This window comes from Allobosea sp. 05L423 (genome assembly GCF_056397745.1).
This window is the reverse complement of sequence record NZ_JBFTOA010000004.1, coordinates 228,356-343,264: the sequence shown is the minus strand read 5'-3', so window position 1 is coordinate 343,264 and position 114,909 is coordinate 228,356. Positions and strand designations below refer to the sequence as shown.

General features: G+C 64.6%; 101 protein-coding genes and 3 pseudogenes. 50 read left to right on the top strand and 54 right to left on the bottom strand.

The window, feature by feature from the left end; genetic code table 11:
• Positions 1–11: 11 nt before the first annotated feature.
• A complete protein-coding gene (locus tag AC1DNE_RS14125) occupies positions 12–206 on the top strand; it encodes a hypothetical protein (protein ID WP_476765715.1) in 195 nt (64 codons plus the stop codon).
• A gap of 260 nt (positions 207–466) precedes the next feature.
• Here AC1DNE_RS14125 and AC1DNE_RS14120 read toward each other — a convergent pair whose 3' ends face one another.
• Entirely contained in the window at positions 467–1,396 is a 930-nt protein-coding gene (locus tag AC1DNE_RS14120; RefSeq protein WP_441470068.1) for a Bug family tripartite tricarboxylate transporter substrate binding protein, read from the bottom strand.
• Between the two features lie 175 nt (positions 1,397–1,571).
• Here AC1DNE_RS14120 and AC1DNE_RS14115 point away from each other — a divergent pair, with 175 nt between their 5' ends.
• Complete coding sequence (locus AC1DNE_RS14115; RefSeq protein WP_441470069.1) at positions 1,572–2,540, top strand: D-2-hydroxyacid dehydrogenase; 969 nt, start codon at positions 1,572–1,574, stop codon at positions 2,538–2,540.
• Here the strand turns inward: AC1DNE_RS14115 and AC1DNE_RS14110 are convergent.
• The gene (locus AC1DNE_RS14110) at positions 2,528–3,040 is read right to left on the bottom strand and encodes a MarR family winged helix-turn-helix transcriptional regulator (RefSeq protein ID WP_441470070.1); all 513 of its coding nucleotides are present in this window, start codon (positions 3,038–3,040) and stop codon (positions 2,528–2,530) included. The two genes, AC1DNE_RS14115 and AC1DNE_RS14110, sit on opposite strands and share 13 nt — an antisense overlap.
• A gap of 179 nt (positions 3,041–3,219) precedes the next feature.
• On the opposite strand from AC1DNE_RS14110, the gene AC1DNE_RS14105 reads away from it, so the two are divergent.
• From AC1DNE_RS14105 to AC1DNE_RS14060, 10 genes are all read left to right on the top strand, one after another.
• The gene (locus AC1DNE_RS14105) at positions 3,220–3,720 is read left to right on the top strand and encodes a flavin reductase family protein (protein ID WP_476765713.1); all 501 of its coding nucleotides are present in this window, start codon (positions 3,220–3,222) and stop codon (positions 3,718–3,720) included.
• A gap of 10 nt (positions 3,721–3,730) precedes the next feature.
• Positions 3,731–5,086: an LLM class flavin-dependent oxidoreductase gene (locus AC1DNE_RS14100; protein WP_476765730.1), complete on the top strand. Its 1,356-nt coding sequence runs from the start codon at positions 3,731–3,733 to the stop codon at positions 5,084–5,086.
• 45 nt (positions 5,087–5,131) lie between these two features.
• Positions 5,132–6,331 carry a M24 family metallopeptidase gene (locus tag AC1DNE_RS14095; protein WP_476765712.1) on the top strand — a complete coding sequence of 400 codons (1,200 nt, stop codon included), beginning with the start codon at positions 5,132–5,134 and terminating at the stop codon, positions 6,329–6,331.
• Between the two features lie 29 nt (positions 6,332–6,360).
• Positions 6,361–7,395, top strand: coding sequence for an amidohydrolase family protein (locus tag AC1DNE_RS14090; protein ID WP_476765711.1), 1,035 nt, complete (start codon positions 6,361–6,363; stop codon positions 7,393–7,395).
• A gap of 68 nt (positions 7,396–7,463) precedes the next feature.
• Entirely contained in the window at positions 7,464–7,712 is a 249-nt protein-coding gene (locus tag AC1DNE_RS14085) for a hypothetical protein (protein WP_441470073.1), read from the top strand.
• Positions 7,713–7,800: 88 nt separating this feature from the next.
• The gene (gene trhA / locus AC1DNE_RS14080) at positions 7,801–8,463 is read left to right on the top strand and encodes a PAQR family membrane homeostasis protein TrhA (RefSeq protein ID WP_476765710.1); all 663 of its coding nucleotides are present in this window, start codon (positions 7,801–7,803) and stop codon (positions 8,461–8,463) included.
• 346 nt (positions 8,464–8,809) lie between these two features.
• Entirely contained in the window at positions 8,810–8,974 is a 165-nt protein-coding gene (locus AC1DNE_RS14075; RefSeq protein WP_441470075.1) for a hypothetical protein, read from the top strand.
• A 168-nt stretch (positions 8,975–9,142) separates the two neighbouring features.
• The gene (locus AC1DNE_RS14070; protein WP_441470076.1) at positions 9,143–9,655 is read left to right on the top strand and encodes a YciE/YciF ferroxidase family protein; all 513 of its coding nucleotides are present in this window, start codon (positions 9,143–9,145) and stop codon (positions 9,653–9,655) included.
• 118 nt (positions 9,656–9,773) lie between these two features.
• Positions 9,774–9,941, top strand: a complete 168-nt coding sequence (locus AC1DNE_RS14065; protein ID WP_441470077.1) for a hypothetical protein — start codon at positions 9,774–9,776, stop codon at positions 9,939–9,941.
• A 302-nt stretch (positions 9,942–10,243) separates the two neighbouring features.
• The gene (locus AC1DNE_RS14060; protein WP_476841104.1) at positions 10,244–11,278 is read left to right on the top strand and encodes a DUF1254 domain-containing protein; all 1,035 of its coding nucleotides are present in this window, start codon (positions 10,244–10,246) and stop codon (positions 11,276–11,278) included.
• 23 nt (positions 11,279–11,301) lie between these two features.
• Here the strand turns inward: AC1DNE_RS14060 and AC1DNE_RS14055 are convergent.
• The 4 genes and pseudogenes from AC1DNE_RS14055 to AC1DNE_RS14040 all read right to left on the bottom strand — a co-directional run.
• Positions 11,302–11,487 (bottom strand): annotated as a pseudogene (locus AC1DNE_RS14055) (IS481 family transposase); the annotation flags it as partial.
• A 71-nt stretch (positions 11,488–11,558) separates the two neighbouring features.
• The gene (locus AC1DNE_RS14050) at positions 11,559–11,819 is read right to left on the bottom strand and encodes a hypothetical protein (RefSeq protein ID WP_441470079.1); all 261 of its coding nucleotides are present in this window, start codon (positions 11,817–11,819) and stop codon (positions 11,559–11,561) included.
• A 68-nt stretch (positions 11,820–11,887) separates the two neighbouring features.
• The gene (locus tag AC1DNE_RS14045) at positions 11,888–12,109 is read right to left on the bottom strand and encodes a hypothetical protein (protein WP_441470080.1); all 222 of its coding nucleotides are present in this window, start codon (positions 12,107–12,109) and stop codon (positions 11,888–11,890) included.
• Between the two features lie 25 nt (positions 12,110–12,134).
• The gene (locus tag AC1DNE_RS14040; RefSeq protein WP_476841103.1) at positions 12,135–12,371 is read right to left on the bottom strand and encodes a hypothetical protein; all 237 of its coding nucleotides are present in this window, start codon (positions 12,369–12,371) and stop codon (positions 12,135–12,137) included.
• Between the two features lie 334 nt (positions 12,372–12,705).
• On the opposite strand from AC1DNE_RS14040, the gene AC1DNE_RS14035 reads away from it, so the two are divergent.
• Both AC1DNE_RS14035 and AC1DNE_RS14030 read left to right on the top strand, forming a co-directional pair.
• The gene (locus AC1DNE_RS14035; RefSeq protein ID WP_441470081.1) at positions 12,706–13,137 is read left to right on the top strand and encodes a hypothetical protein; all 432 of its coding nucleotides are present in this window, start codon (positions 12,706–12,708) and stop codon (positions 13,135–13,137) included.
• 80 nt (positions 13,138–13,217) lie between these two features.
• Complete coding sequence (locus AC1DNE_RS14030) at positions 13,218–13,448, top strand: hypothetical protein (RefSeq protein WP_441470082.1); 231 nt, start codon at positions 13,218–13,220, stop codon at positions 13,446–13,448.
• 40 nt (positions 13,449–13,488) lie between these two features.
• On the opposite strand, the gene AC1DNE_RS14025 is transcribed toward AC1DNE_RS14030, so the two are convergent.
• The 5 genes from AC1DNE_RS14025 to AC1DNE_RS14005 all read right to left on the bottom strand — a co-directional run bounded on the left by AC1DNE_RS14025 (position 13,489) and on the right by AC1DNE_RS14005 (position 24,530).
• Complete coding sequence (locus AC1DNE_RS14025; protein WP_476841102.1) at positions 13,489–22,038, bottom strand: GH36-type glycosyl hydrolase domain-containing protein; 8,550 nt, start codon at positions 22,036–22,038, stop codon at positions 13,489–13,491.
• 162 nt (positions 22,039–22,200) lie between these two features.
• Entirely contained in the window at positions 22,201–22,356 is a 156-nt protein-coding gene (locus AC1DNE_RS14020; protein ID WP_441470084.1) for a hypothetical protein, read from the bottom strand.
• Positions 22,357–22,690: 334 nt separating this feature from the next.
• Positions 22,691–23,044: a hypothetical protein gene (locus tag AC1DNE_RS14015; protein ID WP_476765707.1), complete on the bottom strand. Its 354-nt coding sequence runs from the start codon at positions 23,042–23,044 to the stop codon at positions 22,691–22,693.
• Between the two features lie 189 nt (positions 23,045–23,233).
• Entirely contained in the window at positions 23,234–23,533 is a 300-nt protein-coding gene (locus AC1DNE_RS14010; protein WP_476765706.1) for a hypothetical protein, read from the bottom strand.
• A gap of 130 nt (positions 23,534–23,663) precedes the next feature.
• A complete protein-coding gene (locus AC1DNE_RS14005) occupies positions 23,664–24,530 on the bottom strand; it encodes a hypothetical protein (RefSeq protein ID WP_441470087.1) in 867 nt (288 codons plus the stop codon).
• A gap of 277 nt (positions 24,531–24,807) precedes the next feature.
• Here AC1DNE_RS14005 and AC1DNE_RS14000 point away from each other — a divergent pair, with 277 nt between their 5' ends.
• A complete protein-coding gene (locus AC1DNE_RS14000) occupies positions 24,808–24,933 on the top strand; it encodes a hypothetical protein (protein ID WP_441470088.1) in 126 nt (41 codons plus the stop codon).
• A 204-nt stretch (positions 24,934–25,137) separates the two neighbouring features.
• Here AC1DNE_RS14000 and AC1DNE_RS13995 read toward each other — a convergent pair whose 3' ends face one another.
• The 3 genes from AC1DNE_RS13995 to AC1DNE_RS13985 form a co-directional block, all read right to left on the bottom strand.
• On the bottom strand, positions 25,138–26,997 hold the full coding sequence (locus AC1DNE_RS13995) for a CocE/NonD family hydrolase (protein WP_476765705.1): 1,860 nt from the start codon (positions 26,995–26,997) through the stop codon (positions 25,138–25,140).
• 4 nt (positions 26,998–27,001) lie between these two features.
• Complete coding sequence (locus AC1DNE_RS13990; protein WP_476841101.1) at positions 27,002–28,675, bottom strand: M28 family peptidase; 1,674 nt, start codon at positions 28,673–28,675, stop codon at positions 27,002–27,004.
• A gap of 126 nt (positions 28,676–28,801) precedes the next feature.
• Entirely contained in the window at positions 28,802–29,590 is a 789-nt protein-coding gene (locus tag AC1DNE_RS13985; protein ID WP_441470090.1) for an IclR family transcriptional regulator, read from the bottom strand.
• A 211-nt stretch (positions 29,591–29,801) separates the two neighbouring features.
• Here AC1DNE_RS13985 and AC1DNE_RS13980 point away from each other — a divergent pair, with 211 nt between their 5' ends.
• The 7 genes from AC1DNE_RS13980 to AC1DNE_RS13950 all read left to right on the top strand — a co-directional run bounded on the left by AC1DNE_RS13980 (position 29,802) and on the right by AC1DNE_RS13950 (position 38,244).
• Positions 29,802–30,626 (top strand): polysaccharide deacetylase family protein, encoded by an 825-nt coding sequence (locus AC1DNE_RS13980; protein ID WP_476765703.1) that lies wholly within the window; start codon positions 29,802–29,804, stop codon positions 30,624–30,626.
• Positions 30,623–31,420 carry a polysaccharide deacetylase family protein gene (locus AC1DNE_RS13975; protein WP_476841100.1) on the top strand — a complete coding sequence of 266 codons (798 nt, stop codon included), beginning with the start codon at positions 30,623–30,625 and terminating at the stop codon, positions 31,418–31,420. The genes AC1DNE_RS13980 and AC1DNE_RS13975 overlap by 4 nt, the downstream gene beginning before the upstream one ends.
• Before the next feature lie 112 nt (positions 31,421–31,532).
• Positions 31,533–32,972, top strand: coding sequence for an ABC transporter substrate-binding protein (locus tag AC1DNE_RS13970; protein ID WP_476841099.1), 1,440 nt, complete (start codon positions 31,533–31,535; stop codon positions 32,970–32,972).
• Positions 32,973–33,040: 68 nt separating this feature from the next.
• Positions 33,041–34,732 (top strand): M20/M25/M40 family metallo-hydrolase, encoded by a 1,692-nt coding sequence (locus tag AC1DNE_RS13965; RefSeq protein ID WP_476841098.1) that lies wholly within the window; start codon positions 33,041–33,043, stop codon positions 34,730–34,732.
• A gap of 61 nt (positions 34,733–34,793) precedes the next feature.
• Entirely contained in the window at positions 34,794–36,386 is a 1,593-nt protein-coding gene (locus AC1DNE_RS13960) for an ABC transporter substrate-binding protein (protein WP_476765700.1), read from the top strand.
• A 35-nt stretch (positions 36,387–36,421) separates the two neighbouring features.
• Entirely contained in the window at positions 36,422–37,363 is a 942-nt protein-coding gene (locus AC1DNE_RS13955) for an ABC transporter permease (protein WP_476765699.1), read from the top strand.
• A complete protein-coding gene (locus tag AC1DNE_RS13950; RefSeq protein ID WP_441470097.1) occupies positions 37,360–38,244 on the top strand; it encodes an ABC transporter permease in 885 nt (294 codons plus the stop codon). Before AC1DNE_RS13955 ends, AC1DNE_RS13950 begins: the two co-directional genes overlap by 4 nt.
• Before the next feature lie 146 nt (positions 38,245–38,390).
• Here AC1DNE_RS13950 and AC1DNE_RS13945 read toward each other — a convergent pair whose 3' ends face one another.
• The 4 genes from AC1DNE_RS13945 to AC1DNE_RS13930 all read right to left on the bottom strand — a co-directional run bounded on the left by AC1DNE_RS13945 (position 38,391) and on the right by AC1DNE_RS13930 (position 42,473).
• Positions 38,391–39,173 carry an amino acid ABC transporter ATP-binding protein gene (locus AC1DNE_RS13945; protein WP_441470098.1) on the bottom strand — a complete coding sequence of 261 codons (783 nt, stop codon included), beginning with the start codon at positions 39,171–39,173 and terminating at the stop codon, positions 38,391–38,393.
• Positions 39,158–39,826, bottom strand: coding sequence for an amino acid ABC transporter permease (locus tag AC1DNE_RS13940; RefSeq protein WP_476765698.1), 669 nt, complete (start codon positions 39,824–39,826; stop codon positions 39,158–39,160). The genes AC1DNE_RS13945 and AC1DNE_RS13940 overlap by 16 nt, the downstream gene beginning before the upstream one ends.
• 70 nt (positions 39,827–39,896) lie before the next feature.
• On the bottom strand, positions 39,897–40,709 hold the full coding sequence (locus AC1DNE_RS13935; RefSeq protein WP_476765697.1) for a transporter substrate-binding domain-containing protein: 813 nt from the start codon (positions 40,707–40,709) through the stop codon (positions 39,897–39,899).
• A 63-nt stretch (positions 40,710–40,772) separates the two neighbouring features.
• Positions 40,773–42,473, bottom strand: a complete 1,701-nt coding sequence (locus AC1DNE_RS13930; RefSeq protein ID WP_476765696.1) for a thiamine pyrophosphate-binding protein — start codon at positions 42,471–42,473, stop codon at positions 40,773–40,775.
• A 104-nt stretch (positions 42,474–42,577) separates the two neighbouring features.
• Here AC1DNE_RS13930 and AC1DNE_RS13925 point away from each other — a divergent pair, with 104 nt between their 5' ends.
• Positions 42,578–43,333: an IclR family transcriptional regulator gene (locus tag AC1DNE_RS13925; RefSeq protein ID WP_476765695.1), complete on the top strand. Its 756-nt coding sequence runs from the start codon at positions 42,578–42,580 to the stop codon at positions 43,331–43,333.
• A 259-nt stretch (positions 43,334–43,592) separates the two neighbouring features.
• Here AC1DNE_RS13925 and AC1DNE_RS13920 read toward each other — a convergent pair whose 3' ends face one another.
• A complete protein-coding gene (locus AC1DNE_RS13920) occupies positions 43,593–43,982 on the bottom strand; it encodes a hypothetical protein (protein ID WP_476765732.1) in 390 nt (129 codons plus the stop codon).
• Positions 43,983–44,024: 42 nt separating this feature from the next.
• A pseudogene (locus tag AC1DNE_RS13915) lies at positions 44,025–44,225 on the bottom strand (TetR family transcriptional regulator); the annotation flags it as partial.
• A gap of 63 nt (positions 44,226–44,288) precedes the next feature.
• Here AC1DNE_RS13915 and AC1DNE_RS13910 point away from each other — a divergent pair.
• Both AC1DNE_RS13910 and AC1DNE_RS13905 read left to right on the top strand, forming a co-directional pair.
• Positions 44,289–44,672 carry a hypothetical protein gene (locus AC1DNE_RS13910; RefSeq protein ID WP_476765694.1) on the top strand — a complete coding sequence of 128 codons (384 nt, stop codon included), beginning with the start codon at positions 44,289–44,291 and terminating at the stop codon, positions 44,670–44,672.
• Positions 44,673–44,682: 10 nt separating this feature from the next.
• Positions 44,683–45,456, top strand: a complete 774-nt coding sequence (locus AC1DNE_RS13905; protein WP_476765693.1) for an SDR family NAD(P)-dependent oxidoreductase — start codon at positions 44,683–44,685, stop codon at positions 45,454–45,456.
• 185 nt (positions 45,457–45,641) lie between these two features.
• On the opposite strand, the gene AC1DNE_RS13900 is transcribed toward AC1DNE_RS13905, so the two are convergent.
• The 18 genes and pseudogenes from AC1DNE_RS13900 to AC1DNE_RS13815 all read right to left on the bottom strand — a co-directional run bounded on the left by AC1DNE_RS13900 (position 45,642) and on the right by AC1DNE_RS13815 (position 68,192).
• On the bottom strand, positions 45,642–46,193 hold the full coding sequence (locus AC1DNE_RS13900; RefSeq protein WP_441470105.1) for a cysteine hydrolase family protein: 552 nt from the start codon (positions 46,191–46,193) through the stop codon (positions 45,642–45,644).
• Positions 46,194–46,259: 66 nt separating this feature from the next.
• A complete protein-coding gene (locus AC1DNE_RS13895) occupies positions 46,260–47,192 on the bottom strand; it encodes a pyridoxal-phosphate dependent enzyme (protein WP_441470106.1) in 933 nt (310 codons plus the stop codon).
• A 24-nt stretch (positions 47,193–47,216) separates the two neighbouring features.
• Positions 47,217–48,293 (bottom strand): LacI family DNA-binding transcriptional regulator, encoded by a 1,077-nt coding sequence (locus tag AC1DNE_RS13890; RefSeq protein WP_441470408.1) that lies wholly within the window; start codon positions 48,291–48,293, stop codon positions 47,217–47,219.
• A gap of 1 nt (position 48,294) precedes the next feature.
• Positions 48,295–49,503, bottom strand: coding sequence for an alanine racemase (gene alr, locus AC1DNE_RS13885; RefSeq protein ID WP_476765691.1), 1,209 nt, complete (start codon positions 49,501–49,503; stop codon positions 48,295–48,297).
• Positions 49,500–51,347, bottom strand: a complete 1,848-nt coding sequence (locus AC1DNE_RS13880; protein ID WP_476765690.1) for a hydantoinase B/oxoprolinase family protein — start codon at positions 51,345–51,347, stop codon at positions 49,500–49,502. The genes alr and AC1DNE_RS13880 overlap by 4 nt, the downstream gene beginning before the upstream one ends.
• Positions 51,348–51,351: 4 nt before the next feature.
• The gene (locus AC1DNE_RS13875) at positions 51,352–53,460 is read right to left on the bottom strand and encodes a hydantoinase/oxoprolinase family protein (protein ID WP_476765689.1); all 2,109 of its coding nucleotides are present in this window, start codon (positions 53,458–53,460) and stop codon (positions 51,352–51,354) included.
• Positions 53,457–54,449 carry an ABC transporter ATP-binding protein gene (locus tag AC1DNE_RS13870; RefSeq protein ID WP_476765688.1) on the bottom strand — a complete coding sequence of 331 codons (993 nt, stop codon included), beginning with the start codon at positions 54,447–54,449 and terminating at the stop codon, positions 53,457–53,459. The genes AC1DNE_RS13875 and AC1DNE_RS13870 overlap by 4 nt, the downstream gene beginning before the upstream one ends.
• Complete coding sequence (locus AC1DNE_RS13865; RefSeq protein ID WP_476841097.1) at positions 54,446–55,402, bottom strand: ABC transporter ATP-binding protein; 957 nt, start codon at positions 55,400–55,402, stop codon at positions 54,446–54,448. The genes AC1DNE_RS13870 and AC1DNE_RS13865 overlap by 4 nt, the downstream gene beginning before the upstream one ends.
• Positions 55,399–56,328 carry an ABC transporter permease gene (locus AC1DNE_RS13860; RefSeq protein ID WP_441470112.1) on the bottom strand — a complete coding sequence of 310 codons (930 nt, stop codon included), beginning with the start codon at positions 56,326–56,328 and terminating at the stop codon, positions 55,399–55,401. The genes AC1DNE_RS13865 and AC1DNE_RS13860 overlap by 4 nt, the downstream gene beginning before the upstream one ends.
• 28 nt (positions 56,329–56,356) lie before the next feature.
• Positions 56,357–57,292: an ABC transporter permease gene (locus AC1DNE_RS13855; RefSeq protein WP_476765686.1), complete on the bottom strand. Its 936-nt coding sequence runs from the start codon at positions 57,290–57,292 to the stop codon at positions 56,357–56,359.
• A gap of 11 nt (positions 57,293–57,303) precedes the next feature.
• Complete coding sequence (locus AC1DNE_RS13850; RefSeq protein ID WP_476841096.1) at positions 57,304–58,761, bottom strand: ABC transporter substrate-binding protein; 1,458 nt, start codon at positions 58,759–58,761, stop codon at positions 57,304–57,306.
• Positions 58,762–58,916: 155 nt separating this feature from the next.
• Positions 58,917–59,135, bottom strand: coding sequence for an integrase core domain-containing protein (locus tag AC1DNE_RS13845; RefSeq protein ID WP_476765728.1), 219 nt, complete (start codon positions 59,133–59,135; stop codon positions 58,917–58,919).
• Positions 59,136–59,185: 50 nt separating this feature from the next.
• Positions 59,186–59,311, bottom strand: a pseudogene (locus AC1DNE_RS13840) (IS3 family transposase); the annotation flags it as partial.
• A gap of 289 nt (positions 59,312–59,600) precedes the next feature.
• Positions 59,601–61,337 carry a hydantoinase B/oxoprolinase family protein gene (locus tag AC1DNE_RS13835; protein WP_476765684.1) on the bottom strand — a complete coding sequence of 579 codons (1,737 nt, stop codon included), beginning with the start codon at positions 61,335–61,337 and terminating at the stop codon, positions 59,601–59,603.
• 10 nt (positions 61,338–61,347) lie between these two features.
• Entirely contained in the window at positions 61,348–63,429 is a 2,082-nt protein-coding gene (locus AC1DNE_RS13830; RefSeq protein WP_476765683.1) for a hydantoinase/oxoprolinase family protein, read from the bottom strand.
• Positions 63,430–63,465: 36 nt separating this feature from the next.
• A complete protein-coding gene (locus AC1DNE_RS13825) occupies positions 63,466–65,130 on the bottom strand; it encodes an ATP-binding cassette domain-containing protein (protein ID WP_476841095.1) in 1,665 nt (554 codons plus the stop codon).
• A 17-nt stretch (positions 65,131–65,147) separates the two neighbouring features.
• Positions 65,148–67,022 (bottom strand): ABC transporter permease, encoded by a 1,875-nt coding sequence (locus AC1DNE_RS13820; protein ID WP_476765681.1) that lies wholly within the window; start codon positions 67,020–67,022, stop codon positions 65,148–65,150.
• 39 nt (positions 67,023–67,061) lie between these two features.
• Positions 67,062–68,192: an ABC transporter substrate-binding protein gene (locus tag AC1DNE_RS13815; protein WP_441470120.1), complete on the bottom strand. Its 1,131-nt coding sequence runs from the start codon at positions 68,190–68,192 to the stop codon at positions 67,062–67,064.
• Between the two features lie 319 nt (positions 68,193–68,511).
• Between AC1DNE_RS13815 and AC1DNE_RS13810 the strand changes: the two genes are divergently transcribed.
• The 4 genes from AC1DNE_RS13810 (at position 68,512) to AC1DNE_RS13795 (ending at position 72,298) form a co-directional block, all read left to right on the top strand.
• Complete coding sequence (locus AC1DNE_RS13810; RefSeq protein ID WP_441470121.1) at positions 68,512–68,988, top strand: hypothetical protein; 477 nt, start codon at positions 68,512–68,514, stop codon at positions 68,986–68,988.
• Entirely contained in the window at positions 68,985–69,686 is a 702-nt protein-coding gene (locus AC1DNE_RS13805; protein ID WP_441470122.1) for a DUF1028 domain-containing protein, read from the top strand. Before AC1DNE_RS13810 ends, AC1DNE_RS13805 begins: the two co-directional genes overlap by 4 nt.
• 20 nt (positions 69,687–69,706) lie before the next feature.
• Positions 69,707–70,435: a DUF1028 domain-containing protein gene (locus AC1DNE_RS13800; RefSeq protein WP_441470123.1), complete on the top strand. Its 729-nt coding sequence runs from the start codon at positions 69,707–69,709 to the stop codon at positions 70,433–70,435.
• Between the two features lie 129 nt (positions 70,436–70,564).
• Positions 70,565–72,298, top strand: coding sequence for a dihydroxyacetone kinase family protein (locus AC1DNE_RS13795; RefSeq protein ID WP_476765680.1), 1,734 nt, complete (start codon positions 70,565–70,567; stop codon positions 72,296–72,298).
• Positions 72,299–72,477: 179 nt separating this feature from the next.
• On the opposite strand, the gene AC1DNE_RS13790 is transcribed toward AC1DNE_RS13795, so the two are convergent.
• Positions 72,478–73,371, bottom strand: coding sequence for a LysR substrate-binding domain-containing protein (locus AC1DNE_RS13790; RefSeq protein WP_441470125.1), 894 nt, complete (start codon positions 73,369–73,371; stop codon positions 72,478–72,480).
• 105 nt (positions 73,372–73,476) lie between these two features.
• On the opposite strand from AC1DNE_RS13790, the gene AC1DNE_RS13785 reads away from it, so the two are divergent.
• From AC1DNE_RS13785 to AC1DNE_RS13750, 8 genes are all read left to right on the top strand, one after another.
• A complete protein-coding gene (locus AC1DNE_RS13785) occupies positions 73,477–74,622 on the top strand; it encodes a 2-aminoethylphosphonate--pyruvate transaminase (protein WP_441470126.1) in 1,146 nt (381 codons plus the stop codon).
• 16 nt (positions 74,623–74,638) lie between these two features.
• Positions 74,639–75,886 (top strand): phosphonoacetate hydrolase, encoded by a 1,248-nt coding sequence (phnA, locus tag AC1DNE_RS13780; RefSeq protein WP_441470410.1) that lies wholly within the window; start codon positions 74,639–74,641, stop codon positions 75,884–75,886.
• Position 75,887: 1 nt separating this feature from the next.
• Positions 75,888–77,339, top strand: coding sequence for a phosphonoacetaldehyde dehydrogenase (gene phnY / locus AC1DNE_RS13775; RefSeq protein WP_441470127.1), 1,452 nt, complete (start codon positions 75,888–75,890; stop codon positions 77,337–77,339).
• 109 nt (positions 77,340–77,448) lie between these two features.
• Entirely contained in the window at positions 77,449–78,468 is a 1,020-nt protein-coding gene (locus AC1DNE_RS13770; RefSeq protein WP_441470128.1) for a putative 2-aminoethylphosphonate ABC transporter substrate-binding protein, read from the top strand.
• Between the two features lie 121 nt (positions 78,469–78,589).
• Complete coding sequence (locus AC1DNE_RS13765; protein ID WP_441470129.1) at positions 78,590–79,681, top strand: putative 2-aminoethylphosphonate ABC transporter ATP-binding protein; 1,092 nt, start codon at positions 78,590–78,592, stop codon at positions 79,679–79,681.
• Positions 79,678–81,393, top strand: a complete 1,716-nt coding sequence (locus AC1DNE_RS13760) for a putative 2-aminoethylphosphonate ABC transporter permease subunit (RefSeq protein ID WP_441470130.1) — start codon at positions 79,678–79,680, stop codon at positions 81,391–81,393. The genes AC1DNE_RS13765 and AC1DNE_RS13760 overlap by 4 nt, the downstream gene beginning before the upstream one ends.
• Positions 81,394–81,415: 22 nt before the next feature.
• A complete protein-coding gene (locus tag AC1DNE_RS13755; RefSeq protein ID WP_441470131.1) occupies positions 81,416–83,080 on the top strand; it encodes a Na/Pi cotransporter family protein in 1,665 nt (554 codons plus the stop codon).
• A gap of 98 nt (positions 83,081–83,178) precedes the next feature.
• A complete protein-coding gene (locus tag AC1DNE_RS13750) occupies positions 83,179–83,916 on the top strand; it encodes a metallophosphoesterase family protein (protein ID WP_476765677.1) in 738 nt (245 codons plus the stop codon).
• Positions 83,917–83,926: 10 nt separating this feature from the next.
• On the opposite strand, the gene purU is transcribed toward AC1DNE_RS13750, so the two are convergent.
• The 5 genes from purU to pbfA all read right to left on the bottom strand — a co-directional run bounded on the left by purU (position 83,927) and on the right by pbfA (position 90,794).
• Positions 83,927–84,799, bottom strand: coding sequence for a formyltetrahydrofolate deformylase (purU, locus tag AC1DNE_RS13745; RefSeq protein ID WP_441470133.1), 873 nt, complete (start codon positions 84,797–84,799; stop codon positions 83,927–83,929).
• 26 nt (positions 84,800–84,825) lie between these two features.
• On the bottom strand, positions 84,826–87,261 hold the full coding sequence (locus AC1DNE_RS13740; RefSeq protein WP_476841094.1) for a GcvT family protein: 2,436 nt from the start codon (positions 87,259–87,261) through the stop codon (positions 84,826–84,828).
• A 72-nt stretch (positions 87,262–87,333) separates the two neighbouring features.
• A complete protein-coding gene (locus AC1DNE_RS13735; protein ID WP_476841093.1) occupies positions 87,334–88,104 on the bottom strand; it encodes a DeoR/GlpR family DNA-binding transcription regulator in 771 nt (256 codons plus the stop codon).
• Positions 88,105–88,382: 278 nt separating this feature from the next.
• The gene (locus AC1DNE_RS13730; RefSeq protein WP_476765674.1) at positions 88,383–89,393 is read right to left on the bottom strand and encodes a 2-hydroxyacid dehydrogenase; all 1,011 of its coding nucleotides are present in this window, start codon (positions 89,391–89,393) and stop codon (positions 88,383–88,385) included.
• A 39-nt stretch (positions 89,394–89,432) separates the two neighbouring features.
• Positions 89,433–90,794 (bottom strand): (R)-1-hydroxy-2-aminoethylphosphonate ammonia-lyase, encoded by a 1,362-nt coding sequence (gene pbfA / locus AC1DNE_RS13725; RefSeq protein ID WP_476765673.1) that lies wholly within the window; start codon positions 90,792–90,794, stop codon positions 89,433–89,435.
• 194 nt (positions 90,795–90,988) lie between these two features.
• Here pbfA and AC1DNE_RS13720 point away from each other — a divergent pair, with 194 nt between their 5' ends.
• Entirely contained in the window at positions 90,989–91,849 is an 861-nt protein-coding gene (locus AC1DNE_RS13720; protein WP_476841092.1) for a LysR substrate-binding domain-containing protein, read from the top strand.
• A gap of 199 nt (positions 91,850–92,048) precedes the next feature.
• On the opposite strand, the gene AC1DNE_RS13715 is transcribed toward AC1DNE_RS13720, so the two are convergent.
• Positions 92,049–92,759: a L,D-transpeptidase gene (locus tag AC1DNE_RS13715; protein ID WP_441470139.1), complete on the bottom strand. Its 711-nt coding sequence runs from the start codon at positions 92,757–92,759 to the stop codon at positions 92,049–92,051.
• 417 nt (positions 92,760–93,176) lie between these two features.
• Here AC1DNE_RS13715 and AC1DNE_RS13710 point away from each other — a divergent pair, with 417 nt between their 5' ends.
• Positions 93,177–93,722, top strand: coding sequence for an ureidoglycolate lyase (locus AC1DNE_RS13710; RefSeq protein WP_441470140.1), 546 nt, complete (start codon positions 93,177–93,179; stop codon positions 93,720–93,722).
• Between the two features lie 154 nt (positions 93,723–93,876).
• Here the strand turns inward: AC1DNE_RS13710 and AC1DNE_RS13705 are convergent, their stop codons facing one another.
• From AC1DNE_RS13705 to AC1DNE_RS13685, 5 genes are all read right to left on the bottom strand, one after another.
• A complete protein-coding gene (locus AC1DNE_RS13705; protein ID WP_476841091.1) occupies positions 93,877–94,893 on the bottom strand; it encodes a zinc-dependent alcohol dehydrogenase family protein in 1,017 nt (338 codons plus the stop codon).
• A 225-nt stretch (positions 94,894–95,118) separates the two neighbouring features.
• Complete coding sequence (locus tag AC1DNE_RS13700; RefSeq protein WP_476803760.1) at positions 95,119–95,304, bottom strand: hypothetical protein; 186 nt, start codon at positions 95,302–95,304, stop codon at positions 95,119–95,121.
• A complete protein-coding gene (locus AC1DNE_RS13695; RefSeq protein ID WP_476765669.1) occupies positions 95,301–96,281 on the bottom strand; it encodes an aldo/keto reductase in 981 nt (326 codons plus the stop codon). The genes AC1DNE_RS13700 and AC1DNE_RS13695 overlap by 4 nt, the downstream gene beginning before the upstream one ends.
• A complete protein-coding gene (locus AC1DNE_RS13690) occupies positions 96,278–97,132 on the bottom strand; it encodes an SDR family oxidoreductase (RefSeq protein ID WP_476765668.1) in 855 nt (284 codons plus the stop codon). Before AC1DNE_RS13690 ends, AC1DNE_RS13695 begins: the two co-directional genes overlap by 4 nt.
• The gene (locus AC1DNE_RS13685; protein WP_476765667.1) at positions 97,125–97,544 is read right to left on the bottom strand and encodes a cupin domain-containing protein; all 420 of its coding nucleotides are present in this window, start codon (positions 97,542–97,544) and stop codon (positions 97,125–97,127) included. Before AC1DNE_RS13685 ends, AC1DNE_RS13690 begins: the two co-directional genes overlap by 8 nt.
• A gap of 117 nt (positions 97,545–97,661) precedes the next feature.
• Here AC1DNE_RS13685 and AC1DNE_RS13680 point away from each other — a divergent pair, with 117 nt between their 5' ends.
• Complete coding sequence (locus AC1DNE_RS13680) at positions 97,662–98,555, top strand: LysR substrate-binding domain-containing protein (RefSeq protein WP_476765666.1); 894 nt, start codon at positions 97,662–97,664, stop codon at positions 98,553–98,555.
• A gap of 300 nt (positions 98,556–98,855) precedes the next feature.
• Here the strand turns inward: AC1DNE_RS13680 and AC1DNE_RS13675 are convergent, their stop codons facing one another.
• Entirely contained in the window at positions 98,856–99,785 is a 930-nt protein-coding gene (locus AC1DNE_RS13675) for a LysR substrate-binding domain-containing protein (RefSeq protein ID WP_441470141.1), read from the bottom strand.
• Between the two features lie 174 nt (positions 99,786–99,959).
• Between AC1DNE_RS13675 and AC1DNE_RS13670 the strand changes: the two genes are divergently transcribed.
• The 10 genes from AC1DNE_RS13670 (at position 99,960) to AC1DNE_RS13625 (ending at position 111,192) form a co-directional block, all read left to right on the top strand.
• The gene (locus AC1DNE_RS13670) at positions 99,960–100,793 is read left to right on the top strand and encodes a transporter substrate-binding domain-containing protein (protein ID WP_441470142.1); all 834 of its coding nucleotides are present in this window, start codon (positions 99,960–99,962) and stop codon (positions 100,791–100,793) included.
• Between the two features lie 63 nt (positions 100,794–100,856).
• Positions 100,857–101,519 carry an amino acid ABC transporter permease gene (locus AC1DNE_RS13665; protein ID WP_441470143.1) on the top strand — a complete coding sequence of 221 codons (663 nt, stop codon included), beginning with the start codon at positions 100,857–100,859 and terminating at the stop codon, positions 101,517–101,519.
• A complete protein-coding gene (locus tag AC1DNE_RS13660; protein ID WP_441470144.1) occupies positions 101,516–102,295 on the top strand; it encodes an amino acid ABC transporter ATP-binding protein in 780 nt (259 codons plus the stop codon). Before AC1DNE_RS13665 ends, AC1DNE_RS13660 begins: the two co-directional genes overlap by 4 nt.
• A 24-nt stretch (positions 102,296–102,319) precedes the next feature.
• On the top strand, positions 102,320–103,441 hold the full coding sequence (locus tag AC1DNE_RS13655; protein WP_441470145.1) for an enolase C-terminal domain-like protein: 1,122 nt from the start codon (positions 102,320–102,322) through the stop codon (positions 103,439–103,441).
• A 94-nt stretch (positions 103,442–103,535) separates the two neighbouring features.
• The gene (locus tag AC1DNE_RS13650) at positions 103,536–104,825 is read left to right on the top strand and encodes an NAD(P)/FAD-dependent oxidoreductase (protein WP_441470146.1); all 1,290 of its coding nucleotides are present in this window, start codon (positions 103,536–103,538) and stop codon (positions 104,823–104,825) included.
• 146 nt (positions 104,826–104,971) lie between these two features.
• The gene (locus tag AC1DNE_RS13645; RefSeq protein ID WP_441470147.1) at positions 104,972–106,726 is read left to right on the top strand and encodes a thiamine pyrophosphate-binding protein; all 1,755 of its coding nucleotides are present in this window, start codon (positions 104,972–104,974) and stop codon (positions 106,724–106,726) included.
• A 245-nt stretch (positions 106,727–106,971) separates the two neighbouring features.
• Positions 106,972–107,913, top strand: a complete 942-nt coding sequence (locus AC1DNE_RS13640) for an ABC transporter permease (protein WP_441470148.1) — start codon at positions 106,972–106,974, stop codon at positions 107,911–107,913.
• Positions 107,913–108,794, top strand: coding sequence for an ABC transporter permease (locus AC1DNE_RS13635; RefSeq protein ID WP_476841090.1), 882 nt, complete (start codon positions 107,913–107,915; stop codon positions 108,792–108,794). Before AC1DNE_RS13640 ends, AC1DNE_RS13635 begins: the two co-directional genes overlap by 1 nt.
• 2 nt (positions 108,795–108,796) lie before the next feature.
• A complete protein-coding gene (locus AC1DNE_RS13630) occupies positions 108,797–109,561 on the top strand; it encodes a glycerophosphodiester phosphodiesterase (protein WP_476765664.1) in 765 nt (254 codons plus the stop codon).
• Between the two features lie 71 nt (positions 109,562–109,632).
• Entirely contained in the window at positions 109,633–111,192 is a 1,560-nt protein-coding gene (locus AC1DNE_RS13625) for an ABC transporter substrate-binding protein (protein WP_476841089.1), read from the top strand.
• A gap of 201 nt (positions 111,193–111,393) precedes the next feature.
• On the opposite strand, the gene AC1DNE_RS13620 is transcribed toward AC1DNE_RS13625, so the two are convergent.
• The 3 genes from AC1DNE_RS13620 to AC1DNE_RS13610 are packed head-to-tail and all read right to left on the bottom strand — an operon-like array spanning position 111,394 to position 114,882.
• Positions 111,394–112,860, bottom strand: coding sequence for an alkaline phosphatase family protein (locus tag AC1DNE_RS13620; protein ID WP_476765662.1), 1,467 nt, complete (start codon positions 112,858–112,860; stop codon positions 111,394–111,396).
• 31 nt (positions 112,861–112,891) lie between these two features.
• Positions 112,892–113,875 carry an ABC transporter ATP-binding protein gene (locus tag AC1DNE_RS13615; RefSeq protein WP_476765661.1) on the bottom strand — a complete coding sequence of 328 codons (984 nt, stop codon included), beginning with the start codon at positions 113,873–113,875 and terminating at the stop codon, positions 112,892–112,894.
• On the bottom strand, positions 113,872–114,882 hold the full coding sequence (locus tag AC1DNE_RS13610) for an ABC transporter ATP-binding protein (RefSeq protein WP_441470154.1): 1,011 nt from the start codon (positions 114,880–114,882) through the stop codon (positions 113,872–113,874). The genes AC1DNE_RS13615 and AC1DNE_RS13610 overlap by 4 nt, the downstream gene beginning before the upstream one ends.
• Between the last annotated feature and the right edge of the window lie 27 nt (positions 114,883–114,909).

Below are 114,909 nucleotides of genomic sequence, written 5' to 3'. Positions count from 1 at the left end.
GGAATGACCAGATGCAGATCGATGTGGAGGCCGGCCTTGTTCGGTCGCGCGCTGCGCGGCGGAATTCGCGACCCTTCCGCAAATGCGATGATCTGCACATCGCGTCGAATGGCGATATTCATTTCACCGATCAGGGCCAGACCGGCTGCACTATCCCAAGGGCCGGGAGTCTGGATCGACGAGAGACGGCCGGCTCGAATGCCTGATCGCGAACCGCGTCAGCCCGAACCGGCTCGCCCTCGATCGTTGCGCCGCGCCGCAAACAAAACGCTGCCAATCACTTATCAGCCGGTTGTATAGGAGCCGCGGCGCCTCATCAGGTCCCATGCGGAGCGCTGTTCCGCCAGCCACATCGGATCCGGTGGCCGGGAAGAAAGAGGCGATTGCGATGAATGGACCGCCGCACCGGAGGCCCTGCTGACCTCCGATGCGGACCGTCATCGGCTTTCTCCAACAGAACGCACTTTCACTGTGCCTTGATGTTGGCCGCCTTGATCAACGATTGCCACTGCGCGAAGTCGGCGCGCATGATCCTGCTCATCTCATCCGCGCTCGTCGGCGCCGGATCGAGTCCGGCGGCGGTAAACCGCCCACGGATATCGGAAGCCTGCAGCGCTTTGGTGATTTCGCCGTTGAGTTTTGCGACCAGATCCGGCGGTGTGGCCGCCGCCGCCAGGAGGGCGATCCAGGAATTGACGGCGAACCCGGGCACGCCCGCTTCCGACACAGTCGGCAGATCAGGCATGGAGGGGGAGCGTTTCGGGTCTGTCATTGCGAGCGCGCGCACCATCCCAGATCGCACGAGCGGCAACACCGCGCCGGTGTCGACGATGCCGACCATCACCTCGCCCGACGCTATCGCAACCGACGCTGGCGAGCCGCCCTTGTAGGGGATCGCAAGCATATCGAGGCCGGCCTCGCGCTTGAGCAATTCTCCCGCGAGATGCGGCAGGCTTCCCGGTCCCGGAATACTGTAGGTGACATGGCCGGGCCGCTCCTTCGCGTATGCGATGAGATCCTTGACCGAATTGATCGGCAACTTCGCATTCACGGCCAGAACCAGCGGGCTGATCGCGGCCATGGAGATCGGCGTAAGATCCTTCAACGGATCGTAACGCAGTTGCTCGAAATGCGGATTGACGGTCAGCGCGCCGGTCGAAATCACGGCAAAGGTATAGCCGTCCGCCGGCATGCGGATCATCGCTTCAATGCCGATCGCGCCGTTGGCGCCCGGACGATTGTCGACAATCACCGGCTGGCCGAGATTTTCCTGCAACTTCTGGCCGATGGTGCGGGCGATCAGATCCGAGCTACCGCCAGGTGCATAAGGCACGATGATGTGCAACGGCTTGCTGGGGAACGACTGACCAAACGCCGTCGTGGTCGCCCCCGCCATGAGCCCGGCGCCAAGCCATCGAGAAACCGCCCGTCGCGTAAACATTCCATCCCTCCCGTTTATTGGCCAGACATGCTGGTCCGTTCATTGGCCCAGACGTGTCTGGACTTTTTGATTGTATACCAATCATTGTTGTACCATCAATATGGAAAGTTCGCATCGCAGCCGGGGAACCATGAAAATCATCGTTTGGACGTCACAGGCCACGTCCGATCTTGCGCAAGGTCTGCAAGCGCTCGGCGTCGATGTTGCGCGCGTGAATGACCAGGCCAGCTTCGCCGCCGGGCTGCCAGGCGCCGACGCGCTCGTCATGATGAGCCAGTTGCGCAACGCCGAGACGGCTCATGCGCTGCGCGATCTGGGCGCGGACGTTCGCTGGATTCAGCTTCTGCTCTCCGGCTACGATGCGGCGCGCGCGCATGGAATTCCGGCCGCAGCCCGGCTGACCACGGTCGGTGACGCCTATGCCAAGGCCGTTGCGGAGCATGCGATGGCGCTCATGCTTGGCCTCTCTCGCCGGCTCGATCTGTCGTTCGCTCGCCAAGCTGCTTGCGCCTGGGCGCCGGATTACGCCGACCGCATGCAGGCGCTCGAAGGCGCGGTCCTCACGGTCGTCGGGCTCGGAGCAATTGGACGGGAGGTCGCGCGCCGGGCGCGGGCCTTCGGCATGCACGTCATCGGCGTCAAACGCCAGGCGACGCCCGATCCGGTTGCCGACGAGGTCTGTGGCACCAGCGAACTCGACAGCGCCCTCGCCCGCGCCGACGTCATCCTGCTCGCTGCGCCCCTCACCTCCGAAACGCGGCACATGATCAGTGCAAGACAACTGGCGATCTGCAAGCCGACGGCGCTGCTGGTGAATGTCGGGCGCGGCGCGCTAGTCGACTCCGCGGCGCTGCGGCACGCCTTGCACAACAACACGCTCGGCGGTGCCGCGCTCGATGTCACCGACCCCGAGCCGCCAGCGGAAAACGACCCGCTCTGGGGCTGCCCGAATTTGATCCTGACGCCGCATATGGGCGGGCGCGGACACGCCCCGTCGCTCGCGCGGGCGGTTGAGCTGGTGATCGATAACGCCAGCCATTTCATCGCCGGGCGGCCGCTGCTGAACCAGATCGATGATCCGACGATCTATGGTCCGTGACCCCGCCCGCCCGCCGGCAGCTCCGGCGTTTCCGCTGCACGCACGGCGATGGACGCAGGCGGCTCGAAGCCGACAAGCCGGCGCATGATGTGGAAGAACTGGCGCCGCTCTTCATCCGACAACGGCGCGAGGATATCCGTCTGGGATCGGCGCACAGCGTCCTGAAGCGCCAGCACAAGCCGCTTTCCAGACGCCGACAGGCTCAGCACGCGCGCTCGCCCATCGACTAGCGAGTGATCGCGGCGCACGAGCTCGCGCCGCTCCAAACCGACGAGAATGCGCCCGACCGTGACGCGGTCGAGCGCGATCAGATCCGCCAGCGTCGCCTGGTCGATTTTCGGATGCAGGTAGAGCACCGTGAGAACCAAATGCTGCGGCGACGTCACCTTGTAGGCGGCCAACTTGGCTTCGATGTCGGCGACAGTAATCTGATGCGCGCGCCGGATGAGAAAGCCAGGCTTGTCCCTCAGGTCGGCGATATCCGCAATCTCATCAAGCATGGCCGGCGCTTTGCGAAATCGGTGAACACCGCATCAATAAACGTTTCAACTCCGGTCGACAACGACGCTCGGCGCTGGCCAGCCCGAACCGCCGAGAAATGGCTTGACAGTTAGGTAGCATGCTCACCATATTAGTGAGTATACTCATCAATTGCCTCATGCCGCGGAGACTTAGGACAATGGACGCCGCCGCCTTCAAATGCGCGATGCGCAATGTCGCTGGCACGGTCGCGGTCATCGCCGTCGGCAAGCAGAAGGGGCAACGGACAGGATTGACCGCGACATCGATCTGTTCGCTATCCGACGAACCTCCCGCCCTGCTCGTCTGCGTCAATCGAAACGCCAGCGCTCACTCGCGCATTCGCGCCGATCGTTGCTTCAGTGTGAACGTGCTGGCGGAAGATCAGCAGATGCTGGCGAACCGCTTCGCCGGCCGCGAACAGGTCTCGGGCGAAGCGCGTTTTGCGGTCGACCGATGGACCACGCTCGAAACGGGAGCGCCCGTTCTGCTCGATGCGATTGCGGTGTTTGATTGCGAACTTTCAAGCGAATATCAGACGCCGACTCACTCAATTTTCGTCGGACTTGTCCGCGACGCCCGCGAGCAGATCGCCGAGGCGCCGCTGGTTTATCTGCGCGGCGCCTATGCCGCGGTCCGGCCATCCCCGACACGCTTTTGAAATGAGCAGCATGATGCGATCTCGCGAAACGATGACGCTCGGCCTGTTTTTCAACCACACAGGCCATCACGTCGCCTCCTGGCGCCATCCGGACGCGCAAGCCGATGCGGGCGTCAACATTCGCCACTATCTCGACATGGCGAGAACAGCCGAGCAGTCGAAATTCGACTTCCTGTTCTTCGCAGATCAGGTCGCCGTTCGCGAGGCGCATCCGGACGCGCTCAGCCGCTCCGCGCAGTATACCGCGCATTTCGAGCCTCTGACGCTCTTGTCGGCGCTGTCGGTGGTGACCGACCGGATCGGACTCGTGGCGACAGCCTCGACGAGCTACAACGAGCCCTATCATCTGGCGCGCAAATTCGCGTCGCTCGACCATCTCAGCGGCGGCCGCGCCGGCTGGAACGTCGTAACGTCAACCGCGCATGCGGAGGCGCAAAATTTCGGGCGTGACCAGCATTATGACCACGCCGAGCGTTATGACCGGGCACATGAATTCCTCGATGTCGTCCGCGGTCTCTGGGATAGCTGGGACGATGACGCCTTCATACGCGACAAGCAAAGCGGCGCTTATTTCGATCCGACAAAGCTGCATGCGCTCGAACACAAGGGCAAGCACTTCAAGATTCGCGGGCCGCTGAATGTTCCGCGACCGATTCAGGGCCATCCGGTAATCGTCCAGGCCGGATCGTCCGAAAATGGCCGTGAATTCGCCGCCGCGACAGCCGAGATCGTCTTTACGGCCGAAATGGACCTCGCCAGCGCCCAGCAATATTATCGCGACGTGAAGGGGCGCATGGCGCGCTACGGCCGCCGCCCCGAACATCTGCATGTGCTCACGGGCATCAACCCGATCGTCGGCCGAACCGAGGCCGAAGCGAACGAAAAGCATGAGCACATGCAGTCGCTCATCCATCCGATCGTCGGGCGCGAAATCCTGTCGACCATGCTCGGCGGCGCGGATCTTTCGTCCTACTCGCTCGACGGTCCCCTGCCCGACCTGCCGCAGACGGACGCCAGCAAGAGCGGCCTCTATCAGAATATCGTCAAGCTTGCGCAGCGCGAAAAGCTGACGATCCGCCAGCTCTATCTCAGACTTGCAGGAGCGCGCGGAAAGCTGACGATCAAGGGATCGGTGGAGCAAGTCGTCGACAAAATGGAAGAGTGGTTCCGGCAAGGCGGCAGCGACGGATTCATCGTTCAGCCGTCCTATTTGCCCGGCAGCCTGGATGAATTCGCCACGCTGGCGATTCCGGAGTTGCAGCGACGCGGGATCTTCCACCGCGACTATGACGGCGAAACCTTGCGCGACGGGCTGGGCCTGCCGCGCCCCGAAGGCCGTTACAGGCTCACGCGTCCGACCCCTTGATCATCGTTTTCATCCACCTGCCGCCACCACCGGGATCGCGCGCCAATGTCAATGATTGAGAGATTTTCCGATCCAACTCCGCGCGCCGAAATGGAGCGCCGATGGAAGGCCGTTCGCGAACGCATGAGTGAGCGAGGGCTCGACGCCCTGATCGTGCAAGGCGCCAACAACCTCGCCGCTGGCGGCGGCTATTTTCGCTGGTTCACCGGCCTTGGCGCGTTGCCGAACCCGGCGCAGACATTGATCGTACCGGCCGACGGCCTCATGACTCTCGTGTCCCATGGAGCCGCCGGGCGCGTCGTCGATCTCGATGATCGCGATGAGACATTACCCGGCGTCGGCCGCCGACTGTTCACCGCCAATTTTCCCATGGTGCGGTATACCGGCCAGCAGGACGCGGAAGCAGTCGCGGCCGAGATTACGCGCGCCGGGTTTCAAGCGGTCGGGCTTGTCGGCGCAAACGCCATGTATCACGGCTTCGCGTCCGGGCTGCAGAGGCGCGCCGGCAATGTCCGGTGGTCCGACGCCAGCGATCTCGTCGATGATGCGCGCGCTATCAAGAGCGAAGTCGAGATCGATTTCATTCGTCGCGCGGCGGCGATGCAGGACGACATCTTCGCGCGCATCGGCGCCTTCATCCAGCCCGGCATGCGCGATTTCGAAGTGATGGCCTACGCCTATTATCTCGGTCAGACGATGGGCAGTCAGACCGGCTATTTTCTGGGCTCCTCGGCCGCTGCGGGCGAACCGACTCCAATGCTTATCCGCCCGTTCCATGGCCGCACGCTGCGCGAGGGCGATACGTTGCTGCTGCAGGCGGAGAATAGCGGGCCGGGCGGATATTTCGTCCATATCGCGCGGCATTTCACGCTCGGCAAGGCGCCGGCCGAATTGACCGACGGCTTTGCTGAGATGGTCGAGGCGCAGGATTTCACCGTATCGCTTCTATCGGCTGGCGCACGGTGCGACGAAATCCTCGCGGTCTACAACGACTATATGGGCCGCCGCGGCTTTCCGCCGGAGCGTCGCGTCCATTGCCATGGCCAGGGTTGCGACGCCGTAGAACGGCCGCTGGCGCATGCCGAGGAAACGATGACGATCGCGCCCGACATGAATATCGGCATCCATCCGAGCCTGTCGACAGAGCGCCTGTTCGTGACCGTCTGCGATAATTTCCTGACCCGATCCGATGGCATCGCCGAGCGGCTGCACAAGACGCCCCGCGCGATCGTCGAATTGAACTGAGGCTCCGGCCGGCCATCGAGGATCTAAGCATGTCGTCCAGCATTGTCGCCGTTGAAGAGCATTTTTGGACACCGAAGCTTCGCGATCTGCGGCGCGGCCATGACGTGATGAGCAGTGCCACGCTCGACGCGGCGCTCAGCGATCTTGGCGCCGGGCGCATCGCCGCGATGGACGCCGCTGGCATCGGCATGCAGATTTTATCCGAAGTGGAGCCGGGGGCGCAGAACTTCGAGCCTGCCGACTCCGTCCGGCTTGCGCAGCTGTCGAACGATTTTCTGGCCGCAGCGGTGGAGCGCTATCCCGACCGCTTCCGCGGCCTTGCTATGCTGCCGACCCCGGACCCGCAGGAAGCGGCCAGGGAGCTCGAACGACGCGTTTCCGTTGATGGCTTCCGCGGCGCCATGATCCATGGGTTGACCCGAGGCGAATTCATCGACGCGCGGAAATACTGGGGCATCTTCGAGCGCGCCGAAGGATTGGGCGTTCCGATCTATATCCACCCGGCGACGCCCGCCGCGCCGGTGATAGACGCCTATTACAAGGATTATCCGGTCCTGATCCGCGGCGCGCTCGGATTCACGGTCGAGGCGGCGACGATAGCCACGCGGCTGGTGCTCAGCGGCGCGCTGGATGAATTCCCGAACCTGCAGATCGTGCTCGGCCATCTCGGCGAGGGGCTGCCCTTCATGATGGAACGCTGCGACGCGATCATCGCCCGGCATGTCACGATGAAGCGGCGGTTCCGCGACTATTTTCGCCGCCATTTCCATCTGTCGACGAGCGGCAACTTCTCCCACCCTGCCCTCGCCTGCGCTCTCGCGGAAATCGGCGCAGAGCGCGTGCTGTTCGCCGTCGATTACCCTTTCTGGTCGAACATCGACGCGCGCGCTTTCAGTGATTCTGCGACGATCAGCGAGCTGGACCGCGACAGGATTATGTCGACGAATGCACGGGCCCTGTTCGCGCTCCCAGCCGACGCAGGCGGCGTCGGCGTCGATGCCGCGCTCCTTCCTAAGCTGCACGCGTCGGAGGCCGCGCCCGACATCCCCCCGGATTTGCGTTGAATGCCGCGATAGCGACGGAACATTCCGCCTGCGGCTGGCTTGAGCTTGTTTGCGAGGAGACGGCTCCGATGTTCAAGATGTTCTACGAACTGTCCATGCTCGCCGCTGAAGCACAGCACGCGATATGGCTGCGTACGATCAAGCTGTCGGCCGGCGGATCTGCCGCCGATCGCGAGGCGGAGTTGATGGTCGCGGAGAAATTCGCCGCTGCTCACCAGGCTTTCGCAAGCCTCGCAACAGGAACATCTCCGGTCGGAATTGTGCGTGCATATCGATCCAAAGTGCGCTCGAATGTGAGGCGGCTGTCACGATCGTAGGCGCGACCGTCGGCGATTTTCTGCCTCGATTGCGTGAAAGCGAGTATGTCGATTACCGATCTCGCGAAAAAACATCGAGAAACCTGACGTGCGGCAACCAGCGCAAGGACGCTTCGATTTCAGCCGGGCCGAGCGTTGGGCCGATGGAGTGGTCCATGTCCTCGGGGTCGCCCTGGGTCTTGGTGCGGTCACTGCCTTGATAGGTAGAGTGCTGGCAACAGCTTCACTGCCTGCTCTCGTTCCTGTCGCGATATACAGCTTCGCATTGATCGCCGTTCTGACCGTTTCTGCGGTCTACAACATGTTGCCGGTGTCGCCGATGAAGTGGCTGATACGGCGCTTCGACCATTCGGCCATCTACGTTTTGATAGCCGGCACCTACACCCCGTTTCTGATGAAGCTCAGCGAAACCGTTGTGGCGCAAGCGCTTTTGGCCTTGGTCTGGATCGCGTCGATTGCGGGCGTCTTGCTTAAGATCGCCCTGCCGGGTCGGTTCGATCGCCTTTCGATCGCGCTCTATCTCTTCATTGGTTGGAGCGGCGTGGTCGTGTGGGAGCACATTGCGCAGTTGCCGGCGGAAACCCTGTGGCTGATGTTGGCGGGCGGCATTCTCTACACAGTAGGGGTACTCTTCCACGTCTGGCAGAGCCTTCCGTTTCAGAACGCTATCTGGCACGCATTCGTGCTCGTGGCGTCCGGCTGTTTCTACGGGGCCGTGTTTCTGACTTACGGCCCAGCTTCATCGGCCTGAGTTTCCGGCGATGATCGCCAAACGTAGTTTGCCGCGGATTTTTGCGCGGTGATGGACCTGCTGCGGGTGTTCCTGCGGTCACGGGTCGCGATGTACTCGCTGCCGTTGAATATCAGTTCCTGGGCGACCATCCAGTATGGGCCGTAGCATCAAAGCGCAGTGCCGCCGTTCGATCCGATTGAAGAACCATTCCCGGTTGGGCGGAACATATCGCCTCTTCCATCGTTTCCTAGAGATCGAGCGGGCCGTAACGTCCGCAATGCGCTGGTTGTTTCGCACCGAGCGACCGGCTCCTTCCTCGACCGAAACCGCTCCGGCTCGCGCCTAGGTCGCCCGTGTCATCGCCATGAGCAGCCGCAGCGGCAACATGGCTCCTGCCAACAAGACCTACGTCGCCCACGTGAGCACCGCCCAGACCGGCATCAGCCGGCCTGAGGCTGAAAAGCGTATCACCGGCTCGATCGCGGAAGCCAAGCAAACCGCGGCCAAGGGCGAGCAGACTGCCCGCTAAACGGCTGACAGGGCTCGCAAGGCCGCCGCCTCCTTTGCCTTGGCGACTTTCATCGCGATGCCCATCGGCGCACTGGCCTCGATCCACGGCGCGACCGGAGGTGTCCGCGCCCGCGACAAGTTCGACGCCTGATCCATGCCTGCAACCCCGACAACCGGAGAATTCCCAATGGCCATGAATGCACCAAAGGCCCTCGACGACATGTTCCATGACATGCTCAAGGACGTCTATTACGCCGAGAAGCAGATCCTGAAGGCGCTGCCCAAGATGGCGAAGGCGGCCAGGTCGCCCGATCTCAAGAAGGCCTTCGAGACGCATCGCGAGGAGACCGAGGGTCATGTCGAGCGCCTCGGGGACGTCTTCGAAGTGATCGGCAAGGCGCCTCGCGGCAAGACCTGCGACGCCATCCTCGGCATTCTGGAGGAAGGCAAGGCGGTCATGGAAGACTACGCCGACAGCCCGGCGCTCGATGCTGGCCTCGTCGCCTCGGCCCAGGCGGTCGAGCACTACGAGATGACGCGCTATGGCACCCTGAAGTCGTGGGCGAAGCAACTCGGCCACAACCAAGCGGTGACGCTGCTCGACGCCACACTCACCGAGGAAACCAAGACCGACAAGTTGCTGACACAGCTCGGCGGGCCGGCGAATTCGGCCGCTGTCACGAGCGCCAAGGCGGCGTAATCCGCCGGGTTCATGTGAAGCCCTCTCTCCTCGCTGGAGAGAGGGCTTCACGCCATTCGTATCCATGTTTCAGGGTTGTTCGATGGATCCCGCAGAACCGATCATGAGCGGCCGGGACTTGGCGCTGCGCATGAAAGCTGCTTTTCCGGACCGTGACTGGGTCGCCCTCATCGCGCAGCGCTCGGGCCAGACCCGCGACTTCGTCGAGTGGCATCTGCAGGAGGATATGATCCCGCCGGATCCGATCATTGCCGCGGCACGCTCTCTTCTTGCGCAGGTGCCATGAGGAATGCGCCACGGCGATTGCTCGGACGCATTAAGGCCCCCGGCCGAATAAAAAGGCGCGCGCCTGCATCTTGATGCCCGCATGGAACTCGATCGCGCTGTCCTGAGTGAGATGCGCGGTGAAGATCGCCCTTTCATTGGCGCAAAATGGCAAGACTGCGGCCTGCCCATGCGCGAAATGATCCGACGAGAATCTGTCGGCCGATCACGCAATGATCGGTTCGATGGCATTTGAGTTGTGCCGTGCCGAGCCTTGTGTGATGGCCCCGCATCGTTGGTCAGATTGAATGAAGAGGTACGTCCATGCTCCGCTCGGTTGGGATCGGTCTCGCATTTGCTTCGGTTGCACTGACCGGTGGAGCATTCGCCGAGGCGCCAGGCGGCAAAATCCCGGTCACCGTTGACAATTTCGTCCGCGCTGAGACCGATAATTACCTCGCGGCGAATGCAAAGACCATCGGTGGGCTGGGCAGGTTTCAGCACTCCCGGGAACCCGCGGCGATCGATGGGCAAACGGTCATCCGCATGAACCGAGATACGCTCTATTCGTTTGCCGTGTTTGATCTTGCCGCCGGACCGGTAACGCTCTCGCTGCCTGACACGGGCAAGCGCTATATGTCGATGATGGTCGTCGATCAGGATCACTACCTGCCAGTCGTCGCCTACGGCACGAAGCCGGTTACGCTGACGCAGAAATCGGTTGGCACTCGATATGCGTTCGTCGCAGTCCGGACGCTGGTTGACCCCAACAACCCGAAGGATCTGGACGAGGTCCACAGGCTTCAGGACGCCATCAAGGTCAGCCAGAAGGAGACAGGGAAGCTCGACCTTCCAAACTGGGACCGGGAGAGCCTCTCGGACATCCGCAATGCTCTGCTTGCGCTATCAAAACATCAGCCGTCGTTTCGTGGCTCCTTTGGAGCCCGGGGCCAAGTCGATCCGATCCAGCACTTGCTTGGCACAGCCTCCGGATGGGGCGGCATTCCGGAAAAGCACGCCATCTACGAGAGCTTCACTCCTGCGAAAAACGACGGCAAAACGGTCTATGCCATCAATGTGCCAAAGACCGTGCCGGTGAAGGAGTTCTGGTCGGTCAGCGTCTACAACTCAAAGGGCTTCTTCGAGAAGAACGCCAATAATGCCTATTCGGTCAACGACATCACCGCGAAGAAGAATGCGGACGGCTCGGTGACCGTCCAGCTCGGCGGCTGTGACGGCAAAATCCCAAACTGCCTGCCGATCGTCGAGGGTTGGAACTACACCGTACGGCTTTATCGTCCGGAGGAATCCCTCATCAGCGGCAAGTGGAAGTTCCCGGAGGCCAAGTCCTTGAACTGAGCCTCATCGGCAAATGCGGGGGCGCGGGGTGCGTCATCGATGCAGGCATGGGCGAACTCCCAGCCAGCTCCGATGCTGCGGCCGCCGCCGCCATCGCCGGTGACACGATGACCCGGCTCACGGAAACGATTGAGCTTCCTGATGTCGATATGGGTCAGTTCGCCTGGGAGGGCGCGCTCGTAGCTACGCACCGGCCGGGCCGGGCCGAGGGCGCGCTGAAGCTTCGCAACTTCAGCTTCCTCGCTCGGGACCGGAGGGACAAGCAATTGAGAGCTCACATCTAGAGCTGCTTATCCTTCTCCAGAGCGGCTGCCAGCTCTACGGGATCGACCAGGATAATCTGAGAGGAGCCATGTGAAAGTTCGATGGCCGGGATCTGCAGCATCGTGGCGGTACGGCGGAAGGCCTGGAACGACGGACCCAGGATCTCCTCCTCGTCGGTGACGACCCGGTAGGTCCCGGGCGGCTGAGGGTTCGATAGAACGCTCAGCCTGAAGGAATGGCTGAACGTGACCTCAGATTCTGTGCTTCGGTCAGCCATGATCCGAACCCGCAATTCTCTGCCACGGTATCATGGCAGCACGTTCAATTGTCCGTTGGATGCTACGGCTATCTCAGATTGCCGAAAGGATTCCTCTGCGTGAGGTTGGCCCGGATCTGATGCTCTTCGATGGCGCGCTCGAGGCCATCGTCTCCGCGAACCCGGTATTGCCTCTGTCCTCGTTCGTTCACCGGCAGCACCCGTATGATCTCGAAGTTTCCGACCGCCGGCCTTTCCGGGAAACCGAAGGACAGGCTGATGACGTCACCTTGGTGGTAGTCGCTCGGCATGACTCGGCTCCTCAATCTTGCAGCGTTAGTCGAGCAGCCTTCCAACGAAGGTCGCCCCATCGCTGCTGTGGTCGGTGATCGCGAGGTTCACGACCTGTCCGTCGTCGCAAATCAGCCTGGCCTCATGGAAGAGAAACGGGCGATGAGGCTGGCGAAGATCAAGGTCGAAATGCCCGCGGCACCTGCCGCTTGCGTTCCCGGACGTTTCGAATCCGTACCGCACCGACTGGCGCGTGCCATCGCGCCAGACGATCTGGCCCAATCCTTCAAGCCAAATGGCTTGCCGCTGATTTTGCACGATATTTGCCCCGAATTCCGGCGTCAGATTGACACCGCGGCTCGCTCTCGGTTCGGGCTTAAAAGGAGGCGACAATTCAGTAGGCGCTTGTTCAATAGAATACGCAAGCGCGATTCTGCGTCACCTTTGCAGAAGCGGCAAAGGGACGCTGATAGGCTAAGGACTAACGAAGTTGTGACCCGGTGAGATTCGCTTCCCTCCGGCAAAAGCGCAATATTCGCTAGCCGACAGCTTCCAAAACATGTGGTGCCGGCGGAGGCGGGCCAGGGTGCCTAGCCCCGGCGGAGAGGTGGACATCATGTCCTCTGCGCTGCTGGCTCCCGAGAATTTGGGGATGATCGAGCGATTGCTCGTCGAGCTAGGGTATCCGCCTCGGCGCGGGGCCGGCCAGGAAGCGTCCCGAGCCCGCCTGCTCCGTGATGCCGTCAAGGGCAGCGTGTCGCTCGAAACTGATCTGCGACGACTTTTGGCCGAGCGCGTCAAGCCAGCGAGGCGGTGGCGGCGCACGTACTCGCCCGGCAAGATCGGCTTTCCGTATGGCAGACAGGAGCGCATGCTTCCTTCGCCAGAGGAGGAGTTTAACGTTGCTGGGCTGAGTTTCCCAATCGGCAGCACCGACCACAGCGACACCGTGGGTGGTAGCGAAAAATGCGGCTGGAAAAACCGCGACCGCGTCGCCATGAATAACGGGTACGCTTTGGCTGCTGCCGTCCGAACGCAGGCAGGGTGATGGAAGAGCGGGAACAGACGATCCGAGAGCTCCTTTCCGAGGCACTGGACCTTTGTGTCCGTGCGCGGAAGATGGACGCAATGGACAGACGGGCTGCCGCGCTGGCAGCCTCCAGCGATCCAGCGGGGTGGCAGGCGAGCGGCAGTTTCGGCCGCTATGTCGAGCGGCACAATGTCCGGTACCCGCTGAGACCGATATCGACCCGCAGCGGGACCGTCTCGCGCTGGTTTCAGGATCAGTACGACAAGGACCTCGTGGATTGGGAGGCTCGCACTCGCAGGGCTTTGATGAAGAAGCCCCGCGACGACTGACTTGAAGGCAGAGCTTTCAGGGGCAAACTGGCAGTCAGTATCAGGTGAACATCAGCAGATCGTGGCTTCTGCCGTCGATAGGGACACGGACGGGTCGATCGGCGTCTGCGCCACGCACTCCGTCGAGAACCCAATAAGGCTCGTTCTCCTTGCCCGCGCCGAGTGCGCGAAGCTCGATCCGGCAGATCGCCTCACCGAGCCTCACCGTCGCCTGGAACCCCGGCCAAGCTGAAGGGATGCAGGGGTCGACAAGGAGGACATCGCCCTCCCGGCGAATGCCCAGGATACCTTCCACGCCGGCTCGATGCATCCAGCCGGCCGAGCCCGTATACCAGGTCCAGCCGCCACGCCCGGTATGGGGCGCGACTGAATAGACGTCGGCCGCCACGACATAGGGTTCGACCTTGTAGCGCTCGGCCTCTTCCGGCGTGCGGGCATGGTTGATCGGATTCAGAAGGGCGAAGAGATCATGCGCATTCTCTCCTGCACGCAGCTTGGCGAAGGCGAGGATCGCCCACATGGCGGCATGGCTGTATTGCCCGCCATTCTCGCGCAGGCCCGGCGGATAGCCCTTGATGTAGCCCGGATCGAGCGGCGTCTTGTCGAACGGCGGTGCAAACAGCAGGGCAAGGCCATCGTCTGTGCGGATCAGGTGACGCGCGAATGAAGCCATCGCCGTCGCCGCCCGCCCGGAATCGGCGAGGCCTGAGAGCACCGCCCAAGACTGGGCGATGGCGTCGATTCTGCACTCGCCACTGTCCTTCGAGCCGAGCCAGGTGCCGTCGTCGAAGGTCGCCCGGCGATACCATTCGCCGTCCCAGGCCGAGCGCTCCAGCGCCTGCCGCACCGCCGCCGCATGGGCGCGCCAGCGCCCGGCGCGGCCGTGAGCTCGCTCTTCCGCCAACGGTGCGAAGAGTTCGATGGTGCGGATGAGCAACCAGCCGAGCCAGACGCTTTCCCCTCTTCCGCCCGCGCCGACATGATTCATGCCGTCATTCCAGTCGCCGGTTCCCATCAGCGGCAGGCCACGTGCGCCGATGAGCGAAAGAGCGTGATCGAGGCCGCGGGCGCAGTGCTCGAACAGCGAGGTCGTTTCATCGCTCTGCATCGGGTGGAAGAGCTGATCGGTTTCCTCCGGCCGCAATTGCGGCCCATCGAGATACGGAACGACCTCATCGAGAATCGAGATATCGCCCGAGCTCGTGACATAGGTAGCGGTCGCGAAGGCGAGCCAAACATGGTCGTCGGATATGCGGGTACGTATCCCCTGGCCCGTTTGCGGGAGCCACCAGTGCTGGACGTCGCCCTCGACGAATTGCCGCCCGGCCGCCCGCAAAATATGGCCGCGCGTCTCCCCCGGCAGGGCGAGCGTCAGCGCCATGCCGTCCTGCAGCTGGTCGCGGAAGCCATAGGCGCCGCTCGCCTGGTAGAAGGCCGAGCGGGCGCGGATGCGGCAGGCGAGCGTCTGATAGAGCAGCCAGCCGTTCAGCATGATGTCCATGGCCCGGTCCGGCGTCTTCACCTGGACGACGCCGAGCACCGCTTGCCAGTGATCGGTCACCGCGGCGAGGACGGCGTCGAGATCGGCTTCCCGATACCGCGCGACCAGCACCCGCGTCTCTTCCATGGAGGCGCATTGCCCGAGCAACGATACGACTTCGACGGTCTCGCCGATGCCGAGTTCCACGGTCGCCTGCAAGGCTGCGCATGGATCCAGGCCCGCGCCTGTCCTTCCAGAGAGGGGGAATTTGCCGGTCAGGCCGAGCGGCGATGCGGGGCCGTCTTCCCGCCCGAGAAACTCGGTACGGTCCGCCGTCCAGGCAGTCTGCCGTCCGCAGAGATCGGCGAAGGCAATTTGCGAGGCGAAGGCGATGCTCCATGGGTTGCGCGCCAGCATCGCCCCATTCCGCATGTCGATCTCGGTGGTGATGAACGGTGCCGATGCGCCGCGCGAGGTGCCGAGCACCCACTCCGCATAAGCCGTGACGGAAAGCCGGCGCGGTCTGCCGGACAGGTTGGTGAGCTTCAGGCGGGAAATCCTGACGGGATCGTCCAGCGGCACGAAGTGCAGCAGATCGAGCGCAATGCCGTTGGCTTCATGCTCGAAGCGGCTATAGCCGAACCCGTGCCGTGCCACGTAGATTCCGTCGTCGCGGATCGGCTGAGCGGTGGGACTCCACAGATCACCCGTCTCCTCGTCCCTGACATAGATCGCCTCGCCGGGCGGATCGGCGACCGGGTCGTTCGACCACGGGGTGATCTGGTTCTCGCGGCTGTTCGCCGCCCAGCTATAGCCGCTGCCCTCGGCGGATATCTGGAAGCCGAAGCCAGTATTGGCGATGACGTTGATCCAGGGCGCCGGTGTCGTCTGCCCCGCACCGAGGATGGTCACATATTCCCGGCCGTCCTTGTCGAAGCCCCCGAGGCCGTTGAAGAATTCGAGGGCGGGCGCGCTCCGCGACGGCGCCGGGCGGGGCATCGCAGCCGGCCGATGGACACGGCGTGTGTCAGCCGGTGGGGCCAAGGGCTGCTGCAACTGCGCCAGGTGATTGGCGATGGGGCCGCGCCGCGCCACCAGGACCACGCGCGCGACCGACTGCAGAAGCAGGCGCGACTCCACGCTCATCAGGTCAGCGCGCAGCACATGGACCGAGCCGCGCGCCGGCGTCTCGCCAAAGGGCGGCCGCGACTGGTTGGCCCGGACCGCCGCCTCGATGGCGGTCTGGAGATCCTGGACATAGGAGGAAACGCGCTCGTTGATGATGACGAGGTCCACCGCGAGGCGCTTCATGCGCCAATATTCGTGGGCGCGGAGCAACTGGCGCACCTGCGCGATGTCCTCGACATCGTCGATCCGCAGCAGAACGATGGGCAGGTCGCCGGAGATGGCGTGCTGCCATAGACCCGATTGCGAGCCGGCGCCCCGAAGGATCACTTCCGACGGCGACCTGAAGCGGCGATCAGCATAGAGCAGCGGTGCCGCAAGGCGCTGGAAATCGGCGGCCTCTCCCGCATCAATGTCGAGATGGCGGAGCTGAACCTGTGCCTGTGTCCAGGCCAGGGTCTTCGCACGATCGAACGCACTGCGATCATGGTGGGTGTCGATCAGGTCGAGAAGCTCTTCCCGCGAAGAGGCGACGACGGTCCAGAAGGCAACGCGCGCAACCTTTCCGGGTTCGATGCGCACGCTCTGGCGCAGCGAAAAGATAGGGTCCAGTACTGTCCCGACGGTGTTCGACAAAGGCTGCCCGCTCGACAGGGCTTTCGCCGTGTCGATGCTGCGGCCACGGCCGATGAAGCGGGCGCGGTCGGTCTCGTATTGCGGGCCGGCGGTGACATCGCCTTCCACGACGGCAAAATGCGCCGCCCATATCTGCGGCTCGTCCGGCGTCCGAAGCCGACGGGTGGCGATCAGGGCTCCGAAATTGGCCAGATACTCGGTCTGCACGAACATCTTTGCGAAGGCTGGATGCGCATCGTCGGCGGCCGGCGTGGTCAGGACGAGCTCGGCATAGGATGTCAGCTCGATCTCGCGTGTCCGTCTGCCGCTGTTGGCGAGGGAAATGTGACGGACTTCGCCGTTGTGCTCGCCGGAAACGATGACATCCACCGTCGTCGACAGATCCAGATCGTGGTGCGTGAACCGGGCGTGGTCCTCGCTGAACATGACCTCCCCTTCACCGGCACCGCCCGCCATCGGCCGGGCGGTGCCGGACCAGACGGCGCCGCTGCGAAGGTCTCGGGCGAAGATGAAGGAGCCCCAATCGTCGCGCGTCGCATCTTCCCGCCAGCGCGTCACGGCAATGTCGCGCCAGCGGCTGTAGCCGCCCCCGGTTGCGGTCAGCATGACGGCATAGGTTCCATTGGACAGCAGATGCGTGATCGGTGCACCGGCGGCCGAGGCCGTCAGGCGCCGCACCGTCTCGCCGCCGCCGGGTGCCTCCGCAGCGGAGGCGCGGACCCCCTCGGCGCGCGGAGACGACAGCACGACGTCGCGGGGAGCGCGTTCCTGCAGCAAGAGCTCGCTCGCCCGGATCATCGGTTCACGATGAAACCTGTCGCGCATGCGCCCGTCATGGAGGGTATTGGCGATGGCCACGATGGTCATGGCCTGATGATGGGCCATGAAGCTGCCCACGATCGCGACAGTCTTTCCCTCGGGAAGCCGCGAGCGGGTGAAGTCGAGCGCTTCACGGAAGCCGTAGCGACCCTGGGCGCCCAACCGGGCAAGGTGGGCATAGTTCTTTCGCGCGCCCTGCGGATCCACCATGCTGGCGAGGCCGGTCGCATAGGGAGCGATCACGGTATTCTCGGCGAGGCCGCGCTTCAGGCCGAGGCCGGGTACGCCGAAATTCGAGTACTGGTAGGTGAACTCGATATCCCGAACATTGTACGCGGATTCGGACATGCCCCACGGGACGCCCAGCGATCGGCCGTAGGATTGCTGCCGCGCGACCACGAGACGGCTGGTCTGTTCGAGCACACTTCCGGCCGGCGCGCGCATCACCAGCGAGGGCATCAGGTATTCGAACATCGATCCTGACCAAGAGATCAGCGCCGACCCGTTCCCGAGCGGTGTCGAGAGCCGGCCGAGCCGGAACCAGTGCCGTGTCGGCGCATCGCCCTTGGCGATCGCGATCAGGCTGGCGAGCCGCGCCTCGGACGCCAGGAGGTCGTAGCAGCTCGGATCGAGGCCGTTATCGTCCAGGGCATAGCCGATGGAGAGCAGCTTCCGTTCGGGATCGAGCAGGAAGGCAAAATCCATTTCCATCGCCATGGCGCGTGCGGTGTCGGCGAGCGCCGTCAGGCGAGTCCTCATCGCTGCGGACGCCTCGGCGAGTTGGCGGCGATCGCGGTCATGTTCGCGCAAGCCCTTTCCGAGCGCATCGACCCAATAGGCGATGTCGGCGAGGCCGTCGCCGCCCTCCTCCAGGACAGGGGCCGGCGTCATTGCGGAGGCCTTCTGCGCGAGGCGGATCAGCGCGGGGGTGAGCGCATCTATCGTCTGGACGCCGCTGAGCTGGGCGTCGATCTCTTGCAGGACGGCGGCCAATGCCCGTGCCTGTTCGCTGTTCGGGATGTCCGGGGCCAGCAACGCCTCGCGCGCCAGAGCGAGATGGTCGGCCGCGCCCTGTCGCGCTGTCGCGGCGATAGAGGCATCCGCCCATTCTTCGCATGTGTTGGCCAGCGCAATGAGATGGCCCGCGAGATTGCCGCTGTCGACGGACGAGACATAGCTGGGAGGCAGCGTGGCGAGGTCCGTCGTCCCGTACCAGTTGAAAAAGTGCCCTCGAAAGCGCGGCAACTGCTTCAAGGTTTCGAATGTCGCCTCCAGCCGTTCGATGGTCTGGATCGTGCCCGCCCAGCCGAAGTCTCGCGCAACTGCGGCCGAAAGCAGATAAAGACCGATGTTGGTCGGCGAGGTCCGGTGCGCGAGGGCCGGCTTGGGATCCTCCTGGAAATTGTCCGGCGGCAACATGTTGTCGGCCGGCGTGACGAAGGTCTCGAAATAGCGCCAGGTGCGCCGCGCGATGAGGCGCAGATCGCGCGCCTCCGAATCCGGAATGGCGAGGCGCTGTGGCACACTGGGCGAGCGGCTTGCCCATTGCGCCACGACGGGCGCGCCGAGCCAGAGCAGCGCGAATGGAAGGACGAGCGGCCATGACGACGGCGCGAAGGCGAGCGCGCTCCCCGTCGTCAGGAGGGCCAGCGTCGTGCCGCCCGCCATCTGGCGATAGAAGCCCGGAACATCCAGCCTCGGGCTCGCAGTTGACCTGGCGGCCGTCGTCCATTCCAGCAGGTGACGGCGCGTGACGAGCAGCCGCACCAGGGTTCGGGCGATGGCATCGCCCATTCGCCAGGCCTGATCGGGAAGGAAGACAAGCGACAGGAACGTCTGGGCCGCAGCAAGCCGCAGCTCCGATGCCAGCCTGACGAGGTGACTGCGCAGGCGGATGTTGCGCCGACCAGGAAGCACCGAAAAAACGATCGGCAGGAAGGCGGGAACCACAATCGTCGCCACCGTCAGGAACGTGCCCATGATCGCTGCGGGCATGGGAAACAGCCAACTCAGGCCGAGCGCGAGCAAGGTTATCGGCGACAGGACCGAGCGCCGGAGATTGTCGAGCATCTTCCAGCGGCCGACGGCCGTGAGTGCTCCCGCTCCCGCGGTCAATCCCAGGATCCAGGGGAGAAGCTGCCAATCGCCGCGTGCCCAGCGGTGATGGCGCTTCATGGCGACATCGTAGCGCGAGGGAAACTCTTCGACGACCTCGACATCCGAGGCGAGTCCGGCGCGCGCGAACGCACCTTCGAACAGATCGTGGCTGAGCAGCGCGTTTTCCGGAATCCGGCCGGCAAGGGAGGCCTCGAACGCGTCGATCTCGTAGATGCCCTTGCCCGTGTAGGACCCCTCGCCGAAGAGGTCCTGATAAACGTCGGATACCGCCGCTGCGTAGGGGTCCATGCCGCCGGGGCCGGAGATGACCCGCTGATAATAGGAGCCTTCATTGCCGGTCGGCAGCGAGGGCGTGACCCGCGGCTGGAGAATGGCGTAACCGCTGACGACCCGATGTTCGGCAAGGCTGAATCTCGGACGGTTCAACGGATGCGCCATCTTGCCGATCAGCCGGAGCGCGGCGTCCCGGGGCAGGCGCGTATCGGCGTCGAGCGTGATGACGTAGCGCACATCGGCCGGAACATGCGGCAGGTGACCGGCCACGGACATGAAGGAGGTATCGTTCGCTCCGCGCAGAAGGCGGTTGAGTTCGTGCAGCTTGCCGCGTTTTCGCTCCCATCCCATCCATCGTTTCTCGCCTGGATTGAAGCGGCGGCGGCGGTGCAGCAGGAGGAAGCGGTCGCCTCCGGGACCGGGGCCGTAACGCCGGTTCAGTTCCTCGATGGCCTTCACGGCCACTTCGAGCAGCGGCGCGTCTTCGGCGAGGACCTCCCGGTCGGCGTCGACGCCGTCCGACAGCAAGGCAAAAGTGAGATCGCCGCCTGCGCCGGAAAGATGATGGACCTCCAGCCGCTCGATCTGTTCCAGGAGATCGGCTTCGCCGGTGAGCAGGGTCGGCACGGCGACGAGGGTGCGCAGGGAGGTGGGCACGCCGCCCGCGAGTTCGAGGCCGGGCAGCGCGGCGGCGCCGAACATGAAAGCCACCGCCCGGTTGACGAGGGCGGTCGCGACTTCGCTCGCCGGTATGAAGCCGACCAGCGCAAAGGCGGTGAGCCCGCCGGCGGAAAGACCCGCTGCGGAAAGCGCCCAGAGTGCGAGCGCGGTCAGGCCGAGTGTGACTGCGAGGATCGTGCCGACATAGCCGCCGAGGCCGAGGCGGATGCTGAGACGGATGAGGCGGAGCCGTGGTGGCGGACGAAATCGAATCGTCCGCTCGAACGCGGTTCGCCCGCCGGCTATCAGATGATAGCCGGGATCGCGGGCTGCTGCGGTTTCACCGTCCTCCGGCGCCGTGGCTTCCGCCGTCGCTGCGGCCTTCAGCGCACGCCCGGCGATGTCGAGCTCGGACAGCCGGGAACCGCGAGCGAGCTGCTCGATCGCGCTCCGATAGAGGTTGCGGGTTGGAAAATCCATGGCGCCGAAGGCGCTGCCTGCCCGTAGCCGGTCGTCGACGAGACTCACGCTCTCGAAGAGCTCGGCCCAGTCGATGTCGGAGATCAGCCGCATGCTGGTGATGATATTGCGCACGCTGACATTCGAGGCACCCAGCCGCCGCTGGGTTTGCTCGACCGCGCCATCGATCGACGCGCCCTGGGCTCGCAGCCGTTCCTCCAGCCACCCTAGGGCAGGTGTCGTCCAGGGGTCCTGGTCCCTGAGCCGCTTGGCGAGCTGCGCGGCGAAGACTTCACTAAGTGGCCCGGGAGAGCGACGAACAATGTCCGCCTCGAGCGCCGAGCGAGCTTCCCCCGAAGCCAGAAGCCGGTCGGCCAAAAGATCGGCCTCCCGACGGGAGCGGCGCCCATCCGTGATCTGATCGGCAAGTCGACGAAGATTCTCGATGAGCACGATGCGCAGCGTGATCGCGACAGCCCATAACTCGCCAATGGTCAGCGGCTGGACCTGCTGATAGGCGACGATGAAGCGGCGCAGCATCTCCGGATCGAAATGACTGTCCGTGTGCGCGACATAAGCCCAGGCCAGGCCCAATACGCGCGGATAGCCGGCGAAGGGGCCCTCGGCGAGCTTCGGCAATTGCCTGTAGTAGCCGGGTGGCAGGTCACCCTGGATTTCGCGGATCTGCTCCTCCACGAGATGGTAATTGTCCAGCAGCCATTCAGCGGCGGGGACGACCGCGTGCCCGCTCTCTACGACGACTGCCGTCGCCCGGTAGGCGGCGAGCAGCACGGCCGCATTGCTCTTCAGGCGTCCGTGCAAGGAGGGAACGGATGGAGGCCGAGTCGTGACCGGCTGAGCCGCGGCCAAGCTGCCGGCGTGCTCCTCCAGCCGTTCGACCCCGAACAGTTCCTCCCGGATTGGCGCCGTGTCGCTCCAGATGGAACCTAGCCAAGCGGCGGTTCCCCGCTGCAGCAGTTCTGTGCGGCGGCGACGCAGGGTGTCAGCAATTGCGTTCATGGCCGCCTTTCAGTCCACACTGGCACGATGTGGACGACGCCCAGGGACGAGCTTCGCCGATAGGCGAGACAGAAGATGTCCGACATCTCCTCCGCGTCGACCACCGCGCGACAGGTCCCGGCAGGCTGCTCGCGGCGAAGAGCGCTCGGCTTCAACATGACCCTATTTTTTCTGGCTCGGGCGCTCATGCTTGCTCGTGTTCGTCGGGGGGGCGATTGGCATCGACGTCCCGCGGACCGGGGTCGGCACCGCCGCGATTTCCTTTTTCTTCTTCGGTTTCTTGGCTTCTCGATTGCCGCGTAGCTGTCCTTTGGCCATGGCCACCTCCTGAGGGTTGCGGCGGTGAGCGTCTCTGGCGACAGCCGCGTGAAAGCGCCCTTCCCTCCTGCCGCCGGTGGGCGGGCGGAAGACGTCCTCGCCGCTCGGGTCTCATCCGTTGCGAGGCTGAAGCCCCGCGCGCGGGGGCAGCCGTGCTGACCCAGGCACTGGCCTTGGCGTTGGCCTGAAACCGGAGGCACCTGCGGGTCTCGCCGGCATGAACGGGCGGGCTCGAACGAACCGCTCTTCGTGTCGGCGAGCCCGGGCGCCAATGTCAGGCTTTTGCGTCTTCGCCGGCTCGCGCAGGAATCTCTCCGCGCAGCCCGTCAACATCTCAGCTCTTCTGCATGCTGAGCGTTTCGGCGCATGCCTTTGCCACGGCCGAGTCCGGCGAGGTGCTGCCCACCATCGTGGCCCAGCCGCCTTTCGCGATGTAATCGCCCTGTTGCCAGGAGCTGATCTTCTTCAATTCGCCGAGAGCAGCATCAGGATTCGGCTGCTGCTGAAATCTGTTCACGCAGATCGGAGACAGGGCGGCCACGACGGCATTTTCGGCCCTCAGCGCGGCCAGGCGTTCGCTTGATGCGGCCGTGGACCAACCTCCCCAGGTGAATCCGATTACTGCGAGAGCAATCGCGCCACCGACCGCGCCCCAGATTGCAGGCTTGGTTTCTGCAGGGATTTTCATGGGATTATCTTTCGTTCCACGGAAGAGAAAGCTCCCGTAGAGTACGGTATCATATTTCATTCTCAGAGATTCAAAATAATTTTGATATTATCGAAGTGTTCGTCTGATTTTTTCGGCGCTTTATCGACATCACTGCTTCGCAGGAAGAGCAGCGCGGCGCGATTTCGACGGCAGGGAAATTGCCTTCGTCTAGGCGGCATCTTGGTTTCGGGTAGCGAAATGTTCCGCGTAGCGACGTTGATTTTCGGTCGTGTTGGCCAATCCACGAATGTCGAGCCAAGCGATCAGGCCAGCCGGACGGATCGTCACGATTTGCAGGGCCCGCCCCGTGGCGAGCCACGCGCTGACAACGGCAACGGCGCTTCGATGCCAGGTGTCGTAATCGGGCGGCGCATCGCCCCCGTCGCTGGTCATTGCCCAGAGTTGATCGAAATCCTCCGGTTCGTACCACGGGATGGCGACGGTATAAGCCTCGACTGTCGGTTTCACGATAGAGCCGATCGTCCGCGCGCGGCGCGGGAAACGAGATGAAGGCGGCCAGCGAAGCCTCTGAGGATCAAATGCAAGCGGAGTTGCCGCCGACCAAATTCTCGATAGAGATGACGGCCGGCTCAAAGACTCAGGGCTGGGTTTCGACCATCGCATGGTCATGACCCGCGCCGGAATTCAGAGATCGATGGTCCGGGCCGGAACTGGCTCGATGACGCTTCTCCCCGGCTACCGCACCACCTTCATTCTCCCAGCTCTCCAGAGAGAATGGGATGGGCGGTTTCAATCCCTCTCCGATCGGGAAGCCCTGGCGAAGCGCTTCTTCTGCGATTGCGGTGGCAAGGTCGATCCCCGCCGCCCTCCAATTGGGAAAGATACGTCGAATAGCGTCCGCCGCAGTCGCCGCCGATACCGCGCCAGCCTCGACCTGGCAGACCGTTAGAAACGCCGCAATCGCCGACTGAAGATCAAGGTGGGACAGGAATTCCGGCTTGGCGTCTACGTACGCTCCTCGGCCGGAATGCTTCCGCTCTTCATCCGTCGTCCAGGTTGATGGAATCCAGTGCGTCGCCGCGAATGGTTCGTCGTTGTCGCACCGCGCCCAAAATCCATTTGGCCGAAGCAAAGGACCGTCCGAGAGCCATCGGATCAAAGCCGCTTCGCCGCTGAAATTCCGTCCGATGATCAGGACATCGGTATGACCTGCTGTTGAAATTGGCAGAACTTCCGGCGCCGCATTCAGCTCCTCATCCGGCGAAGGGAGCATGTGCTCTTGTCGAAGAAAGGGGGTGTCCCCCCTGCCCGCTCCTCCGGTATGTTTCTCCAAGTGTCGGCCGAAGTTGGTGTCGATGCGGGCACCGCTGCCATAGGCACGAGCGAAGAGCTCGGCACGGGCTTTCTCGATATCGATGCCGCGCTGCGCCCAGGATTCATAGACCTCATCGAGCAGGTGCTCGATCAATTTTGTGTCGCCTGCTGTCAGAAAGGTTGAGGACATCGAGTCCTCCCCGGTCAGGGCCAGAGCGTGAACGCCCTCAGCCGACAGCGCCCTGATAAGAGACTGCCGATAAGGGCATCATAGGCCGCCCTTAAAAGAAAACAAAATAGTAAAATCAAAAGACCATCGATATCTCTAAATAAAATGATGAAAATGGACTTTTCAATGCCCAGGTGTTATTGTCCAAAAACGCCTCATATGACCGTTCTTATTATTTGAAGGTCATTTTGATGACTCGGCAGGCTTTCTGCCCTGGGCCCAGGATTTGGAGCCCGATATGACAGCGATCTCAATACGTTGGTATTTCTATCGCGTCTGGATAGCTGCGCGATATCTCGGCTGGATGGCCCATCTGGGCTTGATCGCGGCCTTCGCTCTCGCCTTCGCTATCGTGCTGCTTTGACGAGGTTTCGAGCGGCGCAAGAATGACGCCCCGGAAGTCGACGATGAGGGGCTCCCTTGGCATCTCGCCGCTCGATGTCGGGCTGGGGCACGAGCCGCTGCAAAGCGGAAAAGCTGTCAAATTCGGGCCTGCCGAGCGGAATTGGATCGACAACCCGCAGTTCATGCCGGCCCAAGGAGAGAAGCGAAATGAGCGAGACGCCTTTCACTCATCTCGCATCGCATGGACCCGCAATCTCGACGGCGTTGCATGGCCGAAATGGACCGTGTTGCGCGCGATGTTCCTGGCGCGCCCCTTGCCCTCAGGCGCGCCTGTATTCGGATTCACGTCGAACTTCGGAAAGTTCGAAGACGAAACGTCGAGGCGGATGCGGTGCCCGGCCTTGAACAGGTTGGCCGTCGCAAAAAGCTCAATAACGATCTCGAAACGTTCATCGCTCCGGATTGCTTCGGGGTTCTCCCACGAATGCCGATAACGGCATCGAAAGATCCCATCGCTGAGATTCATCGCGAAGCCCGTCGGATAATCGACGCTCGGCGGATGGACATCGATGAGCTTGGCCGTGAAGTCGGTGTCGGGCGCATCGGACGAGACCCAGAGATGCAGCTTGACCGGTCCGATGATCGTTAGATCTGCGGCCAACGGTTCCGTCTCGAACATCAGCACGTCCGGGCGCGACGACAACGGCAGGCCCGGTGTGCGGCAGCCGAAGAAGCGCGTGTCTTCGCGCTGGTCGAAAGCTCCACCTTCGAAGACGGGCTGGCCGCTCGTCAACGCGCCGCCGATCGTCGGCACCGGGTCGCGCGGATCGAAATCATAGGAGAGCGCTTCATCCGTCGCCGCGGCAGCGTTGGCGGACAGCGTTCCGTTCGCGTGGAGGTGTAACGCCGCCTCGCAGACCTGCGGAGGTGGCCATGCGGTGGTTTCGATCCAACGCCCGCCATGATCGATAAAGCCGGCCTCCGTCTTCCTCCCTGTCCCGCCCCCCATCACGAAGAGCCGCACCGAGGCGCTTTCCGTGGCGTCGGTTCCCTTCAGCCACCGATCGAAGCAATCGATCCGGAACCGCAGCCAGTTTTCGCCGATGTTTCCGTCGAAAGGCGCGGCAGGGCCGAAATCCACGTCGCCGAAAATCCTTTGTGTCCTGTTGCCGTGTGTCCACGGGCCCATCACCAGTTCCGGTCGGTGGTTGCCGCGGCTCAGCCCGGCGAGGTTCTCGAACGTCGTTGGAACATAGACGTCGTACCAACTCGACATCAGCAGGATCGGAATATCCGGAATTTGATCGTAGTAGCCGGCAGCGTAGATGCCGAGCGCCTTCCAATAATCACCAAAGGCGCCGTTCTGCCACTGCTCCAGCAGATAGCTTTCGTACTCTGGCTCCCACCGAATAGGGGAATTGCCGCGGCTCCAAGGCATGCGGCCGAACCAATCGATGATATTCTCGGCGGCAAGCGCAGCAGCCAGATTGGGGTCATCGGCGCAGGCGCGACCTTCCCTCGCCCGACTATAGGCCCAGGTTGCCTGCTTTAACTCGAACGCTCCCCCCTGCCGGATCCCGCAGCGATAGGCATTCGAGAAGCCGCCGGAGTCGAGGATCATCCCGGCAAGCGCCGGAGGAGCGAGGCAGGCAGCAGCCAATTGCGTGTGGGCGGCGTAGGATAGCCCCATCGTGCCGACCTTGCCTGAGCACCACGCCTGCTCTGCGATCCACTGGATGGTGTCGTAGCCATCGGCAGCTTCCGACAAGTACTTCGTGAATTCTCCCTCCGATCCGTAGCGACCACGGCAATCCTGGAAAATCACAGCGTATCCCGCGCGGCAGAACGCAGCCGCGACTTCCATCCGGGACATCGGGCGATCGTTGCCGAGCGTCAACTCCGACCGAGAAGCCAGGTGCTTTCCATAAGGCGTCCGCTCCAGAATTGCATGAAACGGCCCATCCTGCTGGGCGGGCAGATAGATATCCGTGGCCAGACGGACGCCATCCCGCATCGTGACCATCACGTCACGAAGCATCTTCGGGACGTCCGCCGAAGCGCTTGGCTGTGCAGTCGCGCGCATAGCGTCAGGCTCCAGGCTGTCCGGCGGCCTCGCGAACGACCGCAGTGGCCGTCGAAGCCTCGAGGCTTGCCGACCGCAACAAACTTGATGCTTCGCGCAGGCTGTGGCTCAGGCGGTTGCGGGCCCGGACAGCATCCACGGCCGTGAAGCGGTAGTCCTCATCCAAAGAATCCGAAGTCAATCGCCTGATCGGGTCCAGAACCGGCCAGGGGGAGAGCGACAGAGCGGGATCGTGAACAAAGCGATCCCCCTTGGTGTAATCCAGGGGTACCAAAATGCGGCTCAACCGCATCAGAACGTGATTGTGCGTGGCCGGATCGAGTCGCCCGCTGTTCAGGTCGGCGATGGCGCCGGCAAGCGACCCGGCTTCCTCGGTAACCTCTTCGATATCCAATCGCCCATTCAATTGCCGGCCGAGCTTGGCGAGTTCCTCGACAAGCGCACCAACTTGACCGGCATAGTCGACCGGCAGCCGCTCCTCAGTGAGCAAGCCCTGAACCACCCTCAACACGACCTTGGTATCTCGGACGAGAAAGTCGGGATCGATCTTGTCGAGAAGGTCGTGCTCGGTATGCCACCACCAGCCGAGGTCGTTGCGCATCTTGAGCGGGCTCGGCTCCTGCAGGCTGAGGCTGCCGAAGACGGAGGGAATCCCGATTCCTGGAAAGGAGTCGTCGGCGGAGCGCGCCTTGCGCCGCCCGACCAGTTCCTGACCGGCCTCTGCCGCGATCGCATCCGCCGCGATCCGGAAAAGGCCGCCGGCTGAACCGGTTCTGGTCAGATCGTTCGCGCCGATCCCACCGGGGCTGTCGAGATTGACATGCGCGGCACAGCGGGCGTCGAGCTCGGCCCAATGGTTGTCGGCATACCAGGCCGAGCCCGAATAGCGGCCCTGTGAATGGCCGGACCAGAAGCAGATGCGAAGCCCGCGCTTCCATTCCTCATGCTTCTGCGCGCAGAGCCGCACGACCTCCAGCATCGCGATGTTGGCCGAGCCATTGTCCATGACGCCGTGGAACCAGGTGTCCACATGGCAGGAGAGCAGGATGAAGGGACCTTGTGGATCGTCGGCGCACGGGAGATCGGCGACGAGAAGCGGGGTCTTGCGCCAGCCGGTATCGACGGCCGCGTGAAGCGTGACCTCCCCCATGCCTGCCTTCAGCGTATCCCGCAGAGCTTGGCCTGCCTCGTTGCTGACGGTGATGACGACGACCTTTGGCAATGCCGGGCGCGTCTCGGCCGAAGGGCTACCCCAGATTGGCGAAACGCACATCTCATGCAGCAGATGGTGGGGACTGATCTGCACCACGCCTATCGCGCCGGCCTGCGAGGCGAGCAATGCGATACCGGGACTGGCGATCCCATCGACCAGGACGATCCGGCCGCGGACATCTCGCTCGGCAAAGGATTTGCGAGCCCCCTCGCCGAGATCGACCAGCAATCCTGTCAGGCCGCCTTCCGGAGAGGAGAGCGACATCGAATGCGTAATTGCCGGCACGGTTCGCCCGTCGACGACAAGCCGGGCAGGCCCGGGAATGCTGATGTAAGCGTCATGGGCGATGAGCTCTGCCTTCAGACCAATCTGATCGAGCTGCTCCTTGAGCCAAGCGAAGCTCGAGGCTTCGCCGGCGGTTCCCGCAACTTTGGGCCATCGGGCCAACGCCCTGAGCCCGGTCATCATGCGGTCCGCCGAGACTCTGTCGACAAGCGCCCCCTCCACGCCCCCCTTATTTTGCGTTGCTAAAGCCATGGTGATGGCATCCTCGTCCGTGGGTTCTGCATGGAAGGGGGCACCGCCGAGAACTCAGGCGGTGGATCGTGATGCGCTCAGCAGCACCGAGAGTTCCCGGGCTGCGCTGCGAACTGTTTCGATATGACTAGGGAGAAGGCTCTCGCTCACCCGCCCTGTTGGCGCACCGATGTGGATCGTTGCGATGATTTTTCCGTCCGGGCCCATTACTGGCGCGGAAATCGAGATCAGGTCGGGGCTCACTTCGCCATGGCTGACGTAGAAGCCTTGCTCGCGAACGTTCGCGAGAACCTGCCGAAGGCGTTCCGGGTCAACGCAGGTGCGGTCCGTGAATGCCTTGAGCGGCTCTCTGAGAACCGCTTCTCGAAACGTTTCATCCTGAAAGGCAAGAAGGACGACGCCAGAACCGGCGTGCATTGGCCGGCTTCCGCCGATGCCGGCCAGGACTTTCACTGCTCTTTCTGGCTCCCAGCCAGCCACACATAGGCTGTTTCGACCATCTCGCACGCGAAGTTGGACCGTCTCGCCGGTGCTGCTTCCGAGCTTCGCGATGATCGGTCCGGCTACCCTCGCTATGTCGATTTGCCGTTCGGCTGCATTTCCAATCGCCAGCGCAGCCAAACCCAGCCGGTAGGTGCGCTTTTCCGGCGTGGAGCTGACGAAACCACTGGCCTCGAGGCTGCATAGAAGCCGGTAGACTCTCGCCTTGCTCTGTCCCGAACGGCGCGTGATTTCCGAGAGTCCCAGGTCCGGTGTCTCCGCAATGAGCTGGAGGACGCCAAGCGCGGCATCAACCGCATCGACCCGGTATTTCTCGATCTCTTTTGGCGGGTCAGCACTCATCTTCGGCGCGCTCCTTCTGCTTAGCCCCTGGCTGACGGGGCCAACTCCTCGTGAGTTCGCCATTAGCACAGCTCGATTCGGTTCGCTAGGTGAACCATCGGTTCAATAATTTGACATCAGCGCGACGCCGACGCAAGGTTCCTCGAAATCGACCTTTGGCAGCGACCGGACGAAGCGGCGCGCCATCGAGATCGAAGGGAACGAAAAGCCGATGGCTTCAGATGCAAAAGATCGCGTTGGCGGGATCCAGTGGCCGAACCAGGCGCGGGCAGTCGTCTGCGTGACGATCCATGTCGACGGCCCGGCGGTAGAGGCCGGCCGCGGCCAGAACGCGCTGGGGATCAACAGCCGCGGCAATTACGCGCTGCGGCGAGGCATTCAGCGCTACCTCGACATGCTCGATCGTCACGATGTGAAAGCCACGTTCTTCTGCTGTGGCTATGATGCCGAGCATTGGCCCGAGCCATTTCACGACATTCATCGAGCCGGCCACGAGATCGCCGCGCATGGCTACCGGCACGAGGGTTTCGACCTCGGAGACCGAGAGCCGGAACTCCTGGAAAAGACCCACAGGATCCTCGCCGCTATCGGTTCCCGCCCCCTTGGCTGGTGTTCGCCTTCCGGCCGCAAAAGCCAACTGACGCTGCCGACGTTGCGTCGCCTCGGGTACATCTACGACGCAAGCGAAAAGGACGAAGACATCCCGTACCTGCTGGAGGATGGCTTCATGATCCTGCCCAACAACACAGTCTCGCTCGATGACTTCCCGCTGTACTTCACCGGCGGGGCCTCAGCTGCCGAGGTTGAGCGCAATTTCGTCCAGGAGTTCGACGCGGCGCTGGACCGCGACGGATATGTTCATCTCACGGTTCACCCGCGAGCGGGCGGTGGATCAGGTACGCCGGCGCGTGCGGCGGCTATCGATCGCTTCCTGTCCTATGCGAAGGCGACGCCCGGCGTGCAGTTCATGACCTGTCGTGAGCTGGCGGAATATTGCTTGAGCGAGCCTGCTCGCTGGCAGGAGGCGCGGGCATGACCGGCGCATTGCTGATTACCGTGAATGTGCATGGCATCGGTCCCGAAGCCGCCAACATCCCGGGGGCCGAGCTCTTCGGACGCGACGCCCACGGCCGCTACACTTATCGGGTGGGGTTAGCCCGAGTGCTGGACGCGCTCCGGAATTACAATCTTCCGGCTACATTCTTCTGGCCGGCGGCCGAGGCTGAAAGGCTGCCCTGGCTCGTCGAACGCTGCCTGCAGGAAGGCCACGAGCTCGCCTGCCATGGCCGCGCTTTCGAAGATCATGCCAAGCTTGAACGCGATGAGGAGTCCTCTGTCATCGGCGAGGCTCACGAAACGTTGCAACGCCTGAGCGGTGCCGCCCCTCGCGGATTTCGGTCTCCAACCGGCACGCTGTCCGAGAATACGATCTCCATCCTCCAGGGTCTCGGATACCTCTACGATTCGAGCTTCCTCGATGACGATTGCCCCTACGCGCTTGGCCAATACGGCGGCCATCAGATGGTCGAGCTTCCGATTTCGGAAGGCCTCACCGACGCCACTCATTTCCGCCGGCGTGTGACCCAGGACCGGGCGGAAGAACTCATGCGCGAGGAGCTTTCAGCGCTGCTTGCGGTCGATGGCTATGCCTGTCTGACGTTCCATCCGCGTGCCGACATCGGGATCGGCCGGCTTGCCCGCCTGCCTTTGATCGAGCGCCTCGCCAAGCTGGCAGTCGACCACGGCGTCAGCCCCGCGCTTTGCAGCCAACTGGCACAACACGTCCGCGCCACGAGTGCCGCGAACGCAATCGAATACGTCGGAGAATAACATGCGAGCTGTTGCGGTTCTCACCTTCGGAATTGCCGCATTTGCGGCTGCTACGGGGGCAGGTCATGCCCAAACGCTTCGGACGATGATCACCTCGGATATTCGCGGCGTCATGCCTGGGCGCAGCCCGGATACCGCGACGGGAAGTGTCCTGCAGAATATCTACGAGGGTTTGGTCGCATGGCGCGCAGACGGCAGCGTTGCGCCGATGCTGGCGGACAGGATTGACGTCTCCGCCGACGGCAAGACGTACATCTTTACCCTTCGCGAGGGGGTGAAGTTTCATAACGGAGCTCCGCTGACAGCGAAGGAAGTCGTCTGGACCTGGGAGCGCTTTCTCGACCCCAAGTCGGCGTGGCCGTGCCGAGGAGCCTTCAACGGTACCAACGCCACGAAGGTCGAGTCCGTGAAGGCTCTGGATGACCGTCGGGTCGAATTCCAGCTTGCAGAACGGAGTGGTTCGTTCCTGAGCGCGATGGCCCGCGGCGATTGCGACTCCTCCGGCATCGCTCACCCCGATGCGGTCGATGCAAACGGCAACTGGACAACGGCTATCGGGACCGGCCCGTTCAAAATGACCGAGTGGCGCAAAGGCCAGTTCGTCGAGCTCTCGAAATTTGCCGATTACAAGTCGCGAACAGAGCCTTCGGATGGCCTCTCCGGTGCGAAGGAAGCCAAGGTCGAGAAGGTCAGGATCAACCTCGTTCCGGACGCCCAGGTCGCAAAACTCGGCATCCTGCAGGGCCAGCTCGATCTGTGGACCGACGTCGATGCCGCTTCGATCAAGGACTTCGCCAACGACAAGAACGTCACCGTCACGACCACGCCCGTCGCCGGCATCTACACGATCCCGCTGCAGTCACGCGACCCGGTGCTGGCCGACCCGCGAATCCGTCAGGCGATCAGCCATGCCATCGATCGGTCGAGCCTCGCCAAGGCGGTTCTGGACGATGACAGCATCGCCTCGCCATCCCTGATTCCGCTGACGAGCCGCTTCTACGGCAAGGTCCAGCGCAGCGGTGCGGAATACGACCCGGACAAGGCTCGCGCCTTGATCAAGGCCTCGGGCTACAAGGGCGAGCGCATCGCCCTGATCACCAGCAAGGCTTCGCCGATCATGGGCGATACGGCGATCTATCTCCAGTCGATGCTGCAGGCTGTCGGCCTCAATGTCGATGTCGAGATCATGGAGTTCGCGACGCAGTTCGAGCGCTTCTACAGCGGGCGCTACCAGATGATGGTCTGGAACCTCACTCCCTATCTCGATCCACTTTTCATCATCGAGCGCTTCACCGGCGACAAGGCGCGCCAGGCCGACAAGGTCTGGGATAGCCCGGCCTCGAAGGAATTGCTGAAGAAGCTCATCCTCGCAGATGACGGCCAGGACAAGCAGTCGCTCTACGACGAGTTGCACCGTCTGCAGATGGCCGAGGCACCGCTCATCGTATGGGGCACTCGCGCCACGACGGTGGCCCTGCGGAAGAACGTTACGGGCTTCCAGCCCTGGCCGGGTCAAAAGCCGCGCTACTGGAATGTTTCAGTCGCGCAGTGAACCCCGCAAGGACAAGGCGATGGCACGGCCATCGCCTGGAATTCCAACATGCTACGGCCGAGGGCCCGATGACGCTTGCGATACTCTCCGATCCGGCAGCCGCCGGCATTTCCTCCGAACGGTTGAAGCAGACGGTAGCCACTCTGGCTGCTCTCGGTCGCAAGCTCCCCGGTTCGGACAGCGCCAACACAGCCTGCCGCCATATCTGCGAGCAACTGACAGCGCTCGGGATCTCGAACGAGGTTCTCGAACTCGATGCCTTCGTCAGCTGGCCTGTTTCGGCATCGCTGACCGTCGGCAACAAGGTGCTTCCCGCTAATGGCTCCGCCTTCACCACCTCCGCCAACGGCCTGACCGGTCGCGTCACCCGTTCCTTGGAGCCGGAAGACCTGAAAGGCGCCTTTCTGCTGATCGACGGCCTGCCGCGCTACGATGCCTGCATCAGCGCGCAGCGAGCCGGTGCGCTCGGCGTCATCGCGATCTCGCATGGCCCTCAGCGCCATTACGTCCAGGCCTCGCCGCTTTGGGGCGCGCCGACCTGTCCGGACGACCTTGCTCTGCTGCCCACCGTGCCGGCCATTCAGGTCTCGCGCGATGACGCGGCGGTTCTGGAGCAGGCAGTCGCCGAAGGCTCGCAGGTCACGATGGCCAGCGAGATCCGTACCGAATGGCGCGCCGCGAAGCAGCCTGTCGCCGAGATCGAGGGGCGCGAGCCGGCCTATGTCCTGCTCGGCGCTCACTACTGCACATGGGGCGACGGCGCGACTGACAACACGGCCGGCGTCGCTCTGCTCATTGAGCTGGCGCGGCTGCTGAAGCAGCTGCCCAAGCCTCGATACGGCATCAAATTCGCGTTCTGGACCGGGCATGAGCAGGGCGGTTACGCCGGCTCGTCCTGGTATGCGGACGCGTTTCGCGACTCGCTCTACCGCGACGCCATCGCCTATCTCAACGTCGATATCGTCGGCAGCCGGGGCGGCACCACCAAGGCCCTGCGAAACACCACTGCAGAGCTCGCCGATTATGTCCGGCAGGTTCTCGACGGGACGGTCGGCAAGCAGACGCCGGAGGAAGAAGAGTTCGTCGATCGCTCGGTCAAGCGGCTCGACCCCTATATCGATCCAAGGCGCTCCGCCCGGAACTCGGATCAGAGCTTCAGCGGCATTGGACTCGCCACTGCTCAGGTCAGTGCATTCCTCCCGGCTGCCAGCCCGGAACATCTTCACGGCAGCGGGCTCGCCTGGTGGTGGCATACCGATCAGGACACGATCGAGCATATGGATGCCGACGTCCTGGCCGTCGACACGCTGATCTACCGAAACCTCGTCGAGGGATTGGTCGACGCGCCCGCCCTGCCCTTCAGGCCCGGCGCCATGGTGGGTGACGTGCTAGCGGGCCTGCGTGCCTATCGCGAGGCCGCGCCCGACCTCGACGACATCGCGCGCCTGACCGGCCTCGCCGAGAGACTGGCCGATGCGCTCGCAAACTGGACGCCGACGGGAGCCGACGACCGGTCCCTCCTGCGGCTCGGCCGCCATCTCAACCCGGTGCTCTATCACGCGCGCAGCGCCTTCGAATTCGACCTCGGCCGAGCCAGCCGCATCCTGCCCGGGCTGGCGCCGGTGCTGACGCTCAATCGTCTCGATGCCGATGCCTACCGGATGGCACGGGTGCAATTGCGCCAGCGCGCCAACCGCATCGCACACGGTCTCTCGGAGGCCATCGAGCTGGTCGAAGCCAGACGCGGCAACGCTCTCTGACGACTCGTATTTGGATCAATCTCCGCTGCCCCTCGGGCGGTGCAAAACGATGGGGACCATCATGGATCGACGCAGTTTCATGAAGGCCGGCGCGGCCGCCGCACTGGCAGGCATCGGCGCTCCGGCTCGTTCACAGTCATCCCGGCAGAAGGTGCTGCGGTTCGTGCCTTACACGGACCTGACGATCTTCGATCCGATGTGGTCGACGGTCGACGTTACCCGCGACTACGGGTACATGGTCTACGATACGCTGTTCGGACTGGATGCGAACTTCCAGCCGCAGCCTCAGCTCGCGGAGGGCTTGCTCTGGGGCGATGACGGGCGCAGCTGTACCATCACCCTGCGGACCGGCATCACCTTTCACGATGGCGAGCCGATCCGCGCCCGCGACTGCGTCGCCAGCCTGAAGCGCTGGTCGCAAGCGGCCCCCATGGGCGCCACGCTTTTCGCGCTGACTGACGAACTCGTGGCCGTTGACGACCGGACGCTGCGCTTCCGCCTCAAGCGGCCGTTTCCGATCCTGCCTGCCGTGCTGGGGCAGCTCAGCGCTCCCGTCCCGCTCATCATGCCCGAGCGGGTCGCGCAGACCGATGTGAGGACCCAGATCACCGACCGGACCGGCTCAGGCCCATTCAAGTTCAAGGCGGACGAATTCCAGCTCGGCAATCTCGCGGTCTTCGAGAAGTTCCAAGGCTACCAGCCTACGCCAAACACAGCGCGGGGCCTCACGGCGGGCCCGAAGACCGTTCATTTCGACCGCGTGGAATGGCGCCGCATTCCCGATGCCGCGACTGCTGCGGCAGCCCTCCAGACCGGTGACGTCGACTGGATCGGAGGCCCCACCTCGGAAACGGTCGAGCTACTTGCGGGCTTCAGGGATATCGATCTGCCACGCCTCGAGGACATTCCTTCGATGGCGATGATGCGGATCAACGCACTCCATGCGCCATTCAACAACAAGAAGATCCGGCAGGCCCTCCTCCCTGCTATCGACCAGGCAGAATTCTGCATGGCCGTCGCCGGCACCAACCCGCAGAACTTCGCCACCGGGAGCGGCTTCTTCCCACCGGGCACCGCTCTCGCCAGCGAAGCCGGTCTCGATCCGCTGAAGGGACCGCGCAGCATCGAGAGGGCCAAGCAACTGCTGAAGGAGGCCGGCTACGCGAACGAGCGCGTGCGCCTGCTCGGCGCGGCAGACAGCCCAGCCTCGACCACGCCCCTGGCTCAGGTTGCCGCCGATATGCTGGGCAAGCTGGGCCTGAATCTGGATATCGCACTCCTCGACAATGCGTCGGTCGCCCAGCGCCGCCGTTCCGAAGAGCCGATTGACAAGGGCGGCTGGTCGTTGAGCTGCTGGCTGTTCCCCGGCACCTGGTTCGTCGATCCCGGCACGAACATCATGCTGCGCGGCAACGGGCGCAATGCCTGGTTCGGCTGGCCGACGATCCCGAAGCTGGAGGAGCTCCGCGACGCCTGGTTGAACTCGCCGTCGGCCGACGATCGCAAGCGCATCGCTCAGGAAATGCAGGTCGTGGGCATGGATGAGCTGCCGGCTATTCCGCTCGGCGCCATCTATCGGCAAACGGCGCTCAAGAAGTACCTCGTCGATCGGGTGCCGACTGCCACGGTGTTCTGGAACATTCGGCGTGGCTGACTTCGCCACCCTTACGGCGCGGCGGAGTTGATCCCATGCTCGCCTACATCGTGAAGCGCAGCCTCGCGACGATTCCGGTCATGCTGGTCGTCGCGCTGACCGTGTTCTCGCTGCTGTTCCTGGCGCCTGGCGATCCCGCAACGATGATTGCCGGAGACCAAGCCTCGGCGGCGGATATCGAACGGATCAGGCAGAGTTTGGGCCTCGACCAGCCCTTCCTTGTCCAGTTCGGCAACTGGCTGTGGCGACTGGCCCATTTCGACCTCGGCAATTCTGTCTTCACCGGCCAGCCGGTCACGGCGCTGATGGCCGAGCGGGTGGGGCCAACCGTGTCGGTGATGCTGCTGACGCTTCTGTTGTCGATTTCCATCGCCGTTCCGCTTGGCGTAGTCGCGGCCTGGAAAAGCGGAAGCTGGATCGATCGGGCGATCATGAGCATCTCCGTCGTCGGTTTTTCGGTGCCGCTGTTCGTCGTCGGCTACATCCTCGCCTGGACCTTCGCGCTGAAGCTGCAGTGGCTCCCGCCGCAGGGATATGCGCCCCTATCCGAGGGCGTTTGGGCCTGGCTTGAGCGCCTCATTCTGCCGGCCATCACGCTGGGCCTTGTCTACATCGTGCTGATCGCCCGGATCACCCGGGCATCGATGCTCGAAGTGCTGCAGCAGGACTATGTCCGCACCGCGCGCGCCAAGGGCTTGGGACCTCGCACGATTCTGTTCCTGCACGCGCTCAAGAACGGTGCGGTACCCGTCATCACCGTCATCGGCATCGGCTTCGCCGCCCTGATCGGGGGCACGGTCGTGACCGAAACCGTCTTCACGATCCCTGGCATGGGACGCCTCACCGTCGATGCCATCCTGCGCCGTGACTACCCGGTGATTCAGGGCCTCGTGCTGGTCTTTTCCTTTATCTACGTGCTCGTCAATCTGGCCGTGGACCTCGTCTACACACTCGTTGATCCGAGGATCCGATATTGAGCTCCCCCACAATCCACGTTGGAGCCGCGGCAACGCGCACAGAGGGATCCTTTGGTGCCGAAGCTCTCAAGCAGATGCGTCGCCATCCCACCATTCCGCTCGGGGCGGCCGTGCTGATCATCATGGTCGCGATCGCGGTGCTCGCTCCTGTGCTGGGCACAACCGACCCAACGGCCACGTCCCTGGCCCGCCGGCTGCGCGAGCCCTCGGCGCTGTTTCCGTTTGGCACCGACATGCTCGGTCGCGACCTTTACTCACGCGTCCTGTATGGCGCCCGTATCTCGCTTCTGGTCGGTTTCTCGGTCGCGATTTTCTCGTCGATCGGTGGTCTGCTCCTGGGTCTGATCGCCGGCTTCATCAAACGCGCCGATGTTGTGGTGATGCGCATCATGGATGGCCTGATGTCGATCCCGTCGATGCTCTTGGCGATCGCGCTCATGGCTTTGACAAAAGGGTCGGTGATCAATGTGATCGTCGCCCTGACGATCGTCGAGATCCCGCGTGTGACCCGGCTCGTGCGCTCGACCGTTCTTTCCTTGCGGGAGCAGCTCTATGTCGAAGCTGCCGTCGCCGCGGGCGCGAGCACGCCGAGGATCATCTTCCGCCACATCCTGCCGAACTCGCTCTCGCCCCTGATCGTTCAGGCGACCTACATCTGCGCGGCGGCGATGGTCACCGAAGCGGTCCTTTCCTTCATCGGCGCAGGCACCCCGCCGATCACCCCGTCATGGGGAAACATCATGGCTGAGGGGCGCACTCTGTGGCAGCTCAAGTTCTATATCGTGCTGATACCGGCCGCATTTCTCTCGGTGACAGTCCTCGCCGTCAATCTGCTCGGGGACGGTCTGCGGGATGCTTTGGATCCTCGCAGAATCTATTGAATTAAACTCCACTCCAATGTCGCAGAATCACCAGCAACGCCGCAATTCCGGCAACACAAGCGATTGCTCCAACTGCGGGCACTGACTTATCGCCAAGAAGCGGACGTTCCGGAAATGAGGTTGCCCCTTGTGTGAGGCGCGGTCGGCTAGTCGTTGACGATCGCCCGGAGGAAGCGCCGGGTGCGTTCCTGGGTCGGATTGGCGAAGAAGCTGCGGACCGGCGCCTCCTCGACGATCTCACCGGCATCGAGCAGCATCGCGCGACTGGCGACGCTCCTGGCGAAACCGATCTCGTGCGTCACAACGACCATGGTCATGCCGTGGTCGTGATGAACCTGGCGGATCACCTGCAGCACCTCCTCGCGCATCTCGGGATCGAGCGCCGAGGTCGGCTCATCGAACAGCATCAGCGTCGGCTTCATTGCGAGCGCACGGGCGATGGCGACGCGCTGGCGCTGGCCGCCGGAAAGCTGAAACGGGTAGGAATTGGCCTTGTCGGCCATCCCGACGCGTTCGAGGAGCCGGCGGCCTTCGTCGCTGGCCTCTCGTGCCGGTTGGCCCAGGATCTTCATCGGCGCAATCGTGATGTTCTGCAGCGCCGTCATATGCGGGAACAGGTTGAAGTTCTGGAAGACGAAGCCGGTCGAGAGCCGGATCGCCTGAAGTTCCTCCGGCGTTGCAGTCGCGACATTGCGGCCGCCGACCGTGATGGCGCCGGCGTTGATCGTCTCCAATCCGTTGATGCAGCGCAGCAGCGTGCTCTTGCCGCAACCGCTTGGCCCGCACAACACCAGAACCTCTCCCTCGGCGACATCGAGCGAGATCCCGTTGAGGACTTTCACATCGCCATAGGATTTATGGACGTCGTGGATCCGAATGAAGTCCTGCGCGGCAGGCATGGCCGCCGCCGCCCTCAGATCGCTTGCCATTTCTGCAGCCTTTCGATCATCCGCATCAGGATGGTGTAGCCCCAGATCAGCGCGACATAGAGCAGCGCCGCGCCGGTGTAGAATTCGAGCGGGCGGAAGAACTGGACCGTCAGTTCCTGCGCACGGAACATCACTTCGGGGACCGCGATCAGTACGGTCACGGTCACGTTCTTGATCACGGTGATGTGGACGTTGGTCAGCGAGGGCAAGGTGGCGAAGAAGGCCTGCGGTAGGGTGATGTAGCGCATCACCTTCCAGCGCGAGAAGCCGAGCGACTGCGCCGCCTGCACTTGCGTCTGCGGGATCGCCTCGAGCCCGCCGCGGAAGGCTTCGCAGGCCAGCGCCGCGCCGTTGAGCGAGAGTGCAATGACGGAGCTCGCCGTCGGCGACAGCGAAGCGCCCGTCAGGATCGGCAGCACGTAATGGATCCAGATCAGCAGGACCACCACGGGCAGCGTGCGGAACAGATCGACGAAGACGACGGAGGCACTGCGTACCAGCCTGCGTTGCGACATGCTCATCGCAGCCAAGACGACGCCAAGCAGGGTCGAAAACAGGATGGCCGGGAAACTCGTCCACCAGGCATGCCAGAGGCCGCCGGCGAGATACGGCCCGTAGTCGCTGAGAACGCCGAACTGGAAAGTGTAATTCATGTCCCGACCCCGGCCGGAAATCCAGGCAAAAAGGGACGCGCCGACGAACGCAGCGCGTCCCTGGGTGAGATCAGCGCGGCCCGGTCGCGAGTTCGGGCGGCAACTTCCACTTCTCTGCGAGGGTGCGGTACCAGCCACGAAGCTGCATCGCCCGGACATAGGTGTTGAGGAACACCACGAGATCGAGATCCGAGTAGCGGACGGCGTGGTTCATGGTCGTCCACTCGGTCTTGTCGGCTGCAAACTTGACGTTGCGCAGCTCGGTCGGGCGCTCCTCGGCGCGCATCGCGTTCGAGACGGAATCGCCGATATAGGCGGTCGACCGCCCCTGCATCACCTCCAGCACCGCGGCGGCGGTGTCGGATAGCGGGTTCGCCTTGGCGTTCTTGAAGGTTCGCTGGGCGAATTGCTGGGCGGCCGTGCCGCTGACGACCGAGACGACATTGCCGGGCTTGTCGAGATCCTCGAAGCTCTGCACGGAGCTGTCGGCGCGCACCATCGCGGTCGACGACAGGTATCCGATCGGGTCGGTGAAGGCGACGGCGATGGCGCGCTCGGGCGTGGCGCCGAGGCCGCTCATCACCACATCCCATTGCCCGGCCTGGAGCCCGGCGACGAGCCCGCTCCAGGTGGTATTGACGAGCTGGACCTTGATCCCGGTCATCTGCTCGAAATTATGGATGTCATCGGCGATGAAGCCCTCGTATTCCCCGCTCTTCGGATTGAGCAGGACGAAGCGGTTCCAGGGCGCGACGCCCACGACCATCTTCTTCTCCTTGATGATCCGGTCCAGCGTCGGGCCGGCCTTGGCGGCGGAGGCCGTCAGTGCTGCTATGGCCGTGACGGCAACGGCCATCGTCATGGCTGCTATATGTTTCAACATGCTGTTCCCTCCCTGTTTGAGGCTGTCTCTCCGGCAGCCCTTTGATCTTGTGCGAGCGTGGCGTCAGTGAACGGCGTCGGCGGCGAGGATGGTCTCGAAGCCGACGATCGGCGCCGTGGCGTCCGGATCGATCACGACGTCGAGGACGTAAGGCGCTCCCGCCGCCTGCCCGCGCGCGAGGCCATCTGCGATCCCCGTCGGATCGGTGATGCGCTCGCCCTTGCATTTCAGCGCGCGGCCGACTTCGCCGAAGTCGATGTCGAGGAAGTCGCATTCGAGATAGCGGCCCATCGCCTTCTGCTCCCAGTGCCGCTGAAAGCCGAGCGTGCCGTTGTTGAAGACGACGACCAGGACCTCGACGCCGTAGCGGGCGGCAGTTTCCAGCTCGTTGAAGACATAGCCGAAGGCGCCGTCGCCGGTGACGCAGACGACCTTGAGCGAGGGGTCGGCCATCTTGGCGCCGATCGCGGCCGGCAGGCTCCAGCCAATGCCGCCGGTGCCGCGCGGCGAGAGGATGAAGCGGCCGGCGCCGGGCACGTCGATATGGCTCATCGCCCAGCCGGTGACGTAGCTGGCATCGGTGACGATCAGGGTTTTCTCGTCCGTCCGCGCCGAGATCTCGGCGAGCAGCCGCTCCGGCCGGATCGGCGTCTGGCCGGAGGTGGCGACGGGCCGGAATTCCTCGCGCCAGGCCTGGGTCAGGGCGTTGAGGCGCTCGCGGGTCGCCGCGTCGGTGCGCGCCAGCCCGTGCTCGGCGCAATGGGCGAGGAGGTCGCGCAGCGTGTCGCGGATATCGCCGACCATGGCCACGTCGGTCGCGAAATTGCGACCGATCTCGGCCGGGTCGATGTCGAGATGGATCAGCTTGGTGCCGGGCTTGGGCAGCGACCAGTCGCTGTAGCAGATCTGCCCGGTGCGCGAGCCGAGCACGAAGACGACGTCCGCCTCGGCGAACAGCGTGTTCGAGATGCGGCCGCGGCCATAGCGCCCGCCCGTGGTCGAGCCGAGCGGGCCCGCGGCGAGAGGATGGGCGTCGGGGATGGCGCCGCGCCCGGTCATCGTCGTCGCGACCGGCATGTCGAAGAGCTCCGCCAGGATCCGGATCTCCTCCTCGGCGCCCGAGATGATCGAGCCGCCACCGGCGATCAGCAGCGGTCGGCGCGCGCCCGCCAGCAGTTGGGCGGCACCGGCAATCGACTCCCGGCTCGCCCGGACGCGGTTGGCCGGAAAATGGGCATAGGCCGGGTCCGCCCAGGTCTCGGCCTCGGCCTCCGCCGCCATCACATCGCCCGGGCACAGCAGCACGACCGGGCCGGGACGCCCCGTCGTCGCGATCCGGAACGCCTTGCGCACCGCGTCGCCCGCCTGCTCGGGCATGTCGATGCGAATGACTTCCTTGACGTAGGGACCGAGCGCCACGGCGTGATCGAGCGCGCTGCTGGCATGCTTGTTCTTCAGCCGCAGCGCATGGTCCTGCACCAGCGCGATAACCGGCACGGACGAGCGCTGCGCCTCGAGGAGCCCCGTGATCAGGTTGGTCGCGCCGGGGCCGAAGGTCGCGGCACAAACGCCGGGACGGCCGGTCACCTGGGCATAGCCATGCGCCATGATCGCCGCATGCTTCTCGTCGCGGACGGTAACAATCCGGGTGAAGGACCGATCGACCGCATGGAAGACATGGATCGGATCCTCCATCCCGAACAGGCACCTCACCCCATGGCTCTTCAGGGTCGCATAGAGCAGCGCGCCGCCGGTTCCTCGCATCGTCTTCTCCCTTGACGTTTTGATTGTGTTGCGTATTGTGCAACATGTTGTTTATTCATCGTGGCGGCGCTTTGTCGCCACGTCAAGCGGCAATGCGAGGCTGGATGAAATCGATCGAGAAGGCCGTCAGCGCGTTGCAGCTCATGGTTGAATCAGGCGGAGAGCTGCGGGTCGGCGACGTCAGTCGCCATCTCAAGGTGAATCGCAGCACGGCTTCGCGTCTTCTGGCTTCACTGGCAGGTGGCGGCCTGATCGAGCAGGACCCGCTAACCCAGCGCTACGGCGCAGGAATTCTCGCCGTCCAGCTCGCCGCCGGCTTCCACCGCAAGTTCGACATCGTCGAGCAGGCGCAAAAGGAAATGGAAGCGCTCGCACGCGAGACGCAGCACACGGTATGGTTGGGGGTTCTCTCCGGAGCGGAGGTCGTCGTGCTCAAGACGGTGCGCGGCTCGCAGCCGATCCAGTTCGCCGTCGAGCCCGGACACCGCCTGCCGGCGCATGCAGCGGCGATGGGCAAGGCCCTTCTCTCGCTCAAGCCCGATGCGGAGATTCGCGGCCTGTTTGAAGGCTCCTTGGCTGCGACCACCCGGCAGACGCTGCACTCGGTCGACGAATTGCTGCGCGAGCTGGCCCTGACGCGACTGCGTGGTTACGCCATCTCAAATCAGGAGCTCTTCGACGGCGTAAAGGCGGTCTCGATCGCCCTCACGGAGAAGCACAAGGGCACCTCGATCGCCGTCAGCGTCTCATATCCGCTCTTCGCCCTGGCTGACGGTAACGATCGGCCGATCATCGATGCGCTGCTCGCCTTTGGCCGTCATTTCGGCGCTCGCATCGGTGACGCCCGATGGACGCGTTAGGCTGTCGAACCGAGAGAAACCTCGCAGTTCGAAACGCGGAGATCCATGTATCGAGGTTCTGCCAGTTGGGGAGCCGTGAAGCGACAAGAGCGGAGGTTTGCATGTCGCCCGGAACCGGACGCTCACAAATCCGTAGCTAACTCCGCTGGCAACCCTGATGGGACCTCCAGAGCACCTTGCCCGGCGTCCTGGCATGCCGCCCCGCGTGCTCGCGCTGCGGGAGGCGAACGTGCGGCCAGCCCGGGCGGGGCCGGCCCAACTACAATGCTGCTCCGGGCCCCTCCCCGGACTCTCCTTCCAGCACCCGGGAGCAGAGCGGTTGGAGCAGCGCGCATATGGCGTCGGCGCCGCGTTCGCCGGTGCGCAGCATCTGGAACATGGGGAAGCTCGTCAAAGCGAAGAGCAGGTCGACAACGTCTTTCTGCTTCGCTTCGTCACCGCCCCGGCGGCGAACAATCACGCCCAGCGCCATGCGGCGGCGCTCGTTGCGCAGCGCCAGGCTTTCGGCCAACTCCGTGTCGATGGCGGCTGTCGCGAACAGCCCGGCCAATGCATCATCTGAACTCCAGAAATCGCAGAAGACCCGGACCAGCCCGGCAAGAGCCTCGTGCGGATCCGCGAGCGCCATCGCTTCCGTCAGCGTCGCCATCGCGCCCGCTGCCGCCAGATTGTCGAACGTCTCCTCGAGGAGGCCGCGCCGCGAGCCGAACTGATTGTAGACCGTGAGCCGGGTTACCCCCGCGGCTGCGGCGACGGATTCCAGCGAGAGCGCCCCGCCGCCCGGCTGGCGGAGCAGCGCCGTAGCGGCTGCGAGCAGCCGACTGCGCGTTTCCGCCGCCTTTGCCTCCCGCTTGGTGCCTGAATAGGGCCTTGACGTACCGTTGCGAGTCATGACTATACAGTGTGTATATCTAAATTTGACGCATGTTCAATCTGCGCCACCGGAGCTTAGCCGATGCAGCCCCTGCCGATCATCATCGCCGTGCATCTTCTCTCCTCTGTTTTTTGGGCTGGGACGACCTTCGTTCTGGCGCGGGCCGGCGGAGCGGATGCCGCCGGGCTGGCCAAACCCCAGATGGGAGCCGCGCTTGTCGCGATGGGCTCGGGCATGCTGCTTTGGCAGCTCGCTCACGCAGGTGGTTTCGGCAATATGGAGGCGACGCTCGCCGTGGGAGCGGCAACAGCGCTGACGGCATTCGCAATCCAGGCGATCGGCGCCCTATGGGCTTTGCGATCTGGTGCCGCCGGTCCTGCGGCCACGCCCGGTCGCATCCAACGCGTTGCCGCCGCCCTGCTGATGGTCACGGTGGTCTGCATGGCTATCGCACGTTACGCCTGAGGAGCGGTGAATGTTTTCGATCCCGATCTATCCCGATCTCGCCGCCAAGACGGCCGTCGTCACCGGAGGCTCCGGCGGCATTGGCGCTGAAACGGCGCGCTGGCTTGCCTGCAACGGTGTGCGCGTCACGGTGGCGGGGCGTGATCCGGGCCGGCTCAACGCAACGCTCCGCTCGCTGGAAGCAATCTCAGCCGGGCATGCCAGTGTCTGCCTCGACTGCACCAGTCGCGAGGAACTGGAAGCTGCGCGCGCCGTGTTCGCGAAACGAGAGGACAAGCTCGATATTCTGGTCGCGTTTGCTGGCGGCGGGAGTGGTCGCCCCGCGCCGCTGGAGGACGTAACCGAAGCGGACTGGCGCTCCAGTCTCGACCACAATCTGACCGCGACCTTCCTGACGCTGTCCGTCTTCTTGCCCAGCCTCAGGCAAGGGCGTGGAGGGGCCGTCATCACCATGGCCTCCTCCGCGGGCCGCGCGCCCTCACAGGCGCCGCTCGGCTATGGCGTCGCCAAGGCAGGCATCATCATGCTGACGCAGCAAGCGGCACATGACCTCGGCCCGAGCGGGGTGCGCGTGAACTGCGTTGCGCCCTCCGCCGTTCTGACGGATCGCACGGCAGCGCATATGCCACCCGACATCCAGGCGCAGGTTGCCCTTGCCCACCCGATCCGGCGGCTCGGCTCCCCGGCGGACGTAGCGGCAGCAACTCTCTTCCTCGCCTCCGAAAGCGCGAGCTGGCTGACGGGCGCGACACTCGATATCGCGGGCGGGCGGCTTATGCATTGAAAGCAGCCGCTGCGGCCCCGCGCCGGCATCGCCGAGCCGTCCCGTCACGGGTGGATCGAGCATCAACCGCAAGAACGGGTCGGATGCGGCATGCGCCATCGCGGCCGCCGCCATATGCAACTCGCGCGACAGGCTGTTCACCGCAGCCGGGATTGATGCCGCGGCAGGTCAATCCGAACTCCGCTTCACACGACCTTTACGCGTCCGCCGAACCCGGACCCAAACAGGGCCTCGTGCGCATTCTGATCAGGGTCGTAGCAGCAGTCCCGGACCAGTCTCAGATCGTAATCCGCATCACTGGCCCAGGCGACACTCGAAAGAACCACGCCGGTCGTGCTTATCCCGGCCATGACGAGCGTGCTGACACCGCGCGCCCGAAGGTCGGCGTCGAGCGATGTGCTATAAAAGACGCTGGCGCGCGGGCATGCATAGACAAGATCGCCCCGTTCGATTGCGAGGCCTTCTACGGGCAGGCCGGTGCGAAATCGTCCGCTCGAGAGATAGGGCGTGATCTGACGGTTTTCAGCCGGCGGCGCATGTTCATAGCCTTCACCCAGCGAGAAGTTGGGGAACAGCACCGGTCGGCCGGTGGCGCGCCAATGCCGGATCAGTGCGTTGCACCGATCCAGCAAGGGCGATGGCTGCTGCCCGAACAGGATGTCGAACACATCGACCTGATAATGCATGACGACGAGGGCCGCCCTGTCGATGTAGCTGCCGTGGAAATCGACCGACATCACGATCACCCAAGGTTGAATTTGAAACAGGCATCTAGTCTCATCGGCAGAGATATCGGCCTGGGCCTAGGGATCTCTCGCCATCGAAAGATTCCGGCGCCACGTATTCAATTGCTCGACTGTCGATGTCGCCCCGCCGCAGACGATGACCAAGATTTTTTGATGATCGGCGAGGTCCGCGACATTCTGGTAGAGCGTGGCGAGGCTTGCCCCGCATGCCGGCTCGACCAGGATGCGATGGTCGTCCAGGAATCGCAGGCAGGCATCAACCGCCTGAAGATCCGAGACGACGGCGCAGTCGATGCGATGCTCTGCAAGGAGAGCGAAGGCATGCTCCGAGACCTGGCGTGCACCGAGCGAAGTGGCGATGCTTCCGATCGCCGGTAGAACGATGCGCTCGCCCCGGGCAACCGACTGGGCAAATGAGGACGCACCCGTCGTCTCCACCGCAAGAACGGGAATGTTCAGCTTGTGGCGCTGCAAGCCTTCGACGACGCCGCTCAGCAATCCGCCGCCACCGACGGAGAGCACGACGAGGTCCGGCTGCACTCCGTCCTCGACCATCTCATCGATGATCGTCGAGTGCCCTCGCCACACGACCGGGTCGTCGAAGGGGTGGATGAACGCGTCGCTGTCGCCCAGCATCGAAAGCGCGCGCTCGTTTGCCTCCTGCCAGGACGCACCCTGTACCAGGACATCGGCATTCATGTCCGAGATCAGGCGACATGCCCTTGGCGATGTCGTCTCGGGAACGACAACCGTCACCGGGACGTCGAGTTCACGCCCGGCATAGGCGACGGCGATCCCGGCGTTGCCGCCAGACGAGCTGACGAAGCGCTTGACCCCGCGCTTTGCATGTTCCTGACACGCAAGCCCGATGCCGCGGAGCTTGAAGGATCCGGAGGGTTGAAGGGATTCAAGCTTCAGCCACACCTTGCGCTCGCTCGCCCGAGAGAGAGAAGGCGAGCAGTAGGTCGGCGTTCTGACATGGAGGGACATCATGACCTTCCCCAGCATAGTCGATCAGCGATCAGCAGCACTATGCGCATGCTGGACAGGCCCGCTGCCACGATCGTCCAAAGGCGCGGTGGAGTGCCGGATCTTGAGTTGCATCCCCACGGACAAGCGCTCCGACGCCGCTTGCGGTTGCTTGTCGGACATTTTCTTCAGCAGAAGAGTGGCTGCGAGCTGGGCCACTTTCGTACCATTGCCACGCACGGCCGTAATCGACGGCGTCATGACTTCCAGGATACTGGCGTCACCGATCGACACGATCGAAAGGTCGCGCGGCAGCACGAGGCCGCGCTTCGCGCAGAAATGCAGGATGCCGGGGATCTCGTCGATATTGGCGATGATCGCTGTGATGGGCCGCTCTCCACGGCACAGGGCCTCCAATTTGCGAGCCCCGAACGCCCCCACCTCGAAGATGCGACCTGCCGGCGGCTCCAGCCCCCTGTCAGTGAACGCCGCATCGAAGCCTGCCCGTTGCTCCCGTCCGACCCAGGTATCGAGGTGACCGGCAACAAGCGCGATCTCGCGGTGCCCCAGCTCCAGGAGGTGCTCGGTTGCCCTGCGGGCACCGGTGCGATGCTCCGTCAGGACGGTATCGAATCCGCCATCGGGGCTGCGCTCCCAGAGCACCATGGGAATCGTGATGGCGGCGAGCCGTCGCGCCGTCTCCGGATCGTTGTCCCGATTGACCGCCAGGAGCATGCCGTCGACGACGCGGTTCTGCAGCAATGACAGGATCTCGGCCTCGCGGCTGTCGTCGAAATGCGTACTGGCGACAATCAGCGTGTATCCCTCGCGACGCAGGGTGTTTTCCGCAGCCGCGATCATTTCAGCCGCTATGGGCTGGCGGATGTCCGTGACGAGGCAGCCGACGGCGTAGCTCTTTCCGAGCCGCATGGAGCGCGCCACGGAATTGGGGTGATAACCCAGATCCTGTACGGCCTTGAAAACCTGCTCGCGCAAATGAGGCGCGACATTCTCGTTGCCGTTGAGAACCCGCGAAGCGGTGCCGAGCCCGACACCGGCCCGGCTCGCGACATCCTTGATCGTGATCGGCCTGGGCTCGTCCGCCGACTGCCTCGTCCCCATTTTAGCCACGCCCGTCCCTCTCCTGCCCCAGGCCGACATACACGTGCGGCAATGAGCGCGCGAGCCGCGGGACCAATTCGATGACCGTGATGCCGATGGCCCTGGCGAGGTCATGGATCGAAATCTCTTCGGCTCCCTGCCGCCCGAGGACCACGACCTCGTCGCCGGGCGCGGCGTCGGCGATCCCGGTGACGTCGATGACCGAATGCTGGAAGGTCCGGCGCCCGAGCACCGGGCAGCGCCGTCCTCGGATCAGCACCTCGCCAAGAGGCGGAATATGGTTCAGCCCATCCCAGAAACCGATCGGCGCGACCGCCGTGCGCATGCTGCGTTCGATGGCGATCGGCGCACCATAGCCGATCCCCAGCACTGTACCCGGAGGATGCTCCTGGACCTGGATGATCCGGGACTTCACGGCCGCGAGCAGAGGCGAGAGGCCACCAATCTCCATCCAGTTTTCATCGAGCCCCCCGCCATAGATCAATCGCCCGGGGTCGACCGCATTGAAGAGCATCTCCGGATAGGCCAGCACCACGCGGCTCGACGCCAGCATGAGAATGAGATCGTCATGGCCGGCGGCCGCAGCATCGGCTGCCGCCTGCCGGAAGAGTTCGGCCTGGGCCCGGCTGATCTCGGGATCATCCGGCGTGCTGAGATGCGAGTACAGGCCCCGCACCCTGACATGATCGGCGGCGCGAAGGCACTGCAGGACGCCGGGCCACTGCTCGGGGCGCAGACCGTAGCGGCCAAGCCCGCAATCGACCTCGACAAAGACCTCCATCCTATCGCTCGCCGCAAGCACCGCTTCCATATCGGCTATGCTCTGCACCGTCACCGTGGCACCGAGCCCGGCAGCGGCCGGCAGGTCGTCCGGCGTGGTCGAAGCGAACAGCAGGACGGGAAGCGTCGTGCCGGTGCTGCGGATCGAGACGACCTCGTCCGGGCTGCCGGCGCAGAAGCCGTCGACGCCGGCGCTTTCCGCGGCCTTCGCGACCGCAGCGGCGCCAAAGCCGAAGCCGTCGCCCTTGCAGACGAAGTAGATGCGAACATCCGGGCCGACCAGGCTGCGCGTTGCCGCGACATTCCGGCTCAATGCGCCGAAATCGAGTTCCGCCCAGCTTGGCCGCAGGAGCCGGGCGCGATCGTGCCGGCGGCAATCGGTCCGGCGCTCGCCCGGGCCCGTTACCGGAAATGCGGCTAGCGCTGTCATGCCAGTTCCCCCTCATGTTCCCGGCTCAGCGCCGCCCGGCTTCGATCGCCCTGCATGAAGAGGCGCAGCTGCGCCTCCGCCAGCTTCGGCAAATCGGCTGCCAGGCCTTCGCGACAGGCCTCCGTCGCGATCGGATCGGGGCGCCCGTTCGCGCCTGTGACGACGCCATAGACGTCGCGAGCGAACTGCGCGGTGAAGCGGCCTTCGCGGACATCGGCGGCGACATGATCCGGGTCACGCTCGAGCGGGTCACCATTGCCTGCCCCACCGGGGGCGACATGGGTGAACAGATCCCCCTTGCTCAGGGCAAGCGTCCGCATCGGCATCACCGGCAGGAGTTCGGTCTTGCCGTTCCGATCGATGATGTTGAGAGACGGAGAGCCCGGACATCCGCCGAAGAGACCCGGCGGCAAATGCGCGCGCCGATCCGAACGGATCGTCAGTTGCGCGTCATCCCCAAGGACACGGTACGAGCGCGTGATCGCCATGCCGCCACGGCGACGGCCGGCGCCGCCCGAATTTGCGACGAGACCATAGGTCTCGATCCTCAGCGGATAGCGCGCCTCGATCAGTTCGATCGGCATGTTCGAAAGGTTGGCGCCGGGGTTGGCGATGCCGTCGACCCCGTCCTTTGTGGCTCGGCCACCCCAGCTTCCGAGAATTCCGTCGGTGATCAGCCAGGTCTTCCCCTCGTGAGTGCCGCTGAGCGACACTGCGGAGGGGCCACCTTCGCCCGCGGCCGGCATCCGGTCCGGCACGATCTGGGCGAAGGCGTTGAACAGCACATCGAGCATGCGATAGGCCATGACGCCGCGGGCGGCGCAGGCCGCGGGCGGACGCGGGTTGACGATGGTGCCGAGCGGAGCCACGACCCGGACCGGTCGCGTATAGCCCTCGCAGTTTGGAACGGCCGCCTGGACGGCGCAGCGCAATGCGGCATAGGCGACCGAATAGGTGATCGCCACGGGCCCGTTGATGGCGCCCGGCACCTCCGCGCTGGTCCCCGTCCAGTCGATTTCGAGCTCGTCGCCTGCGACGGTGATCGTGACCTTGAAGCGGATCGGCCCGCCGCCCTCGCCAAGGCCGTCGATGAAGTCCTCGGCCTCGTAGACGCCGTCGGGCATCGCGCTGATCTCGTCGCGGACGAGCTTTTCCGCATAGTCGTGCAGTTCCGCGAGCATGCCGCGCATGGCCGGCGCGCCATATTTTTCGAGCACCTTGCCGAAGCCCCGTTCGGCAGCGGCGCAAGCGGCGATCTGGGCACGAAGATCGCCCAGAACCTGCTCCGGCACGCGGGAATTGACCTCCAGGAAAGCCAGAAGGTTCTCGTCCATCCGGTCATCGTGCATGACCTTGATCAGCGGGATCCGCAATCCTTCCTGGAAGATCTCCGTGGCATGCAGCGCCATGCTGCCCGGCGCCATTCCGCCGAGGTCGGTGTGGTGGACAAGGCTGGCAACGAAACCTTCCACATTGCCGGCGTGGAATACGGGCTTGACCAGATAGACGTCCGGCAGATGCATGCCGCCGGCACCGTAGGGGTCGTTGGTGATATAGCCGTCGCCCGGCTGCATCGTCCTGCCGAACCGCTTGAGGATGTTGACCATCACGCTCGGGAACGAGCCGAGATGCACGGGATTGGTGAGGCCCTGAGCGATGATCAGACCGTCTCGATCGCAGAGCGCAGTCGAGTAGTCCATCGAGTCCCGGACGATCGGCGAATAGGCGCTGCGCAGGATGACCAGCGCCATCTCGTCCGCGATGGACGCAAGGGCATTCTTGACGATCTCCAGCGTCACCGGATCGGAGCGCGACAATGCGGGGGCAGAATGGGGGGCGAGCATGACGTCACCTTTCCGAGGCTGTGAGTACGAGGTTGCCCAATTCGTCCAGGCCCGCTGTCCAGCCAGGCGGAACCACGCATGTGGCGTCGTATTCCTCGACGATCAGCGGGCTTTCCCGGTCGCCCGCTGCGAGGTCGAGGCGCGTGACGATCGGCGTCTCCAGATGCCCCCACTCCGGTCCGAACCAGCATTTCCGCTCCGGGGGAGAACCCGGTGTCACCGTTCGCGCGCCCGGGGCCGACGGCCGATAGGCGCCGGTCCTGTCGTTGCGAGGGCGGCCGGTCACGCGAATATTGACGATTTCCAGCGGATCGCTCGTCGATGCATGGCCGTAAGTCAGCTTGTGCTCGCGGCGGAAGGCCTCGCCCATTGCGGCGATGTCGATGGGGTCGCCGGGGCGGTCTGTGAGCCCGATCGTCAGCTCATAGGCCTGCCCGGCGTAGCGCAGGTCCGCAATCCGCTCGATTTCGATGTCCGCTCTGGCGAAGCCTTCGGCCTCGAGGCCGGCGAACATGCTGGTCTCGAGCTTACGGTAGGCCGTATCGAGCTTGTCGCCATCGACAGCGTCGAGCGCGCAGAAATAGGTCTGCATCAGGTCGTGCTCAGTCGTCGAGTAGAGCAGGCCGAGCGCGCTGAAGACGCCGGGATGGGACGGAACGACGACGCGCTTCATGTCGAGGAGACGCGCGATCTCGGCCGCCACCGCAGGGCCGTTGCCGCCAAAGGCGAACAGGGTGAAGTCGCGCGGATCGCGTCCGCGATAGGTCGAGACGGCCTTGACGGCCCGCATCATCGTCGAGGCTGCGATGGCATAGACGCCATAGGCCGCAGTCTCGAGGGGGAGCCCCGTGGGGGCACAGACCTGCTCGCTGATCGCACGCCGGGAGCGCTCCGCGTCGAGGCGCACGGCACCGCCGGCGATATGCTCGGGATTGATGTAGCCCAGCACGACGAGCGCGTCGGTCAGTGTCGGGCGGGTGCCGCCCGTGCCGTAGCAGGCTGGGCCCGGGACGGCACCGGCACTGTCGGGACCGACCTGGATGAGGCCTCCGGCATCGACCCGTATGATGCTGCCGCCGCCGGCGCCGATCTCCGACACGTCGATGAACGGCAGCTTTACCGCGTGCCCGCCGCCCTTGATCAGCTTGCTTGAGATGTTGATCCCGGCTCCGACTTCGTACTCCGTCGTGCGTGCGGGCTGGCCCTGCTCGATGATCGCGGCCTTGGCGGTCGTCCCGCCCATGTCGATGGTGATGACATCATGGGCGCTTCCCGCCGCGCCAATCCGGGCGGCGGCGATGACGCCGGCGGCGGGACCGGACTCGATGATGCAGGCCGGCTTCTCGCTGGCGGCCAGCGCACTCATCACGCCTCCGCTCGATTGCATGACCTGCAGCGGTGCGTGAATGCCGGCGTCGCGTAGCCGCGTCGACAAGGCACGCAGATAAGAGCGTACGACAGGCCCGAGATAGGCGTTGACCACCACCGTGCTGGTCCGCTCGTATTCGCGGATCTCCGGCAGCACGTCGCTGGAACAGCTGACGAAGATCTCGGGGCCGAGCATCCCGGCGAGAATCTCGCAGGCCCGCCGCTCGTGCTGCGGATTGGCATAGGCGTGCAGGAAACTGACCGCGACGGCCCGCGTATCGCTGGCCGCTATGCCGCGCGCCGCCTCGACCACGCTGTCCTCGTCCAGAGGCAGGACGATGTCGCCGTGCGCTCCGATGCGCTCGGCGATCTCGTAGCGCCGTTGGCGTGGCACGAGCGGCGTCGGCTTTTCGTAGTTGAGGTTGTAGAGCTCAGGCATGCGCAGCCGGCCGAGCTCCAGGACGTCGCGGAATCCGCGCGTCGTCAGCAGCGCGGTCGTGGCGCCCTTGCCCTCCAGAATGGCGTTGGTCGCCACAGTCGTCGCGTGCACGACCTCCTCGATCTCGGTGGGCTTGCCGCCGATGCGGTCGAGCAGCGCGAGGACACCTTCGACGATTCCGCGACTGTAATCGTCCGGCGTCGACGGGCGCTTGAACGAATGCACCGTCTGACCGTTTTCCAGGAAGGTGATATCCGTGAAGGTGCCGCCGATATCGGCCCCCACGCGAAACGAGCGCGCTGTCATGATTTGGTCTCCGCTAGGTTCTGGACCGAGCTCTGCGCGACGTGGCAACGGACGAGCCGGTCGCCGAGGTGAACCTCGGGGGGCTCGCTTTGCGCACAGATCGGAATTCGGTTGCTGCAACGGGGCTCGAAGGGGCAGCCGGCATGGCGGGCCGCTTCGGGCAGTGGCGGTTCGGCGGGGCGATTGCGCCCGGCGAGCCCGCGCGGAATGGCGGCTACCAGGCGCTGCGTATAGGGATGCGCCGGCGCCGCCAGGATCTTCGCGGCAGGCCCCATCTCGACGATCCGGCCGGCATACATCACCAGCACGCGGTCGCAGAACGCCCCGACGAGCCCGAGATCGTGACTGATGATCACCAGCGTCAGGTGTCTGTCGCGATGCAGCTGCTGAAGAAGCGCAATGATTTCGCTCTGCACGGAGACGTCGAGAGCCGATGTCGGCTCGTCGGCGATCAGGACCTCCGGCTGCCGCGCGAGCGCGCGGGCGATCCCTATCCGCTGCTTCTGGCCGCCGGAAAGCTGATGCGGCAGCCGATCGAGCAGTTCCGGCCCGAGACTGACCTGCGCCAGCAAGGCATCGAGCGCTCCGGGTGCGAGCGGGCCCGCGAAGGCTTCGCTCAGGCTGCGCGCGACGGTCTTGCGGGGGTTCAAGGCGGTGTGTGCGCCCTGGAAGACGAACTGGACGCGGTTTCGGAAACGCTGCCAGTCCGCGGCCGCAAAGCTGGCCAGGTCGCGCCCTTCGAACGAGACCTGGCCGCTGCTCGGGCGATCGAGCCCGACCAGAAGCCGCGCGAGCGTCGACTTACCGCTGCCGCTTTCGCCAACGATGCCCAGGACGTCGCCGGCCCGCACCTCGAAGCTCGCTCCGAGAAGAGCAGATGTCGTGCGCCGGTCGAGCAGGCGCGCCAGCGCCGAACGCGCCACGCGATAGCTCCGGCTTGCGCCCGCGGCGGCAAGGAGCGGCGGCGGGAATGCTTCGGCTTGGCTCATCTCAGGGCGCTCCGCCAGCAGGCACTCAGATGGGCCCCCTCGCCTCGCAGGCTGGGCCGCGAGGTGCAGTCCACATCCGCCTGAGGGCAGCGGGGCAGGAAATCGCAGGCGCCTTCCTTGGGGCTCCCGGTCGGGCGGCCAGGCGCTGGCGCGCGCAGCGGACGACCGGGTCGCGGGACGGCATCCAGCAGGAGGCGCGCGTAGGGGTGGCGCGGAGACGTGAAGATCTCCTCCGTGCTGCCGGTTTCAACGATCCGGCCGCGATACATCACCGCGATCCGGTCGCAGAACTCGGCGACCAGATCGAGATTATGCGAGATGAACAGCAGGGCGATGCCGAACGTCGCGCTGATATCCCGCAGCAGCGCAACGACCTGTGCCTGCACGGTCACGTCGAGCGCGGTCGTCGGCTCGTCTGCGATCAGCAGGTGCGGCCGGCAGGCAATGGCCATCGCGATCAGGACACGCTGACGCATGCCGCCGCTGAGCTCGTGGGGATACTGGCCGCACCGGCGGCGCGGGTCGTCGATACCGACCTTGCCGAGGAGCTGTTCGGCCTCCAACCAGGCCGCCCTCGGGCCTGGATCGTCATGGCTGCGAATGGCATCGACGAGCTGCCGCCCGATCGTGAAGGCGGGGTTGAGGGCGGTCATCGGATCCTGGAAGATCATCGCCACCTTGCGACCACGCAGGTCGCGGCAGGCGCTCTCGGGAATGGACGTGATGTCCTCGCCCTCGAGGCACATCGAGCCACCCACGACCCGGCCCGAGCGTCCAAGCAGGTGCATGATCGCAAGCGCGGTGACGCTCTTGCCCGAGCCCGACTCCCCCACGATCGCCAATTTCTCGCCGGCCCGCACCTGCAGGGTCACGCCGTGAACGACCGTCCGGGCCGCGGCTCCCTGACCAAATGCGACGGACAGGTCATTCAGGGATAGCACAGGGGCTGTCATAGCGCCGGTCCCCCCTCACGCCGCCGGGGATCGAGCACCGTGCGGAGTGCGTCTCCGATCAGGTTGAAGCCGATCACGGTCAGAAAGATCGCCAGACCCGGCCAGGTCGCGACCCACCATTCGTCCGAGAAGGCGAGCGAGCGCGCATCGGCCAGCATTCCGCCCCAGCTCGGGGTCGGCGGTTGCACACCGAGGCCGATGAAGCTCAGCGACGCCTCGATGATGATGCCGATGCCGATCAGCACGCTCGCCTGGACAAGGATCGGCGAGAGGATGTTCGGCAGGATGTCGCTGGCCATGATGGACCAGGAACCCGCGCCTTGCAGGCGCCGCGCCGCCACGTAATCGGCCCCGGCCTCGGCCAGCGCCAGGCCATGGGCGACACGCGCCAGCCCGGGGATGAAAAGCAGGCCGACGAGGAGAACGATCTTGGCTTCGTTGGGCAGCGCGAGCGGGCCGACCTGCACCGATCCGGTGCCGAAAATCCCCACGATCGCGATAGCCCAGACGAGCAGAGGAATCGCCGCGAAGATATCCATCACGCCGAGCAGGACGGTTTCGACGAGCGTTCCGCTGTAATATCCGGAGAGGATACCGACGAAGAGCCCGCCGCAGAGCCCGATCGCGACGGTCAGCACGCCGATCATCAGGGACCCGCGCGCACCCCAGACGAGCCGGGCGAGGATGTCGCGGCCGACCTCGTCCGTGCCCAGGAGGAACGCCGGCCCCGGCGGCTCCAGCCGATGCTCCATCATCAGATCGAGCGGGTCATGCAGCGGGAGCCAGGGAGCCAGGAGCGCGGCCAGGGCGACGAAGCCGACGATGACCAACCCCACCAGCCCGATGTGCGTCTGCGCAAGGCGGCGCATGGTGCCGGTGAGCCCGGACAGCCGGCGCAGGGCTGGGATGCCGGCGACCGCGGCCACTGGCGCAGATCCAGGTGAGCGCACAGCGTCAAGCATGTCTCAGCCTCGGGTTGATCAGCCGCTGGATGAGATCCGCAGCGAGGTTCGACAGGATGAACATCGCCGTGACGACCAGGACGGTGGCCTGGATCATCGGATAGTCGCGTTGCGTGATGGCGGTCAGCAGGGCGCGCGAAAGACCCGGTATGTTGAAGACCAGTTCAATGATGATCGCCCAGCCGAACATGTAGCCGAACGACATGCCGGCGACGCTGACGAACGGTGGAAGAGCGTTCTTCACGACGTAGCGAGCCACCAGACTGCGCCTCAGGCCCAGCGCATGCGCGGTGCGGACGTAGTCCTGGCCCAGGATCTCGATGACGGAGGCGCGCATCAGGCGGCTGAGCGCGCCGATATAGTAGAGCGCGATCGACAGCGCCGGCAGCGCCAGGGAGGCGAGATGGGCGTGCCAGCCTTCCGAGAGCGGCGTTATTCCGATCGGCGGCACCCAGCCGAGCCTCACGGCAAAGACACGGATCAGGACCAGGGCGAGCCAGAATCCCGGGACCGATACGGCCATCAGGGACAGCACCCGGATCAGGTGGTCCGGCCAGCGGTCTTCCGTCAGTGCAGCGACGAGGCCGAGCGGAATCGCGCCGGCCAGCGTCAGCAGAAAAGTGACCACCACCAGCTCGGCGGTGACAGGAAGGCTCTCGCGCAGCTCGACATCGATCGAGCGGCCGGTGATGTAGGACGTACCGAACCCCGACCGGGGAAGCTGTGCAACCCACGCCGCATATTGGGCGGGCAGAGCGCGGTCGAGGCCGCGATCGTGCTCGAACTCATGGATCTGCTCGACGGTGGCATCGGCGCCGAGCACGATCCGCGCGGGCGAGAGCGGCGTCAGCCGCGTCAGCGCGAAGAGCACCGCGCTGACCACGACGAGCACTGCAAGACTGCTGAGTATGCGACTGGCAAACCACATGGTTTTTCGCCTCAGCGAAGGTCGGATACGGCCGCGTCGGTCAGGCGGAGCGTGATGCCGGTATTCGGCTCGAAGCCCTGCACGTTGCTGCGCCAAAGGTTGAAGCTGTGGACCGCGCCGATCCAGGTCGAGGGTGAGTCTGCGGCCAGAATCGCCTGCATGTCGGCCAAGATGGGCCCCAGCGATTTCTCGTCATCGACACGGAAGCTGTCGGCCAGGAGCGTATTGAGCCGCTCATTGTTGTAGCCGGAGCCGCGCGTCATCACCTGGTTCGGCGTATAGATGCCCTGGATGATGAAGGTTGGATCGGAGGGGCCGATCACGGCCATGAGCGCGGATGTCTGATTTCCGCCGAAGACCTGCTCGATGAGCTGGCCCGTCTCGAGCGGCTGGAGTTTTACCTTGATTCCGAGCCGGGCCAGGGATGCCTGGATGAACAGGGCCGCATCGCCGACGTCGAGCAGATAGCCCTGCGAGGAATAGAGCAGCTCGAATTCTGCCCCGGAAGCGTAGCGGGATTTGGCGAGGTGAGCCTTCGCTTTTTCCAAATTGAAGGCCAGGCCTTCCGCCGCCTTGTCATTGTACCACCACGCCGAGGCTGGAGCCGGCACCGCCGAGGGCTCGACCAGACCGTTGAAGATCTTCTCGGCGATGGTCTTGCGATCGGTGGCCAGCGACACGGCCTTGCGGAAATCAGGATCGTCGAAGGGGGGCTTTCGGGTGTTGTGGATCATCAGCATCATGCTGCCGAGCGCAGGACGGCTCGCCCCGACGATGCCCTGTGCCTTGGCCTGCCGCAGACGCAGATAGTCGCGGACGGGCGGCGCGCCGATGATGTGCACCGATTTCGACATGAGCGATGCGATGCGAGCGGCCTCCTCTGAGACGATCCGCACACGCAGCCGGTCCCAGCCGGGGAGATCCTTGCGCCAGTAATTGGGGTTGCGGCGAAATTCGACGACATCGTTGGAACGCGCGGAGACGAAGATGCCGGGCCCGGTTCCGAGGCCCTCCGGCCTCTGCTGGAAGAGCTCGTTGCCGTATTTCTCGCGGCTTCCGGCGGGAAATATCCCCATGTACTTGGTCATGTAGTCGAGGAAGGGCCGGAACGGCGCTTTCATCTTGAAGCGAACCTTATGGCGCGCCAAGACGTCGACGGATTGGATATTCGTCCAGACCGAGCGCCGCAGCGCCTTGTTGGCCGGGTCGAGAATATAGTCGTAGCTGTATTTCACGTCCTCGGCAGTGAAGGGCTGCCCGTTCTGGAACGCGACGTCGTCCCGAAGCTCGAACGTATACTCGGTCCGGTCTTCGGAGATCGCAGGCAGCGACTTGGCAAGCAGAGGCCGGCGCCGGCCCTCCCCGTCGATCTCGATCAGGTTCTCGAAAATGAGCTGATTGACCACCATGGCATCGTGGTTGCCCTGGTTGATCGGATCGAAGGTCGATGGGTTCGATGGGATCGCCACGACCAGGGATCGCTCATCCGCCGCTCGCGCCGTGAGTGGAAGACCAAGCCCCCCGACGGCCGCCGCACCGCCCTGAAGGAAAGCACGTCGATTGAGAGAGTCATAAGCCATGGCGATCCCCTCGTGGAAACGTTTCCATCGTTAATGGAAACGTTTCACCATGAAACTTCTTTGTCAAGTGGCCCTGTCCGACCTCGATTGAGTGGCGCGGCTGCAGTCTCCTGCAGAGACGGCTTTTCAGCCATGTTCGACGGCGGCACGATAGCGGCCGGCGCCGGCGGCTTGCAGCCGAGCGAAGAGTGCGGGCGCCTGGTGTGGCCGCGCTGACGCCAGCCCTCGATGACGGCCTTGCCCCCGGCGAGACTGGAAAAGATCTCGCCGTTCAGGAGCTCATCGCAGATATTCGCGCTGAAGCTCTCGCGTCATAGGCGAATGCCGTCACCCCGATCGTGCGGATCACCTCGGTCACAGGACGACGTCGGGACAACAACACGTCGACCTGCCGCAGCTTCGCGACGATCTCTTCGGGCGTGTGCTTCTTCTGCGCCATAGCCGCATCCGCCAAAGGCTCGACGCCTACTTCACGGAGGGCCACTCTTCAGGGGCATGCCATAGGGGCTACCTGTGAAGCTCTCATTTCCCGTGGCGAATGCCCGCGCAGACCGCGGCAAGCACCACTCACCAAAGGTTCAATGCGATCGCGATCTTCGACAAAATCGGATCCCGGCGAGTCGAACACCTAGCCTTCGGCGATCCGCGCCGGGCGCGCCGAAGGTCTGTGTAAGAATAGCGAGATCCGATCCGCCGTTCAGTCGTGGGCGCCTATGTGGCTCGTCACGTCAGGTCGGCAGCAGCGAAGAGGCAGCACGGGCGTTGAGCGTTTCGCCCTCATCTATATCCAGGCCGTCCTCACTCAGCGCGACCTTGTAGAGACTGGCCGCAGCATGGGCCGAAACCAATCCCTGCCTCACATCTCTCAGAACTGCCTTGGCATCGCGCCTGGCCGGATCGCCGAAACCACCTGCGCCGGCTGTCCGCATGCTGAGCACATCTCCCTTCCGCAGAGGGTACGTCCCCTTGGAATGCAGGTTGCGCTCGTCAGGTCGGCCCGGGTTCAAGATCGTGGCCGCGAGCGCGCCTGACGCACCGCCTTCCAGCCCATACGGCGCATTGACATAGCGATCGCCGAGATTGGTGACGAGCCCGGCATCGGCCAACAGCCGCACATCCTTCCGCACCGCCATGCCACCTCGAAACCGGCCTGCCCCGCCGGTATCGGGGATCAGTTCCATCCGCTCGATGAAGACCGGCGCGTTCATCTCCTGAACCTCGACCGGTGTGTTGGTGCCGTTTGTCGGTGAGGTCGTGGCCTCCTGACCATCACGATGGCGATGCGCGCCGACACCCCCGATCGCCGTCATCCACGCCAAGAAGGGCTTGCCTGTATAGGGGCTGACGAAACCGCTGACCTTGGGGTTGCAGAAGCCGGAGCTGGCAGCGATCACGCGGTCGGGCACGATTTGCGCCAGCGCGCCCATTACCACTTCGTAGATGCGGTTGGCATTGACGGCGCGGGCGCCGCTGGCCGCTCCAGGGTTGGGATTGACGTAGCTACCCTTGGGTGCGCGGATTTCGATGCAGCTGATGATGCCGAAATTCTGCGGTGAACGCGGCAACGTAACCGCCTTGATGGCCGCGATACAGTAGGATCGCGTGTACTGCATGTAGGCGTTGATGCCGGCTGGCCGCTGGGGACCGGTGCCGCGCCAGTCGCAGATGATGCGACCGTCCTCGATCGTGAGGGCGAGCTGGAACGGCACAGGTTCGGTATCCGGCCCAACATCGTCCAACACATCGTTGAAATGGTAGGTGCCTTTCGGAAGCTCCGCGATCGCCTCGACCATGGCGTCTCGGCTGCGAGTGACAATCTCGCGCATGCATTCGGCGAGCTGGGCGGCTCCGTACTGCCGCGCGAGCGCCTGCATCCGGGCGACGCCAGTCATGTTTGCCGCGTACTGAGCATGCAGATCGCCGAGAACGTCCTTGATGCGAACGTTTCCCTCGATGATGCGCAGGATTTCCCGGATCGGCTCGCCGGCCTTGTAAAGCAGAACGGGCATCAGCTTGATGCCCTCCTGGCAGGTTTCGCTAACGCCGACCACCTCCTCGCTGCCGGGGGCGCTGCCACCGACGTCGATATGGTGAGCGATGTTGACGGCATAACCGATCAGTTCGCCGTCATGAAACACAGGCGTCACCATGAAGATGTCCGGAAGGTGCCCGGAACCGATCGTCGGATCGTTGCAGATCACCGCGTCGCCCGGGCCGAGAGAGCCCTTGGGGTAGTAGTCGAGCATCTGACGGACAGTGAAGGCCATCGAACCGAGATGGCCAGGGCTGTAATCGCCCTGTGCGATCATGTTGCCGTCGGCATCGAAAACACCCGTCGAGAAGTCGGAGCCTTCGCGCACCGTCATCGAATAGGCGGTGCGCAGCAGCGTGCTGCCCATCTCGGCGGCGGCTGACAGAAGCCCGCCCCACACCACGGAGAACGTGACTGGATCGATCGTGCTCATCGCAGTTTCCTCAATTCAGCGTGGTAATCAGGTTGCCGTGCGAGTCGACGGTCGTTTGGCTGCCGGGAGGCAGCACGATGGTGGACTCTCGCTCCTCGACGATTGCCGGCCCGGCGAAGGCGTCGTTTGCGCTCAAACCATAGCGATCATAGACGTCGCAGAGCGCGAAACCGTTGGTCTCGGGGAACCAGACCTGACGCTGTCCGCGCTTGGCGCGTTCAACGCCGCCCGGGAGCTTCGGCAGCTCGTCCATGACCAGCGTCTTGCCGACGGCGATCGCCCGCAGGCGCCAGTGGACCGCCACGATCGTCCAATCCGGATCGAAAGTTCGGGCACCATAGGATTTGGCGTAGGCCGCGTGGAAGGCCTTCCGCAGGGTTTCGAGATCGGCCTTCGCGTAAGGATAGACAGGCAGATCCACGGCAATCTCGAAACCTTGGCCCGCAAAGCGCATGTCGCAGCTCGCCGAAAAGCTCTGCCTGTGGCGCGGGACGCCTGCCTCATCGAGCTGCCCGCGAGCCTGTTCCTCGAGGTCATGGTAGAGGGCGTTGATCTCCTCGATCGCGTTGCCATCGAGGTTCAACACGTGGGTGCGCGCCAGATCCAGCGAGGTCTCCGCCATCAGCAAACCGACGGCGGACTCAACGCCCGCGGCGCGGGGGAAGACGACCTTCGGACAACCCAGCATGCGTGCGAGACGGGTGCCGTGGACCGGGCCTGCGCCGCCGAAGGGCACGAGAGCGAACAGGCGCGGGTCCTTTCCGCAATTGATCGTCACAGCGCGCGCAGCCTGCGCCATCTGCGCGGTGACGATCTCGTGGATGCCCCAGGCGGCCTGCATGACGTCTATGCCCAGCGGGACGGCGACGTCCCTCTCGATCGCCGTCAGGGCCGCCTCGGCGTCCAGGCTCATCTCGCCACCGAGGAAGTAGTCGGGATTGAGATATCCGAGCACGAGGTCCGCGTCCGTCACGGTCGGTTTCGTGCCGCCGCGGCCATAGCAAGCCGGGCCGGGCACCGAGCCGGCGCTTTCCGGCCCGACGGCGATAGCGCCAAGCTCGACCTTGGCGATGCTGCCGCCGCCCGAACCGATCTCGATCAGATCGACGGCGGGGATGCTGACCGGCAGCCCGCTGCCCTTCTTGAGGTGGGTCATGTCCACCTCGAACTGGCTCGTCAGCAGAGGCTTTCCATCCTCGACCAGGCAAAGCTTGGCGGTGGTGCCGCCCATGTCGAAGGAAATCAGATTGTCAGTGCCCGCAGCGGGTGCGAAACGCGCCGCAGTCAGGACGCCGGCGGCGGGACCGCTTTCGATGATGCGGATCGGGAAGCGTTTCACCGTCTCGGCGGTCGCTACCCCGCCGTTGGACTGCATGATCAGCATCGGCACTTGCGCGCCCAATGCCCGCAGCTGCCGGTCCAGCCGCTCCACATAGCTGGCAACGCCCGGCATGACGTAGGCATTCATGACCGTCGTGCTGGTCCGCTCGAACTCCCGATAAAGTGGCGAGACCTCGCAAGAAATCGACACCATCAAATCGGGGGCTTCTTCCCGCAGGATCTCCGCAACCCGCTTCTCATGTGAGGGATTCGCGTAAGAATGCAGGAAGCAGACGGCTGCGGCGATCACTCCTCTCGCGACCAACTCGCGTGCGATCGAGCGGACTCCGTTCTCGTCGAGCGCAGTCTCGATCTCTCCGGTCCAGAGCATTCGCTCCTCGACCTCGAAGACGAAGTCCCGGGGAACCAGCGGTGCCGGCCGCCCTGCCATGTTGTCGTAGAGCTCGTACCGCTTCTGGCGGCCGATCAAGATCACATCGCGAAACCCTTTGGTGGTGATGAGCGCGGTCGGCGGTCCCTTGCGTTGGATCACCGTATTCGTCGCGATCGTCGTTGCATGAACGACCTCGGCGATCTCACTCATCGGCCGGCCGCTCTGGGCCATCCGTGCTTTGAGGCCTTCAATCACCGCCTCGGCCGGATCAGCCGGCGTACTCAGCACCTTGCCGATTTCGAAATGCCCGGTCTCCGGGTCGAGCACCGCAAAATCGGTGAATGTGCCGCCGATATCGACGCCAACGCGCAAGCCCATCGTAAGGACCTCCAAGTGGAACGGCTTTGAGCCGGATCAGTGAGTGAGACTGGGCGCGAGGCCCGACGACCTGGGGGCGGAGGTCGAGACATGCTCTCCGCCTAGATATGCTTCCCGCACAGCCGGATTCTCGCGCAGTTCGTCCGCGCGGCCCTCCATGATCACGATGCCGTTGCGCAGGACGTAAGCGCGATCGACCAGCTCAAGCGCTTTGTTGGCGCTCTGCTCGACCATGAGGATGGTCAAACCTTGCGACTTCCAGCGTGCGAGGATTTCGTAGACCCGATCGACCATCAGCGGCGACAGGCCCATGGAGGGCTCGTCAATGCAGAGAATCTGGGGCTTGCGCAGCCAGGCCCGCGCCATCGCGACCATCTGCTGTTCACCGCCCGACAACGTCCCGGCGAGCTGGTCCAGTCGGTTGCCCAGCCAGGGAAACTCGGCGACCGCCGCATCGATGTCGCGATCGAGTTGCTGGCGCGGCAAGCGACGCCGCGCGTAACCACCCATCAGGATGTTGTCGCGAACCGTTAGCTCGGCAAACATGCGCCGGCCTTCCGGGATCGAGGCGATGCCCTGATCGATCACTTCAGCCGTGGATCGAGCCTCCAGAGGCCGCCCATACAGGAACACCTCGCCGCTGCGCGGTGTCGTCAGGCGGAGCACCGTCTTGACGGCGGTGGACTTGCCCGAGGCGTTGCCACCGAGAACAGCGACCGCTTCGCCACGGCCAACGTGCAAGGACACGCCGAAGAGAGCCTGGATCGAGCCATAGAAGACATCGACGCCCCTTAGTTCGACGGCCGGGCTATCCGGCTCTCCCGGCATCGCAACTTCGGGCTGGTGGTCGATATGCCCTTTCACGATCACCGAGCTGCGGGCATTGCCGCCTTGGCCGAGATAGGCAGCGGCCACCTCCGGATTGGCGAAAGCACGGTCGGGCTCGTCATCGACGATGACCTTCCCTTGCGCCATGACGATCGTTCGCTGCGTCAGCTTTCGCACGATATCGAGCTTATGCTCGACCATGACGATCGCCATTTGGGGGAAGCGTTGGCGCATATCCAGCAGCAGGTCAGCGAGTTCGTGGCTTTCCGTGGGGTTCATCCCGGCCGTCGGCTCATCGAGCAGCAGGAGATCGGGCGACGTCGCCAGCGCTCTGGCGATATCCAGGCGCCGTCGGTTCGCATAGGAAAGGCTGTGGGTCGGCCGGTCCCGGCGCGGCCAGAGCCGATCTCCGAACATCTTGAGGATCGCCTCGACCTTTTCGTCGGCCTCTAGGGTTGCCGCTCGATATCGCGGGAGGCTGAGAATCGCCCCGAGCGGCTCGGTGACATGCCCGAAGCGAGTGCGCTGACGACCACCGCCGATAAGGCCGCGCTGCGTACCCACGCGAACGCTCTCGGCGATCGTCAGGGCGGGAAAGACGCGGCTGGTCTGGAAGGTACGGGCTACGCCCAATGCCGCGATGTCCTCCGGCGCGAGCCCGTCCAAGCGGTGCCCCTTGAACATCACGGATCCGCCGCTCGGTTTGACGAAACCCGTGACCGCCTGGATCAGTGTCGACTTTCCGGCGCCATTGGGCCCGACGATTCCGACAAATTCGCCGGGCGCTACACACAGATCGACGCCGCCGATTGCCTTGAGCCCACCGAAGCTGACCTTAAGGTCCGTCAGCTCTAGGCTGTGGTTTGAGTTCATGGTTCGCGTCCCGTGCATCAGCGGACTCCTGCAATCCCCTGCGGACGGAACCGCAGCGTGAGGTAGAGGACCGCCCCGAAGAGGATCATGCGGAATTCGGCCGCATCTCGGAGCATCTCGGGTAGGACGATGAGAGCGGCCGCGCCGAGCATGGCCCCCGTCAGATTGCCGAGGCCGCCGAGCACGATGATCGCGATCATCAGGAACGAGGTGTCGAGCCGAAAGCTGTCAGGGCTGATGAAGCGCTGAAGGAAGGCAAAGAGGCCTCCAGCCAATCCGGCACAGATGCCGGCCATGACGAAAGCGGTGACGAGATAGCGACGAACTGGCAGCCCGGCCGCGTGGGCCGCCACGCGGTCTTCCCTGATCGCCCGCCAGCTCAGCCCGATGGGCGAAGCGAGAAGTCGTCCCACGACGACCACCGCTACGATCAGCAGGGCTACGGCGAGCCAATATTGCGCCGAGACCGAAGACATGGGCACGTCGGGGAGAAAGGACAGCGATGGGCGCGGAATGCCGAAGATGCCGTTGGGGCCGCCGGTGACATCCGTCCAGTTCAGAAGGACGAGCCAGATCAGGACGCCGATGGCGAGAGTGGCGAGCCCGACGACATGCCCGGTCAGCCCGGCACAAACGAGGCCGACAATCCCGGCCAGCGCGGCGCAGACGGCAGCGGCCATGAGAAGCGCGAGATCGGCCGGTGCTCCCTGCTTTGCGCTCAGTGCCGAGACATAGGCCCCGACCCCGAAGAAGCCCGAGAAGCCCAGGAACATGATGCCCGCAGCGCCCGACAACATCGTCAGCCCGGCAGCCAGCAGCCCGAAAATCGCGATGATCACGCCGACCTGGATGACGTAGGCCGAGACTGGAAGGACGGGCAGGATCAAGCAGGCGGCAAGGCCGAGGGCCAGTAGAGCGTAGGGCAGATTCAACGCCCGCACATGCGGCAACGGCTGGCCGCCCTGCCCGATCAGGATACTGGTCGAAGGCATGACACCGGAGGCGCCTCGCGAGCCGCCGAGGGCATCGAGCCGCTTATCGCCGAACAGGCCTTGGGGCCGGAATGTCAGGATGACCAGCAGGATGCCGAAGGCGACCATGTCGCGGAAGCCTTCACCGACGTAACCAACCGCGAGCGCTTCCAAGATGCCCAGCAACAGGCCGCCGGCGACAGCCCCGGGAATGCTGGCGAGGCCGCCGAGCAAGGCCGCAGTAAAGCCCTTGAGACCGAACGGCACGCCCATCTGCGGGTAGACGGTTTGATAGTACATCGCGACCATCACACCGGCGACGGCAGCCAGCGCAGCCCCCAGACCGAAGGCGAGGAGCCGCAGCCGATCGGTCCTGACGCCCATCTGCCGGACCGCGTCCATATCCTGCGACATGGCACGCAGCGCCCTGCCCGCCCAACTGCGGGTCAGGAACAGGTACAGCGCAACCATCGAGGTGAGCGATATCACGAGGATCGCTGCATCCATGCCGGTGACATAGGCCGCGCCGACAACGACGCTGTAGGCTGACAACGGGTTTGGAAACGGATGTGCTTCCGGCGTCCAGATGATCTCGGCCGCCTGATCGAGCATGAAGGTGATTGCCAGCGTCGAAAGCAACGGCGCAATCCAGGGCGCATTCTCAAGCGGGCGCAGCGCCACCCGCTCGATCAGCATCCCGACTGCTGTGGTAAGCGCCAGGGAGCACAGAGCCGCCACGGCCAGCGGCAATCCAAGCCGCACGCCGGTATAGGCGAAAAAGGCGCCGAGCATCAGGAGGGACCCCTGAGCGAAGTTGATCAGGTTCGTGACGCCGAAGATCAGCGAAAAGCCGATTGCGACGAGCGCATAGACATTCCCGATCACCAGTCCGTTCAAGATCTGACTGAGGAACTCGATCATGGTTGCGGCATCCCTTCTGAAGCCGGCGCCGATGGACGTTCAGTTGAAGGGCTCGTAGCCCTTGCCCTTCACGACGATGTAGTTGATCTCGCGCTCGCCAAGGTCGCCCGAGCCCTCGTATTTCAAGCTGCCGCTGACCCCCTGAATTGGTGCAGCGCTCGCAATCTGGTCGCGAATTGCCTGGCGGGTCAGCGGCTTGCCCGCTGCGGCCAGTTGCTTCATCGCACCGGTGACGATCAGCATCGCATCCCAGGTAAAGGCGGAGTAGTAGTTCGGCTCCTTCCCAAACTTCGCCTCATAGGCCTTCGAGAACCTCGCAGCCTCCGGCGCGGAAGCCAGGAAAAGTGTCGGCATCACGACCCCCTCGGCTGCACCGCCCGCCAACTCGATGAATTTGGGATCGTTCAGGGTATCGGTGCCGGCGACCTTGAGTTTCGGATCGGCTTGCCGAAGCTGCTGCATGAACAGCGCGGATTCCGCGTAGTGGCTGACCAGGAAGACGCCATCGGGAGCCGCAGCCTTGATCTTGGTGATCAGCGGGCGGAAATCCCGGGTCTCCGGGATCATCGCCTCCGACAGCACGACCTCGGCGCCAAGCTCCTTCAAGCGCTTGCTCATCATGGTGTTGGTCACCATGCCCCAATCGTCCTTGAAGTAGACGATCGCGATCTTCTTCATGCCGAGCTTCTTAAGCAGCATGTCGGCATGGGGCTGCACCATCGAAGCGTGTGTCGGCGTGGTGCGGAACTGATAGGGGCTGATCTTCACATAGTCCGGATGACCGGCGGTGGGCGCAACTTGCGCAAGTTTTGCCTCGGCGAGAATTGGGCCTGCCGCCATCGATTCCGTCGAGGTCTGCCCGCCGACCACCGCGAGCACGGCAGCATCCTGCGCAAACTTCTGCGCCAATGTCGCAGCCTCTCTGGGGTTGCCTCGGCTGTCCTCGATGCGGATCTCTACCGGTCGCCCCCCTATCCCGCCGGCACCGTTCAGTTCATCGGCGAACATCGTCGCCGCCTCCTTGAAGCGCATTCCTAGCGCCGAGCGCTCGCCGGACATCGGCCCAAACAGCCCGATGACGATTGGCTCGGCAGCTTTCGCGGTGAATTGCGCCGAGGTGGCCAGTGCGACGGCAACGGCCGCGCCCATCAAAAACGCAGAACCCTTCATGTGACCCCTCCCAGGGCGATGAGAACCATCGATGAAAGTTTATTGACTAAACTTATCGGACGGCAAGCGAAAATATTAGCCGCAAGAGCACTCACCCTGAAATACCTGCGATACACACCATTTAACATATTGCAATTATATGCTTTTTTTGAGAAATCGACAGAGGCTCCAAGAACGAGAATGGCGCAGCTTTGATGCGAAACTCAACACTACCGCTTAAATTTCGAGCGCGAGTCGCACTCCTGCCTGGCGCCACCTCGCGCACTGTCTACTAAACATTCTTCTTGATCGTGAGGCGATAATGGCGTTTGGTTGCACCATGACGAGAGCCAAGAAAACGGCCCCATCGACGGCCCGAGAATTCGAACTGTTTGACGAGCGCATGCCCGTTCGACGCTACAAGCTGCTGCTGCAGGCATTCCTGAAGCGCCGCGGCACAGGCGCGCGCCAGGCGATTGCCGAGTCGTTGGGTCACACACGCAGCTTCGTGACGCAGATAACCAGCCCCGCCTACGATCTCGCGATCCCGAGCAACCAAGTCAGGGCGATTGTTAAGCTCGCGGAATTGACCTCCGAAGAAGAGCGCATCTTCCTCGAAGCCTATGTCGAAGCGCACCCCGACCGCGCCTCCGAGGTTTACGCACCGACGCATCGCTCCTTGAGCATCGCACTTCCGGATCTCGGCGATGCTGGCGCGCAGGCGCGGCTCGAAACCCTCATCCGCCGCCTTGCCGAAAGCGCGATTGCGAGCTTCCTGGACGAGCCGCGCGCTCAACAGGTCGATGACGCGGCATGAACATCGATCTGACTCACAAAGGCACGATGCTCAGCGTGCTGGCACGCGATCCGCGCGACCGTACGCTCGGCATCGCCCTCGCATCGAGCTCGATCGCGATCGGTGCGCGCTGTCCTCATTTGGAAACGGAGCGAGCTGCGATCGCGAGCCAAGGCTTCACAAATTTAAAAGTCGGGCCTTTGGCGCTGGACCTGGTGCGTTGCGGGTTGACCGCCGCAGAGGTTCTTGAGGCGCTGCGTCAGCACGACCGCTGGCTCGAGTATCGCCAAATCGGCATTCTGACCGCCGACGGACAGATCGGTGCGCATACAGGCAAAGAGGCAACCGGATGGGCCGGCCACCGGATCGACGATGATCTTGTCTGCCTAGGCAACGGGCTTTCAGCTGGCGCAGCGGCACTCGACGCCGTCGCGGAGGGCTTCAAGGGCTCCTCACCCGGACTGCCGCTCGCAGACCGCCTGTTGACCGGCCTGGAGAACTCGAAGCGACTGCTGGGCGAGAGCTTTCCGATCACCTCTGCTTCGCTTCTCGTGCGCTCGCCTGGTGCAGAAAGTCAGATCGACCTGCGCATCGATGTGCCCAATCGGCCGGTCGAAGACGGCGGCAATGCTCTTGCCGACCTGCGTCGTCTCTATGCCGAATATCTACCACTGGTCGACATTTACGCCGCCCGCTCGGTGGCCCCCCGCGCCTTCTGACCCAAGCTGGGAGATCGCTCATGACCTTCACGATTGTCGCCCGCTGCCCTGAAACCGAACTGCTTGGCGTCTGCCTCGCCACCAGCCCGCTTGCGGTGGCTTCCCGATGTCCGCATGTGCGTGGCGGCGTGGCTGCGATTTCCTCGCAATGCCATTCCGACTGGCGGCATGGACTGACCGGCCTTGAACTCGCCAGCAAGGGCTGGAGCCCCGATGAGATTCTCGTTGCCTTGAGGCACAAGGATCCGTTCTTCGACTACCGCCAGATCGGTATCGTCACCGCCGACGGCCGTGCTGCGGCTCACAGTCCGATAAACGGGGCGGCCTATACGGGGCACCGGGTCGGTGACGGATTTGTCGCCATGGGCAACGGCCTCGCCGGTCAGCAGGTCGTCGACGCAATTCACGATTCCTTCGCCGCGAATGCAGCACTTCCATTCTTTGAGAGATTGGTGCGAGCGATCGAAGCCGGCGCTGCTGCCGGCGGTGAACCGATTGGGCATAAGTCCGCCGGACTTATTGCCTGCGCTCCAGGCGTGGAGAGGCCATTGGTCGACCTGCGCATCGATATGGCGAACCCCTTGCCGGCCGAGGGAGGAGACGCGGTAAGGGACCTGCGCCGCGTCTTCGACGCATACGAGCCGCTCGTGCCTTACTATGCAGACTATTGGTTGGAGCATCCGGACGTCTCCTATGCCCAATACCTCGATCTCGGCGCACAGGACCGGGAGCGCCCGACTGTCATGTGATGGGTCTGCTGCACGTTCCGCCGTTTTCCGATCAGCGCGGGCGCGCCCAGGTTTCTCGGCAGGAGGGAATTCTGATGTCCCTGCGGGAGCGGTTTCCGCTATCGACGAGGACGGCGTTGGGCGAGTCGGATGAAGCAAGGTGCAGGTGAGCTGCAAGGGGGAAATAGCGTGAAGAAGCTCATCAATGATCCCCGCCGGGTCGTCAGGGAAATGCTCGAGGGCATCGTCTCGCTCAACCCCAACTTGGCGTTGCTCGCGGAGCATGATGTTGTAATTCGTAACAACCTGCCCGAACCCGCTCTTCGCGGCGTCGCCGTCATTTCCGGCGGTGGCGCTGGTCACGAACCGGCGCACGCAGGGTATGTCGGCGCCGGCATGCTGCACGCCGCCGTTGCGGGAGACGCGTTCACGTCGCCTTCCGTTGATGCGGTGCTTGCCGCCATTCACGCAGTCGCCGGCCCAGCGGGTGCCGTTCTCATCGTCAAGAATTACACCGGCGATCGCCTCAATTTCGGTCTGGCTGCCGAAATCGCCCGATCGGGCGGAATCCCAACCGAGATCATCGTCGTTGCCGACGATATCGCCCTGCGCGAAATCGTACCGAAGGACCGAAGTCGCGGACTTGCGGGCACCGTCCTGATTCACAAAATTGCAGGAGCGCTGGCGGAACAAGGGCAGTCACTGCAGACGATTGCAGCAGCAGCTCGGGCTGCCGCGGCTTCGATAAGAACGATGGGTGTAGCGCTCGGTGCCTGCACGATTCCGGCGATCGGCGTCCCAAGCTTCGAACTGGGAGCCGACGAGATTGAGTTCGGCCTGGGCATACATGGCGAGCCTGGCATGGCGCGGCAGAAGATCGACTCGGCCGACGCCATCACCGACCGGTTGTTGAGTTTGATCCTTGACGATGGCGGCTATCCGGCGGGCGGGCGCGTTGCGGTGCTCATCAATAACCTGGGTGGCACGACGCAGATGGAGCTGTCCGTCATCGCCCGCCGCGCACTCGCCTATTTGCGCGAGCAGGGGCTGAAGGTCGAACGCGCCTGGGCTGGCACCTTGTTAAGTGCGCTCGAAATGCCCGGATTCTCGCTTTCCGTCATCGCTGTCGATGAGGAGCGACTGGATCTGTTTGATTCTGCGACACAGGCACTGTCATGGCCAGGGCCGGGAGCACTTTCGCAGACGATAGCAATAGCAACGTCGAGCGATGTGGGCTCTGCTGAAGAAGGAATGGCCTCGTCGGACAGCCTGGGAGCTTTGGTGCGAACGGCAGCGCTCGCTTGCGCGACGGCGTTGGAAGCGGCTGAGCCGCAACTGACGGAGCTGGACAGGAAGGCGGGAGATGGAGATCTCGGCGTGAGCATGTGCCGCGCCGCAGACGCTATCCGTGCTTCCTGCAATGCAGACAAATCCGACAGCGCCGCAGCTGTGCTCTCCCTTCTCGCAAAAGAACTGCGTCGCGCGATCGGCGGCAGTTCGGGACCGTTCTATGCGATAGGTCTTTTGAGAGCAGCGCGCCGCCTTGCCGCAGGGCCGAGCACCAGCCTGGGCGATTGGTCTGACGCCTTTGCACAAGGCGTCGAAGCTGTGTCGGAGCTGGGCGGCGCACGACCGGGGGACAGGACGATGCTCGATGCTCTTGTGCCCGCCGCGGAGGCCCTGGCCGACGCGGTTCGCCGGAATTTACCTCCGGCCCAAGCCTGGAGGCTGGCAGCCGAAGCTGCCACGGCCGGCGCGAAAGCTACGGCTGCAATGCGGCCGCGCCTTGGGCGGGCGAGTTATCTTGGAGATCGTGCCCTCGGTTCCCCGGATGGTGGGGCGGTCGCGGTTTCAACATGGCTTGAGGCGATTGGCGGTCGCTGAATGCCATGCATGTGCCCTACAGCCCGGTACTCGGCGGCGACAAAACTGCCGGAATCGAACTCGGAGCCGGATAAAGCCTGGGGGCAACGTCTCTGGCTGAAAGAGCCGTTGCAGACGTCGCGATTGGTCGCCTGCGGTTTCATCGTCGCCGCGCTTGCGCCGATGCGGCTTGCCTGACCTCAGCGCGCCATCATGGCTTCGGCCTCGACGAAGTCCTGGACCGTCTCGAAGAAGCCGCGCACCAGCGGAATGCGCCGGCGCTCGGCACGGCAAGCCGCATATTCGCCGACCGAGAAATCGGCGCCGGTGATGATCAGCCGCTTCAGCAGGGGATCGGACCGGAACTCCGCCTCGAAGATCACGCCAATGCCGAATCCGGCGGCGACGGCCTCGCGCACCGCCTCGCGCGACTGGACCTCGAGCAGGTTCGCCGGCTTGATTCCGGCCTCGGACAGGCGGGCCTCGAACGTCTCGCGCGTGATCGAGCCGCGTTCCCGCAACACGATGTCCTGGCCCGCGAAGGCCTCGATCGGGATGCTGTCGTGCTGCGACAGGCGGTGGTCGCTCGATGCGAAAGCGATCAGCCGGTCCGAGCGCAGCTTCACCGTATGGAGGCGCGGATCCGAGCTCTGCCGCGCGGTGATCGCCACATCGGCGGCAAAATCCATGATCTGGTCGACGACTTCGGACGAATTTCCGATCGTCAGCGAGAACGTCAACCCGGGGTAGCTTTCGCGCATCCGTGCGAGCGCGGCCATGACATGGGTGGCGCTGTCGGCGGCAATGCGTAGGTGCCCACGCTGCAGCGTTCGGCTGCCGGCAAGAAGCGATTGCGCCTCGTCCTGAGCGGAGAACAGCCGGGCCGTGATGACAAAGAGGCTCTGGCCGAGCGGGGTGAGCCTGGTCTTTCGGCCGACGCGATCGAACAGGCGCACGCCATAGGCGTCCTCGAGCGTGCGAACCTGCGCCGAGAGTGTCGGCTGGCTGACATGGCGCGCCTTGGCGGCGCCGGTAAAGCTCTCGGCTTCCGCCACCGCGTGGAACGCCGACAAGCCGGAATAGCTGATCGCCATGACATAGACACCCTCTATGGATCGCATGGATAAGATGTATTGGAGCTATGTCAAATCTCGCCCTACCGTTTCGCTATCCGCTGCAACGCAAAAAGCGAGATCGACATGGTCCACGCCCGCCGCCCCGCCGTTTCAGAGACCGGTGATCCCCTCCTCCTCACGCCCGGACCGCTGACGACCAGCAAGGCGATCAAGGAGGCCATGGTGCATGACTGGGGCTCACGGGACGCCACCTTTGTCGGCATCAACAAGGCCGTGATGGAGGAGCTTCCGAAGGTCATCCATGGCGAGGGCAGCTTTGTCACCGTGCCGATGCAGGGCTCGGGCACCTTCGCGGTCGAAGCCATGCTGACGAGCTTCGTGCCTCGCGGCGGCAAGGTTCTGATCCTGATCAACGGCGCCTATGGCCAGCGCGCCAAGCGCATCCTCGAGATCGCGGGTCGCGATGTCGCCGTCCACGAGACTGCCGAGGACATGCCGCCCGACCTCGCCGAGGTCGACCGAATGCTCGTCGCCGATGCCGCGATCAGCCATGTCTTCGTGGTGCATTGCGAAACGACGAGCGGCATCCGCAACCCGATCGAGGCCGTGGCGGCGCTGGTCAAGCGCCATGGCAGGCGCCTGCTGATCGATTCGATGAGCGCCTTCGGGGCGCTGCCGCTCGACAGCCGGGAGGTCTATTTCGATGCGGTGGCCGCCTCTTCGAACAAGTGCATCCAGGGGGTGCCCGGTCTCGGCTTCGTCATTGCCCGCCGGAGCGCCCTGGCCGAGACGAAAGGCAACGCCACCACGCTCGTGCTCGACCTCCACGATCAGCACGCGACCTTCGAACGCACCGGGCAGTACCGCTTCACCCCGCCGATCCATGTCATCGTCGCGTTCCATGCGGCGCTGCAGGAATTCTGGGCGGAAGGCGGCGTCGCCGGGCGCGGCGAGCGCTATGCCGACAATGCGCGCATCCTGATCGAGGGCATGCAGGAGCTCGGCTTCCGGACGCTGCTGCCGGCGGCCCGGCAGGCGCCGATCATCGTCACCTTCCACATGCCTGAGGACAAGAACTTCGTCTTCCAGCGCTTCTACGACACGCTGAAGGATGCCGGCTACGTGATCTATCCTGGCAAGCTGACCGTCGCCGACAGCTTCCGCATCGGCTGCATCGGCGCCCTCGGTGCGCAGGACATGAAGGCCTTCGTCGCCACGGTCTCGGACGTCCTGGCCGAGATGGGCGTCGGCCTGAAGTCGGCAGCGTGAGGATCCAGCGATGACAATGCACACGAAGATCGGCGCGGATGTCGTTGTGAATGGTCGCGAATATGCGCGGCCGCAGCGTCCGACGGTGGTGATCTGCATGGACGGCTCGGAGCCGGCCTATATCGAGGCTGCCAGCGCCAAGGGGCTGACGCCGAACCTCGACCGGATCATGAAGACCGGCGCCAGCACTCACGCCTATTCGGTAATCCCGAGCTTCACCAACCCGAACAACCTCTCGATCATCACTGGCCGCCCGCCGGCCGTGCACGGCATCGCCGGCAACTTCTTCTACGACCGCGAGGCCAAGGAAGAGGTGATGATGAACGATGCCCGCTTCCTGCGGGCGCCGACCATCCTGGCCGCGTTCCAGAAGGCCGGCTTCAAGGTCGCGATGGTCACCGCCAAGGACAAGCTGCGCACCCTGCTGGGCAAGGGCCTCGATTTTACCAGCGGCACGGCGATCGCCTTCTCCTCGGAGAAAGCCGACAAGGCCAACAAGGCGGAGAACGGCATCGCGGACGTGCTCGATTTCGTCGGCATGCCGGTGCCATCCGTCTACTCGGCCGATCTCTCGGAGTTCGTCTTCGCCGCCGGCGTCAAACTGCTGGACAGCTTCAAGCCGGACCTGATGTACCTCTCGACCACCGACTATGTGCAGCATAAGGCGGCGCCCGGCTCGGAGATGGCGGACTCCTTCTATGCCATGTTCGACGGCTATGTCGGCAAGCTCGATGCGCTCGGCTGCACGCTGGTCATCACCGCCGACCACGGCATGAACGACAAGCACCTGCCGAACGGCGAGCCGGATGTGGTCTATCTGCAAACGCTGATGGACGAATGGTACGGCAAGGGCACGATGCGCGTGATCCTGCCGATCACCGACCCCTATGTCGTCCATCATGGCGCGCTCGGCTCCTTCGCCACGGTCTATCTGCCTGATGGTGCCGACCAGTCCGAGGTCGCTGCCCGCATCTCCGGCATCGACGGCATCGCGCTGGCGGTGACCTCGGCGGAAGCCTGCGAGCGCTTCGAATTGCCGGCCGACCGGATCGGCGATGTCGTGGTCGTCTCGACGCGCCAGAAGGTGATCGGCACCTCGCCCGACAGGCACGATCTCTCCGGCCTGACCGAGCCGCTGCGCTCCCATGGCGGCATCACTGAGCAGCGCGTGCCGATGATCGCCAACCGGCCGATCACCGTGCCGCAGGGCCGGACCTTGCGCAATTTCGACGTCTTCGACGTCGCCCTGAACCTGGTGAACTGAGATGAACGCGACGGTGAAGCCGCCGGTGCGGCGCGAGACGATGCGGATCGCCGGCAAGCTGGTCTCGGCAGACGACATGGTCGAGGTCCGCAACCCCTATGACGACAGTGTCGTCGGCCTCATTCCAGCCGCCCGCCCCGAACATGTCCGGGAGGCCTTCGCGCAGGCCAGGGCCTTCAAGCCGAAGCTGACGCGCTACGAGCGCCAGCAGATCCTGCAGAAGACAGCCGAGCTGCTGCGCGACCGCAAGGAGCTGTTCGCGAAGCTGATCACGGCCGAGGCCGGGCTATGCTGGAAGGACTCGCTCTACGAGGCCAGCCGCGCCTATGACGTCTGGTCCTTCGCCGCGCAGCTCACCATCAAGGACGATGGCGAAATGTTCTCCTGCGACATCTCGCCGAACGGCAAGGCGCGCAAGATCTTCACGACGCGCCAGCCGCTGCTCGGCGTGATCTCGGCGATCACGCCCTTCAATCACCCTCTCAACATGGTCAGCCACAAGCTGGCCCCGGCGATCGCGACCAATAATCGTCTCGTGCTGAAGCCGACCGAACTGACCCCGCTGACCGCGCTGGCGCTGGCCGACGTGCTCTACGAGGCCGGGCTGCCGCCGGAGATGCTCTCGGTCGTCACCGGCAACCCCTCAACCATGGGCGACGCGATGATTACCGATCCCGATGCGGACCTGGTGACCTTCACCGGCTCGGTCAGGGTCGGCAAGCACATCGCCGCCAATGCCGGCTACAAGCGCATCGTGCTCGAGCTCGGCGGCAACGACCCGCTGATCGTCATGGAGGATGCCGATCTCGACAAGGCGGCCGAGCTCGCCGTCACCGGCGCGACCAAGAACTCCGGCCAGCGCTGCACGGCGGTGAAGCGCATCCTGGTGGTCGAGAGCGTCGCCGACGCCTTCTCCAAGCTGGTGGTCGAGAAGGCCAGGAAGCTGAAATGCGGCGACCCGATGGACCCGCAGACCGATGTCGGCACCGTTATCAACGCCCGCTCGGCCGCGCTCTTCCAGGCCCGCGTCGACGATGCCGTGACGAAGGGGGCCGAGGTGCTCTACGGCAAGAGGGCCGAGGGCGCGCTGTTCCACCCGACGGTGGTCGACCGCATCCCCTATGACTGCGAACTGGTGCACGAGGAGACCTTCGGCCCGGTGATCCCGATCGTGCGCGTGCCCGACGACATCGCCGAGGTGATCCGGATCTCGAACTCGACCGCCTATGGTCTCTCTTCCGGCATCTGCACCAACCGCTACGACTACATCCAGCGCTTCGTCGCGGAGCTGGAGGTCGGCACCGTGAACCTCTGGGAGGTTCCCGGCTACCGCATCGAGATGTCTCCCTTTGGCGGCATCAAGGATTCCGGCCTCGGCTACAAGGAGGGCGTCGTCGAAGCCATGAAATCCTTCACAAACGTCAAGACCTGGTCGATGCCCTGGACCGCTTGAAGACGAAGAAAGACCAAAGCCGGCGGCTCGACCCGCCGGCTTTTCCAAATCCAGGGGAATGAAGCGCCGCAAGAGTGCCCAAACTGAACATAACGAGGGGATGAGAACAATGAAGAGCTGGCTTGCTTCCTGTGTTATCGGCGCTTTCGCACTCGCGCTTCCCGGCGCCGCGCAGGCCCAAAAGACGAAGGTGACGATCTACACCGCGCTGGAGAACGACCAACTCGGGCCGTTCAAGGCCTCGATCGAGAAGGCAGTGCCCGAAGCGGAGGTCGTCTGGGTCCGCGACTCCACAGGCGTCATCACCGCCCGCTTCCTGGCCGAAAAGGACAATCCGCGAGCGGACATGGTGATGGGCCTGGCCGCATCGAGCCTGCTCATGTTCGAGAAGGCCGGGCTGCTGGAAACCTACAAGCCGGCCGGCGCCGATGCGCTGAAGCCGGTGTTCCGCGATGCCAACAGCCCCTATACCTGGACTGGCATGGACGCCTATCTCGGCGTGGTCTGCTACAATACCGCCGAGGCCAAGGGCGTGCCCGTGCCGAGCTCGTGGAAGGACCTGCTCAACCCGGCTTTCAAGGGCAAGATCGTGATGCCCCATCCGGCCTCCTCCGGCACCGGCTATCTGATGGTCGCCGGCTGGCTGCAGAGCATGGGCGAGGCCGAGGGCTGGAAGTTCATGGACGGGCTGCACGAGAACATCGCGGCATATCTGCATTCGGGTTCCGCGCCCTGCGTGCAGGCGGCGCGCGGCGAGCGCACCATCGGTCTGGCGCTCGACATGCGCGGCGCTTCCGAGAAGAGCAAAGGCGCGCCGATCGAGGTCGTGATTCCGAAGGAAGGCGTGGGCTGGGAAATGGAAGCCAGCGCCATCGTCAAGGGTAGCAAGAACCTCTCCGTCTCCAAGAAGATCGCCGACTGGTCGACGACCAAGGAGGCGAACGAACTCTACTCGAAGACCTACGCCATCGTGGCTGCGCCGGGTGTCGAGAACAAGCCGGCGAACTATCCTGCCAATGCCGAGGCGGGGATGATCAAAAACGACCTGACCTGGATGGCCGACAATCGCGAGCGCGTGCTCGCCGAATGGTCGAAGCGCTACGAGTCCAAGGCGGCGCCGAAGAACTGAGCCTTGCCATGCCGCCGGCCCGCGCAAGCGGCTGGCGGCATGGTCTGTGCAAGACGCAAGAGAGCGGCTTCGCCGTTGCACGCGAGCCTGATCACTGCCTGTTCAGATGAAGGTCGGCACGATGTCCACGACTACGGCCCCATTCCTCTCGATCCGAGCCCTCGCCAAGAATTACGGCGCGTTTCGGGCGTTGCACGATATCGATCTCGACATCCGCCGCGGCGAGTTCGTCTGCTTTCTCGGGCCGTCCGGCTGCGGCAAGACGACATTGCTGCGGGCCATCGCCGGCCTAGACCAGCAGGATGGCGGCACCATCCATATGGGCGGGCGCGACGTGTCGCGGGCAAGCCCGTCGGAGCGCGACTTCGGGATCGTCTTCCAATCCTACGCGCTCTTCCCCAATCTCACCGTCACCGACAATATCGGCTACGGTCTCGTCAACCGGCGTCGCTCCTCCGGCGACATCGCCCGCCGTGTCGAGGAGCTGCTGACGCTCGTCGGCCTGCCGGACCAGGGCAAGAAATACCCGATTCAGCTTTCAGGTGGGCAGCAGCAGCGGGTGGCGCTGGCGCGCGCGCTTGCCACCTCGCCGGAACTGCTGCTGCTCGACGAGCCGCTCTCCGCCCTCGACGCCAAGGTCCGGCTGCGCCTGCGCGACGAAATGCGATCGCTGCAGCAGCGGCTCGGCGTGACCACGATCATGGTGACGCACGATCAGGAGGAAGCGCTTGCGATGGCTGACCGCATCGTCGTGATGCGGGACGGTGCCGTCGAGCAGGTCGGCACGCCGGAGGAGATCTACCGGCGCCCCGCCACCCCCTTCGTCGCCGATTTCGTCGGGCACATGACCTTCATGGATGCGATCGTGACGGGGCCCGGCCGGGTCCGTGTGGACGAACTCGACCTGCTCGTCGCCAATGCGGCCCCCTTCGCCGTGGGAACGCCGGTGCGGCTGGCGATGCGGCCGGAGGAGGTTCGCACCCGCAGCATCGGTGACGATACGCCGAACCGCTTCGAAGCGCGGATCGGGGACCTGTCTTTCCTCGGCTCCTACTGCCGGGCGCATCTGGAGCCGACCGGCTCCCGTTCGACCCGGATCGCAGCCGATTTCTCGGCCAATGCGATGCGCGATCTCGGCATCACCGCGGGACAGGTGCGCGCCGTCGCCTTTCCGCCTGAGGCCCTGCACGTCTTTGCGGGGGGCGGACGATGAGCGACCTCGCCCCGCCGCTGACGATGATCGATGCGTCCGTGAAGGTATCGCCGGTGCGGATCAGCGAGCGCCATGTCGCCGCGGTTCTGATCGTCGCGCTTTGCGCGGTGCTGGTCCTCATCATCGCCCTGCCGCTCTGGGCGCTCCTCTCCAAGAGTCTCGAGGATACGCAGGGGCGCTTTGTCGGGCTGGCGAATTTCGTCAGCTATGCGACGACGCCGACGCTGTTCTTCTCTCTGCTCAACAGCCTCGCGGTCGCCAGTGCGACCACGGTGATCGTAGTGCCGCTCGCCTTTCTCTATGCCTATGCGCTGCGCCGCAGCTGCATTCCGGCGAAGGGCGTCTTCTATGCGGCGGCGATGATCCCGGTCTTCGCGCCGTCTCTGCTTTCGGGCCTCGCGCTGATCTATGTCTTCGGCAACCAGGGGCTGCTCAAGTCCTGGATGATGGGCGCCTCGCTCTACGGCCCGGTCGGCATCATCGCGGCGGAGGCGCTCTACAGCTTTCCGCACGCCATGCTGATCCTCGTCACGGCGCTCGCACTTTCGGACGGCCGGCTGCGCGAAGCGGCGGAGGCGATGGGCACGTCGCGCTGGCGCATTTTCCGGACGATCACCCTCCCGGGCGCGCGCTACGGCGTGATCAGCGCCGTCTTCGTCGTCTTCACGTTGGTCGTCACCGATTTCGGCATTCCCAAGGTGATCGGCGGGCAGTTCAACGTGCTGGCGACCGACGCCTACAAGCAGGTCGTCGGCCAGCAGAATTTCCCGATGGGCGCCGTGGTCGGCATCATCCTGCTGGTCCCGGCAGTGCTCGCCTTCTTCGTCGATCGTGTGGTGCAGCGGCGCCAGGGCGCCATGCTCTCCGCCCGCGCCGTTCCCTATGTGCCGCACCCAGACCGGCGCCGCGATCTCGCCTTGCTCGGCTTCGTCGGCGTGATCGCTTTCGCGATCGTCAGCCCCTACGCGATCGCCTTCTGGGGCTCCTTCGTCAAATATTGGCCCTACAACCTGTCCCTGACGCTGAGCAATTACGACTTCGCCGCGGTCGAGCCGGACGGCTGGAAGACCTATGGAAACTCGTTGCTGCTCGCGTCTCTGACGGCGGTGATCGGCACGGCGCTGATTTTCACCGGCGCCTATCTGATCGAGAAGGTGAAGCTGTTTCCGCGGCTGCGCGCCTTCGCCCAGTTTCTGGCGATGCTGCCGATGGCCGTGCCCGGGCTGGTGCTCGGCCTGGGCTACGTCTTCTTCTTCAATGCGGGCTGGAATCCGCTCGGCTTCCTGTACGGGACGCTGACGATCCTCGTGATCAACACCATCGCCCATTTCTACACTGTCGGGCACATCACAGCACTGACGAGCCTGAAGCAGCTCGACAGCGAGTTCGAGTCGGTTTCCGCTTCGCTCAAGGTGCCGTTCTGGTCGACGTTCCGGCGGGTGACCGCGCCGATCTGCATGCCGGCGATCCTGGACATAGCGGTCTATGTTTTCGTCAATGCACTGACCACGGTCTCTGCCGTGATCTTCCTCTATGGCGCCGACACCAAGCTCGCCTCCATCGCGATCGTTCACATGGACGAGGCGGGCGCCATGGCGTCGGCGGCCGGCATGGCGAGCATCATCATGTTCACGGCCATTGCGGTGAAGCTCGCCCATGCCGGCCTCGACCGCTTGGTCTTCGGCCGACTGCAGCACTGGCGGCAACGCTAGCGGCGCGCGGGAGAACGCGATCATGGCAGGGCAGACGCCGACCCAGATCCTGCTTGCGCTCGCCGGCGAGGTCGCCCTGCTGCTCTGGAGCGTGCAACTGGTGACGGCGGGGGTATCGGCCGCATTCGGCAGCCGCTTGCGAGCGCTGCTGGCCACCGGTCTCGACAGTCGTTGGAAGGCCTTCTGCGCAGGGCTGCTGGTGACGGCCGGACTTCAATCCAGCACAGCGACCGCGATGATGATCGCCTCGTTCTCCGGCGCCGGATTGATCGCGCTGGCGCCGGCATTGGCGATGATGCTCGGCGCCAATGTGGGAACGACGCTGATCGTCCAGCTCGTCGGTTTCGACACGAGCATCATGGTGCCGCTCCTGCTCCTGTTCGGCTATGCCGGCATGCGCCGCTTCGGCCGGTTGGCAGCCAACGAAATGGCGAAGGCGCTCTTCGGACTGGGCCTGATGTTGCTGTCCTTGCGCCTGATGCAGGGCACCATGGCGCCGGTTGAGCACTCGCAGGTGCTGCGCACGGTTCTCGGCTCGCTCTCTGGCGATCCGCTGATTGCCTTGCTCCTGGCCGCGGTGCTCAGCTTTGCCGCCCATTCCTCCCTCGCGGCAATTTTGATCGTGATGAGCCTCGCTGCGACCGGGATCGTCGGAACCCAGACCATGCTGGCGATGGTGCTGGGCTGCAATCTCGGCACGGCACTCAATCCCCTTGTTCAGGCCATGAACGGGAATGCCGCGGCCAGGCGCGTGCCGGTGGGCAACCTCGTCAACCGCATTCTGGGCTGCGCGGCTGGCCTGCTGCTTCTGCCCGTGCTCACACCGCTTGCGGAGCGGTTCGCGAGCCATCCGGCGCAATCGGCAGCGCTGTTCCACCTTGCCTTCAACATCGCGATGGCCGCGCTCTTCCTTGTCCCGCTGCCGGCTTTCGCGGGCATTCTGACGCGGCTGCTGCCCGATCCCGCTCCGGAAGCGGACCCATCGCGCCCGCGCTATCTCGATATCGCAGCGCTCACGACACCGACGATCGCGCTCGCCAACGCGACCCGCGAAGTGCTGCGCATGGCGGATGTCGTCGACGAGATGCTGAAGACGTCTCTGATGGCGTTCGATGGCGACGATCCGGCTCGGGTGGCCGAAGTGAGCCGGACCGACGACGTGCTCGACAACCTCTATAACCAGATCCAGCTCTATGTGGGCGCGATTGCGCATGAGACGCTGTCGGAATCCGACGAGCACCGGCTATCGGAGGTGCTGACATTGGCGATCAATCTCGAGCATATCGGCGACATCATCGAGAAGAATCTGATGCAGATGGCCGGCAAGCGCATCCGCGATCAGCGCCGATTGCCCGAGGAAGCACTCGGCCGCATCGCCGATACCCACGACAGGTTGCGGGATCATCTGCGCCTGGCGCTCACGGTCTTCATCTCGCAGGACGAAGCGACGGCGCGCCGGATCGTGCGCGAGAAGGAAACCTTTCGCGAACTGGAGCGAGGCGCGATCGAGGCCCATCTCGCCGAGATGCGCACCGGCAGCCGCGAAGCCGTGATCGTCAGCGCTCTGCAGCTCGATATCGCGCGGGACCTCAAGCGGATCGACGCTCATATCGCAGCAACCGTGCACGGACTTCTCGAGCAGAGGGGAGCCCTCATGGGAAGCCGCCTTTTGCGGGCAGCGGAGTGAGGGCACTTGCAGCCTGCCCGATCGGGCGCCGATTTCGTCGGCCTGCCTCGCATGCAGTACCCCGTGGGCACTCACACGCCCAACCATAGGAAGCCAACGTGCGCCTTGGCGTCATTGCCGATATTCACGGAAACCTGCCCGCCCTCCAGGCGGTGCTGTCGAGGCTCGACGCGCTGGGCGTGGACCACATCGTCAATCTCGGTGACTGCGCCTCGGGGCCACTCTGGCCGGTCGATACCGTTGCCCTGCTTCGCTCGCGTGCGCTGAGCCATGTCCGCGGCAACCACGACCGCGCCATGGCGGCCCGATCCCCTGACGGCCTCGGCTCGTCGGACAGCTTTGCATGGCGCGCGCTCGACGCCGAGGCACGAAGCTGGCTGGCGGGACTGCCGGAAGAGGTCCGATTGGAAGAGGCGCTCTGCTTCCACGCCAGTCCCGGGTGCGACGAAAGCTATCTGATGGAAGAGGTCCGTGACGGCCGTCTCATGCCGGCTCGGCTTACGGCGATCGAGCAGCGCCTTGCCGGCAGAACCGCGCCGCTGATGCTGTGCGGGCACAGCCATCTGCCTCGGGTGGCGCGGCTGCGCTCCGGCACGGTCGTCCTGAACCCGGGTAGCGTAGGAAATCCGGCCTATCGTTCGGATGGGCCGCCTCATGTCGCCGAAACCGATACGCCTCATGCCCGCTGCGCGGTCGTCACGAATGAGGGCGGCATCGCTGCGGAACTTCACCTCGTCAGCTATGATTGGGAGCGCTCGGCGCGTCGCGCCGAGGAGAACGGGCGCAGCGACTGGGCCCATGCCTTGCGGACCGGAACCGCCCTGTCGCACCGATGACACAAGGTTCCTAGCGGAAGATGACCGTGCGTCGACCGGCCAGCATCACCCGCCGTTCGATGTGCAGGCGCAGGGCGCGCGCCAGGACGACGGCCTCGATGTCGCGGCCCACGCTGACGAGATCGTCGGGCGCGAGCGAATGATCGGCCCGGGCGACGTCCTGGTCGATGATCGGCCCCTCGTCGAGATCTGGGGTCACGTAATGCGCGGTCGCTCCGATCAGCTTCACGCCGCGCTCATAGGCCTGATGATAAGGCTTGGCGCCCTTGAAGCTCGGCAGGAAGGAATGATGGATGTTGATCGCCCGCCCGTCGAGAGCGCGGCAGAGGTCGTTGGAGAGCACCTGCATATAACGGGCGAGCACGACCAGCGACGCTTCGGTCTGCGCGACGATCTCCAGCAGCTTTGCCTCCTGCTCCGCCTTGGTCGCCGCCGTGACGGGCAGATAGTGAAAGGGAATGCCGTAGTTCTTCGCGAGCGGCTCGAAATCACGGTGGTTCGAGACGATGGCGGGAATCGCGATGTTGAGATTCCCCGTTGCCTGGCGGAAGAGCAGATCGTTCAGGCAATGGCCGAAGCGCGAGACCATCAGGACGACGCGTTGCGGGCGCGTTGCGTCGATGGCGTCCCAGCTCATGCGGAAGGTTCCGGCGACACCGTCGAATTCGCGTCGGAAGGCGGCATCGTCGAAGCGCTCGCCCGCGGCAAAGGCGACGCGCATGAAGAAGCGGCCATGGCGCGGATCGCTGAACTGCGCACTCTCCAGGATGTTGCAGCCGTGCCGGTAGAGCACCCCGCTGACGGCGTGCACGATGCCGGGCCGGTCCTCGCAGGAAAGGGTGAGGATGCGGGCAGGCTTCTGCACGACGATGTCCCGGGGCATGGCTGGCGAGAAGGGCGTGAGATCGCTCATGCCCGCACTCCGCGCACCGGCTTGCGGTCGAGCGGCGCAGCGAGGCTGGCGGTGACGGGTATTGCCGTGCCCGCGAGGTCGATCGTCCAGTTCCGCCCATCGAGCCACGCCTGGTCGATAGGCTCATGGCTTTCGGCCCAGCCGAGCGCGACGATGCCGTCGACGGTCGCGCCGAACGCCGCCGAGGTGATCTCGCCGACCGGCTTGCCATCGGCCAGGATCGCCTCACCGCCCCAGGCCATCTGACCATCCGGACGGGGGCCGACGAGCGCGATCAGCCGCTTGGTGCGCGGAGCTGCGCGGGCCGCGACGAGTGCGCTGCGGCCGAGGAAATCGCCCTTGTCCAGCCTCACGGCGAAGCCGAGGCCGGCCTCATACGGATTGACGTCCGGCGTCAGCTCGCGGCCCCAGGCGCGGAAGCCCTTCTCGATGCGCAGCGAGTCGACCGCATAGTATCCGACGTCGACGAGGCCGAGATCGGCACCGGCCTCGTGCAGCGCATCGTAGATGGCGGGCGCGAATTCGACGGGAACATAGAGCTCGAAGCCATCCCCCAGATAGGAGCGGCGGCAGGCCCAGCTCGTGGCATAGCCGATCGTGACCTGCCGGATCGCGTTGGCCGGGAATTCGGCTAGGTCGAAGGTGGCCGGCGAGACGCGGCCGAGGATCTCCACCACCTTCGGGCCGGCCAGGGAGAGCACGGCATAGGCCGAGGTCACATCCGTCAGCGTCACCCCCTCCGGGAGCTGGCGCCTGATCCAGTGCGCGTCGCGGGTCGCCTGAGCCGTGCCGGTGAGAAGGAGATAGGTGTCGGGCCCGATGCGGGCGGCGGTGAGATCGCTCTCGAAAGTGCCGCGCGCGTTGAGCAAGGCGGTGTAGACGGAGGTGCCGACCGGCACGGCGACATCGTTGGCCGCCAGGCGCTGCAGCGCCGCTTCGGCCTGCGGCCCCTGCAGCAGGAACTTGGCGAAGCTGCTCATGTCGACGAGCCCCGCCGCCTCGCGGCAGGCGCGGTGCTCGGCCGCGACCGTCTCGAACCAGTTCTGCTGTCCGAATGAATAGCGGATCGTGCGCTCATCCTCGTTGCGGGCAAAATAGTTTGCGCGCTCCCACCCCATCTTGGAACCGAAGACAGCCCGCTTGGCTGCAAGACGTTCATAGAGCGGCGAGCGCCGGAAGGGCCGTGCGGTATCGAGCTCGCGGTTCGGCCAGGGCATGGCGTAGTGGAGGCCCAGCGTCTCCTTGATGCGATCCTTCAACCAGGCCGGATTGTTGTTGAAGTCCGCGAAGCGGCGGATGTCGACGGGCCAGAGATCGCTCGTCGCCTCTCCCGCGACGATCCACTCGGCGAGCGCCCTTCCGGCACCGCCGCCGGAGGCGATGCCCATCGAGTTGAATCCGGCGCCGACATAGATGCCCGCCACTTCCGGGGCCTCGCCCAGAAGGAAGTTGTTGTCTGGCGTGAAGCTCTCGGGGCCATTGAGGAAGGTCTTGATCTCGGCCGTCTCCAGCGCCGGCACGCGCTGCAGCGCGTTCTCCATCAGGATCGAGAACTGATCCCAGTCGTCGGGCAGGAGCTGGAACTCGAACGGATGGGGGATGCCGTCCATTCCCCATGGTTTCGCATCGGGCTCGAAGCCGCCCATGACGAGACCGCCGACCTCCTCCTTGTAGTAGGTGTAGCCATCGGGATCGCGCATCACGGGCAGGTCCGGCGTCACCCCTTCGATCTTGCCGGTGACGATGTACATGTGCTCGGCCGAATGCAGCGGCACCGACACGCCGCACATCTGTCCGACAGCACGGGACCACTGCCCGGCGCAGATGGCCAGGACCTCGCACTCAACCCGGCCGTGGTCGGTGTGCACCGCCCTCACCCGTCCCTTCTCGGTCTCGATGCCGGTGACGCGGATACCTTCGCGCACGATTGCGCCGCCGTTACGGGCACCGCGCGCCAGCGCCTGGGTAATGTCGGCCGGGTTGGCCTTGCCGTCGCCGGGGAGCCAGACGCCGCCGACGAGGTCGTCGGTGCGCATCACCGGCCATTTGTCGCCGGCCTCCTTCGGGCTCAGTTCCTCGATTTCCACGCCCTGAGCGCGCGCCGCCGAAATGGTCCGGCGCAGTTGCGTCATGCGCTCCGGCGTGCGTGCGACCGAAACCGAGCCGCAGCGCTTCCAGCCCGTGGCGAGCTCGGTCTCCTGCTCGAGCGAGGCGTAGAGCTCTGTCGAATAGCGGATCAGGCGCGTCATGCTCGACTGGCTGCGCAGCTGCCCGACCAGACCGGCCGCGTGCCAGGTGGTGCCCGAGGACAGGCGCCCCTGTTCGAGCAGGAGCACGTCGCGCCAGCCGAGCTTGGTCAGATGATAGGCGACAGAGCAGCCGACGATACCGCCGCCGATGATGACGACGCGAGCTTGGGTGGGAATGGACATGAGCGCCTCCGCGATGGAGGCAGCTTAGCGGGCAAAATTCATAAAACAACAAAAAACCACAAAACGGGCAAATTAGGAAACGAGCAGGCGAACTCCGTTCTTCGTCAGATTGGAGGCGATCGGATCCGGCGGAAGCCGGTCGAGCAGCAGACCCGCGAAGGTCGCGTCACCGCCGATCCGGCTCGGCAGGACAAGGCCGAACTTGCTGCTGTCGGCCATCAGGAAGCCTTGCTCTGCAGCGCTCAGGAGCGCGCTTCGGATGGCCGCTCCGGCTCGCGTGTAGTCAGTCAGCCGTCCCTCCGCGTCGACGCCGCCGACGCTGACAAAGGAGAAATCCGCCGACAAGCGCCCGATCGCCCGCAGGGCTTCGGCGCCCGAGGTCGCATCCTCGTTGCGATCGAATTCGCCACCGATCAGGAAAACGCGGGCGCCCGGTAGCCGGCTGGCCAGCCGCGCATTCTCGAGCGAAGTCGTATGCACGACCAGTCGCTTTCGGTCCGATCGCACCAGAGCGCGCACCACCGCTTCGGTCGTGGTGCCGGAATCGAGCAAGATGGTCACGCCATCGCCAAGCATGGAGGCGGCGAGATTGGCGATCAGTTCCTTGCCTGCACGGTTCACGGCCCGGCGGCTGGCAAAGGATGCTTCCGAGCGCTCGGCTCGGATCGCTCCGCCGTGAACGACCGATAGCAGTCCCTCGGCCGACAACGCCTTGAGGTCTCGCCGGATCGTCTCGCGGGAGACGTCGAGCGATCGGGCAAGTTCCTCGACGCTGATCGTTTCCAGTCTTTCGAGACTTTCGAGGATGATGTGATGCCGTCGCGCAGCGATGTCGCGGGTCATGAAAACGAGGCCAAAAATCCTGGTCGGCAGATGAATCCACCATAATCTGCCACATATCGTTGATTCGTGCTTGGCAATCGAGCGGACACGGCCGGGTTCAACCGCAGCGCGGCCAAACAAGGCGCGCAGCCAACGCAAGCAGCCTGAACCATCGCTCGAACGCCCCGAACGGCGGCATCCGGTTTTGATAGCCGGCCAGTTGCACGGGCCTGCCCCCCGGCCCGGCGGAACTCAAGCCCGCCGGCCGCAGGAATGCCGGCTCAGCGATCCCTTGCGCTTCAGGCGAAGGCGACGTTCTCGCGCTGAGCGCGCAGGCGGGGATCACGCGAGCGCACCTGGACCGGCCGCCCGTCGAGAACCTCGAAGCAGCGGGCGAGCGTATCGTCCGAGAGGCGCCGCATCGCCTCGACGGTGAAGAAGGTCAGGTGCGGAAAGAGAATGACGTCGTCGCGGCCAAAGAGCGGGCTGAGCACGTGCCCTGCCTTCGCCAGCGGTTCCTGGGAGTAGACATCGAGCCCGACGCCCCCGAGGCGGCCCGCAAGCACTGCCTCGACCAGCGCCGCCTCGTCGATGAGCGCCCCGCGCGAGACGTTGACGAGGACCGCGGAGGGCTCCAGGCAGGCGAGCTCGGCGGGTCCGATCAATCCACGCGTGGCTTCGCTCAGCACGCAATGGAGCGAGACGAAGTCGCATTCGCGCAGCATCGCATGGAGATCGTCCATCTTCTCGATCCCGGCCGCGGCTAGCGTCGCCCGGTCGACATTGGGGTCATAGCCCAGCACGCGGGCGCGAAACCCCTGCCCCGCCATCCGCGCCATGCTGCGGCCGATCTTGCCGGCACCCACGAGTCCGACCGTGGCACCGGCGATGTCGCGGCCGAGCCAGCGTTGTTCGGGCCAGATCCAGCCATCGGCCGCCATGGCGCGGCCGATTTCGGGCAGGCGTTTGGCCAGAGCGATCATCAGAGCGAACGCGCCCTCCGCGACGGTCTCCTCGGCGTATTCGGGGACGTTGACGACCGGGATGCCGCGCGCGCTAGCGGCGGGGATATCGATCGCATCGATGCCGACACCGTATTTGACGATGCCCCTGAGTTTCGGCGCAGCCTCGATGACGCGGGCCGTGATGGGCGTGTAGCACATCAGGATGAGCTCGGCGTCCGCGACGGCCTCGATCAGCTCGGCCTCCGGGATGCCATCGGGCAAGGTGACGAGCTCGACGCCACGTGCCCTGAGGCCGGCATCGATGTCGGGGCATTCCAGCTCACGATCCGTGCGGACGGCTTTCATATCGGACCCTTTCGATCGCAGGGAAGAGAGAGAGGCGCCTCAGCCTGCCGCGATCGCGGCCTCGACGATGTCGAGCGCACGGTCCAGGTCGGTTTTCGCGATCACCAGCGGCGGCGAGAGCGTCAGCACGTTGCCCTGGCTGATCTTGAAGCTCAGCCCGGCTTCGAGGCAGCGATAGTAGACACGTTCTGCGAGCGCGTTGTCGGGAGCCATATCCGCCTTGTCGGCCACGATCTCGACGCCGAACATCAGCCCGCGCCCGCGCACATCGCCGACATGGGGCGACCCTTCGCCGAAGGCGCGCAGACGGTCCATCGCCTGGCCACCGAGCTCGGCTGCCCGCTCCGGCAGCCCCTCCTCGCGGATGATCGCGATCGTGGTGAGCGCCGCGCGCGTCGTCACCGGGTTCTTCTCATGGGTGTAGTGGCCGATCGCGAAGTCGCCGGCGACATCGAGGTCGCGCCGCGCGATCGCCGCCGCGATCGGCAGGATGCCGCCGCCCAGCGCCTTGCCGACGACGAGGATGTCCGGCGTCACCTCGTCATGTTCGCTGGTGAAGAAGCGGCCGGTCTTGCCCAGCCCTGTCGGGATCTCGTCGAAGATCAGCAGCGTGCCGTGGCGGTCACAGGCTTCGCGCACCTGCTTCCAGAAGCCGGGCGCCGGCGGGTTCGGCGTCGCCCGCATCGGCTCGGCGACGAGGGCCGCGAAATCACCCTCCCGGCCGAGCACATAGGAAATCATGCTGGCGCAGGCGCGGGCCGAATCCTCCAGGCTGTTATGGCCATAGGCGCAGTGATGGTTCGCCCAGGGCGCGACATGCTCCGTGCCGGGCAGGAGCGGCCCGGCGATACCGGAGCGGAAGGTCGCCTCGCCACCGACGCTCGAGGCGCCGAAGCCCGCGCCATGAAAGGCATCCCAGAACGACAGCGTCTTGAAGCGCCCGGTGGCGGCGCGCGCGAGCTTCAGCGCCACCTCGACCGCATCCGAACCGCCCGTCGTGAACAGCACCTTCCCGAGATCGCCCGGGGCAAGGCGGCCGAGCGTCTCGGCCAGCTCGACTGCCGGCTCGCAGGTGAAGCGGCGCGGCGCGAAGCAGAGATCGTCGATCTGCTGCTTGATCGCAGCCTTCAGCCGGGGATGGCCGTAGCCGATATGGTGGACGCTGTTGCCATGGAAATCCATGTAGCGGCGCCCGGCCGTATCCTCGATCCAAATGCCCTCGGCCTTGGCGATCGCCGTGACGCAGGGGCTCGACAGGCTCTGGTGCAGAAAGGCCTCGGCGTCCCGCTTCAGCAGGCTACGCGTCGCCGGGTCATCGAGCCGCGCCGACCAGGCGCCGCGCGCTGCCGAGGTGTTCGACTCACCTTCAGTATGCACGAGTTTGGCGGAAAGACCTGACATCCTGAGGCTCCGTGCCGAGGCGATAAACCGGCGTTGCGGCAGGTCAATCCCGTCGCGACTGCTTTCGACGCCGGCATCATCGTCGGCGATGGGCCATCTGAAAAATCGTTATTTTCGATCGACTGATAAATTAAATCGTTGCATTAGGAATCGCCGTATCGCCTCCTTCGGTCCCAACCCGCCCGGATCCCCCCATGCGCTACGTCCAGCTCCGTGCTTTCCATCAGGTCGCGATCGCCGGCGGCTTTTCGCGCGCCGCGAGCGAGTTGAACCTGACGCAGCCGGCGATCTCCGATCAGGTCCGGAAGCTCGAGGAGGAATATGACGTGCTGCTGTTCAGCCGGCAGCACAGGCAGATCGCCCTGACGGCGATGGGCGAGAGGCTGCTCGCGATCACGCACCGCCTGTTCGATGCGGAGGACCAGGCGCGCGGGCTGCTCTCCGAGTCGCGCGCCTTGCGGCTCGGGACCCTGCGGCTCGCAGCCGATTCCGTCCACCATGTCCTGCAGGTGCTGACGGCGTTCCGCGAGATCTATCCGGGCGTGCGGATAACGGTGAGCGCCGGCAACACCGAGACCATCGTGGCGCAACTGCAGAGCTATGACGCCGATATCGGCGTCCTCGGCGACATGGCTCCCCACCGCGATTTCGAGTTCATTCCGCTGAATGCGGCGCCGATCATCGCCGTCGCCGCACCAGATCACCCGATTGCCTCGCGCCGGTCGCTGTCGCTGGCGGAGCTCGCCGATCTCCCCCTGGTGATACGGGAAAGCGGCTCGCGGACGCGCCGGCTTCTAGAACAGCGCGCGGCCGAGACCGGCGTCAGGCTGGGCTACGCTATCGAGGTCGAAGGGCGGGAGGCTGCACTCGACATCGTTGCGTCGGGTGCCGGCATCGGCTTTGTCTCGGAGGCCGAGCTGCGCGGAGATCGCGGCCTGGCTCGCATCGCTCTCGATGGGCCGCCAATCCTTATGGAGGAATCTCTGATCTGCCTGAGCGAGCGCAAGGAAAACAAGGCGATCAAAGCCTTTCTGGACGTCGCTCGAGGTCGCTGACGGTCAGGCCGGACTTGCCCGCACTCTTCGCTCATACCGCGCCAGCACGCGCGTAGATGCGGACAGCAACGAGGCTCGGTGGGCGCCCATGGACTGAGGCGTCGACCTCCAAGGGATCGCCCGCCACAATCGCTATGGCTGTAATGAACTTCGCGCTGCCTGCATCGGCAGCGCAAGGACCAGGGGCTGACGCCGCCGCCTAGGCCGGCAGGACGACGACCTTCGTCTTGACCGGCGTCTGGTTGTAGAGATGGATCATGTCCTGGCTGAGCAGGCCGACGCAGCCGCTGGTGATGCCGTTGCCGATCGTCTCCGGGTCGCTCGACGCATAGATCGTGTAGAGCGTGTAGGCGCCGTTCTGATAGAGATGGAGCGTGCGGGCGCCGAGCGGATTGTCGAGGCCGCCCGGCATGCCGCGGGCGTATTTCGCCGCCTCGGGCTGGCGCTTGATCATTTCCTTCGGCGGGGTCCAGGTTGCCCATTCGGACTTGCGCCCGACATAGGCGTCGCCGTTCCAGCGGAAGCCGTCGCGGCCGACATTGGCGCCATAGCGGGTGGCGGTGCCGTCGCCCTCGACGCGATAGACATAGTAATTGCCGGGATCGACGATGATCGTGCCGGGCGCTTCCTTGGTCTCGTAGCGCACGGTCTTGCGGAAATATTTCGGATCGACCTTGCTGACATCGACCGCCGGGATCGGGAACTTCTCTTCGGGCACCGGCCCGTAGACCTTCTGCGCCTCGGCGAAGCTCATGCCGTCGGATGTTGCGCAGCCGCCCAGCCCGAGCGCGCCGACACCGACGGCCGAGCCGACCAGAAACGACCGGCGGCTCAGAAGCCCCGCCCGATGCCCGAGCAGTGCGATCTCCTCCACGTTGCCGGCATCGGCATTCCTACCGTCCATAATCATGATTTGGCAGTTTCCCATGTCCTGTTGCCCGACGAGAGAATACTCCGGCAGACACCCGCTGAACCTCTTGCTGAGCTGAGATTGCCGTCACAAGGCGCGATTGGCAAGCTCGGGTCTAAGCTGCGCGGGGCTTGCGATGCGCCGAATTCGGTAACGTCCCCGCTGTCTCGCGGTCTGACTGCGCATGGCGCTCGGCGGGACGAAAATTCACGGACACGCACATTTGAGGACGGAATCCGATCGGCTGGGGCGGTTACGAACACCGAGGACCCAGGCTCAAAGAAGAGGTGAACGCTTCCGGAAGGATAGCCGCGGGCCATCTATTCGAGCTACACCGGCTCCACCGCCGCGCATCGGCGCGCTCATGGATGGCATGGGGTTCTGCGCGCCCGAATGCCTCGGAGAGAGATCGGCACCATGCGAGACAATCAGCCCACCGCCGGGCTTCTTTCCCCTCTCCCGCTCCGTGTTCAGCCGGTCACGAAGGCCGCCTTCGAGCCCTTCGGATGGGTGGTGGAAGCAGGCGATTCCGGCCGCGCTGCGAATAACGGCACGGCGCGCCGGCACGACATTCACGCGCTCGCGGCTGCGGATGTCAAAGCCGGATCCCGGCTGGTCACCTCGATTTTCGAAGCGAAGCGGCAGCCGCCGAACCCGGTGATCACGATGCTCGAGCGGCATGTGAATTCGGTCCAACTGATCGTTCCGCTGGATGGCGCCGGCCATATCGTCATCGTCAGTCAAACCAGCGAGGACGGCACGCCCGAGATTTCGGCGCTCGCCGCATTCGCGTTCACCGCGTCGCAGGGAATGATCTACCGACGGGGGCTTTGGCACCACCCGATCATAGCGATCGGGGCGGACGCTCGCTTCCTCGTCCAGTCCTGGCAAAACGGCACCGAGGCGGACTGTGAGATAGTCGCCATCGCCCCCTGGGCGGTATCCCCGGGCAGCGCAATCTAGAGCGTTTCCGCTGATAGACGCGCTGCGCCGATCAAATGCGCCATCATCGCGTCGACGTCACCTAGCCATACGCACTCGCGTCGAACCGCGATGAAGAATAGCCAAGGATATCCGCACCTCTCATGACCGGCGCCGCCCGCGCGGACTGGCTATTCTAGACAAGAAGAAGCGTCTTGATGGCGCGGCGCTCATCCATTGCGCGGTAACCTTCAGCCACGTCGGCCAAAGGAATAGTGAGATCAAACACCTTACCGGGATTGATCTTGCGGCTAAGCACGAGGTCGATGAGCTCGGGAAGGAACCGGCGCACAGGCGCGGGGCCGCCCAGCATGCCGACCTGCGAGAAGAACAGTGATTGGCCATCAAACTGAACACCATGCGGCACACCGACATAGCCGATCATCGAGCCCGGGCGAGCGACCTGGAGCGCCTGGTTCATCGACTGCTGCGTGCCGACGCACTCCAGGACGGAATCGGCGCCGACACGATTGGTCAGTTCCTTGATGCGCGCTATTCCCTCTTCATCGCGCTCCGCAACGATGTCGGTTGCGCCGTATTCAAGGGCGAGCTCCTGGCGCGCCTTATGGCGGCTCATGATGATGATCCGGCCAGCCCCCATCTGCTTCGCGGCGAGCACACCCATAAGCCCGACGGCTCCGTCGCCGACCACGACAGCCGTCGATCCAGGCTGAACGCGCGCTGCATCCGCGGCGTACCAACCGGTCCCCAGTACGTCTGAAGCCGCGAGAAGGCTCGGAATGAGGTCATCATCAGGCTGCGCGTCAGTTGGCACCAATGTGCCGTCCGCAAGGGGAACCCGCGCATAAGGCGCCTGGGCGCCCGTCATGAACTCGCGCTGTTCGCATGAAGACTGGAAGCCCAAACGACAATGAGGGCAGGTATTGTCCGAGAGGCAGAAGGATCCGACGACGAACTGGCCGGGCCCGACGTTTTTGACCGCACTGCCGATCTCGACGACCACGCCGCAATATTCATGGCCCATGGCCTGCGGCTCGGTGACGGCATTTGCACCTCGGAAGGGCCAAAGGTCAGAGCCGCAGACGCAGGTGGCCGAGAGCTTGATGATGGCATCGGTCGGCTTCTCGATACGGGGTTCAGGGCGGTCCTCGAAACGAACGTCGCCTGGGCCGTAGAGCATTGTTCCAAGCATGTTTGAGTCCTCTTGTTTGGTTTCGCGTCCAACGATTGGCGGTGCGCAAGCGCGGTGCCGGCGGTCAGGGTGAGAGCGCGCGAGACGAGCAGCGCGAGGTGGCCTGTACTGTACCTCGGGCGAGGCCTCCCAGCCAGGCGGCCACTCTTTCAAGGGTGCGGCGCTCCCGGTCGCCTCGCATCGACGACATCCCCGCCCTGCATCGCCAAACGCAGGGCTGCCCTGTCAGGCACGTCGCCTTCGACGATCGGCACCCGCGAGGGGGCGGTCGTTGCGGCGGTTCGCACGCCGAAGGTTGAGGGTGAGCTGTACGCCGCTTTGCTCCAGGAGGACGCGCTTGGTGTTGAGGGCAAGCTGCCCGTTCGCCCCCAGCACCAGCAGCTTCGCCGCTTCCCGGGAGGCACCGATCATCGGTCGATCCGCGCCTGATGACTGGGCGAATAGCGCTCGCCATGGACGGCGATGCCCGACAGTGCATCATCGATGGCAGCGAGATCGCCGGCGGAAAGCTCGACGGCCGCCGCGCCGATATTCTCTTCCGCACGATGGAGCTTGGTCGTGCCCGGAATGGGGACGATCCATGGTTTCCGAGAGAGCACCCAGGCAAGCGCGAGCTGCGCAGGCGTGACCTTCTTGTCCTGTGCGAGGCGGCCGACAGCGTCGACCAACGCTTGATTGGCCGACAGGTTTTTCTGCGTGAAGCGTGGCACCGTGCTGCGGTAGTCGTCCTTCCCGAAGGTCGCGTTCGCGCTCACCGTCCCTGTGAGAAAGCCCTTCCCAAGCGGACTGAACGGCACGAAGCCGATCCCGAGCTCCTCCAGGACCGGAAGAATCTGCTCCTCGGGCTCGCGCCACCACAGCGAATACTCGCTTTGAAGCGCCGTGACGGGCTGGACCGCATGAGCGCGGCGGATGTTCTTCACGCCCGCTTCCGAAAGTCCGAAATGCAGAACCTTGCCTTGCGCGATCAGCTCCCTGACCGTGCCGGCAACATCTTCCATGGGCACGTTGGGATCGACCCGGTGCTGATACAGCAAGTCGATCCGATCGGTCCGCAGGCGCTTCAGCGAGCCTTCCACGGCGGCGCGGATGCGCCGCGGGCTGCTGTCCATTGCACCACCGCCTTCGATATCGAAGCCGAACTTGGTCGCGACAACGACCCGGTCGCGGATGGGTTGAAGGGCTTCGCCAACAACCTCTTCGTTCTTGTAGGGCCCGTAGACTTCAGCGGTATCAAAGAATGTGATGCCGCGCTCGAAGGCACCACGGATCAATTTCACCGCATCGGCCGAGAGCAACGGCGCACCGTATGACTGGCTGATGCCCATGCATCCCAGGCCGATCGCCGAGACTTCAAGTCCACTCTTTCCCAGAACGCGCTTTCTCATGACTCTATTCCTTGCTGTTCTATCGATTTCGGTGCGAGTTCGCCGTACCAGTAGGCAGCGGTCACACCTCCATCCATGAGGAAGTCGCTGCCGGTGATGAAGGCGCCGTCCGGCCCCATAAGCAGCGCTCCGAGGTGCGCGACCTCGTCCGGTGTTGCGGCGCGCCCGACCGGGCATAGTTCGATCATCCGCCGATAGCCCTCGCCGCGCGGGCCGGTGAGTTCGTCCCTCGCGAGAGGCGTAATGACGATGCCCGGGCTGATCGTGTTGACGCGCGCTCCACGGCGCCCCCAGCGAACGGCCTCGGACATGACGCGCAGGGAATTGCCGCGCTTGGACAACTGATAGGCGTGAAGCGAATCCCTCACCCGGTCCGGCTGAAGCATCGGCAGCGAAAGCAGCTCGTCCGCCGGCGTCGTGGCCAGCGCGGCGTTCTCCTCCGCCGTCAGCGCACCCAACCGGTGGCCGGACTGGGATGCGATCACGACACCGGCGGCGCCCTTTGCAATGACGTTGCCAAACTCATCGAGGACGACAGCCGTGCCGTAGAGATCGACCGCAAGGATCGTCGCCGGCGAGGCCTGCGATGGCGAAACGCCCGCCGCGTGGATGACGCCGGCGATGTTGCCGCGAGCCGCGGCGAACGCGACAAGCCCCTGGACGGAAAGCCGCGAAGATACATCGACCGTTGCCGTACTGACCTCAAATCCGGCATCCCGCAGAACTGCGGCCGCGGCGTCGGCATTTTCCTGGCGAAGATCCGCCAGCACGACGTGCTTGCCTGCGCTCACCCGCCGCGCGATGGCAATGCCGATCGAACCGGCGCCAATAACGACATTCACATCACTCATCATTGCTCTCCCTGGCGGGTTCGGGCGGGCAGTACTCGTCGTCGCGGACATGCTCCATCCAGACGATCTGCGCTTCCGGATCGGGACGTGCGAGCGCGATCAGCCTGAGCGGCTGATCCGGCGCGGCGCCGTGCCATTGCTTCCGGCCGGGCTCGAGCCAGATGAGGTCGCCGGGCCGCATCGGCTTGATCTGCCCGCCGGCGCGCGGCAAGCGGCCGAGGCCCTTCGCCACAAGCAGCGTCCGCCCCATCGAATGGGTATGCCGGGCCGTCCGTGTTCTTGGATGGAATGCGAATGTCGCCCCCCGAGGGCTGCCGTCCCGCCCAAATGGCGCGACGATGCGGACCTCTCCGGTGTATCGACCCGAGACATCGCCTCTTGCGGCACAGGCGACGCTGCGGCCGGTGTTCATGCGCGAAATCCTGGCGTTCGAGGCGCCCCCCCGCACCCGTTGCATCACACGCTATCTTGAGATCATTGCGATGATTATCCGCTATAAGCTGCATGCGGTTATATCCGGAGATCATGAATGCGACGCGAAGAGCTGGTCGACCTCAACGCCTTCCTGGTCGTCGCAGAGGAACAGAGTTTCACCCGGGCTGCCGCCCGCCTCAGCACCTCGCAATCCTCCCTCAGCCACACGATCCGGCGTCTCGAAACGCGCCTCGGCGTCCGGCTGCTGACCCGAACGACACGCAGCGTCGCGGCGACCCATGCCGGGGAACGGCTCCTCGGCACGTTGCGGCCGGCTTTCGACAGCATCGGCTCCGAGCTCGCCTCGATCCGGGACCTGCGCGACAGGCCCGCGGGCGCGATCCGGATCACCGCCGCCGAACATGCTGCCGTGACGATCCTGTGGCCGGCGCTTGAGAGGCTCCTGCCGGACTATCCCGACGTCCATGTCGAGATCAGCATCGATTCAGCACTGCGCGATATCGTCAGCGAGCGGTTCGATGCGGGCGTGCGGCTGGGCGAAGCCGTCGCCAAGGACATGATCGCGGTCCCGATCAGTCCCGACGTACGAATGATCGTCGTCGGGGCTCCCTCATATTTCGCTACGAGGCCGATCCCGCAGACGCCGCATGATCTCGCCAATCACCAGTGCATCAATTTGCGTCTTCAGAGCTCCGGGGCGCTCTATCCCTGGGAGCTGGAGAAAGGCGGCCGGGAACTGCGCGTCCGCGTCGAGGGGCAACTCGCCTTCAACGATGTCAACATGATCGTTCGCGCCGCCACGAGCGGTTTCGGCCTGGGCTTCGTCATGGAAGACAGGGTGCAGGAGGAACTGGCCGACGGCAGGCTGATCCGCGTCCTGGACGACTGGTGTCCACCCTTCTCGGGATACCATCTCTATTATCCGAGCCGCCGCCAGCCATCGGCCGCCTTCTCCCTGCTGGTCGATGCCTTGCGCTATCGAGGCTGAGACCAGCGGCCCGCAGCGGAGGCGGGCGGGTTCACGCCCAAGCCAACCGGCTCGCGTTCCCGGCGATCGACAAGCTGGAGCACGACACCGCGGTGCGGCGAGGCAATGTCACCAGGCCCATCATGACGACGGCTGAGGCGATCCAGACAGCCAAGGGTGCAAGCCCGTTTGCGTCTGGCGCTCGGCCGACGGAATTGAACGGCTATCCGGCGGGCTTGGGCGCTGGGCGAACGCTCGCTCACCGAGGCCGCAAGCCTCAACAGACCTTCGCGGCGATCTGCATGCCGGATATGACGCGCGCTACTGGGCCTTTAGCTTTCGATAGGTTCGCGTCTCCCGTGTGACCCACCCGCGGAATGCCACAACGCTTGGCAGCTGCGCCTTTCGTTCAGGGTAGACCGCATAATAGGAGTCGCCGGACAGAATTGGCGGCCCAAAGGGCATGTGGAGTTCGTTCCGCGCGAGTTCCGCTTCGATGTAGCAAACGGGCACGATGGCGATACCTATGCCCTGAACCGCGGCGTTGATGAGCATCTCGGTGTGCGCGAAACGAGTTCCCTGAATTCGACCCTGATAGTTGAGCCCTGACAGGCGCAACCAATGCAGCCACATACTGGGGCGGCTCGCGTTCTGCAGCATTGGGAATTTCGCGAAATCGCCGTTTTCGAGCTTCGTTCCGAGATTCACCAATTTAGGTGAGGTCACCACGGCGATCTCTTCAGCAAATAATTCAACCGATCTTGCGTTCAACCAAGTTCCCACCCCTCGCAGGATGGCAACGTCGAGACGCGTGGTTTCAAAGTCCAGATCGGCAGACGCGAGGGTTACTTCCACCGGAATGTCTGAATGCGCACGGATGAATGTTTCAATCCGTCTCGGCAGCCAACGCGCGCCCAGCGTAGGATGGGTCCCGATCATGAGGGAGCTATCGACGGAACGCCCCCGCACGGCGTCGATCGTGATTTCCTGGAGCTTGTCCAGCGTCAGCGCGAGGTCCCGGTAATAATTCGCGCCGACTTCCGTGAGGACCAGACGCGGCCCTGTTCGGTGAAACAACGGTACGCCGAGGAACTTCTCGAGATTGTGGATCTGCCTGCTGATGCCACTCTGCGTGAGGCCCAGGTCCTCCGCCGCCTTGGTGAAATTCATGAATCGCGCTGCCGCCTCAAACGCATGCAATGCTGACAACGATGGCAGATATCGTCTCATTAGAACCCCGGCGGCGACCATGATTAAAACTCATCCTAGACGAAATTTTCAACGTTTTTGTTTCGCCCGGGGCTCGGTCACACTCGATCCGTCCGGCTCAAAAACAAAAGCGCGAGCGTCTGATCCGAGGGGAACAGAGACCAGCTCCGTTGCGCACAATCAGAGCCACCAAACGAAGATTGAGAGGGGAAGAGTATGGACAGGCGCGAATTCAACAAGCTCATGGGCTTGGGCGCGGTTTCCGCTGCAGCAGGTCTTTACACCGGCAAAGGCGCTCTCGCGGCTGGCTCTCTCGAGCGGGTCAAGTCCTCGGGGACCCTGCGTATCGGAGCCGTTGCCGACGGTGCTCCCTATTATCAGAAGATGGTGACCGACGGCAGTTGGCGCGGGTTCTACATCGACATCTGCAAGAAGCTCGCAGACGATCTCGGGGTCAAGATGACGATCCTCGAGACGACCTGGGGCAACTCGGTGCTCGATCTCCAGGCCGACAAGATCGACGTCTTCTTCGGCCTCAACCCCACACCGGAACGGCAGAAGGTCATCGATTTCTCCGGTCCCGTCTTCAAGAACGCCTTCACCATGGTCACCAAGAAGGGGCTGGGAGCGAAGACCTGGGACGACTTCAACAAGCCGGAGATGCGGATCGCGGTCGACGCGGGTTCTTCACACGACGCTGCCGTCACCCGCCTCGCGCCGCAGTCCCAGATTTCACGGTTGAAGACGGCTAGCGACGCCACCGCCGCGCTGCAGGCTGGCCGCGTCGATGCACAGTGCCTGGTTCTGATCCTCTCGCTCTCGCTGCGGGCCAAGAACGCCGCGCTCGGCGAGATCGTCATGCCGACGCCTGCCGACTTCACCACTTCGAATGCGGGCTTCCGGCGAGAGGCGGATCAATCCTGGCGTGAATTCGTCGACGGCTGGATCAGCAAGGAGCGCGCCAGCGGCTTCATCAAGAACGCCGTCGTGAAGAACATGGAGCTCGTCGGCGTCAAAGAGAGCGACTTCCCCCCCGGCTTCGAAATCTGATGATCTCATATGGCGGGGCCTCGGCCCCTCCATATCCGGTTTCGAGCACGGGAACTCACCACCATGTATGAATGGGATTTCTCCATCCTGTGGGGCTACCGCTGGTTGCTCCTGCAGGGTCTGGGCGTGACTGTGGCTTTCACAGCCGCGACGATCGCCGGTGGCTTGGTCATCGGCATGACCGCGGCCATCTGCCTCCTGTCCCGCTTCAAGATTCTGCGCGGGATCGCCCTCGGCTTCATCGAGATCTTTCGCTGCACCCCGGTCCTGGTGCAGCTGATCTGGTGCTATTATGCGCTGCCGATGATCGCGGGCATCGAGATGACCCCGATTACCGCCTCGCTTCTCGCTCTATCCTGCTACGGCGGCTCGTTCTACGCCGAGATCATCCGCGGCGGCATCGTGTCGATCGATTCCGGCCAATCCGAAGCGGCTTCGGCGTTGGGAATGACACCGGCGCTGGCGATGCGCCGCATTATCCTGCCGCAGGCGCTGCGCCGGATGCTCCCGGCGCTGATGAACCAGTCGATTCTTCAGTTCAAGAACACGTCCCTGGTGTCCGTTCTCGCTGTTCCGGACCTGGTCTACCAGGGCCAGATCGCGGCCCATGACAGCTTCCGCCCGCTGGAAACCTACACAGCCGTGGCGGTCGCCTATTTCATGATCCTCTTCCCCCTGACGCTGTATGTGCGCCACCGCGAACGCCGGTTGGGAGCAGCCCGATGACAGCGACATCGCCAATGATCGAGATCTCGAAACTGCGGAAGCGTTTCGGCCAGCTCGAGGTCCTGAAGGACATCAATCTTCAGGTCCAGCAGGGCGGCGTCGTCGCCTTGCTGGGACCATCCGGGTCGGGCAAGTCAACACTTCTGAGGTGCATCAACCTGCTGGTGGTGCCTGATGACGGAACCATTCGCGTCGGGCAAACCAGCTTCCAGTTCGGCAAATCGGTTCAGGAACCGAAAGCAAAACCGCTTGCCGCGTTCCGCTCCCGTACCGGGATGGTGTTCCAGAGCTTCAATCTGTTCCCGCACATGTCGGTCCTGGGGAACGTCATCGAGGCTCCCATCCATGTGAAGGGATTGGACAGGAAGACGGCGACCGACCGTGCGATGGCTCAGCTCGAAAAGGTCGGGCTTGCTGACCGCGCTTCCCAGATGCCCGACACGCTGTCGGGCGGCCAGAAGCAGCGCGTCGCGATCGCCCGGGCGCTGGCCATGGAGCCGGAAGTCATGCTGTTCGACGAGGCGACCTCGGCTCTCGATCCGGAACTGGTCGGCGAAGTCCTGCAGGCGATCCAGAAGCTTGCCGCCGACGGGATGACGATGGTGATCGTCACCCACGAAATCACCTTTGCGCGCGACGTCGCGGACCGCGTGGTCTTCATGCGCGACGGCTATGTCGTGGAAGAGGGGCCGGCCCGCGACGTGATCGACACACCCAAGATGGACGCGACGAAGACGTTCCTGAGCCATTTCCATAAGGGCGCGGCGCCCCGGTAAGTGCCTAGAGAAGAGTTCGATACCATGGAAACAATCAGCAATCTCCGCGTCTTTCTGATCGAAAGCCCGATCAAGATGGCGAGGCAACAGGGTGTCGGCGACGTCAAGGGCACGGTGAAGCGTGTCCTGGTCGAGTTGACCTCTTCATCCGGCATCGTCGGATGGGGCGAGGCGGCGCCGTGGGAAGTGTTCACTGGAACGGCCGAGGCCGCCGTTGCGGCCATCGACATCTATCTGCGTCCGCTTGTCATCGGCGCCCGGGTCGACCGGATCCGCGCACTGACACTGCAGATGAAGAAGGCTCTCGTCGGCCATGGCGAGGCCAAGCTCGCGATCGAAACCGCAATGTTCGACATTCTCGGGCAATCGTCGGGGCTCTCGATCGCCGATCTGCTAGGCGGCCGCGTTCGTGACACCATCCCCCTCTCCTTCTCCATCGCCGATCCAGACTTCGACGCGGACATGCGGCGAATGGAAGAGATGGTTCCGCAGGGCAACCGGATCTTCAAGGTGAAGACCGGGGTGAAAACCCATCAGGAGGACGTGGCGCACCTCGAAGCGATGCGGAACGCCTTCGGCGACCGGATCGATCTGCGCATCGATTACAATCAGGCCCTGCAGCCATTCGGCGCGATCAAGAAGCTACGTGACGTCGATCAGTTCAAGCTGACCTTCATCGAGCAGCCGGTCCCACGAGATTGCCTGGCGGCCATGGCGTCTTTTACTGCGGACCTGGACACCCCGATCCTGGCCGACGAGAGCTGCTTCGACGCGCGCGACTTGCAGGAGATCATCAGGCTGCAGGCAGCCGACGCCATCTCGGTTAAACTGATGAAAACCGGCGGCATGCTCAACGCACAGGCGCTGATGGCGCTGGCGGATCTCGCCAGCATCCCCGGCTACGGTGGAACGCTGTACGAGGGCGGGGTCGCGCTCGCGGCCGGAACACAGTTCATCGCGGCGACACCAGGCATTTCGCTCGGCTGCGAATTCTACATGCCTCACCATGTCCTCACCGAAGACGTGCTCGAGGAGAAGATCCAGAACCGCAACGGCGAAGTCGTCGTGCCCGATGGACCGGGTCTGGGAATTCGCGTGTCCGAGCGCTCGCTGAGATCGAACGCGCGCGTTCTCGCAGAGCGCTGACGCCCGACTGAAAACACCGCCGCTTTTCCTTGCCGCTCACGGTCCTGCCGTGACGGAGACGAGAACTCTTGCCCAAATGCCGGGGGAAATGGCCATGCCCAGCGCCGCCAGAACGCACACATTGGTCATCGGCAGCGGCATCATTGGCGCCTGCAGTGCACTGGAACTCGTGCGCGCAGGCCATGCCGTAACTCTGATCGACACCGGCGAGCCGGCGGGCAGGCAGTCCGCAAGCTATGGCCATGGCTGCTGGATCAGCCCGGCATCGGTCGTCCCGATGTCGATGCCCGGCCTCTGGAAAAAGATCCCGGGATATCTGCTGAACCCGAAGGGCCCCCTCGTCATTCGATGGCGCCATTTTCCGCGTCTCGTGCCGTGGCTGATTCGTTTCCTGTGGGCGGGCTCCTCCATGCCGCGCGTCGAGGCAACCGCCCGCGCGCTGAGCCATTTGCTTCATGACAGCCCCGCACGTCACCGAGCGTTGAGCCAGGAGATCGGCGTGCCGGATCTGATCCGCCGCGAAGGGCTGCTCTATGCCTATCCCGACCGGAGCGCGTTCGAAGCTGAGGCCCTGTCCTGGCATCTGCGGCGGATGACCGGCCTGCGATGGCGAGAACTTGACGCCAGCGCGCTAGCCAACCGGGAGCCTGGCCTCGATCAGCACTACACGTTCGGGATCCTCGCCGAGGACGGCGCTCATTGCCTGGATCCTGCAGCTTACGTCTCCAAGATCGTCGAAACCGCTTGCGCGCAGGGCGCAAAGGCGATCCGCGCCAAGGCGAACGGATTTGTATTCGACGGGGAGCGGCTTGTCGGCGTCCAAACCGATGTCGGCTTGATCAAATGCGACCAGGCGGTCATCGCGGCCGGGGCATGGTCGAAAAGGCTGGCGAGCGGTGCCGGCGATAACATTCCGCTCGAAAGCGAGCGGGGCTATCACGGCGTCATTCCCCTGAACGCGGGAGGACCGCGCCACCCGGTCATGCCGAGCGACGGCAAGATGGCGAACACGCCGACGCTGGCGGGCCTGCGCCTTTCCGGCCAGGTCGAGCTGGCATCGGTCGATACGCCCCCGAACTGGAGCCGCGTCGATATCCTGATCGGCCATGCCCGCAGGACCTACCCTGCGCTGACCCGGATGCAGGAGCTGAGCGTCGACAAATGGATGGGGCATCGCCCATCGACGCCAGACGGCCTTCCGGTCATCGGGAGATCCACGCGATCCCCAAACGTCTTCTACGCCTTCGGGCATGGTCATGTCGGCTTTGCCTCGGGCCCGGTGACCGGACGCATCGTGGCCGAGCATCTGGCGGGGCTCCCCGGCGCCTTCGACATCGACCCGTATTCGCCCCGGCGCTTCGGGCTCGGACGGATCGAGCCATGAGGGCCGGCATCGTCGGCTGCGGCATCTCGGGCAAAGCCGCCGTTCCGGGCACGCGGCTCCCGAATACGAAACAGGCCGTCCGCTTCCGGGCTCAACGGCCCCGTCGATAGCCAAGACATTGCAAGACATTGAAGGAGAAATCGGAAATGCGTGGCGCAGATATCCTCGTGGAGATGCTGATCGGCTATGGCGTCGAGGTGGTCTTCGGCGTGCCGGGCGACACGAACGTGCCGTTCTACGAAGCGCTGCAACAGCACGAGGGCCGCATTCGCCATGTCATGGCGCGCGACGAGCGTTCGGCAGGCTACATGGCCGATGCCTATGGCCGCTTCACCAAGAAGCCGGGTGTCTTCGAGTGCCCGTCGGGCGCCGGCGCCATGTATTCGCTGCCCCCGGTCGCCGAATCCAACGCCTCCTCGGTCCCGGTCATTCTTCTGACGATCGACATTCCCCTGCCGGGCGAAGGTCGCGGCGTCCTGACCGAGCTCGATTGCGCTCGGCTTTTCGAGCCGATCACCAAGATGTCCGTGCAGGTGAAGTCGGCGGAGAAGCTGCCTGAGATCATCCGCCGCGCGTTCCGCGTCGCCTGCTCCGGCAAGCCCGGCGCCGTTCACCTGCAGATCCCGGAGGATATGCTCCTGGCCGAGGTCGATCCGGCTCGCATCTCCATGCATGTCGAGGCGGAATGCATGGAGTTTCCAGCCTATCCGACGCTCCCTGCCCCGGAGAAGCTCGACACGCTGCTTGCTCAGCTGACCACCAGCAAGCGGCCGCTGATCGTCTCGGGCGGCGGGGTCAATCGCTCCTGCGCCGGCGCGGAAGTCACCGCGTTGGCGGAACGCCTGAACATTCCGGTCTGCACAACGATGACCGGACAGGGAACCATGCCTGACGACCATCGACTCGCGGTCGGCGTCATCGGCGACAACGGCTTCCACCCGCATGCCAATTGGGCCCTGGAACATGCCGACTTCGTGCTCTTCGTAGGCTCCCGAATGGGCTCGGTCGTCACCATCGGCTGGACCTTCCCCAAGATCACCCTGAACAAGCGCGTCGCCCAGATCGACATCGATCCCGAGATCATGGCGAACAACTATGAGAACGTGGTGTCCGTCCAGGGCGATGCGAGCCTCGTCCTGCGACGCCTGATCGACATGGCTCCCCCCAACAATGACGCCGGCAGGACGCAGGAGTGGGTGGATGAACTCAACGAGCTGCGCGCGAATTTCTGGGCGAACGCCGAAACCCTGCTAAGCTCGGAGGCGACGCCTCTGCGGCCGGAACGGGCGGTGCGCTGCTTCAATGAGGCTCTGGAGCTCTACGGCAAGCCCGCTCACATCTACTCGGACGCGGGTACGCCAACGCCTCACATGACGCGCTTTCTCAAGCTCAAGGATCGCAGGACGCGCTTCGCCATCCCGCGCGCCTTCGGCGGCCTCGGTTCGGCGCTGCCCGCAACTGTCGGCGCTTGGTTCGCGGACAAGGAGCGCAGGCCCATCGGCATGTTCGGCGATGGCTCATTCGGGATGTCGGTCGGCGAATTGGAGACGCTGGTCCGGCTACAGGTTCCAGCCATCCTTTTGCTGTTCAACAACGGCACCTTCGGATGGATCAAGGGCCTGCATCGGCTGAAAGGTCATAACCAGTGCTTCGGCGTCGATTTTACGCCTCCGCGCGGACAAGCCATCGCCGAGGCCTTCGATGTGAAAGCCTGGACGGCGACGAACTCCGAGGAACTCGACGCGGCGCTGGCCAAGGCCTTCGCCTACACCGACGGGCCGTGCCTGATCGATATCCACATTGAATCGATCGCCGATCGTGTGCCGCCGGTTTATTCATGGCTGACGAAGCGTGGCAAAGATCCGCTGAGCGTCGAGGCCGAGGAAGTGCGCTACTTCTGACGAGCAGAGATGCATCGGGGCGGCGATACGACCGCCTCGCCGCCGTCTGCATTGCCGCAACCGTCAGCAACTGGCTATGAGCCGAACCCTAAGCAGGGGGAGGGAAAGAGGACATACGGAGACAGTGCGCGAGCCCAGTCTCGATCCGGTCATCGCGGCGGAAAGCGTGCGCGACAAAGGTTCGTCATCAATCTGTCGTGGAGCAGCTTGCAGAACCACGGTTCTGCAAGCTGCTGCCGAGTCTGATGTTCCGTTTTCTTTCTCTCCGCCTGTTGCGTGCCCTCCTGACCGTGACGATCTGCGTGTCGGCCGTTTTCATCGCGCTGCGTCTGGCGGGTGATCCCGCCGACATCATGCTGTCGATCGACACGCCACCGGACGTCCGGGCCTACTATCGCGAGCTGTGGGGCCTCGACCGGCCGCTGGCCGAGCAGTATCTGCGCTATATCGCCAGTGCCGTCCGGGGCGATTTCGGCCTGTCCTTCGCCGACGATCGAGCCGCCTTCGCGGCCGTTATGGAAGCCCTGCCGAAGACCCTCCTGCTCGGCGCCTCGGCCCTGATGCTCGCGCTCGTCGTCGGCCTGCCGCTGGGCATCCTCGCGGCGCTCCGCCACAACCGCGCCGCGGACCGACTGGCCATGGCGGTCGCGGTATTCGGCTATGCGATCCCGGTTTTCTTCCTCGGCATCCTCCTGATCCTGCTCTTCGCGCTGAAGCTGCGTGTGCTGCCTTCGGCCGGCTCGGAGAGCCTCTGGCACCTCATCTTGCCGGCCGTGACGCTCGGCCTGCCTCTCGCCGGCCGCTTGGCACGCTTCGCTCGCACCGCGACGCTGGAAGTGCTCGGCAAGCCCTATATCCGGGCCGCGCGCGGGCGAGGCGTGATGCCGCTCGCTGTGATCATCCGGCATGCCCTGCCCAATGCGGCGGTGCCGCTTTTGATGTTCATCGGCATCGAGATCGGTCACATCCTCGCCGGGAGCGCGGTTGTGGAGACCATCTTCGCCTGGCCCGGCATCGGGCGGTTGCTGGTCGACTCGGTCTCGACGCGGGATCTCGCCGTCGTCCAGGCCGTGATCTTCACGGTGACGGTGATCATGGTCGGCGCCAATCTCCTCGTCGACATCGTGCACATCCTGATCGATCCGCGGCTCGGCGGCTTCTCTCGCGCCATGGGCAAGCCGGCCTGATGACAGCTCTCGACCTTCCCGCCGCTCCGGCTCCTGCCACCCGTGCCCGCAAGAATGCGATGTCGCCGGTGGTAAGGCTCTCGGCCGGTTTCCTGCTCTTCATCGTCGTCGTGGCGCTGCTGGCCGACTGGCTGGCCCCGCTGCCCTACACCGCACAGAACCTCGCCGCGCGGCTGAAGCCGCCTCTGACGGAAGCCGGCGGCACGATATACTGGCTCGGCACCGATCAACTCGGCCGCGACATTCTCAGCCGCATGATCTTCGCCGTCCGCAGCTCGATTTTGATCGCAGTGATGGGCACGCTGATCGGCGCGGTCGTCGGCACCTTCCTCGGCTTCGTGGCGGCGCGCCTGCGGGGCTTCGCCGACCAGGCCATCATGATGCTGGTCGATGCGCAGGCCGCGATCCCCGCGCTGTTTCTCGCGCTGACGATGCTCGCCTTCTTCGGCAACAACATCGTCCTGTTCATCATCCTGGTCAGCATCGACGGCTGGGACCGCTACACGCGGCTCGCGCGCGGGCTCGTGGTCTCCGAGCAGGAAAGCGACTACATCAACGCCATCGAAGCCTTGGGCGCGGAGCCCTCCCGGGTCATCCTGCGCCATCTCCTGCCCAACATCGCGGCGGCGCTGGTGGTCCAGGCGACGCTGAACTTCCCCGGCACGATCCTGCTCGAAACCTCCCTCTCCTTCCTTGGGCTCGGCGTGCAGCCGCCTGGCACCTCTCTCGGGCTGATGCTCGGCGAAGGGCGCCGCTATCTGCTCAACGCCTGGTGGATCGCGGTCTTTCCCGGGCTGGTGATCTTCTTCACGACGCTCTCCATGAGCGTGTTCGGCGACTGGCTGCGCGATCGCTTCGACCCGACGAGCGACAGGCATTGAGCATGGCGATCGCAAATCTCGGCGCGTCTCATCCGCTGGCTATCGCGCATCGCGGCGGCGCCCTGCTCGGACCGGAGAACACGGCTGAAGCCTTCCGCGCTGCTGCGGCGGCGGGCGCGGCGATGGTCGAGACCGATCTGCGCCTGACGGCCGACGGGGAGCTGGCCTGCCTGCACGACGCCGATCTGACGCGGCTCGCGGGCGACAGCCGCCCGGTCGCGGACACCGACCTTGCTACCCTGCGCGCGATGTTGCCGGACTTGCTGACACTCGACGAGGCGATCTCCGCATCGGCTCCGCTCGGCCTGCTGCTCGACGTCAAGCTGCTGGACGTGGCGATCCTGCCGCCCATCCTGGCCGTGCTCACCGCGAAAGAGGCGCTGCAGCGCTGCGTATTGGGCCTCCGCGACAGCGCTCTCCTGTCGGCAGCGCGCCGGCTTTCGCCGAATGTCGCACTGCTCGCCTTTGCGACCGACCCCGATGCGACGGCCGAAGCAAAGAAGGCCGGAGCGGCCTGGTTCCGGCTCTGGCAGGCCGATGCGACCGAGGAGCGGATGGCGTCCATCCGCACTGCCGGCATGCGGTCGGTGATCATGGTCGGTCAACCGCGCTCGGTCGCCCTGCCGGGCTACCCGCCCTTCCCGGTCGGGCGCATCGATGCCGACGGCATCCGCCGGGTCACCGCGTTGCGCCCGGACGCGGTCATGCTCGACGATCCACGCCAACTCATTGCCTCGCGCGCTGTCACGGCCCTGTCGCCAAGCTGAGTCAAGGCAGCGGGACCGGCGCGCCGCTCCGATCCGCGCGCCGCAACAGCTCGACACGAGAAGGCTCAATGATGACGATCTCCCGCCGCCGTTTCCTGGAAGGTGCGGCCGCCACCCCGGTCCTGCTCGCCGCGCCGCTGGCGTTCGCTGCCGGCGATACCCGGCCGAACTTCACCGTCGCCGTCGCCGACCTGCCGGCCACGCTCGAGCCGGCTCGCGAGCTCTCCAATGTCGGTACCCGCGTCACCTATTCGATCTTCGACACGCTGATCCGCCGCGACTTCCTGGGCGCAGCCGATGGCGGCGGCTCGGAGCTGAAGCCGCATCTCGCGACGAAGTGGGAACGCGTTTCTCCGCAGGAGCTGGTCGTCACGCTGCGCCAGGGCGTCAAGTTCCACAATGGCGACGAGCTGACCTCGGAAGACGTGGCCTACACCTTCCGCGAAGGCCGCCTCTGGGGCGACAAGGCGCAGATCCCCGGCGGCAAGCCGTATTTCGGAATTCTCGCCAGCGTCGAGCCGATCGACCGCTACAGCGTCCGCTTCAGGACGAAGGTTGCCGATGTGCTGCTGGAGCAGCGCCTGGCATCCTGGTGCGCCTGGATCGTCAACAAGCGCGCCTATGAAGCCATGGGCTTCGAGGCCTATTCGCGCAAGCCTGTCGCGACCGGGCCCTATCGCGTCGTCTCGCACTCGGCGGCGGATGCGACGGTTCTCGAAGCCTTCGACGACTATTTCATGGGCAAGCCCACGGCGAAGCGCGTCACCTTCAAGCGCGTGCCTGAACTCGCTGCCCGCGTCGCCGGCCTGGTCGCGGGCGATTACGATCTCATCACCAATATCCCGCCCGATCAGATGGGCGTCGTCGGCGGCTACAAGGACATCGACGTGCGCTCGGTCGTGCTGGCCAATGTCCACGTGCTCGCCTTCAACGAGCAGGACAAGGTCCTCGCGGACAAGCGCGTCCGGCAGGCGCTCTGCTACGCGATCGACCGCCAGAAGCTGGTCGACACGCTCTGGCAAGGCACGGCCCAGGTTCCGGCCAGCCACAACTTCCCGGAATACGGCCAGATGTTCGTCGAGGGCCGCAAGCTGCCTTACGACCCGGCGAAGGCGAAGGCTCTGCTGAAGGAAGCCGGTTACAAGGGCGAGCCGGTCGTCTACCGCACCCAGGCCAACTACTACACCAACGCGCTGGAGGCGGCGCAGATCCTGGTCGAGCAGTGGAAGGCCGTCGGCGTCAATGCCTCCCTGCAGGTCGTCGAGAATTCCGCGCAGCTGCGCGGCCCCGGCGTGCAGATCTTCAACTGGTCGAACTCGACCCGCCTGCCCGATCCGTTGGGCTCGATCTGGGTCGCCTGGGGTCCGGCCGGCGAAGCCCAGGTCTCGAAGTTCTGGACCTCGGCGCAGGCCTTCAACAAGGCCGGCACGGCGCTGGAGGCGGAGGTCGATCCGGCCAAGCGCAAGGCGCTCTTCACCGAGATGCTCGACAGCTGGGAGGACGAAGCCCCGGCGACGATCCTGTACCAGCCGAGCGAGGCCTACGCGATCAAGAAGTCGATCGGCTGGCGGCCGACGACCTTCTATTTCATGGATCTGCGCCCGGACAATCTCAGCTTCGCCAAGGCCTGAGGCTTCGGTCTGCAACCCAAGATTGGAAAAGGCGGCCGTGGGCCGCCTTTTTTTTACTTTTCCGGAGAGGTGCGGGTCATCCCGGCGGGAGCGAAGCGCAGAGCCGGGATCGATGCCTGAACCTCGATCGGAAGCACTACAGCATGGATCCTCGGCTCAAGCCCGGGATGCCGGCGGGGCTCTCTGAAAAACCGCCAGAGGCTACTGCCCGCCGCCGAGGATGAAGCGGCGGCCGTCCTGCTCGACGACATCGACATGCTGGGCGAAGGCGCCCGCTCCCGCCGAATGCCGCACGACGCGCGCCTCCTGCCGCGCCGGCTGCGCGAGGTTGCGGCCGAGCATGCTGTCTGCCGGTGCCAGCCCGAGCAGGCCGAGCACGGTCGGGCCGATATCGATGATCCCAGCCGGCTCCTGCGAAACCGAAGCGGTTTCGTTGCCGCCAAGGATCAGCACGGTGTTCAACTCGTGCGGATTGATGCCGCCATGCATGCCGCCGCCGAGCGGCACATCCCCGGGCGTCATCGCCCCAAGGCCGGGCAGCCCATACTGGTCCGGGTCGAGGCTCGATTTCAGGATGAACATCAGTTCGGGCCGGCGCGCGGCATGGCCAGCGCCCATCAGGGCGAGCGAGAGCGTGCCTGCGACCTCGCCCTCGACGCCGTTGCGGTCCGGCGAAAAGACGTGGCCGACTACGGGATGCTGCATCAGCCACGCGGCAATACGGTCGATCTCGCCGCGATCGCCATCGCGCAGACGGATCTCGCCGCTGATGCCGCCGGTCGCGACCAGCGTCGCGCTGTCGATCACCTTCGCCGCACTGAGATCGAATCCGGCCTGCAGCGCCGTCTCGAACAGCGGTTCCACCGAGCCTGTCGAGATCTGGCCATGGTCGGAGGCGGCGATCACCGCGATGCGCTCAGAATCCGGCTGGGCCTCGACCCAGTCGAGAATGGTTCCGAAGGCCTTGTCCGCCTCGCGCAGTCCGGCCATCGCCTCCGGCGATCCCAGGCCCCGATAATGGAAGGTGGTATCCGGCTCGTTGAACCAGATCAGCGCGACATCCGGCTGGAGCTCCGGCAACACGAGATCCGTCATCACGCGGCCGCCATAGGCGACCTCCTGCAGCCGCGGCAACTCGCGCTCCGGCAGAGGGCCGAGCCGTTCGATCGCCTGCTCCACCGCCTCCGGCGTCTGCGTCGCGCCGGCGCCGTGCATGGAGAAGGTCCAGTGCCCGTTGGCGCGGGCGCGCGGATTGATGAAATGCGCGGAACCGGCCGAGCCGGTATGCACGACAGCCAGCCGCTTGCCCGCACGGGCCAGCATGTCGCCGAAGGTGTCGGCGGCGAGCAGGCGGCCGTCATGATGGGCCTCCGCACGGCGGATCATCGCGACATCGCTCGTGTCGAACATGCGGTCGGCGATGGCGGCGCGATGATAGAAGGCGTTGCCGACGATGCCATGCACGATCGGCGGCGCACCGGCTGCGATCGAGCTCGTCGCCACGCGGGTGACCGACGGGAAGACGCTGCGCGCCCGGCGGAACCATGTCCCGCGCGCAACCAGCCGCATGATGTTGGGGGTCAGCTCGGGCGTGACGAGGTCCGGCCGCAGGCCGTCAAAGACGGCGATGACGACGCGGTCGGTGGTCGGCTGGTCAGGGCGGCTCATCTCGTCTCCGGTGCAGGCAAAGGCTATCAGGTCAGGCAGCGGCCGCCGCCGGTGAGGCGGCGACCAGATGGCAGGCGGCGAGGCGGCCATCGGCCACGGCCTTGAGCGTCGGCGCCTCCTCCCGGCAACGGGCCACCGCACGTGGGCAGCGCGGATGGAAGGCGCACCCCCGCGGCCGATCGACGGGATTCGGCGGATCGCCCTTCAGAATGATGCGCCCCTGCGTGCCGCGCAACGGTGTCGGCACGGCCGAGACCAGAGCCTCCGTATAGGGATGAGCCGGCGCATGGAACAGCGCGTCCGGCGGCCCTTGCTCGACGATGCGGCCCAGATACATCACCGCAACCTCGTCGGCGGTCTGCCGGACCACCTTGAGATCATGGCTGATGAAGAGATAGGCCATGCCGAAGCGGGCCTGCAGGTCCTGCATGAGGTTGATGACCTGGGCCGCGACGGAGACATCGAGTGCCGAGATCGGCTCGTCGCAGACGAGCAGCACCGGGTCGAGCACCAGCGCGCGGGCCAGCACGACGCGCTGACGCTGCCCGCCGGAGAGTTCGTGCGGATAGCGTCCGAAGAGATCCGGCCTGAGGCCGACCGCGTCGAACAGCGCGAGCGCCTTCTGCCGCCGCGCGTTCTCGTTGTCCTCGAGCCGGTGGATGGCCAGAGGCTCGACGACCTGCTGCCCCACCGGCAGACGGCGATCGAGCGCGGCGAGCGGGTCCTGATGTACCATCTGCATCCGCCGACGCATGGCGCGCCAATCCCGGTCTCGCAGCGCCGTGACCGGGGCGCCCTCGAAGGTGATCTGTCCGCGCGTCGCTGGCAGCAGGCCGAGCGTCAGCTTCGCGGTGGTGGACTTGCCGCAGCCGGACTCCCCGACGATGCCGAGCGTCCTGCCGCGCTCGAGCGAAAAGCTCACGCCATCGACGGCGTGCAGGATCCGGCGCTCGCCTCCAGCCGTCGAGACGGGATATTCACGCGATAGGTCGCGAACGTCGAGAAGCGGCGTCATGCTGGCACCTCAGTCTGGCGAGGCAACGTCGCGGCGGGAAGCAAGCCATCTCCGGACACCGGCAGCTCATCGAGTCGCAGGCACGCCGCCCGCTGGTCTTGCCCGGCAAAGACGAGCTCCGGCAGCGCGCGGCCGCAGCGCTCGGCGGCAGCCGGGCATCGCGGGGCGAAGGCGCATCCTGCCGGAATGGCGGTCGGCGCGGGAACGGTTCCGGGGATCGGCGTCAGCCGCTGGCGTGGGCCGTCGAGTGTCGGCAAGGCCGCGAGCAGACCCTGCGTATAGGGGTGACGCGGACGCGTGAGCAGGTCGCGCGTTGCCGCCGTCTCGACGATCCGCCCGGCATACATCACCGCGATGCGATCGCAGAGATCGCCGACCACGCCGAGATCGTGCGAGATCAGGATGAGTGCCATCCCCGTCTCGCGGCGGATGTCGCGGATCAGGTCGAGCACCTGCGCCTGGATGGTGGCGTCGAGCGCCGTCGTCGGTTCGTCGGCGACAAGCACGTCGGGCTCGCCCGCCAGGGCAAGCGCGATCATGACGCGCTGGTTCATGCCGCCGGAGAACTCATGCGGGTATTGCCTCAGCCGCCGCGGGCCATCGGCGATGCCGACGCGATCGAGAAGGCGCAGGGCTTCCCTGCGTGCAGGCTCCCCCGTCAGGCCGCGGTGCAGGCGCAGCACCTCGGCCAGCTGCGTGTCGATGCGCTGCACGGGGTTCAGCGCACTCGAAGGATCCTGGAAGATCAGCGCGATACGGCCGCCGCGAATGCGCGCGAGTTCGCGTTCGGACAGCCCTGCCAGGTCGCGCCCATCGAGCAGGGCTTCCCCGCCTGTCGTCACGCCCTGCCCCAGCAGGCGCAGCGCCGCGAGCCAGGTGATGCTCTTGCCGCACCCCGATTCCCCGACGATGCCGAGCGCTTCGCCTTTGGCGACGGATAGCTCGATACCGCGGACGATCGGCACGTCGCCCCGAATCGAGACGGTGAAATCGTGTAGGCGGAGCAAAGGCGCGCCGGCGCTCGCCGCGGCGAG

Coding starts and splice junctions, on each gene's coding strand:
- AC1DNE_RS14125 (WP_476765715.1), top strand. CDS start 12: ATGCAGATCGATGTGGAGGCCGGCCTTGTTCGGTCGCGCGCTGCGCGG.
- AC1DNE_RS14120 (WP_441470068.1), bottom strand. CDS start 1,396: ATGGCGGGGGCGACCACGACGGCGTTTGGTCAGTCGTTCCCCAGCAAG.
- AC1DNE_RS14115 (WP_441470069.1), top strand. CDS start 1,572: ATGAAAATCATCGTTTGGACGTCACAGGCCACGTCCGATCTTGCGCAA.
- AC1DNE_RS14110 (WP_441470070.1), bottom strand. CDS start 3,040: ATGCTTGATGAGATTGCGGATATCGCCGACCTGAGGGACAAGCCTGGC.
- AC1DNE_RS14105 (WP_476765713.1), top strand. CDS start 3,220: ATGGACGCCGCCGCCTTCAAATGCGCGATGCGCAATGTCGCTGGCACG.
- AC1DNE_RS14100 (WP_476765730.1), top strand. CDS start 3,731: ATGATGCGATCTCGCGAAACGATGACGCTCGGCCTGTTTTTCAACCAC.
- AC1DNE_RS14095 (WP_476765712.1), top strand. CDS start 5,132: ATGTCAATGATTGAGAGATTTTCCGATCCAACTCCGCGCGCCGAAATG.
- AC1DNE_RS14090 (WP_476765711.1), top strand. CDS start 6,361: ATGTCGTCCAGCATTGTCGCCGTTGAAGAGCATTTTTGGACACCGAAG.
- AC1DNE_RS14085 (WP_441470073.1), top strand. CDS start 7,464: ATGTTCAAGATGTTCTACGAACTGTCCATGCTCGCCGCTGAAGCACAG.
- AC1DNE_RS14075 (WP_441470075.1), top strand. CDS start 8,810: ATGAGCAGCCGCAGCGGCAACATGGCTCCTGCCAACAAGACCTACGTC.
- AC1DNE_RS14070 (WP_441470076.1), top strand. CDS start 9,143: ATGGCCATGAATGCACCAAAGGCCCTCGACGACATGTTCCATGACATG.
- AC1DNE_RS14060 (WP_476841104.1), top strand. CDS start 10,244: ATGCTCCGCTCGGTTGGGATCGGTCTCGCATTTGCTTCGGTTGCACTG.
- AC1DNE_RS14050 (WP_441470079.1), bottom strand. CDS start 11,819: ATGGCTGACCGAAGCACAGAATCTGAGGTCACGTTCAGCCATTCCTTC.
- AC1DNE_RS14045 (WP_441470080.1), bottom strand. CDS start 12,109: ATGCCGAGCGACTACCACCAAGGTGACGTCATCAGCCTGTCCTTCGGT.
- AC1DNE_RS14035 (WP_441470081.1), top strand. CDS start 12,706: ATGTCCTCTGCGCTGCTGGCTCCCGAGAATTTGGGGATGATCGAGCGA.
- AC1DNE_RS14030 (WP_441470082.1), top strand. CDS start 13,218: ATGGACAGACGGGCTGCCGCGCTGGCAGCCTCCAGCGATCCAGCGGGG.
- AC1DNE_RS14025 (WP_476841102.1), bottom strand. CDS start 22,038: ATGAACGCAATTGCTGACACCCTGCGTCGCCGCCGCACAGAACTGCTG.
- AC1DNE_RS14020 (WP_441470084.1), bottom strand. CDS start 22,356: ATGGCCAAAGGACAGCTACGCGGCAATCGAGAAGCCAAGAAACCGAAG.
- AC1DNE_RS14015 (WP_476765707.1), bottom strand. CDS start 23,044: ATGAAAATCCCTGCAGAAACCAAGCCTGCAATCTGGGGCGCGGTCGGT.
- AC1DNE_RS14005 (WP_441470087.1), bottom strand. CDS start 24,530: ATGTCCTCAACCTTTCTGACAGCAGGCGACACAAAATTGATCGAGCAC.
- AC1DNE_RS14000 (WP_441470088.1), top strand. CDS start 24,808: ATGACAGCGATCTCAATACGTTGGTATTTCTATCGCGTCTGGATAGCT.
- AC1DNE_RS13995 (WP_476765705.1), bottom strand. CDS start 26,997: ATGCGCGCGACTGCACAGCCAAGCGCTTCGGCGGACGTCCCGAAGATG.
- AC1DNE_RS13990 (WP_476841101.1), bottom strand. CDS start 28,675: ATGACCGGGCTCAGGGCGTTGGCCCGATGGCCCAAAGTTGCGGGAACC.
- AC1DNE_RS13985 (WP_441470090.1), bottom strand. CDS start 29,590: ATGAGTGCTGACCCGCCAAAAGAGATCGAGAAATACCGGGTCGATGCG.
- AC1DNE_RS13980 (WP_476765703.1), top strand. CDS start 29,802: ATGGCTTCAGATGCAAAAGATCGCGTTGGCGGGATCCAGTGGCCGAAC.
- AC1DNE_RS13975 (WP_476841100.1), top strand. CDS start 30,623: ATGACCGGCGCATTGCTGATTACCGTGAATGTGCATGGCATCGGTCCC.
- AC1DNE_RS13970 (WP_476841099.1), top strand. CDS start 31,533: ATGCCTGGGCGCAGCCCGGATACCGCGACGGGAAGTGTCCTGCAGAAT.
- AC1DNE_RS13965 (WP_476841098.1), top strand. CDS start 33,041: ATGACGCTTGCGATACTCTCCGATCCGGCAGCCGCCGGCATTTCCTCC.
- AC1DNE_RS13960 (WP_476765700.1), top strand. CDS start 34,794: ATGGATCGACGCAGTTTCATGAAGGCCGGCGCGGCCGCCGCACTGGCA.
- AC1DNE_RS13955 (WP_476765699.1), top strand. CDS start 36,422: ATGCTCGCCTACATCGTGAAGCGCAGCCTCGCGACGATTCCGGTCATG.
- AC1DNE_RS13945 (WP_441470098.1), bottom strand. CDS start 39,173: ATGGCAAGCGATCTGAGGGCGGCGGCGGCCATGCCTGCCGCGCAGGAC.
- AC1DNE_RS13940 (WP_476765698.1), bottom strand. CDS start 39,826: ATGAATTACACTTTCCAGTTCGGCGTTCTCAGCGACTACGGGCCGTAT.
- AC1DNE_RS13935 (WP_476765697.1), bottom strand. CDS start 40,709: ATGTTGAAACATATAGCAGCCATGACGATGGCCGTTGCCGTCACGGCC.
- AC1DNE_RS13930 (WP_476765696.1), bottom strand. CDS start 42,473: ATGCGAGGAACCGGCGGCGCGCTGCTCTATGCGACCCTGAAGAGCCAT.
- AC1DNE_RS13925 (WP_476765695.1), top strand. CDS start 42,578: ATGAAATCGATCGAGAAGGCCGTCAGCGCGTTGCAGCTCATGGTTGAA.
- AC1DNE_RS13920 (WP_476765732.1), bottom strand. CDS start 43,982: ATGGCGACGCTGACGGAAGCGATGGCGCTCGCGGATCCGCACGAGGCT.
- AC1DNE_RS13910 (WP_476765694.1), top strand. CDS start 44,289: ATGCAGCCCCTGCCGATCATCATCGCCGTGCATCTTCTCTCCTCTGTT.
- AC1DNE_RS13905 (WP_476765693.1), top strand. CDS start 44,683: ATGTTTTCGATCCCGATCTATCCCGATCTCGCCGCCAAGACGGCCGTC.
- AC1DNE_RS13900 (WP_441470105.1), bottom strand. CDS start 46,193: ATGTCGGTCGATTTCCACGGCAGCTACATCGACAGGGCGGCCCTCGTC.
- AC1DNE_RS13895 (WP_441470106.1), bottom strand. CDS start 47,192: ATGTCCCTCCATGTCAGAACGCCGACCTACTGCTCGCCTTCTCTCTCT.
- AC1DNE_RS13890 (WP_441470408.1), bottom strand. CDS start 48,293: ATGGGGACGAGGCAGTCGGCGGACGAGCCCAGGCCGATCACGATCAAG.
- alr (WP_476765691.1), bottom strand. CDS start 49,503: ATGACAGCGCTAGCCGCATTTCCGGTAACGGGCCCGGGCGAGCGCCGG.
- AC1DNE_RS13880 (WP_476765690.1), bottom strand. CDS start 51,347: ATGCTCGCCCCCCATTCTGCCCCCGCATTGTCGCGCTCCGATCCGGTG.
- AC1DNE_RS13875 (WP_476765689.1), bottom strand. CDS start 53,460: ATGACAGCGCGCTCGTTTCGCGTGGGGGCCGATATCGGCGGCACCTTC.
- AC1DNE_RS13870 (WP_476765688.1), bottom strand. CDS start 54,449: ATGAGCCAAGCCGAAGCATTCCCGCCGCCGCTCCTTGCCGCCGCGGGC.
- AC1DNE_RS13865 (WP_476841097.1), bottom strand. CDS start 55,402: ATGACAGCCCCTGTGCTATCCCTGAATGACCTGTCCGTCGCATTTGGT.
- AC1DNE_RS13855 (WP_476765686.1), bottom strand. CDS start 57,292: ATGTGGTTTGCCAGTCGCATACTCAGCAGTCTTGCAGTGCTCGTCGTG.
- AC1DNE_RS13835 (WP_476765684.1), bottom strand. CDS start 61,337: ATGAGCACGATCGATCCAGTCACGTTCTCCGTGGTGTGGGGCGGGCTT.
- AC1DNE_RS13830 (WP_476765683.1), bottom strand. CDS start 63,429: ATGGGCTTGCGCGTTGGCGTCGATATCGGCGGCACATTCACCGATTTT.
- AC1DNE_RS13825 (WP_476841095.1), bottom strand. CDS start 65,130: ATGAACTCAAACCACAGCCTAGAGCTGACGGACCTTAAGGTCAGCTTC.
- AC1DNE_RS13820 (WP_476765681.1), bottom strand. CDS start 67,022: ATGATCGAGTTCCTCAGTCAGATCTTGAACGGACTGGTGATCGGGAAT.
- AC1DNE_RS13815 (WP_441470120.1), bottom strand. CDS start 68,192: ATGAAGGGTTCTGCGTTTTTGATGGGCGCGGCCGTTGCCGTCGCACTG.
- AC1DNE_RS13810 (WP_441470121.1), top strand. CDS start 68,512: ATGACGAGAGCCAAGAAAACGGCCCCATCGACGGCCCGAGAATTCGAA.
- AC1DNE_RS13805 (WP_441470122.1), top strand. CDS start 68,985: ATGAACATCGATCTGACTCACAAAGGCACGATGCTCAGCGTGCTGGCA.
- AC1DNE_RS13800 (WP_441470123.1), top strand. CDS start 69,707: ATGACCTTCACGATTGTCGCCCGCTGCCCTGAAACCGAACTGCTTGGC.
- AC1DNE_RS13795 (WP_476765680.1), top strand. CDS start 70,565: ATGAAGCAAGGTGCAGGTGAGCTGCAAGGGGGAAATAGCGTGAAGAAG.
- AC1DNE_RS13790 (WP_441470125.1), bottom strand. CDS start 73,371: ATGGCGATCAGCTATTCCGGCTTGTCGGCGTTCCACGCGGTGGCGGAA.
- AC1DNE_RS13785 (WP_441470126.1), top strand. CDS start 73,477: ATGGTCCACGCCCGCCGCCCCGCCGTTTCAGAGACCGGTGATCCCCTC.
- phnA (WP_441470410.1), top strand. CDS start 74,639: ATGCACACGAAGATCGGCGCGGATGTCGTTGTGAATGGTCGCGAATAT.
- phnY (WP_441470127.1), top strand. CDS start 75,888: ATGAACGCGACGGTGAAGCCGCCGGTGCGGCGCGAGACGATGCGGATC.
- AC1DNE_RS13770 (WP_441470128.1), top strand. CDS start 77,449: ATGAAGAGCTGGCTTGCTTCCTGTGTTATCGGCGCTTTCGCACTCGCG.
- AC1DNE_RS13765 (WP_441470129.1), top strand. CDS start 78,590: ATGTCCACGACTACGGCCCCATTCCTCTCGATCCGAGCCCTCGCCAAG.
- AC1DNE_RS13760 (WP_441470130.1), top strand. CDS start 79,678: ATGAGCGACCTCGCCCCGCCGCTGACGATGATCGATGCGTCCGTGAAG.
- AC1DNE_RS13755 (WP_441470131.1), top strand. CDS start 81,416: ATGGCAGGGCAGACGCCGACCCAGATCCTGCTTGCGCTCGCCGGCGAG.
- purU (WP_441470133.1), bottom strand. CDS start 84,799: ATGCCCCGGGACATCGTCGTGCAGAAGCCTGCCCGCATCCTCACCCTT.
- AC1DNE_RS13740 (WP_476841094.1), bottom strand. CDS start 87,261: ATGTCCATTCCCACCCAAGCTCGCGTCGTCATCATCGGCGGCGGTATC.
- AC1DNE_RS13735 (WP_476841093.1), bottom strand. CDS start 88,104: ATGACCCGCGACATCGCTGCGCGACGGCATCACATCATCCTCGAAAGT.
- AC1DNE_RS13730 (WP_476765674.1), bottom strand. CDS start 89,393: ATGAAAGCCGTCCGCACGGATCGTGAGCTGGAATGCCCCGACATCGAT.
- pbfA (WP_476765673.1), bottom strand. CDS start 90,794: ATGTCAGGTCTTTCCGCCAAACTCGTGCATACTGAAGGTGAGTCGAAC.
- AC1DNE_RS13720 (WP_476841092.1), top strand. CDS start 90,989: ATGCGCTACGTCCAGCTCCGTGCTTTCCATCAGGTCGCGATCGCCGGC.
- AC1DNE_RS13715 (WP_441470139.1), bottom strand. CDS start 92,759: ATGATTATGGACGGTAGGAATGCCGATGCCGGCAACGTGGAGGAGATC.
- AC1DNE_RS13710 (WP_441470140.1), top strand. CDS start 93,177: ATGCGAGACAATCAGCCCACCGCCGGGCTTCTTTCCCCTCTCCCGCTC.
- AC1DNE_RS13705 (WP_476841091.1), bottom strand. CDS start 94,893: ATGCTTGGAACAATGCTCTACGGCCCAGGCGACGTTCGTTTCGAGGAC.
- AC1DNE_RS13700 (WP_476803760.1), bottom strand. CDS start 95,304: ATGATCGGTGCCTCCCGGGAAGCGGCGAAGCTGCTGGTGCTGGGGGCG.
- AC1DNE_RS13695 (WP_476765669.1), bottom strand. CDS start 96,281: ATGAGAAAGCGCGTTCTGGGAAAGAGTGGACTTGAAGTCTCGGCGATC.
- AC1DNE_RS13690 (WP_476765668.1), bottom strand. CDS start 97,132: ATGAGTGATGTGAATGTCGTTATTGGCGCCGGTTCGATCGGCATTGCC.
- AC1DNE_RS13685 (WP_476765667.1), bottom strand. CDS start 97,544: ATGAACACCGGCCGCAGCGTCGCCTGTGCCGCAAGAGGCGATGTCTCG.
- AC1DNE_RS13680 (WP_476765666.1), top strand. CDS start 97,662: ATGCGACGCGAAGAGCTGGTCGACCTCAACGCCTTCCTGGTCGTCGCA.
- AC1DNE_RS13675 (WP_441470141.1), bottom strand. CDS start 99,785: ATGGTCGCCGCCGGGGTTCTAATGAGACGATATCTGCCATCGTTGTCA.
- AC1DNE_RS13670 (WP_441470142.1), top strand. CDS start 99,960: ATGGACAGGCGCGAATTCAACAAGCTCATGGGCTTGGGCGCGGTTTCC.
- AC1DNE_RS13665 (WP_441470143.1), top strand. CDS start 100,857: ATGTATGAATGGGATTTCTCCATCCTGTGGGGCTACCGCTGGTTGCTC.
- AC1DNE_RS13660 (WP_441470144.1), top strand. CDS start 101,516: ATGACAGCGACATCGCCAATGATCGAGATCTCGAAACTGCGGAAGCGT.
- AC1DNE_RS13655 (WP_441470145.1), top strand. CDS start 102,320: ATGGAAACAATCAGCAATCTCCGCGTCTTTCTGATCGAAAGCCCGATC.
- AC1DNE_RS13650 (WP_441470146.1), top strand. CDS start 103,536: ATGCCCAGCGCCGCCAGAACGCACACATTGGTCATCGGCAGCGGCATC.
- AC1DNE_RS13645 (WP_441470147.1), top strand. CDS start 104,972: ATGCGTGGCGCAGATATCCTCGTGGAGATGCTGATCGGCTATGGCGTC.
- AC1DNE_RS13640 (WP_441470148.1), top strand. CDS start 106,972: ATGTTCCGTTTTCTTTCTCTCCGCCTGTTGCGTGCCCTCCTGACCGTG.
- AC1DNE_RS13635 (WP_476841090.1), top strand. CDS start 107,913: ATGACAGCTCTCGACCTTCCCGCCGCTCCGGCTCCTGCCACCCGTGCC.
- AC1DNE_RS13630 (WP_476765664.1), top strand. CDS start 108,797: ATGGCGATCGCAAATCTCGGCGCGTCTCATCCGCTGGCTATCGCGCAT.
- AC1DNE_RS13625 (WP_476841089.1), top strand. CDS start 109,633: ATGACGATCTCCCGCCGCCGTTTCCTGGAAGGTGCGGCCGCCACCCCG.
- AC1DNE_RS13620 (WP_476765662.1), bottom strand. CDS start 112,860: ATGAGCCGCCCTGACCAGCCGACCACCGACCGCGTCGTCATCGCCGTC.
- AC1DNE_RS13615 (WP_476765661.1), bottom strand. CDS start 113,875: ATGACGCCGCTTCTCGACGTTCGCGACCTATCGCGTGAATATCCCGTC.